Origin of the sequence: Massilia sp. YIM B02763 (genome assembly GCF_030412015.1) — a bacterium.
Taxonomy (GTDB): Bacteria; Pseudomonadota; Gammaproteobacteria; order Burkholderiales; family Burkholderiaceae_D; genus Telluria.
Map to the genome: position 1 here is coordinate 55651 of NZ_JASNRD010000007.1, position 115343 is coordinate 170993.

General features: G+C 66.5%; 94 protein-coding genes, 1 tRNA gene and 1 pseudogene (2 of these 96 only partly in view). 53 read left to right on the forward strand and 43 right to left on the reverse strand.

The genetic code is table 11. From position 1 onward, the window contains the following. The 8 genes from cydB to QPK32_RS11595 form a co-directional block, all read left to right on the forward strand. On the forward strand, positions 1-907 hold the 3' portion of the coding sequence (gene cydB / locus QPK32_RS11560) for a cytochrome d ubiquinol oxidase subunit II (protein ID WP_290412961.1). 236 nt of this gene lie to the left of the window's left edge; the window shows 907 of its 1143 coding nt (coding positions 237-1143); the start codon falls outside the window, past its left edge; the stop codon is at positions 905-907. A 21-nt stretch (positions 908-928) separates the two neighbouring features. Then, a complete protein-coding gene (gene cydX, locus QPK32_RS11565) occupies positions 929-1093 on the forward strand; it encodes a cytochrome bd-I oxidase subunit CydX (RefSeq protein WP_290412962.1) in 165 nt (54 codons plus the stop codon). A 251-nt stretch (positions 1094-1344) separates the two neighbouring features. After that, entirely contained in the window at positions 1345-4926 is a 3582-nt protein-coding gene (locus QPK32_RS11570) for an indolepyruvate ferredoxin oxidoreductase family protein (protein WP_290412963.1), read from the forward strand. Positions 4927-5104: 178 nt separating this feature from the next. Next, positions 5105-8392: a fused isobutyryl-CoA mutase/GTPase IcmF gene (icmF, locus tag QPK32_RS11575; protein ID WP_290412964.1), complete on the forward strand. Its 3288-nt coding sequence runs from the start codon at positions 5105-5107 to the stop codon at positions 8390-8392. Positions 8393-8505: 113 nt separating this feature from the next. Beyond that, positions 8506-8823 (forward strand): hypothetical protein, encoded by a 318-nt coding sequence (locus QPK32_RS11580; protein ID WP_290412965.1) that lies wholly within the window; start codon positions 8506-8508, stop codon positions 8821-8823. A 254-nt stretch (positions 8824-9077) separates the two neighbouring features. Then, on the forward strand, positions 9078-11852 hold the full coding sequence (gene prsT / locus QPK32_RS11585) for an XrtA/PEP-CTERM system TPR-repeat protein PrsT (protein ID WP_290412966.1): 2775 nt from the start codon (positions 9078-9080) through the stop codon (positions 11850-11852). A gap of 356 nt (positions 11853-12208) precedes the next feature. Continuing rightward, positions 12209-12805 (forward strand): N-acetyltransferase, encoded by a 597-nt coding sequence (locus QPK32_RS11590; protein ID WP_290412967.1) that lies wholly within the window; start codon positions 12209-12211, stop codon positions 12803-12805. A gap of 73 nt (positions 12806-12878) precedes the next feature. After that, positions 12879-13763 carry a ThiF family adenylyltransferase gene (locus tag QPK32_RS11595; RefSeq protein WP_290412968.1) on the forward strand — a complete coding sequence of 295 codons (885 nt, stop codon included), beginning with the start codon at positions 12879-12881 and terminating at the stop codon, positions 13761-13763. Here the strand turns inward: QPK32_RS11595 and QPK32_RS11600 are convergent. The 9 genes from QPK32_RS11600 to QPK32_RS11640 all read right to left on the reverse strand — a co-directional run bounded on the left by QPK32_RS11600 (position 13750) and on the right by QPK32_RS11640 (position 21477). Further along, positions 13750-14796, reverse strand: coding sequence for a hypothetical protein (locus QPK32_RS11600; RefSeq protein ID WP_290412969.1), 1047 nt, complete (start codon positions 14794-14796; stop codon positions 13750-13752). The two genes, QPK32_RS11595 and QPK32_RS11600, sit on opposite strands and share 14 nt — an antisense overlap. 131 nt (positions 14797-14927) lie before the next feature. Further along, the gene (gene pepA / locus QPK32_RS11605; protein WP_290412970.1) at positions 14928-15746 is read right to left on the reverse strand and encodes a flocculation-associated PEP-CTERM protein PepA; all 819 of its coding nucleotides are present in this window, start codon (positions 15744-15746) and stop codon (positions 14928-14930) included. Positions 15747-15953: 207 nt separating this feature from the next. After that, positions 15954-16709 (reverse strand): GAF domain-containing protein, encoded by a 756-nt coding sequence (locus QPK32_RS11610; protein ID WP_290412971.1) that lies wholly within the window; start codon positions 16707-16709, stop codon positions 15954-15956. A 97-nt stretch (positions 16710-16806) separates the two neighbouring features. Next, positions 16807-17892 carry a nucleotidyltransferase family protein gene (locus tag QPK32_RS11615; protein WP_290412972.1) on the reverse strand — a complete coding sequence of 362 codons (1086 nt, stop codon included), beginning with the start codon at positions 17890-17892 and terminating at the stop codon, positions 16807-16809. Further along, positions 17889-18806 (reverse strand): HprK-related kinase A, encoded by a 918-nt coding sequence (locus QPK32_RS11620; protein WP_290412973.1) that lies wholly within the window; start codon positions 18804-18806, stop codon positions 17889-17891. Before QPK32_RS11620 ends, QPK32_RS11615 begins: the two co-directional genes overlap by 4 nt. Further along, on the reverse strand, positions 18800-19087 hold the full coding sequence (locus tag QPK32_RS11625) for an HPr-rel-A system PqqD family peptide chaperone (protein WP_290412974.1): 288 nt from the start codon (positions 19085-19087) through the stop codon (positions 18800-18802). The genes QPK32_RS11620 and QPK32_RS11625 overlap by 7 nt, the downstream gene beginning before the upstream one ends. Position 19088: 1 nt before the next feature. After that, a complete protein-coding gene (locus QPK32_RS26660) occupies positions 19089-19715 on the reverse strand; it encodes a hypothetical protein (protein WP_290412975.1) in 627 nt (208 codons plus the stop codon). 186 nt (positions 19716-19901) lie between these two features. After that, positions 19902-20468 carry an XrtA/PEP-CTERM system exopolysaccharide export protein gene (locus tag QPK32_RS11635; RefSeq protein ID WP_290413092.1) on the reverse strand — a complete coding sequence of 189 codons (567 nt, stop codon included), beginning with the start codon at positions 20466-20468 and terminating at the stop codon, positions 19902-19904. Positions 20469-20670: 202 nt separating this feature from the next. After that, entirely contained in the window at positions 20671-21477 is an 807-nt protein-coding gene (locus tag QPK32_RS11640; protein ID WP_290412976.1) for a serine protease, read from the reverse strand. Positions 21478-21843: 366 nt separating this feature from the next. Here QPK32_RS11640 and QPK32_RS11645 point away from each other — a divergent pair, with 366 nt between their 5' ends. The 14 genes from QPK32_RS11645 to QPK32_RS11710 all read left to right on the forward strand — a co-directional run bounded on the left by QPK32_RS11645 (position 21844) and on the right by QPK32_RS11710 (position 40011). Then, positions 21844-23379 carry an XrtA system polysaccharide chain length determinant gene (locus QPK32_RS11645; RefSeq protein ID WP_290412977.1) on the forward strand — a complete coding sequence of 512 codons (1536 nt, stop codon included), beginning with the start codon at positions 21844-21846 and terminating at the stop codon, positions 23377-23379. Positions 23380-23395: 16 nt separating this feature from the next. Beyond that, complete coding sequence (locus tag QPK32_RS11650) at positions 23396-24334, forward strand: XrtA-associated tyrosine autokinase (RefSeq protein ID WP_290412978.1); 939 nt, start codon at positions 23396-23398, stop codon at positions 24332-24334. Next, complete coding sequence (locus tag QPK32_RS11655; protein WP_290412979.1) at positions 24315-25895, forward strand: TIGR03016 family PEP-CTERM system-associated outer membrane protein; 1581 nt, start codon at positions 24315-24317, stop codon at positions 25893-25895. Before QPK32_RS11650 ends, QPK32_RS11655 begins: the two co-directional genes overlap by 20 nt. Positions 25896-25909: 14 nt before the next feature. After that, on the forward strand, positions 25910-26971 hold the full coding sequence (locus tag QPK32_RS11660; RefSeq protein ID WP_290412980.1) for an XrtA/PEP-CTERM system-associated ATPase: 1062 nt from the start codon (positions 25910-25912) through the stop codon (positions 26969-26971). Further along, entirely contained in the window at positions 26968-27852 is an 885-nt protein-coding gene (locus QPK32_RS11665; RefSeq protein WP_374046734.1) for an XrtA system polysaccharide deacetylase, read from the forward strand. The genes QPK32_RS11660 and QPK32_RS11665 overlap by 4 nt, the downstream gene beginning before the upstream one ends. Next, complete coding sequence (locus QPK32_RS11670; RefSeq protein WP_290412982.1) at positions 27849-28961, forward strand: FemAB family XrtA/PEP-CTERM system-associated protein; 1113 nt, start codon at positions 27849-27851, stop codon at positions 28959-28961. Before QPK32_RS11665 ends, QPK32_RS11670 begins: the two co-directional genes overlap by 4 nt. A 14-nt stretch (positions 28962-28975) precedes the next feature. After that, complete coding sequence (locus QPK32_RS11675) at positions 28976-30178, forward strand: TIGR03087 family PEP-CTERM/XrtA system glycosyltransferase (RefSeq protein ID WP_290412983.1); 1203 nt, start codon at positions 28976-28978, stop codon at positions 30176-30178. Then, positions 30169-31734 (forward strand): exosortase A, encoded by a 1566-nt coding sequence (gene xrtA, locus QPK32_RS11680; RefSeq protein ID WP_290412984.1) that lies wholly within the window; start codon positions 30169-30171, stop codon positions 31732-31734. The genes QPK32_RS11675 and xrtA overlap by 10 nt, the downstream gene beginning before the upstream one ends. A gap of 67 nt (positions 31735-31801) precedes the next feature. After that, the gene (locus QPK32_RS11685) at positions 31802-33016 is read left to right on the forward strand and encodes a TIGR04063 family PEP-CTERM/XrtA system glycosyltransferase (RefSeq protein WP_290412985.1); all 1215 of its coding nucleotides are present in this window, start codon (positions 31802-31804) and stop codon (positions 33014-33016) included. 28 nt (positions 33017-33044) lie between these two features. Then, positions 33045-34208, forward strand: coding sequence for a TIGR03088 family PEP-CTERM/XrtA system glycosyltransferase (locus QPK32_RS11690; RefSeq protein WP_290412986.1), 1164 nt, complete (start codon positions 33045-33047; stop codon positions 34206-34208). Positions 34209-34247: 39 nt separating this feature from the next. Beyond that, positions 34248-36140: an XrtA/PEP-CTERM system amidotransferase gene (locus tag QPK32_RS11695; RefSeq protein ID WP_290412987.1), complete on the forward strand. Its 1893-nt coding sequence runs from the start codon at positions 34248-34250 to the stop codon at positions 36138-36140. Positions 36141-36362: 222 nt separating this feature from the next. Beyond that, positions 36363-37364: a polysaccharide deacetylase family protein gene (locus QPK32_RS11700; RefSeq protein WP_290412988.1), complete on the forward strand. Its 1002-nt coding sequence runs from the start codon at positions 36363-36365 to the stop codon at positions 37362-37364. 7 nt (positions 37365-37371) lie between these two features. Then, on the forward strand, positions 37372-38664 hold the full coding sequence (locus QPK32_RS11705) for a glycosyltransferase family 4 protein (protein ID WP_290412989.1): 1293 nt from the start codon (positions 37372-37374) through the stop codon (positions 38662-38664). A gap of 69 nt (positions 38665-38733) precedes the next feature. After that, positions 38734-40011: a putative O-glycosylation ligase, exosortase A system-associated gene (locus tag QPK32_RS11710; protein WP_290412990.1), complete on the forward strand. Its 1278-nt coding sequence runs from the start codon at positions 38734-38736 to the stop codon at positions 40009-40011. An 18-nt stretch (positions 40012-40029) separates the two neighbouring features. Here QPK32_RS11710 and QPK32_RS11715 read toward each other — a convergent pair whose 3' ends face one another. The 3 genes from QPK32_RS11715 to QPK32_RS11725 all read right to left on the reverse strand — a co-directional run bounded on the left by QPK32_RS11715 (position 40030) and on the right by QPK32_RS11725 (position 43895). Then, positions 40030-40977 carry a glycosyltransferase family 2 protein gene (locus QPK32_RS11715; RefSeq protein ID WP_290412991.1) on the reverse strand — a complete coding sequence of 316 codons (948 nt, stop codon included), beginning with the start codon at positions 40975-40977 and terminating at the stop codon, positions 40030-40032. Between the two features lie 84 nt (positions 40978-41061). Further along, positions 41062-42300 (reverse strand): pyridoxal-dependent decarboxylase, exosortase A system-associated, encoded by a 1239-nt coding sequence (locus QPK32_RS11720; RefSeq protein WP_290412992.1) that lies wholly within the window; start codon positions 42298-42300, stop codon positions 41062-41064. Continuing rightward, on the reverse strand, positions 42297-43895 hold the full coding sequence (locus QPK32_RS11725) for an acyl-CoA ligase (AMP-forming), exosortase A system-associated (RefSeq protein ID WP_290413093.1): 1599 nt from the start codon (positions 43893-43895) through the stop codon (positions 42297-42299). Before QPK32_RS11725 ends, QPK32_RS11720 begins: the two co-directional genes overlap by 4 nt. A gap of 152 nt (positions 43896-44047) precedes the next feature. On the opposite strand from QPK32_RS11725, the gene QPK32_RS11730 reads away from it, so the two are divergent. Both QPK32_RS11730 and QPK32_RS11735 read left to right on the forward strand, forming a co-directional pair. Beyond that, the gene (locus QPK32_RS11730; RefSeq protein WP_290412993.1) at positions 44048-45286 is read left to right on the forward strand and encodes an aminotransferase class I/II-fold pyridoxal phosphate-dependent enzyme; all 1239 of its coding nucleotides are present in this window, start codon (positions 44048-44050) and stop codon (positions 45284-45286) included. After that, the gene (locus tag QPK32_RS11735; RefSeq protein WP_290412994.1) at positions 45283-46302 is read left to right on the forward strand and encodes a GNAT family N-acetyltransferase; all 1020 of its coding nucleotides are present in this window, start codon (positions 45283-45285) and stop codon (positions 46300-46302) included. The genes QPK32_RS11730 and QPK32_RS11735 overlap by 4 nt, the downstream gene beginning before the upstream one ends. 1608 nt (positions 46303-47910) lie before the next feature. Here the strand turns inward: QPK32_RS11735 and QPK32_RS26665 are convergent. Then, positions 47911-47964: pseudogene (locus tag QPK32_RS26665) on the reverse strand (hypothetical protein); the annotation flags it as partial. A gap of 1384 nt (positions 47965-49348) precedes the next feature. On the opposite strand from QPK32_RS26665, the gene QPK32_RS11745 reads away from it, so the two are divergent. The 7 genes from QPK32_RS11745 (at position 49349) to QPK32_RS11775 (ending at position 56103) form a co-directional block, all read left to right on the forward strand. Then, a complete protein-coding gene (locus tag QPK32_RS11745) occupies positions 49349-50494 on the forward strand; it encodes a glycosyltransferase family 4 protein (protein WP_290412996.1) in 1146 nt (381 codons plus the stop codon). 68 nt (positions 50495-50562) lie between these two features. After that, on the forward strand, positions 50563-51486 hold the full coding sequence (locus QPK32_RS11750) for a hypothetical protein (RefSeq protein WP_290412997.1): 924 nt from the start codon (positions 50563-50565) through the stop codon (positions 51484-51486). 30 nt (positions 51487-51516) lie between these two features. After that, positions 51517-52977, forward strand: a complete 1461-nt coding sequence (locus tag QPK32_RS11755) for an oligosaccharide flippase family protein (protein ID WP_290412998.1) — start codon at positions 51517-51519, stop codon at positions 52975-52977. 45 nt (positions 52978-53022) lie between these two features. Beyond that, positions 53023-53271: an acyl carrier protein gene (locus QPK32_RS11760; RefSeq protein ID WP_290412999.1), complete on the forward strand. Its 249-nt coding sequence runs from the start codon at positions 53023-53025 to the stop codon at positions 53269-53271. Then, positions 53268-54122, forward strand: a complete 855-nt coding sequence (locus tag QPK32_RS11765; protein ID WP_290413000.1) for a hydrolase 2, exosortase A system-associated — start codon at positions 53268-53270, stop codon at positions 54120-54122. Before QPK32_RS11760 ends, QPK32_RS11765 begins: the two co-directional genes overlap by 4 nt. Continuing rightward, positions 54106-55005 (forward strand): hydrolase 1, exosortase A system-associated, encoded by a 900-nt coding sequence (locus QPK32_RS11770; RefSeq protein WP_290413001.1) that lies wholly within the window; start codon positions 54106-54108, stop codon positions 55003-55005. The genes QPK32_RS11765 and QPK32_RS11770 overlap by 17 nt, the downstream gene beginning before the upstream one ends. 198 nt (positions 55006-55203) lie before the next feature. Beyond that, positions 55204-56103: a glycosyltransferase family 32 protein gene (locus QPK32_RS11775; protein ID WP_290413002.1), complete on the forward strand. Its 900-nt coding sequence runs from the start codon at positions 55204-55206 to the stop codon at positions 56101-56103. A 15-nt stretch (positions 56104-56118) separates the two neighbouring features. Here the strand turns inward: QPK32_RS11775 and QPK32_RS11780 are convergent, their stop codons facing one another. The 7 genes from QPK32_RS11780 to QPK32_RS11810 all read right to left on the reverse strand — a co-directional run bounded on the left by QPK32_RS11780 (position 56119) and on the right by QPK32_RS11810 (position 65974). After that, positions 56119-57597 carry a right-handed parallel beta-helix repeat-containing protein gene (locus tag QPK32_RS11780; protein ID WP_290413003.1) on the reverse strand — a complete coding sequence of 493 codons (1479 nt, stop codon included), beginning with the start codon at positions 57595-57597 and terminating at the stop codon, positions 56119-56121. Beyond that, complete coding sequence (prsR, locus tag QPK32_RS11785) at positions 57594-58955, reverse strand: PEP-CTERM-box response regulator transcription factor (RefSeq protein ID WP_290413004.1); 1362 nt, start codon at positions 58953-58955, stop codon at positions 57594-57596. The genes QPK32_RS11780 and prsR overlap by 4 nt, the downstream gene beginning before the upstream one ends. A 10-nt stretch (positions 58956-58965) precedes the next feature. Next, complete coding sequence (prsK, locus tag QPK32_RS11790; protein ID WP_290413005.1) at positions 58966-61059, reverse strand: XrtA/PEP-CTERM system histidine kinase PrsK; 2094 nt, start codon at positions 61057-61059, stop codon at positions 58966-58968. A gap of 61 nt (positions 61060-61120) precedes the next feature. Beyond that, the gene (locus QPK32_RS11795; protein ID WP_290413006.1) at positions 61121-62533 is read right to left on the reverse strand and encodes a TIGR03013 family XrtA/PEP-CTERM system glycosyltransferase; all 1413 of its coding nucleotides are present in this window, start codon (positions 62531-62533) and stop codon (positions 61121-61123) included. 267 nt (positions 62534-62800) lie between these two features. Next, positions 62801-64090 (reverse strand): nucleotide sugar dehydrogenase, encoded by a 1290-nt coding sequence (locus tag QPK32_RS11800; RefSeq protein WP_290413007.1) that lies wholly within the window; start codon positions 64088-64090, stop codon positions 62801-62803. Between the two features lie 464 nt (positions 64091-64554). Next, positions 64555-65754, reverse strand: coding sequence for an acyltransferase (locus QPK32_RS11805; RefSeq protein ID WP_290413008.1), 1200 nt, complete (start codon positions 65752-65754; stop codon positions 64555-64557). Positions 65755-65898: 144 nt separating this feature from the next. Then, a tRNA-Arg gene (locus QPK32_RS11810) sits at positions 65899-65974 on the reverse strand. A gap of 176 nt (positions 65975-66150) precedes the next feature. Between QPK32_RS11810 and QPK32_RS11815 the strand changes: the two genes are divergently transcribed. Continuing rightward, the gene (locus tag QPK32_RS11815) at positions 66151-67059 is read left to right on the forward strand and encodes a cytochrome c5 family protein (protein ID WP_290413009.1); all 909 of its coding nucleotides are present in this window, start codon (positions 66151-66153) and stop codon (positions 67057-67059) included. An 88-nt stretch (positions 67060-67147) separates the two neighbouring features. On the opposite strand, the gene QPK32_RS11820 is transcribed toward QPK32_RS11815, so the two are convergent. After that, positions 67148-67777: a PEP-CTERM sorting domain-containing protein gene (locus QPK32_RS11820; RefSeq protein WP_290413010.1), complete on the reverse strand. Its 630-nt coding sequence runs from the start codon at positions 67775-67777 to the stop codon at positions 67148-67150. A 525-nt stretch (positions 67778-68302) separates the two neighbouring features. Between QPK32_RS11820 and QPK32_RS11825 the strand changes: the two genes are divergently transcribed. Continuing rightward, positions 68303-69517 carry a hypothetical protein gene (locus QPK32_RS11825; protein ID WP_290413011.1) on the forward strand — a complete coding sequence of 405 codons (1215 nt, stop codon included), beginning with the start codon at positions 68303-68305 and terminating at the stop codon, positions 69515-69517. A gap of 75 nt (positions 69518-69592) precedes the next feature. Here QPK32_RS11825 and QPK32_RS11830 read toward each other — a convergent pair whose 3' ends face one another. From QPK32_RS11830 to QPK32_RS11850, 5 genes are all read right to left on the reverse strand, one after another. Beyond that, positions 69593-71665: a M13 family metallopeptidase gene (locus QPK32_RS11830; protein ID WP_290413012.1), complete on the reverse strand. Its 2073-nt coding sequence runs from the start codon at positions 71663-71665 to the stop codon at positions 69593-69595. Positions 71666-71744: 79 nt separating this feature from the next. Then, a complete protein-coding gene (locus tag QPK32_RS11835) occupies positions 71745-73763 on the reverse strand; it encodes a M13 family metallopeptidase (protein ID WP_290413094.1) in 2019 nt (672 codons plus the stop codon). Positions 73764-74154: 391 nt separating this feature from the next. Then, the gene (locus QPK32_RS11840; protein ID WP_290413013.1) at positions 74155-74721 is read right to left on the reverse strand and encodes a hypothetical protein; all 567 of its coding nucleotides are present in this window, start codon (positions 74719-74721) and stop codon (positions 74155-74157) included. Positions 74722-74979: 258 nt separating this feature from the next. After that, positions 74980-75987 carry an NAD-dependent epimerase/dehydratase family protein gene (locus tag QPK32_RS11845; RefSeq protein WP_290413014.1) on the reverse strand — a complete coding sequence of 336 codons (1008 nt, stop codon included), beginning with the start codon at positions 75985-75987 and terminating at the stop codon, positions 74980-74982. Further along, complete coding sequence (locus QPK32_RS11850) at positions 75984-77348, reverse strand: UDP-glucose/GDP-mannose dehydrogenase family protein (RefSeq protein ID WP_290413015.1); 1365 nt, start codon at positions 77346-77348, stop codon at positions 75984-75986. The genes QPK32_RS11845 and QPK32_RS11850 overlap by 4 nt, the downstream gene beginning before the upstream one ends. 249 nt (positions 77349-77597) lie before the next feature. Here QPK32_RS11850 and QPK32_RS11855 point away from each other — a divergent pair, with 249 nt between their 5' ends. The 4 genes from QPK32_RS11855 to QPK32_RS11870 all read left to right on the forward strand — a co-directional run bounded on the left by QPK32_RS11855 (position 77598) and on the right by QPK32_RS11870 (position 82165). Continuing rightward, positions 77598-78803, forward strand: coding sequence for a glycosyltransferase family 4 protein (locus tag QPK32_RS11855; protein ID WP_290413016.1), 1206 nt, complete (start codon positions 77598-77600; stop codon positions 78801-78803). 85 nt (positions 78804-78888) lie between these two features. Further along, positions 78889-80313 (forward strand): S41 family peptidase, encoded by a 1425-nt coding sequence (locus QPK32_RS11860; protein WP_290413017.1) that lies wholly within the window; start codon positions 78889-78891, stop codon positions 80311-80313. A 150-nt stretch (positions 80314-80463) separates the two neighbouring features. Beyond that, entirely contained in the window at positions 80464-81585 is a 1122-nt protein-coding gene (locus tag QPK32_RS11865) for a beta-ketoacyl-ACP synthase III (protein WP_290413018.1), read from the forward strand. Between the two features lie 160 nt (positions 81586-81745). Then, the gene (locus QPK32_RS11870) at positions 81746-82165 is read left to right on the forward strand and encodes a hypothetical protein (RefSeq protein ID WP_290413019.1); all 420 of its coding nucleotides are present in this window, start codon (positions 81746-81748) and stop codon (positions 82163-82165) included. A 144-nt stretch (positions 82166-82309) separates the two neighbouring features. Here the strand turns inward: QPK32_RS11870 and QPK32_RS11875 are convergent, their stop codons facing one another. The 9 genes from QPK32_RS11875 to QPK32_RS11915 form a co-directional block, all read right to left on the reverse strand. Beyond that, entirely contained in the window at positions 82310-84355 is a 2046-nt protein-coding gene (locus tag QPK32_RS11875) for an NADPH-dependent 2,4-dienoyl-CoA reductase (protein ID WP_290413020.1), read from the reverse strand. 109 nt (positions 84356-84464) lie between these two features. Further along, entirely contained in the window at positions 84465-84920 is a 456-nt protein-coding gene (locus QPK32_RS11880) for a hypothetical protein (protein WP_290413021.1), read from the reverse strand. Between the two features lie 44 nt (positions 84921-84964). Further along, positions 84965-85411, reverse strand: coding sequence for a DUF2721 domain-containing protein (locus QPK32_RS11885; RefSeq protein ID WP_290413022.1), 447 nt, complete (start codon positions 85409-85411; stop codon positions 84965-84967). 114 nt (positions 85412-85525) lie between these two features. Beyond that, a complete protein-coding gene (gene pip / locus QPK32_RS11890) occupies positions 85526-86482 on the reverse strand; it encodes a prolyl aminopeptidase (RefSeq protein ID WP_290413023.1) in 957 nt (318 codons plus the stop codon). 49 nt (positions 86483-86531) lie between these two features. Beyond that, positions 86532-87863 carry an amino acid deaminase gene (locus QPK32_RS11895; RefSeq protein WP_290413024.1) on the reverse strand — a complete coding sequence of 444 codons (1332 nt, stop codon included), beginning with the start codon at positions 87861-87863 and terminating at the stop codon, positions 86532-86534. A 22-nt stretch (positions 87864-87885) separates the two neighbouring features. Then, positions 87886-88269, reverse strand: coding sequence for a DUF2750 domain-containing protein (locus QPK32_RS11900; protein ID WP_290413025.1), 384 nt, complete (start codon positions 88267-88269; stop codon positions 87886-87888). A gap of 57 nt (positions 88270-88326) precedes the next feature. Continuing rightward, positions 88327-89046 carry an AAA family ATPase gene (locus QPK32_RS11905; RefSeq protein WP_290413026.1) on the reverse strand — a complete coding sequence of 240 codons (720 nt, stop codon included), beginning with the start codon at positions 89044-89046 and terminating at the stop codon, positions 88327-88329. Between the two features lie 142 nt (positions 89047-89188). Continuing rightward, positions 89189-89929 carry an acetoacetyl-CoA reductase gene (phbB, locus tag QPK32_RS11910; RefSeq protein ID WP_290413027.1) on the reverse strand — a complete coding sequence of 247 codons (741 nt, stop codon included), beginning with the start codon at positions 89927-89929 and terminating at the stop codon, positions 89189-89191. A gap of 79 nt (positions 89930-90008) precedes the next feature. Then, positions 90009-91184, reverse strand: coding sequence for an acetyl-CoA C-acetyltransferase (locus tag QPK32_RS11915; protein WP_290413028.1), 1176 nt, complete (start codon positions 91182-91184; stop codon positions 90009-90011). Positions 91185-91532: 348 nt separating this feature from the next. Between QPK32_RS11915 and minC the strand changes: the two genes are divergently transcribed. From minC to minE, 3 genes are read left to right on the forward strand one after another with little or no spacing between them, the layout of a single operon-like run. After that, positions 91533-92324 (forward strand): septum site-determining protein MinC, encoded by a 792-nt coding sequence (minC, locus tag QPK32_RS11920; protein WP_290413029.1) that lies wholly within the window; start codon positions 91533-91535, stop codon positions 92322-92324. Positions 92325-92366: 42 nt separating this feature from the next. Beyond that, complete coding sequence (minD, locus tag QPK32_RS11925) at positions 92367-93182, forward strand: septum site-determining protein MinD (protein ID WP_290413030.1); 816 nt, start codon at positions 92367-92369, stop codon at positions 93180-93182. A 1-nt stretch (position 93183) separates the two neighbouring features. Beyond that, positions 93184-93435, forward strand: a complete 252-nt coding sequence (minE, locus tag QPK32_RS11930; RefSeq protein ID WP_290413031.1) for a cell division topological specificity factor MinE — start codon at positions 93184-93186, stop codon at positions 93433-93435. Positions 93436-93486: 51 nt separating this feature from the next. Here the strand turns inward: minE and QPK32_RS11935 are convergent, their stop codons facing one another. Continuing rightward, on the reverse strand, positions 93487-94008 hold the full coding sequence (locus QPK32_RS11935) for a DUF697 domain-containing protein (RefSeq protein ID WP_290413032.1): 522 nt from the start codon (positions 94006-94008) through the stop codon (positions 93487-93489). 226 nt (positions 94009-94234) lie between these two features. Between QPK32_RS11935 and QPK32_RS11940 the strand changes: the two genes are divergently transcribed. From QPK32_RS11940 to QPK32_RS11980, 9 genes are all read left to right on the forward strand, one after another. Beyond that, a complete protein-coding gene (locus tag QPK32_RS11940) occupies positions 94235-94924 on the forward strand; it encodes a response regulator transcription factor (RefSeq protein ID WP_290413033.1) in 690 nt (229 codons plus the stop codon). Positions 94925-94977: 53 nt separating this feature from the next. Beyond that, on the forward strand, positions 94978-96252 hold the full coding sequence (hemA, locus tag QPK32_RS11945; RefSeq protein WP_290413034.1) for a glutamyl-tRNA reductase: 1275 nt from the start codon (positions 94978-94980) through the stop codon (positions 96250-96252). Positions 96253-96351: 99 nt separating this feature from the next. Then, a complete protein-coding gene (prfA, locus tag QPK32_RS11950; RefSeq protein ID WP_290413035.1) occupies positions 96352-97428 on the forward strand; it encodes a peptide chain release factor 1 in 1077 nt (358 codons plus the stop codon). Positions 97429-97626: 198 nt separating this feature from the next. Then, on the forward strand, positions 97627-98097 hold the full coding sequence (locus QPK32_RS11955) for a disulfide bond formation protein B (protein ID WP_290413036.1): 471 nt from the start codon (positions 97627-97629) through the stop codon (positions 98095-98097). Further along, positions 98097-98936, forward strand: a complete 840-nt coding sequence (prmC, locus tag QPK32_RS11960; protein ID WP_290413037.1) for a peptide chain release factor N(5)-glutamine methyltransferase — start codon at positions 98097-98099, stop codon at positions 98934-98936. Before QPK32_RS11955 ends, prmC begins: the two co-directional genes overlap by 1 nt. A gap of 75 nt (positions 98937-99011) precedes the next feature. Then, the gene (locus QPK32_RS11965) at positions 99012-100889 is read left to right on the forward strand and encodes a DUF885 family protein (protein WP_290413038.1); all 1878 of its coding nucleotides are present in this window, start codon (positions 99012-99014) and stop codon (positions 100887-100889) included. A 109-nt stretch (positions 100890-100998) separates the two neighbouring features. Then, positions 100999-102594, forward strand: coding sequence for a glutamate--cysteine ligase (gshA, locus tag QPK32_RS11970; RefSeq protein WP_290413039.1), 1596 nt, complete (start codon positions 100999-101001; stop codon positions 102592-102594). Between the two features lie 52 nt (positions 102595-102646). Then, a complete protein-coding gene (locus tag QPK32_RS11975) occupies positions 102647-103663 on the forward strand; it encodes a histone deacetylase family protein (RefSeq protein WP_290413040.1) in 1017 nt (338 codons plus the stop codon). A 31-nt stretch (positions 103664-103694) separates the two neighbouring features. After that, positions 103695-104156: a GNAT family N-acetyltransferase gene (locus QPK32_RS11980; protein WP_290413041.1), complete on the forward strand. Its 462-nt coding sequence runs from the start codon at positions 103695-103697 to the stop codon at positions 104154-104156. A 121-nt stretch (positions 104157-104277) separates the two neighbouring features. On the opposite strand, the gene QPK32_RS11985 is transcribed toward QPK32_RS11980, so the two are convergent. The 3 genes from QPK32_RS11985 to QPK32_RS11995 all read right to left on the reverse strand — a co-directional run bounded on the left by QPK32_RS11985 (position 104278) and on the right by QPK32_RS11995 (position 108744). Continuing rightward, positions 104278-105600, reverse strand: coding sequence for an MFS family transporter (locus QPK32_RS11985; RefSeq protein WP_290413042.1), 1323 nt, complete (start codon positions 105598-105600; stop codon positions 104278-104280). 141 nt (positions 105601-105741) lie between these two features. Then, the gene (locus tag QPK32_RS11990; protein ID WP_290413043.1) at positions 105742-106743 is read right to left on the reverse strand and encodes a ketopantoate reductase family protein; all 1002 of its coding nucleotides are present in this window, start codon (positions 106741-106743) and stop codon (positions 105742-105744) included. Between the two features lie 123 nt (positions 106744-106866). Continuing rightward, positions 106867-108744: a potassium transporter Kup gene (locus tag QPK32_RS11995; protein WP_290413044.1), complete on the reverse strand. Its 1878-nt coding sequence runs from the start codon at positions 108742-108744 to the stop codon at positions 106867-106869. A 248-nt stretch (positions 108745-108992) separates the two neighbouring features. Here QPK32_RS11995 and rarD point away from each other — a divergent pair, with 248 nt between their 5' ends. From rarD to QPK32_RS12010, 3 genes are all read left to right on the forward strand, one after another. Further along, positions 108993-109883: an EamA family transporter RarD gene (gene rarD, locus QPK32_RS12000; RefSeq protein ID WP_290413045.1), complete on the forward strand. Its 891-nt coding sequence runs from the start codon at positions 108993-108995 to the stop codon at positions 109881-109883. Between the two features lie 182 nt (positions 109884-110065). Continuing rightward, entirely contained in the window at positions 110066-111733 is a 1668-nt protein-coding gene (ettA, locus tag QPK32_RS12005) for an energy-dependent translational throttle protein EttA (RefSeq protein ID WP_290413046.1), read from the forward strand. A 299-nt stretch (positions 111734-112032) separates the two neighbouring features. Further along, positions 112033-112590 (forward strand): transposase, encoded by a 558-nt coding sequence (locus QPK32_RS12010; protein ID WP_290413047.1) that lies wholly within the window; start codon positions 112033-112035, stop codon positions 112588-112590. Between the two features lie 74 nt (positions 112591-112664). Here QPK32_RS12010 and QPK32_RS12015 read toward each other — a convergent pair whose 3' ends face one another. Continuing rightward, positions 112665-113216: a porin family protein gene (locus QPK32_RS12015; RefSeq protein ID WP_290413048.1), complete on the reverse strand. Its 552-nt coding sequence runs from the start codon at positions 113214-113216 to the stop codon at positions 112665-112667. Between the two features lie 181 nt (positions 113217-113397). Continuing rightward, positions 113398-113994 (reverse strand): alpha-ketoglutarate-dependent dioxygenase AlkB, encoded by a 597-nt coding sequence (locus tag QPK32_RS12020; RefSeq protein ID WP_290413049.1) that lies wholly within the window; start codon positions 113992-113994, stop codon positions 113398-113400. Positions 113995-114043: 49 nt separating this feature from the next. On the opposite strand from QPK32_RS12020, the gene QPK32_RS12025 reads away from it, so the two are divergent. Continuing rightward, positions 114044-114634: a molybdopterin-dependent oxidoreductase gene (locus QPK32_RS12025; protein ID WP_290413050.1), complete on the forward strand. Its 591-nt coding sequence runs from the start codon at positions 114044-114046 to the stop codon at positions 114632-114634. A gap of 18 nt (positions 114635-114652) precedes the next feature. On the opposite strand, the gene QPK32_RS12030 is transcribed toward QPK32_RS12025, so the two are convergent. Together QPK32_RS12030 and QPK32_RS12035 are read right to left on the reverse strand one after the other, a co-directional pair. Further along, entirely contained in the window at positions 114653-115015 is a 363-nt protein-coding gene (locus QPK32_RS12030) for a hypothetical protein (RefSeq protein WP_290413051.1), read from the reverse strand. A 164-nt stretch (positions 115016-115179) separates the two neighbouring features. After that, a protein-coding gene (locus QPK32_RS12035; protein WP_290413052.1) for an MAPEG family protein crosses the window boundary here: on the reverse strand, positions 115180-115343 show its 3' portion. Its footprint extends 220 nt past the window's final position; 164 of the gene's 384 nt are visible here — the last part of the coding sequence; its start codon lies off the right edge, out of view; its stop codon occupies positions 115180-115182.

Sequence of the window (115343 nt, forward strand, 5' to 3'; positions counted from 1 at the left end):
GTATGCCGCCGCGTTCTCCGGCTTCTACGTGGCCTTGCTGCTGTGCCTGTTCGCGCTGTTCTTCCGCCCCGTCGGCTTCGACTACCGCAACAAGCTGTCCGACCCGCGCTGGCGTTCGACCTGGGACTGGTGCCTGTTCGCGGGCGGCTTCGTCCCGCCGATCATCTTCGGCGTCGCCTTCGGCAACCTGCTGCAGGGCGTGCCGTTCCGCTACGACGAGATGCTGCGCCTGGAATACACGGGCAGCTTCTTCGAATTGCTGAATCCCTTCGGCCTGCTGTGCGGCGTGCTGTCCCTGGCCATGCTGTCGATGCACGGCGCCACCTACCTGCAGCAGAAGACCGAAGGCGCCGTCGCCGACCGCTCGCGCACCATGGCCATGGGCGCCGCGCTGCTGACCATCGCGCTGTTCGCCGCGGGCGGCTTCTGGATCGCCGGCGGCATCGAGGGCTTCCGCGTCGTCTCCATGCCGGACGCGAACAGCGTGTTCCTGCCGGATGCGAAAGTCGTCACCCGCGCCACCGGTGCCTGGCTCGACAACTTCGGCCGCTGGCCGGCCCTGTGGATCCTGCCGGCGCTGGGCATCGCTGGCGCGCTGCTGGCCTTCATGCTCTCCGCCGCGCGCCGCACGCTGGGCGCCTTCCTGGCCAGCGGCCTGTCGGTGACGGGCGTGATCCTGACCGCGGGCGCCGCCATGTTCCCGTTCGTGATGCCGTCCTCGCTGGTGCCGGGCCATAGCCTCACGGCCTGGGACGCCGTGTCCAGCCACCGTACGCTGTCGGTGATGTTCTGGGTCGTGATCGTGATGCTGCCGATCGTGACCCTGTACACGAGCTGGGTCTACCGCGTCATGCGCGGCAAGGTCACGCACCAGCACATCGAAGACAACAAGCACACCGCTTATTGAAGCGGATCGAAAGGACACATCATGTGGTACTTCTCCTGGATCCTCGGCCTCGGCTTCGCGCTGACGGTCGCCATCATCAACGCCATCTGGCTCGAATCGAACTACGCGTTCGGCCAGCGCACCGAAGACACGACGGTCGCGCGCTTCCGCGACGCGCGCAAGCAACGTCAACAACGCAAAGCTTGATTCCTCCCGCCATCCGGTGACCTGTGCCGGATCGACGATTTGCCGCTGCCTCCGGGCAGCGGCTTTTTTTTATCCGGAGCCATCATTTTTTCTTATGCCCCCATCCGGATTCGGTATTTCCGTATACGTCAACTTGTCTCTACACTCCCTCCATAAGCCGTACAAGCGGCACCGCGGCCTGTTCCGGGCCGGCATCCAACCGATGCCGTCACCGGAACCGGACCCACTCAAAAGAACATTTTGGAGACAACATGCCTGATACCGTCCTGGGCCAGGGTGCGCCTGCGCCCCTGCCTGCCCCCACGCCCGCCGCCGCGGTCCCGCTCAAAGACGTCAGCCTCGACGACAAGTACACGGCCACCTCCGGCAAGATCTTCCTGTCCGGCATCCAGGCCCTCGTGCGCCTGCCGATGATCCAGCGCCTGCGCGACGAACGGGACGGCCTGGACACGGCCGGCTTCGTGTCCGGCTACCGCGGCTCGCCGCTGGGCGGCCTGGACGAGAACCTGTGGAAGGCCAAGGGCCACCTCGAAGCGAACCGCATCCAGTTCGTCCCCGGCGTGAACGAGGACCTGGCCGCGACGGCCGTCTGGGGCACGCAGACCGTCGACCTGATCGGCCCCGCCAGGTACGACGGCGTGTTTGCCATGTGGTATGCGAAAGGACCGGGCGTGGACCGCTGCGGCGACGTCTTCAAGCACATGAACCATGCGGGCACGAGCAAGCACGGCGGCGTGCTGCTGGTCGCCGGCGACGACCACGGCGCCTATTCGTCCACGCTGCCGCACCAGTCCGACCACATCTTCGCCGCCTGCATGATTCCCGTGCTGTATCCGTCCAACGTCCAGGAATACCTGGACCTGGGCGTGCACGGCTGGGCGATGTCGCGCTTTTCCGGCCTGGCGGTGGCGTTCAAGGCGCTGGCCGACACGGTGGAATCCAGCGCCTCGGTCGACGCCGACCCGTTCCGCGTGCAGGTGAAGCTGCCGCAGGACTTCGCCATGCCGGAAGGCGGCCTGAATACCCGGCTGTCGTCCGTGCCGCTGGGCCTGCAGGCGCGCAACCAGGAAGCGCTGATGCAGGACTACAAGATCTACGCCGCCCTGGCCTACGCGCGCGAAAACAAGCTGAATCGCACGACGATCGACAGCCCGGACGCCAAGCTGGGCATCATTGCCTCCGGCAAGTCCTACGTGGACGTGCTGGAAGCGCTGGAAGAACTGGGCATCGACGAAACGATGGCGGCGCAGGTCGGCCTGCGCCTGTTCAAGGTGGCGATGATCTGGCCGCTGGAACCGGACGGCGTGCGCGAATTCGCCCAGGGCCTCGAAGAGATCCTCGTCGTGGAAGAGAAGCGCCAGGTCGTCGAATACCAGCTCAAGGAACAGCTGTACAACTGGCGCGACGACGTGCGTCCGCGCGTCATCGGCAAGTTCGACGACAAGGGAGAATGGGTGGCGCCGCGCGGCGAATGGCTGCTGCCGCCGAAGGCCGACTTTTCCGTCGCCCAGGTCGCGCGCGTGATCGCCGGCCGCATCGCGCGCCTGGACCTCGACGAGCGCACCCGCGACCTGATCAAGGCAAGGCTGGCCTTCCTGGAAGCGAAGGATGCGGTGCTGATGAAAGCCGTGACGACGCCGTTCCGCCCCGCCTTCTATTGCTCCGGCTGCCCGCACAACACGTCGACCAAGGTGCCGGACGGTTCGTTCGCGCTGGCCGGCATCGGCTGCCACGTGATGGCGACGTCGATCTACCCGGAGATGAACAAGCTGACCACGCACATGGGTGGCGAAGGCACGCCGTGGATCGGCCAGGCCGCGTTCTCGAAGGTGCCGCACGTGTTCCAGAACCTGGGCGACGGCACCTATTTCCATTCCGGCTACCTGGCCATCCGCGCCGCCATCGCCGCCAAGGTCAACATCACTTATAAAATCCTCTACAACGACGCGGTGGCGATGACGGGAGGCCAGCCGGTCGACGGCATCACCTCCGTGCCGCTGATCGCGCGCCAGATGGCGGCCGAAGGCGTGAAGCGCATCGCCCTCGTCACCGAAGACCTGCCGCGTTACGACGACAAAAGCGGCCTGCCCGAGGGGATCACGATCCACGACCGCAAGCACATGGACGATGTCCAGCGCGAACTGCGCGAGGTGCCGGGCGTCAGCGTCCTGATCTACGACCAGACCTGCGCGGCCGAGAAACGCCGCCGCAGGAAGAAGGGCGAATTCCCGGACCTGGCGAAACGCATGGTCATCAACGAAGCCGTGTGCGAAGGCTGCGGCGATTGCGGCGTGCAGTCGAACTGCGTGTCGATCCTGCCGAAGGAAACGGAGTTCGGCCGCAAGCGCGCGATCGACCAATCCTCCTGCAACAAGGATTACTCGTGCGCGAAGGGCTTCTGCCCCAGCTTCGTCACCGTCGAAGGCGGCAGCCTGAAAAAGAACAAGGCCGGCGCGGCCAAGTCGCAGGACGCCGACGACGGCTGGGGAGAACTGCCGCAGCCCGTGCTGCCGTCGATCGCGGCGCCGTACAACATCCTGATCAACGGCATCGGCGGCACCGGCGTGATCACGGTCGGCGCGCTGATGGGCATGGCCGCCCACCTCGAAGGCAAGGGCGCGTCCGTGCTGGACATGACAGGCATGAGCCAGAAGAACGGTTCCGTCACCTCGCACGTGAAGATCGCCGCGACGCCGGAACGGCTGCGCGCCCAGCGCATCGCCACCGGCGAAGCGGACCTCGTGCTCGGATGCGACATGCTGACGGCCGGCGCGTCCGACGCCATCTCGAAGATGCGTCCGGGCCGCACGATGGTCGTCGTCAACCTGCACGAGCAGCCGACCGGCACCTTCGCCCAGCAGCGCGACTGGGAATTCCCCACCGCCCAGGTGCGCGAGCTGATCGAAGAAGCCGTGGGCGGCGCCTCCGGCGTCGATTTCCTCGACGCGACGAAGCTGGCGACGGCGCTGATGGGCGACTCGATCGCCGCCAACCTGTTCATGCTGGGCTATGCCTGGCAAAAGGGACTGGTGCCGCTGTCGGAAGCCGCGCTGCTGCGCGCCATCGAACTGAACGGCGTGGCCGTCGCGTCGAACCAGCGCAGCTTCCTGTGGGGCCGCCGCGCCGCCGTCGACCTGGCGCGGGTGGAGCGCACCGCCGTGCCGGCGCAGGTCGTGCAGGTGCGGATGCCGCAAAGCCTCGACGGCGTGGTCAAGAAGCGCGTCGAGTTCCTGACCGGCTATCAGGATGCCGCCTATGCCGCGCGGTACGCGGACCTGGTGGCGCGCGTGCGCGAACGCGAAGCGGCGCTCGGCCTGGGCAGCAAATTGTCCATGACCGTGGCCAAGTCGCTGTTCAAGCTGATGGCCTACAAGGACGAGTACGAGGTCGCGCGCCTGTACACGGACGGCCGCTTCGTCGAGCAGTTGAAGACCCAGTTCGACGGCGACTTCACGCTGAAATTCAACCTGGCGCCGCCGCTGTTCGCCAAGAAGGACGCCAAGGGCCACCTGGTGAAGGCCGAATTCGGTTCCTGGATGTGGACTGCGTTCAAGCTGCTGGCCAAGCTGAAAGGCGTGCGCGGCACCGCCTTCGACCTGTTCGGCCGCACCGCCGAACGCCGCATGGAGCGCGCGCTGATCGTCGAATACCGCGACATGGTCGAGGCGCTGCTCGAGGGCCTGCACGCGAGCAACCATGCGCTTGCGGTCGAGCTGGCGTCGCTGCCGGAACAGATCCGCGGCTTCGGCCACGTCAAGGAACAGGCGGTGGCCGAGTACCGGGCGCGCAAGGAAGAGCTGCTGTCAGGCAAGGTCGTCAGACGCGCCGCGTGAAACGCGTGGACGGGGAACCCGTCCACCCTACCGGACATCGACGTCGCAGGTAGGGTGGGCGGGTCTCCCGCCCACGCGTTCAACGCCACTGCGCACATCCACGCATCCACCTTGACGTTTACGTTAACGTCATATACCGTACAAGAACGCGAGTTCATACCACTCCCACAGGAAGCCCATGAACGACATCACCCCCGCCGCCAGGCTCGACCTGCCCGAGCAGGCGCGCCTCACGAACAAAGTCCGCTTCGTCACCGCCGCCTCGCTGTTCGACGGCCACGACGCCTCGATCAACATCATGCGCCGCATCCTGCAGTCGAACGGCGCCGAGGTCGTGCACCTGGGCCACAACCGTTCCGTCGACGAAGTCGTCACCGCGGCGCTGGCCGAGGACGTGCAGGGCATTGCCATTTCCAGCTACCAGGGCGGCCACGTCGAATACTTCAAGTACATGATCGACCTGCTGCGCCAGCGCGGCGGCGCCCACATCAAGGTGTTCGGCGGCGGCGGCGGCGTGATCGTGCCGAGCGAGATCCAGGAACTGCACGCGTATGGCGTGGCCAGGATCTTCAGCCCCGAGGACGGCCAGCGCATGGGCCTCGTCGGCATGATCCGCTCGATGCTGGAAGCCTGCGATATCGACCTCTCGCCGTATGCCCCGACGACGATCGCGGCGCTGCAGGCCGGCGCCATCGCCGAGCGCCACCGCCCGCTGGCCCAGCTCATCACGGCGCTGGAAAACGGCAAGGCATCGGAACAGCTGCGCAAGCAAATCATGGACGCGGCCGAAGGCATGCCCGTGCCCGTGCTGGGCATTACCGGCACCGGCGGCGCCGGCAAGTCCTCGCTGACCGACGAACTGGTGCGGCGCATCCGCCTGGACCAGGGCGACCGCCTGAACATCGCCATCGTCTCGATCGACCCGTCGCGGCGCAAGTCGGGCGGCGCGCTGCTGGGCGACCGCATCCGCATGAATGCGATCAATCCGTGGAACGGGCAGGCACGGGTGTTCATGCGTTCGCTCGCCACGCGCGAAGCGGGTTCCGAGATCTCGCAGGCGCTGCCCGACGTCATCGCCGCCTGCAAGGTGGCGGGCTTCGACCTCGTGATCGTGGAGACCTCGGGCATCGGCCAGGGCGACGCCGCCATCGTGCCGCACGTGGACCTGTCGATGTACGTGATGACCCCGGAATTCGGCGCCGCCTCGCAGCTGGAAAAGATCGACATGCTCGATTTCGCCGACTTCATCGCGATCAACAAGTTCGACCGCAAGGGCGCCCAGGATGCGCTGCGCGACGTGGCCAAGCAGTACCAGCGCAACCGCGAACTGTGGTCGATGGACCCGGACCAGATGCCCGTCTACGGCACCCAGGCCTCGCGCTTCAACGACGACGGCGTCACGGCGCTGTACCACGGCCTGCTGCCGGCATTGGCGCAACTGGGCCTTCGGGTCGAGCCCTCCAGGCTGGAAAAACCGTCGCAGCGCCATTCGAGCGGCAAGCACGTGATCGTCCCGCCGGCGCGCACGCGCTACCTGGCCGAGATCGCGGACACGGTGCGCGGCTACCACCGCAACACGGGCAAGCAGGTCAAGCTCGCGCGCGAGCGCCAGCAGCTGACGGAAACGAAGCGCATGCTGGCCGCCGCGAATCGCGAGGTGGTCCTCGACGACCTGATCGCGGAACGCGACAACGCGATGGATGGCGAAGCGAAGACGCTGCTCGCGTCCTGGCCGCAACTGCAGCAGACCTATGCGGGCGACGAGCACGTCGTCAAAATCCGCGACAAGGAAATCCGCACGCGCCTGACCACCACGACCCTGTCCGGCAACAAGGTGCGCAAGGTCGCGCTGCCGAAGTACGAGGACCACGGCGAGATCCTGCGCTTCCTGATGCTGGAAAACGTGCCCGGTTCCTTCCCCTACACGGCCGGCGTGTTCCCGTTCAAGCGCGAAGGCGAAGACCCGACCCGCATGTTCGCCGGCGAGGGCGACGCCTTCCGCACCAACCGCCGCTTCAAGCTGGTCTCGACGGGCATGGACGCCAAGCGCCTGTCGACGGCCTTCGACTCCGTCACGCTGTACGGCGCCGACCCGGCCCTGCGTCCGGACATCTACGGCAAGGTGGGCAATTCGGGCGTGTCGATCGCCACGCTGGACGACATGAAGGTGCTGTACGACGGCTTCGACCTGTGCAGTCCGTCGACGTCCGTGTCGATGACGATCAACGGCCCGGCGCCGACGATCCTGGCGATGTTCATGAACACGGCGATCGACCAGCAGATGGAGAAGTTCGAAGCCGACCAGGGCCGCCCGCCGAGCGCGGAAGAAGCGCACAAGATCCGGGAATGGGTGCTGGCCAATGTGCGCGGCACCGTGCAGGCCGACATCCTGAAAGAAGACCAGGGCCAGAACACCTGCATCTTCTCCACCGAGTTCTCGCTCAAGGTAATGGGCGACATCCAGGAATACTTCGTGCAGCACCAGGTGCGCAACTTCTATTCCGTCTCGATCTCGGGCTACCACATCGCCGAGGCCGGAGCGAACCCGATCTCGCAGCTCGCGTTCACGCTGTCGAACGGCTTCACCTTCGTCGAAGCCTATCTCGCGCGCGGCATGCACATCGACGACTTCGCGCCGAACCTGTCGTTCTTCTTCTCGAACGGCATGGACCCGGAATACACGGTGCTGGGCCGCGTCGCGCGCCGCATCTGGGCCGTGGCGATGCGCGACAAGTACGGCGCCAACGACCGCTCGCAAAAGCTGAAGTACCACGTGCAGACCTCGGGCCGCTCGCTGCACGCGCAGGAAATCGACTTCAACGACATCCGCACGACGCTGCAGGCCCTGATCGCCATCTACGACAACTGCAACTCGCTGCACACGAATGCCTACGACGAGGCGATCACCACGCCGACCGACGAATCGGTGCGGCGCGCGCTCGCGATCCAGCTGATCATCAACCGCGAATGGGGCCTGGCCAGGAACGAGAACCCGAACCAGGGCGCGTTCATCATCGACGAGCTGACCGACCTGGTCGAGGAAGCCGTGCTGCAGGAATTCGAACGCATCGCCGAGCGGGGCGGCGTGCTGGGCGCCATGGAGACGGGCTACCAGCGCGGCAAGATCCAGGAAGAGTCGATGCTGTACGAGCATCGCAAGCACGACGGCTCGCTGCCCATCATCGGCGTCAACACCTTCCGCAACCCGAAGGGCGAAGGCGCGCCGGCCACGATCGAACTGGCGCGCTCCACGGACGACGAAAAACAGTCCCAGCTCCAGCGCCTGGACGCCTTCCACGGGCGCCACGCGGGCGCCGCGCCGGCCGCCCTGGCCGCGCTGCAGCAGGCCGCCATCGACAACGAGAACGTGTTCGCCTGCCTGATGGATGCCGTGCGCGTGTGCTCGCTGGGCCAGATCACGACGGCGCTGTTCGAGGTGGGCGGGCAATACCGGCGCAATATGTAAGCCGATGCGTGGCGGTGCGGCGCCGTGACGTCGCACTCCCCTGCGTGCAATTCCGTGGCCAGGTCCGGCTTCCCTGCCCTAGAATGGCCAGGCGACCAACCACGGAGAGCCGCATGCAGATCAAGCCGGAACAACTCCTCGAACTGATGCGAGAGGTCGAACAGGAAGACCCGATCGATTTCGCCGACCTGCCGTTTCGCGACGACGACTTGCGCCAGCTGGTGGCCAGCCAGCTGTGCGAGATGGCGGCGTCGATGGAAAGCTTCAGCCAGCAGGACCGCGAAATGACCCTGCTGGCCGTCTCGGCCAAGCTGGTCCTGGAAAACATGGTGCTCCACATCCAGTTGTTGCGCAGCCACGGCCTGCCGGTGGACGACAACGTCGAGGCCCTGCTGGAGCGCCTGCGCAAGGGTGGCAACGGCCCATCCTGAGCTTTCTTTGCTACTCCGGCATGACATCGATCCGGAATTTCCCTATAAATTTCCCTATAGATACTTTTGTAGGGGCGTTTGCAACAACCGGTATCAGTTGTGCGGTTTAGCCTGCATACCTTCAGGTATTATTGTTAGCAAACAAATTTCGCGTGTAAAACTTTGTAAAACCAGGAGCAACGTCGGCGACGTCGCGCGCGCCCGGTTTCGGTTCGCCACGCAGCAGTACCTTGCTTACCTCTTAGGGATTCCAGATGCCGCGTCACCCCAAGCTCACACTGTCCGCCGCCGTCCTCTCCGGCGCCTTCCTCGTCGCCGGCCTGTCCGCCTGCGGCAAGACCCAGACGACCGAATCGCTGCTCAGCGATGCCAAGCAGTATCAGCAAAAAGGTGACCTGAAGGCCGCCCTGATCCAACTCAAGAATGCAGTCGAAAAAAGCCCGGAGAACGGCGAAGCACGCATGGCGCTGGGCCAGCTGCAAATGGAAACGAATGACCCGGTCTCGGCCGAGAAGGAGTTCCGCAAGGCGCGTTCGCTCGGCATCGCGGCCGACCGCGTGCTGCCCGACCTGGCGAAGACGCTGGCACAGCAGGGCAAGGCCAAGGAGCTGCTCGAGCAGGTGACGCCGGAAGCCGCCGCCAAGTCGGCGCCGCTGCTGGTGCTGCGCGGCGATGCGCTGCTGGCGAGCGGCAAGACCGACGAGGCCAAGCAGGCCTACGACGCGGCGCTGGCGCTGAACGCCAACTCCGGCGACGCGCTGCTGGGCCTGGCCCGCCACGCGCTGTTCAACAAGGACCGCGCCGGCGCCGAGCGCTATGGACAGGAAGCGATCGCCAAGGATCCGAAGAATCCGGAAGTGTTCATGTTCCAGGGATCGATGCAGCGCATGGACGGCAAGACGGACGAGGCGCTCGCCGCGTTCGACCGCGCGCTGGCGCTCAAGCCGGACCACCGTACCGCCCACATCGAGAAAGCCTACGTCCAGATCAGCCGCGGCCAGTTCGCGGCGGCCAAGACGGAAATCGATGCGGCCGAAAAGAATTCTCCGGGCAACCTGCTCGTGACCTATACCCGCGCCTTGAACGATTTCTCGCAAGGCAAGTTCGCATCGGCCCAGGAATCCCTGCAAAAAGTCTTGCGCGTCGCGCCCGACCACCTGCCCAGCGTGCTGCTGGCCGGCGCCTGCGAATTGAACCTGGGTGCCACCGAGCAGGCCGAACAGCACCTGCGCAAATTCCTGGAAAGCAATCCGAACGATATCTATGCCCGCAAGCTGCTGGCCCAGACCCTGCTCAAGAGCGCACAGCCGGCGGACGCGGCCGCCACCCTGGCCCCGGCGCTGAAGAGCGCGCCGCAGGATCCGCAGCTGCTCGCCCTGGCGGGCGAGTCCTATATGCAGGTGCGCGACTTCGGCAAGGCCAGCGGCTACCTGGAGCAGGCCGCCGCGCTGGCGCCGAAGGCCGCCGCCGTGCGCACCTCGCTGGGCCTGTCCAGGCTGGCGCAGGGCGACCAGGAACGGGGCCTGAGCGAACTGCAGGCTGCCACCGCGCTCGATCCGAAGTCGCTCCAGGCCACGATGGCCCTGGTGCAGACGGAAATGAACCTCAAGCATTACGACAAGGCCCTGGCAGCCGTCCAGACGCTCGAGAAGGAGCAGCCCGACAATCCGCAAGTGCAGAACCTGAAGGGCGCCGTGTACATGGTCAAGGGCGATTCCGCCAGTGCCCGCGCGGCGTTCGAGAAGGCCGTGGCCGTGCAGCCGGGCTTCTTCCCCGCCGTGACGAACCTGGCCCGCCTCGACCTGCTCCAGAACAAGCCGGATGCCGCCAAGCAGCGCTTCGAGCAGGTGCTGGCCAAGGACAAGAACAATGTCGAAGCCATGAACGCACTGGGCGAACTGGCGCTGACGCAAAAACGCACCGACGAGGCCACGTCCTGGTTCGAAAAGGCGAATGCGGCCAAGCCGGACGCGATCGCCCCGGCCGTCAAGCTGGGCCTGCACTACCTGCGCAGCAACCAGGCGCCGAAGGCGCTGACGCTGGCGCGCAAGTACCAGACCTCGAACCCGACCAATCCGGAGCTGCTGGAACTGCTCGGCCAGGCACAGATCGCCAACAAGGACGCGGCCGGCGCCCTGGAAACCTACAGCAAGCTCGTGAGCTTGCTGCCGAAGTCGCCCCGCGCCCAGCTGCGCCTGGCCGGCGCCCACCTGTTGAACAAGAACGAGGCCGCCGCCGCCGAGGACCTCAAGCGCGCGGTCGAGCTGCAACCCGATTTCGTGCCGGCGCGCTTGATCCAGGTCGACATGGCGCTGCGCGCCAACCGCCCGGACGAGGCCCTGGGTATCGCCCGCCAGCTGCAGAAGGTCAATCCGAAGGCGGCCGACGGCTACGTCATGGAAGGCGACATCCTGGTCGCGCAGAAGAAGCCGGCCGACGCCCTGCCCGCCTACGAAAAAGGCCTGGCGATCGGCAAGACGACGGAAAACTTCCTCAAGACGCTGAACGCGATGAGCCTGGCCGGCAAGAGCAAGGAAGCGAAGGCGCGTGCCGACCAGTGGCTGAAGGACCGTCCGGACGACATCACCGTCGCCATGGTCATCGCCGAGAACAATCTGACGGCACGTGATTTCAAGTCCGCGATCGCGGTGCTGCAGGGCGTGGACAAGCGCAGCCCGAACAATCCGGTGGTGCTGAACAATCTGGCTTGGGCCTACCAGCAGGAAAAGGATCCGCGCGCCCTGCAGACCGCCGAACAGGCGTTCAAGCTGGCCGGCGAGAACCCCGGCGTGATGGATACGCTGGCCTGGATGCTTGTCGAGCAGGGCGACACGGCGCGCGCCGTGCCGCTGCTGCAGAAAGCCACTTCGCTGGCGCCGAACGCGCTGGAGATCCGCTACCACCTGGCGGTGGCCCTGAACAAGGCGGGCGACAAGCAGGGCGCGCGCAAGGAGCTGGACAAGGCCCTGGCGCAAAACAAGCCCTTCCCGCAAATCGAGGAAGCGCGCGCATTGCTTAAGAGCCTCTAAATTGTTAATATCGTATTACTATTTATGAAAATTACAAGGGAATACGGCGCGGTATCGCTTGCGCCTCCGGCGCCGGATTCCCATCGCCACGTCTTCGACGAAAAGGCGTGGCACCGCCAAAACAAGCGCGTCTCCACACCCTGCCGAGGCGCCTGTAACACACGAGGGTACCTGCGATGACGACATTTGACGATTTTAAGAATCCAGAGGGTGAACCAAGCGCATCCCTATCGGACGCTCATGTTTTCAGTGATCGCGATAATATGACGCCCTCGCAATTTGAGGATGTTATCGTGAACCACGATTCGTACGGAATCCGGCTTACCGATACTGCGGACGGGCGAAATTCGGCCAGTATGCTGATCAACAAAATGTATGCCTGGCGTGGGTATGCCGGCACACATCAATTCACCGACGATCCCAATCGCATCACCCTCACCGCGACCGACAAGGGCGACGTCGTCGGCACGCTCACCATCGGCATCGATGCCCCGATCGGCCTGATGGCCGACCAGATCTTCAAGGAGGAACTGGACGCCCACCGCAACAAGGGCGCGCGCCTGTGCGAGTTCACCAAGCTGGCGTTCGACCCCTCGGTGCGCTCGAAAACCTCGCTGGCCAACCTGTTCCACCTGGCCGTGATCTACGCGCGCGACATCCACAAGTGCACCGACATCGTGATCGAGGTCAATCCGCGCCACCGCCGCTTCTACGAGCGCATGCTGGGCTTCAAGCAGGAAGGCGAATTGAAGGTCAATCCGCGCGTCGACGCGCCGGCCTACCTGCTGCGCGTGAACCTGGAATTCGTGACGGAGCAGATCGAGAAGTTCGGCGGCACCTTCAGCGCCGACAACACGGTCAGCGACCGCTCCTTCTACCCGTATTTCTTCTCTCCGCGCGAAGAGCGAGGCATCATCAACCGCCTGCTGCGCATGGACGAGCAGCACGCTTGATGCCGCAGGCTTGATGCCTTGTGTACGGCGGCGTCCTGCCGCCGTGCCTCAGACAACCGTTCTATCCAATTCGATGACTAATCCGTTTCAGTACGAACAGGCATTCTCGCGCAATATCGGCTGGGTGACGCCGGCCGAACAGACGACCCTGCGCGGCAAGCGCGTCGCCATCGCGGGCGGCGGCGGCGTGGGCGGCGTCCACCTGCTGACGCTGGCGCGCCTGGGCGTGTCCCGCTTCCACATCGCCGATTTCGATACCTTCGACATCGTCAACTTCAACCGCCAGGTAGGCGCGATGATGTCCACCGTCGGCCAGCCGAAGGCCGAGGTACTGGCGCGCATGGCCCGGGACATCAACCCCGAGATCGACATCAAGGTCTTCCCGGAAGGCGTCAGCAAGGGCAACCTGAAGGAATTCCTGGAGGGGGTCGACCTGTACGTCGACGCGCTGGATTTCTTCGCCTTCGACGCGCGCAAGCACACGTTCGCCGCCTGCGCCGAATACGGCATCCCGGCCACCACGGCCGCGCCGCTGGGCATGGGCGCCGCGCTGCTGAACTTCCTGCCGGGGAAAATGACGTTCGAGGAGTATTTCCAGTGGGGCGAGCTGCCCGACCTGGACAAGGCGATCCGCTTCATGGTCGGCCTGGCGCCGGCCGGCCTGCACCGGCCCTACCTGGTCATGCCGGAAGCGGTCAATTTCGACGAGCGGCGCGGCCCGTCGACCTTCATGGCCTGCCAGCTGTGCGCCGGCATCGTGGCCACCGAGGCGCTCAAGATCCTGCTGGGCCGCGGCGACGTGCTGGCCGCGCCGCACGGCATGCAGTTCGATGCCTACCGCAACAAGCTGGCGCGCACCTGGCGCCCGGGCGGCAACGGCAACCCGCTGCACCGCCTGATGATCTCCGTCGCCAAGCGCCAGTTCGCCCGCACGCCGGCTGCCGCTACGGCGCGCTGACGAACACCTGCTCCAGCGGCAGCCGGCGCGAGCGCGCCGGCGTCCCCTTCGGGTAGCCGACGCGCAGGATCATGTGCAGCATCTCGCCGGGCGCCAGTCCCAGCAGGCGGCGCATCTCCCATTCCACCGCCCCGATCCTGCCTTCGAAACCGGCGGCCAGGCTGCCGTCGTGCAGGCGGTTGATCTGGTCGCTGACCACGTAGTAGGGCTGCACGGCGGCGCCCGCGGCGTTCAACTGCGTCCATACCCGCGTCAGCAGGCGGCCGGCATCGACGCCGGCGCGGCCCTTGCCGCTGCCGACCACGCACAGCAGCGCCGGCGCGGCCGAGATCAGGCCCACCTCCGTCAGCGCCAGGAATTTGTAGGCGCCGATGCGGTTCAGCGTTTCCATGCGCTTCCAGCTCGACATCAGGCCCAGCATGGCCTCGCCACCCGGCGGCAGGCCCAGGGTGGCGACGTCGAGGCCGTCGCCGCTGGCGACATCCTGCGGCGTCTTGCGCAGGCTGCCGAACAGCCAGCGGTGCAGGTCGCGGTTGCAAAAACGTGCTTCCGAACTCAGCCGGACCAGCTTGACGAGCGCCTTGCGCGCATCCGCGTCCTGCAGCAGGACGACGCGCTGCGCGCCTTCGACGGCTGCCGCGGCCCGGGCCGCCAGGTCGGGCGCCAGCGCATCGGCACGGAATGGCAGGCGGTTCGTGTGCCGCACGCCAGCGCCGGCCGGGGCGACGAAGCGTTCCGGCGCCGTGCCGGCCAGCGCGACGCGGCCGTACGGCTGCGTGCCCGCCTCGCTCCATTGCCATTGGCCGCGCACGCCGTTCGCGGCCAGCGCCGCGTCGATGTTCTCGGCCAGGCCGCCGATACTCATCAGCGTCGCATGGCTGTCGGGGCCGAACACATTCGTATCCGGATGGCGCGACACGTGGTGCAGTTCGAGCGCGTCGCCGGCGGCGCGCATGCGCCAGGGTTGGCAATTGTCGGCCGACGGGGCCAGGGCGGCGCAGGCGGCCAGCTGTTCGAGGAAGTCCTTGTTCATGAAGACATTATGGCAGTAACACTTACCGTGGAATAGTTACCCCGAAATAAAAAAGCCCGTCGGATGACGGGCTTTCTCGAGACGCGAACCGTATCGGTTCGTCCAGCCGGCGGACCGGCCGGACGGGCCGATTACTTGGCGCGGCGACGGCGGGTGCCGGCGGCCAGGCCCAGCATGCCCAGGCCCATCAGGGCCAGCGATGCCGGTTCCGGCACTTCGTTCGGTGCGCGGTTGAAGTCGATGGTGCCGATTGCCTGGTTGATGGACACCAGACCGTTTGCGCCGACGACGGCGAAGCCTTGGGTGGTGTTGTTGAAGGCATCGAATGCCAGGTTGTAGAACGGATCCGGCGAGATGAAGAACAGCTTGCCTTCGTCGGTCAGCGAGAAGGTCTGGGTCGAGTTCAGCGACGCACCCAGCAGGCGGCCGAAGCTTGCATCGCCTTCGATCAGCGAACCGGTGCCCAGCAGGATATCGTCGTCCTGGTTCGACACGGTGGCTTCGACGCCGCCGTTCAGGACGCTTGCCTGGGTGTAGCCGTTATCCATCTTGGTATCGGCGTAGAACTTGAAGTCCAGCTTGGTCAGGGTATTGACGCTGTACTGGGTATTGATACCCTTGCCGCCTTCACGGTAGACGTCCGACAGGTCGAACGTGATGTACAGGCGGTAGTTATCCAGCAGGCCGGTGCCGTTGACTGGAGTGCCGGCGTTCGAGAACGAGCCGATCTGCAGCCAGCCCGAACCGGTGTGGGTATTGCCGTTGGTGTGCAGCAGTTCCGACGACGTACCGCTCATCTGGTTCGCGACGACCGGGGTAGCCGGGCCGCCCAGATATGCCGGATTGATGGTGAACGACGGGGCGGTCTGTGCGGCTGCCGGCAGCGCTGCGCCTGCAACCAGTGCGACACCAGCAACGGTCTTGGCGATCAGGGACTTGTTCAGTTTCATGAATTGCTCCTCAGTTATTTCGCGTTGGTTAGTTATCTTCGTCATTGAAGTCTTGTGAGCTCTATTAAGCATGGACCGTGCCAGCTTTTTCATACTCTTTAAAATCAATGACTTAAAAAATACTCCTGAGTTTAAAAGCTGAGTGTGTAAGATTTACCGACAAGATAATTCTGACAAGAAACCAAACGGCTTATTATTGCCTTGTTTTTAACTCTCGACCCGGGACGCTCCTGTCTGCCCTTTCTCGTGCAAGTGCAGGTTCAATTGCCCGATCAATTCCGACGCGGCGCTGACGATTTGCGCGGACTCGAACCCCGCCTTGGTCATTTCGCGGAAAAACGAACGTGCCAGGATCTTGGCCACGTCTTCCGGGTTGCGGTAGGCGGTGCGCACGGATTCCCCCACTTTCTGCTGGGCTTCCTGCAGCAGGGCCAGCTGGGCGAAGCGCGAATCGAGCAGGTGCTGCAGCTGCTGCACCTGGATCGCCTTGCCGATGAACAGCGCCGCCACCTCGAGCAGGCGCAATTCCGTTTCGCCGAACGGGGCATTGCCCGGGCAGCTGGCCGCGTTGATGACGCCGACGATCTTGCCGTCGATGCGGATCGGCACGCACAGCAGGCTGCAGCCGGCTTCCGGGTGGCGCGCCAGGGACGCCAGTTCGGACTTGGCGATGTCCTCGATGAGCAGCGATTCGCCGCTGGCCAGCACGCGTCCGGCGATCCCTTCGCCGCGCGCCACCGATGCCTGCCGGGCCGCTTCCGGCAGCTCGCCGTGGCGCGCGTACACGCTCATGCGCATTTCGTCGCCGTCGCCGCCGCCCAGCAGCATGATCGAGCAACTGGCCGCGCCGAGCAGCGCGGACGTCATGGCGGCCTGCTGGTGCAGATTGTCTTCCAGGGTTCCGTCCGCCAGGAAATGCTGCAGGTCCTGCAGCCTGACCAGCGGATTGCGTGCATCGTTCATACGGTGTCACCTCGCGAATGAGATTGCATTAAATTCAACTTCAAGCGATGGTATGCGATTCCGGACACGAAGGCCAGGGAGTGGCCGCTCCCCGGCCTCAAGGCAAGGCTTCGGTGCGCGGCGAAATGAAGGCTTTATGGAACAGGTGGCGCGCCAGCAGCAGCGGCGGCATGCGCAGCCAGTTGCCGCGCACATACAGCGCGAAGCGCGCGGCGCCGGTCCAGGCGTCGGCGCAGCTCGGGTGCTCGGGCAGCAGTGCGCGTTCGAACAGGCGGTCCATCAGCCACGACAGGGCACTGCCCGGTCCCAGCGGCGCGGCTTCCGCCAGCACCCGCGGCGGCACGGCCGTGCCGAGCAGGCGCGTCGCGTAGCGCAGCGCATAGAACAGCGGACGGCCCAGCTGCAGCTCACGTGCGCGCGGCACCAGCGCTTCCCAGAAACCGGGGACGGCGCCGAATTCGCCCAGCAGCAGGTGGATGTCGAGCAGGTCGCGCAAGCCCTTGTCGAATTCGCCGTCGAAGAACAGGTGCACGGCACTGTGCAGCACCATGTCCGTGGGCGCCAGCACGGCCAGGCCGTCCTGGCCTGCCAGCGGCCGGGCAGCGGCGCGCAGCTTGTCCGGATCCGGGCGCACGGGCGCCGTTTCCGGCAGGATCGCATGGTGCACGTCGATGGCGCTGCGGCGCTTGACGTGCTGCATCGGCGGCAATTCGTGCATCCACTGGCGGTAGTAGCGCTGGTCGTAGGCGTCGTGGTGGGTCGTGGCCCAGCCCGCCAGCATCAGGGCCGACTCGACCTCGCCCAGGCGCGCCTTCGGCACCAGGATGTCGACGTCGGAATACAGCCTGCCCCGCCCCGCGCGCAGGTCGGCCATCGTGTAGGCGGCGCCCTTGAGCAGGATCACCGGTACGCCGGTGCGGGCCAGCGCCTCGCGGATGCGCGCGACTTCGAACCGCACGGCCTGGCGGTGGCGCACGGCCAACGGGCGCACCCATTCGATGTGGGCGCGTACGTGGGCCGGCACCCTGTCCAGCAGGCCGCGCTCCTCGAGCAGGGCGAGTACGCTGGGCGTCAGGTTGGCGGTCGTCGACTGGCGCAGCAGCAAGTCCCAGTCGGCCGGCGCCAGGTGCGCGAGCTGGCCGGGGTCGCGCAGCGCGGCCAGCAGGATGGGCAGGCGTTTCACGGTGGCGGCGGCTCCAGTGCGTCGAACACGGCAATGGCTTCGTCCAGCTTGCTGTAGCGAAAATCGAAGCTGGCGCAGCGATCGATGACGCCGGCCAGGGTGCGGAAACCGCTGGCGCCCATGTGGCTGTAGTTGAAGGCGTTCTCCGCCACGCGGAACAGGGCGCGCGCGCGCGGGATCGGCTCCAGCACGGTGGCCGATCCCGCTTCATAGCGGGGAAACACGATCCACGCCGGCTGCGCCAGTTCGCGCACGCGCGCGACGCTGTCGCCCGGCGCCTTCAGGTAGGCCACCGTCCCCTTGGTCGTATTGCTGACCGGACGCGTGAACACGGCATCCGGCGCGAACGCGCGGATCACGTCGATCGAACGGTTCTTCAGGCTGACGGGACGCGCGATCGGCGCCACCCGCCCATCCTCGGGCAGGAACAGCGTCAGCTCGTCGGACAGCAGGCGCCAGCCGCGGTTGACCAGCGCGGCGCACAGCGTGCTCTTGCCGGAACCGGGCGGCGCCGGCAGGATCGCCGCGCGGCCGCGCTTTTCCACCACGGCCGCATGCAGCATCAGGTAGGCATGCGCGCGCGTCGAGATCGCCCAGTTCAGCGCCCATTCGAACATCGGGAAGGCATGGGCCTGCGGCAAGGGCTCGAAGGGCACCAGGCCGTCGAGGTCGAAGCACACCTGCGGCCGGTACCAGCGGCGCAACCCGCCCGGCGGGGACAGGCGCAGGTGGAAGTCGGCGAAGTCGTCGGGCGTGCCCAGCGGCGCGTCGCCGTACATCAGGGCGATGCCCTCGGCGAGCTGGCCCAGCGGCGATCGGATGCGGCTGACGAAGGGTCCCGTACGCATGGTCAGGCCGGGGCCGGCCAGGCGCCGTTCCAGTTCGGGGCGGGTAAGCGATGCGACCGTCAGCATGCGGTGGAATCGACGAGGTGCAGGCGTTCCAGGTGCTGCAGCAGGTGGTCGGTTTCAGGGCCGAGCTCGGCCGGATCGAGGTCGAATTCGGCCTCCAGCATGGCGGCCAGCGCGTCGCGCGTCGCCGGGCCCCGGCGCAGCGCCAGCAGGATCTCGACGGCGGCCTCGCCGAGCAGGTGGGTGTCGCCGGACAGGTCGTTGTAGAGGACGCATTCGCCGTCCCACTGCCGGTATTGCAGGGTCTGTCCCGGCTGCAGGCGCCAAGTCGGGCCGGCGCTCACGTCAATCCATGGTGCCGCGCAGGTAGTACAGGATTTCGTACGTGCCCCACTTCTGCCCGGCCATCGGTTCGTAATAGCCCTTGATCGACCACTCGTTCCACACCGCGGCCAGCGCTTCGAACGTGATGAAGTCGACCTTGCCGTCGGCAACGTTCATATAGGCCGCCATCATGTACTTGGCCATCTGGTCGGTGTCGCAGCTGGCGCCGTTGATGATTTCGCGGATGGTGGCGCTCGCATAGCCGGCCGTGCGCGACTGGCAGGTGAACACGTCGCCGAAGCGGGCGTCCGGGTTGCATGGCCAGTTCGACTTGGTCTTCCAGGATTCCGGCGGGATGCCCACGCAGCGCGAGGCCGTCGGGCGGTGGCTCAGGGCCGTGATGTTGCGGTTCTGCCCGACGGCCGAGACCGCCAGCGACGGGGAAATGCCGCAGAACGTGCATGCCATGCCCGGCTGGCTGTGCAGCGTCAGCAGGACACCGGTCGCACCGGCGCTGGCCCTGGCGAAGCGGCGGCGCGATGCGCCCTTGCGCGACAAGGAAGTGCCTGCGGCCGGCGGCAACGGCGTTGCCTCGGTCTTCGGCGCCTCGCCACTGTTCTCGCTTACGTCACGGTCATCGATAGCCACGTTGGGTCCTCTTTCGGTAGATAAACAGTCGGGCATGCGACACAATGCCAGATTCCTACGAGGCTAGCAATCCCTGTGCCACCCGGGATATCAAAAGCTGATTCTTTTAGAATCAGTCGTTTAGCAACCTGTTGCTGCGCGTCCAGCTGCCCCGATGAACGCGGCTGTAAAAAATCCTGACAAGCGTCAGAAGTAACTTTCCGGGATCACCAGCACGTCGCCCGGGCGCATCTGGACGTTGGCCGAGATGTCGCCGTCCTTGACCAGGTCGTCCAGGCGGACGTTGTACTTCTGCTGCTTGCCGTCCACGTTGCGGATGAGGCTGGCGCGATTGCCGGCGGCAAATTCCGTGGTGCCGCCGACGGCGATCATCACATCCATCAGGCTCATTTCCTTGCGATACGGAAGCGCCTGCGGCCGCGTCGCCTGGCCGATCACGCGGATCTGCTCGCTGTAATTGCCGACGAAGTTTGTCACGACCACCGTGACGACCGGCTGCTGGATGAATTTCGTCAATGCCTGTTCGATGTCGCGCGCCAGCTCGGTCGACGTGCGGCCCGCGGCCGGCAGGTCTTCGACCAGCGGCGTCGTGATCTTGCCGTCCGGGCGCACCGGCACGGCCATCGACACTTCCGGATTGCGCCACACGATGATGTTGACCGTATCGCCCGGACCGATCCGGTATTCCGGATTGCTCACCTGGTTGTCGACCACCTGCGGCCCGCGCGTCGCGCAACCGCCCAGTGCCAGCATGCATGCGGCGGCAAGCGCCAGTGCCGAATGTTTGATCAGGTTTGCCTTGTCCTTGCCCACGTCAATCCCTTTCGTGACGACCGCCCCGGCGGCCGCTTCTTGTCAGTAAACAGTTGTTAGCAAGTCGCTAACGGCTGAGTATTGTATAACATTGTGCCTGCTGAGCAGGCCGCACACACTTCAGAAATGTTTTTACAACACATTATTTTTGCTGCAATAAAGCCTGTACATACTTGGCGGGGATCGCATACGTGATGCCGCTCGGATTGCTGATCGCGTTTTCCTTCAGGCCTTTGACGAACACGGCATTGATGACGCCCCAGACGCGGCCGCTGCCGGGATCGTAGACGGGACTCCCACTATTGCCCGGGTAGGCGGTGCCGTCCAGCTGGAAGATGCTGAACGGCTTTTGCAGGGCCACGATCTGGCGCGCGTCCAGCTTGCGCGAATTCAGCGAGGGCATCACGATCGGCGTGATGGCGGCCAGCGTGGCGCGGTGGGTGGCGGCATGCAGGCCCAGCACCATTCCCAGCGGATAGCCGGTAAACGCCAGGTCCTGTCCCTCTTCCACCTCGTCCGAGTCGCCCAGCGCGAGCGCCGGCAAGGGCGCGCCGCTCAGGCGCAAGTGGGCCAGGTCGTGCACCGTGTCGCGTCCGGCCAGCTGGGCGGCGCGAAAGCGCACCTGCTCCCCCTCTTTCGTGACGATCCCGAGCTGTTCCACCTTGCCGCCCGCGCCGACGGTATCCGGTACCACGTGGGCATTCGTCACCACGCTCAGGCCGTCGCCGACGACGAAGCCGGTGCCGACGAAGACGATGGCCGGACTGCGGGTGGGTTCGAAGGTCCCGATGCCGACGACCGACTGCTTGACGGTCGGAATGACGGTCTTGAGCTCGGCGGCCGCGAGCGGGACCGCACTATATAGAAGCGCGGCCGCGGCCAGGGCGGCGAGAGCCGTGCGGCGCGTCGGGAAAACAGCAGCTGCCGGAGGAGTATTTCGATTCGGCATCAACCGTGCACCCTTTCTTTATTTAAAACATTACAATAAAGCACTTGAGTTAATAGAAGTGCATGATCGCTACGACCGTGGAAGAAGTCGTGGGAAGTAGCGCTAAGCTATTGATAATAAGCAATATTGTCGGCTTAAACAATTGATCTATAAGCAATTGTTCGAATGAATTGTGCTTAATTTGAGCAATTTTATGCTTTCCCCGAGGAATTTGTGTTGTAGATGAGGTACTCGACCTCATCCTTGCCAAAATTTTCTCGCGCGTAATTGCAATTGCTAGTGACGCAAGCGATCATGCAAGGTATTTGATTAGCGTTTGAGCCCGCTCAAGCAACATTTTTTGGTTTTCTAGACGAGACTGACGAGATGGCAGAAATCACCGCCGTACTTCTTAATTTCTTAAAAGCAATCGGCAAATATCGTTGGTATGCAGTGGCCATCACGTGGGCTGTCGCCATCATCGGCTGGACCATCGTGCTCCGGCTGCCGAACCAGTACGAGGCCTCGGCCCGGGTCTATGTCGATACCCAGAGCATCCTCAAGCCGCTGCTGTCGGGCATGACGACCATGCCGAACCTCGACCAGCAGGTCGTGTTCATGCGCCGCACCCTGATCAGCCGCCCGAACGTGGAACGCCTGATGCGCATGGTGGACCTGGACGTCAAGGCCAAGGACAGCAAGGAGCACGAGAAGCTCGTCGACGAGCTCATGACGAAGATCAAGATCGGCGGCACCGAGCGCGACGACATCTACACGATCACCTATGTGTCCGACAATCCCAAGCTCGGTAAGGACATCGTGCAGTCGCTGCTGACGATCTTCGTGGAAGGCAGCTTCGGCGGCAAGAAGCAGGATTCGGAAAAGGCCGTGCAGTTCATCGACGACCAGATCAAGACGTATGAAGAAAAACTGTCGGCCGCCGAGAACTCGCTGAAGGAATTCAAGATCAAGAACATGGGTCTGCTGCCGCGCGAAGGCGGCGGCGACTTCGGCGGCCAGCTGCAGCAGGCCATCGACCAGCTGAACCAGGCGCGCCTGGACCTGGCCGAAGCCGAGCAGGCCCGCAATGCCATCTCGCGCCAGATCAAGGGCGAGCCGGCCAAGCCGGGCATGGAGACGGTCGATCCGGGCGTGGTCGATCCGGAACTGGAAATGCGCATCTCGACGGCGCAGAAGAACCTGGATGCGCTGCGCCTGCAATACACGGAGCAGCACCCGGACATCATCGCCAACCGCCGCCTGCTGGAGCAGCTCAAGGCCCAGAAGGCGGAGCTGGCCAAGACCAAGCGCAATCTCGACCCGGGCGCCGGCTACAGCCCGATGCTGCAGCAGCTGACCGTGTCGCTGTCGGCCGCCGACGCCCGCGTGGCATCGATGCGCGCCCGCGTCGACGAGTTCGCGGCCCGCGTGGCGCGCCTGCGCACCCAGAGCGTCGAGGCGCCGGAGATCGAAGCGCAGCTGGCCCAGCTCAACCGCGACTACCAGGTCAACCGCGAGAACTACCAGAAGCTGGTCGAGCGCCGCGAATCGGCGCGCCTGTCGGGCGACCTGTCGACCGCCACCGACATGCTGACCTTCCGCGTCATCGATCCGCCGACCGTGCCGTCGCAGCCGAGCGGCCCGAACCGCGTCCGCCTGTTCTCGCTGGTGTTCGCCGGCGCCCTCGTCGCCGGCCTCGCCGTCGCCTTCCTGATGAGCCAGGTACGCCCGGCCTTCATGAGCCAGGCTGCCCTGCGCGACGCCACCGGCCTGCCGGTGCTGGGCTCGATCGGCATGAATTGGACGACCGAACAGACCGTCAAACGCAAACGCCGCCTGCTGGCCCTCGGGACCTCGGTGCTGGTGCTGTTCGGCGCCTATGGTGTGGGCATGGCCGCGATCCTGGTCCGCCCCACGATCTAAGATCAAGGAGTACAACGTGAGCATCATCGAAAAAGCGGCAAGCCGGATCGACCTCCAGCGTCCCTCGGCCGGCACCGGCGCGGTGCCGCACGACAGCGCGGCCGTGCCGCCGCAGCAGCGCGTCCTCGAGGACGCCGACACGGCGGTCCTGGCGCCGGCGGCGGTCGACACCGTCGCGGTGGAACCGGCCGCGGCGGCTGCGGACGTGCCGGCGGCGCCCAGGTTCAGCACCCGCCGCGTCGAGCTGGACCTGGCGCGCATGCGCGAGCAAGGCATGGTCACGGCCGCCTCCGGCCGCACCCGCCTGCTGGAAGACTTCCGCGTCATCAAGCGCCCGCTGCTGCAGCGCGCCTTCGCCGAGCGCAAGCGCGGCGACAAGCCCGCCAACCTGATCATGATCACCAGCTCGCTGCCGGGCGAAGGCAAGACCTATTGCGCGATCAACCTGGCGATGAGCATCGCCATGGAACTGGACCATACGGTGCTGCTGGTCGACGCCGACGTCGCCCGCCCGTCGGTGCTGCGCACCCTGGGCCTGCCGGCGCACCGCGGCCTGATGGACGTGCTGCTGGACGACCAGATCGACATGGCCGACGTCATGCTGCGCACCAACGTCGACACGCTGTCGATCCTGCCCGCCGGCACCAGCAATCCGCGCGCCACCGAACTGCTGGCCAGCTCGACCATGAATACCCTGCTGACCGAGATCGCCAACCGCTATCCGGACCGCGTGGTGATCTTCGACTCGCCGCCGCTGCTGCTGACCAGCGAATCGCGCGAACTGGCCTCGCACATGGGCCAGATCGTGATGGTGGTGGAAGCCCAGACCACGACCCAGCACGCGGTCAAGGAAGCGCTGAGCCAGCTCAAGGATTGCCCGAACGTCAATCTCATCTATAACAAGACCAGGGAATTCCCCGGCATCGAAGAGACGTATGACTATCACTACGGCTGAGCCGTTTGTCAGCCTGCGCGGCGCGGCGGCGCTGCCGGCCGCCTTGAAACTGGCGCCGCTGGCCCTGGCGGCCATGCTGCTGTCCGCGGAATGCCGCGCCGACTGGCAGTTCAAGCCGTCCGCCACGCTGCGCGAGACCTATACGGACAATATCGGCCTGCAGCGCGACGCGCTCGCGCGCAACGAATTCGTGACCGAGGCGTCGCCGGGCTTCACGGTGACGTCCAGCGGCCCGCGCCTGAACCTGACGGCGAACGCGCAATGGAGCATGTTCGGCTACAGCGACAAGGACGCGCCCAATCTGTACGACAGCTCGCGCCGCTACCAGGCGGTCGGCCGCGCCATGCTGGTCGACAACCTGTTCTACGTCGACGCCGGCGCCAGCGGCCAGCGCCAGGCGATCTCGGCGTTCAACCAGCTGTCGGACACGCCGTATTCGAGCCTGAACCGCACCGAGGTGCGCACCTGGCGCATCAGCCCTTACCTGCAGCACCGCTTCGGCTCGACGGCCAGCGCCGACCTGCGCTTCACGCGCGACTCGGTCGAAGCCGGCACCGACGCCTTCGGCAGCAGCGTGGCCAGCTCGGTCCTGGCCAACGTCGCCAGCGGCCCGTCGTTCACCAGCCTGGGCTGGAACATGACGTATTACCACCAGGACCTGAACAACCGCATCGCCGGCAGCTCGACCTCGGAAAACGCCACGTTCGGCCTGCGCTACCGCCTCACGCCGAGGCTGAGCCTGACCGGCAGCGTGGGCTACGACGACTACGAATACGCGGTCCTGAACGAACGCACGGCGGGACGCAGCTGGACCGCCGGCTTCGCCTGGACGCCGTCCACGCGCACCAGCGTCGAGGCCTCGTTCGGCCACCGCTATTTCGGCAAGACGGGATCGCTGGCGGCCAGCCACCGCACCCGCCATACCGTCTGGAGCCTGAACTACAGCGACCAGGTCACGACCAGCCGCTCGCAGTTCCTGCTGCCGGCGGCGATCGACACGGCCGCCATGCTCGACAACCTGTTCGCCGCGGCCTACCCGGATCCGGCGCAGCGCCAGCAGATCGTGCAGGCCTACCTGGCCGCCACCGGCCTGCCGCCGACCCTGGCCGACAGCGTCAATTACCTGAGCAACCGCTACACCCGCGCCAAGCGCCTGCAGTTCGCCAGCGTGCTGCGCGGGGCGCGCACCAGCGTGACCCTGTCGGCCTACCGCGAAGAGCGCAATGCCCTGTCGCTGCAGCAGAGCGACAGCACCCTGCTGGGCAGCCAGCTGGCCTCGCTCAACGACAACGTGCGCCAGCACGGCGCCAGCATCGACGCCGACTACAAGCTGGCGCCGCGCACCAGCGCCCAGGCCAGCGTCTCGCTGAACCGCGCCGAGTCGCTCGGCAACGGCTTCATCAACAATACCCGCCAGTACCGCATGGGCCTGGTGCACCGCCTGTCCCAGAACGCCAGCGGCCTCGTGGAATTGCGCCACGCGCGCGGCAACAACGGCATCGGCGGCGGCGACGTCTATCACGAGAATTCGGTCATGGCGGCGCTGACCGTCCAGTATTAAGCGGAGCCTTTCAGATGTACGAAACCTATTACGGATTGTCCGCCAAGCCCTTCCAGCTGCGCCCCGACCCGCACTTCTTCTACGGCAGCAAGGGCCACAAGCGCGCCATGGCCTACCTCGAGTACGGCCTGTCGCAGGGCGAAGGCTTCATCGTCATCACCGGCGAGGTCGGCGCGGGCAAGACCACGCTGGTGCGCAACCTGTTCAACCGCCTGCCGTCGGACCAGATCGTCGCCGCCCACATCGTCAACACCCACCTGGACCCGGACGACACGCTGCGCATGGTGGTCTCGGCCTTCGGCCTGCCGTACGAAGGCGCCAGCAAGACCGACCTCCTGACGCGCCTGGAGCGCTTCCTGTGCGACGTCGACCACCAGGGCAAGCGCGCCCTGCTGGTCATCGACGAGGCCCAGAACCTGTCGGCGCGCACGGTCGAGGAACTGCGCATGCTGTCCAACTTCCAGACCGACGACAAGTCGCTGCTGCAGACCTTCCTGCTCGGCCAGCCGGAATTCCGCGCCACCCTGCACAGCCCCGGCATGCAGCAGCTGCGCCAGCGCGTGATCGCCAGCTACCACCTGGGCCCGATGGACGCGCAGGAGAGCCGCGCCTACATCGAGCACCGCCTGGCCACCGTCGGCTGGAAGGGCGACCCGTCCTTCGACGACGGCGCCCACGCGGCCATCTATGCCTATACGGGCGGCATCCCGCGCAAGACCAACACCCTGCTCGACCGCGTGCTGCTGATGGGCTACCTCGAAGAGCTGCATGCGTTCGGCGAAGAACACATCAACACCGTCATCCGCGACATCAACGAGGAATACCAGCTGCCGGAACCGATCGGCACGCCGGACCCGGAGATCGCGGCGCATGCCCAACCCGATCCCGGCTTCGAGCCCGGCCTGCGTACCCGCGACGAGCGCACGGGCGGCGAACGCCGCGCCAGCAGCGTCGAGGTGCTGGACGAGCGCATGATGCGCCTGGAGAAATCGATCGTTTCCGTGCTGTCGATCCTGAAAAAGATCGTGGCCACGCCCCAAGGGGCGGCAACCCACCACGTGGACAATCAAGAATGAACATGTACGAGCTTGCCGCGCGCCCGGCGCCGGCTCCCGGCGAACGCATCCGCAACGCCATGACCTGCGACGTCGAGGACTACTTCCAGGTCTCGGCCTTCGCTCCCTACATCGACCGCGCCAGCTGGCCCACCCGCGAATGCCGCGTCGAGGCCAACATGGACCGCATCCTGGCCCTGTTCGACCGCCACGGCGTGCGCGCGACCTTCTTCACGCTGGGCTGGATCGCCGAGCGCTACCCGAACGTGGTGAAACGCATCGTCGCCGGCGGCCACGAGCTGGCCAGCCACGGCTACGGCCACCTGCGCGCCTCGGACCAGACCCGCGCCGAATTCGCCAACGACATCCGCTCGGCGAAAGCCCTGCTGGAAGACATCGGCGGCCAGGAAGTGCTGGGCTACCGCGCGCCGAGCTTCTCGATCGGCCGCGACAACCTGTGGGCGCTGGACGAACTGCTGGACGCCGGCTACCGCTACAGCTCGAGCATCTACCCGGTCGTGCACGACCACTACGGCATGCCGGAAGCGCCGCGCTTCGCGTTCTACCCGAACGGCACCGACGGCCTGCTCGAAGTGCCGATCACCACGGTCAACATGATGGGCCGCAACCTGCCGGCCGGCGGCGGCGGCTACTTCCGCCTGCTGCCGTATGCGCTGTCGCGCTGGATGATGGCCAAGGTCAACCAGGACGACCGCCAACCGGCGCTGTTCTACTTCCACCCGTGGGAAATCGACACGGACCAGCCGCGTCCCGAGGGCATCGGCGCCAAGTCGCGCTTCCGCCACTACGTCAACATCGGCCGCATGGAAAGCCGCATCGAAGCCCTGGCGCGCGATTTCGCCTGGGACCGCATGGACCGCATCTTCCTGAACCGCCCATGAACTCGATCATCGAAGCCGCGCAAGCGAAACGCGCCGCGCCCGCCGCCACCCCTGCGCCGGCGCGCGGCCCCCTGACCCTGCACCTGCTGCAGCCGCAGGAATACGGACGCTGGGACGCCTTCGTGCGCACCTGCCCCGATGCCACCTTCTTCCACCTGTCCGGCTGGCAGAAGGTGATCGGGCAGGCGTTCGGCATCAAGACCTGGTTCTACTACGTGGAACAGGACGGCGCCATCCAGGGCGTGCTGCCGCTGGCCGAGATCAAGAGTCGCCTGTTCGGCCACTCGCTCGGCGCCATGCCGTTCTGCGTGTACGGCGGCCCGGCCACCCTCGGCAGCCCGGACGTGCAGGCCCTGCTCGACAAGGCCGCGCACGACCTGGCCCAGCAGCTGGGCGTGGGCCACCTCGAATACCGCGGCATGCAGCGCTTCCACCCGGACGACGCCAGCTGGCACACGAAGGAACTGTACGTCACCTTCCGCAAGGAGATCACGGGCGACGACGAAGCCAACATGAACGCCATTCCGCGCAAGCAGCGCGCGATGGTCCGCAAGGGCATCAAGCTGGGCCTGCGCGGCGAGGTCGACGCCAACGTCGACCGCATGTTCGAGGCCTATGCGCACAGCGTGCACCGCCTCGGCACCCCCGTGTTCCCGAAAAAATACTTCGCCCTGCTGCAGCAGACCTTCGGCGACGAGTGCGAGGTGCGCACCATCGTCACCGAGGACAACCGCCTGGTCGGTTCCGTGCTGTCGTTCTACTGGCGCGACGAAGTGGTGCCCTATTACGGCGGCGGCATGGACCTGGCGCGCGAGGTGGCCGGCAACGACTTCATGTACTGGAACCTGATGCAGGCGGCCGCCGCGCGCGGCTGCCGCATCTTCGACTTCGGCCGCAGCAAGCTGGGCACCGGCGCCTACGACTTCAAGAAGAACTGGGGCTTCACGGCCCAGCACCTGCCCTACGAGTACAAGCTGTACGGCGCGGACGCGCTGCCGGACAACAATCCGCTGAACCCGAAGTACCAGCTGTTCATCAAGATGTGGAAGAAGCTGCCGCTGCCGCTGGCGAACTTCATGGGTCCCTACATCGTCCGCAACCTGGGCTGACACGAAAGACGTCCATGGAAGACCTGCTGCTGCTGATCCACCGGATCCCCTACCCGCCCAACAAGGGCGACAAGATCCGCTCGTACCACCTGCTCAAGCACCTGGCCCGGCACTACCGCGTGCACCTGGCCACGTTCGTGGACGATCCGGACGACTGGCAGTACGTGCCGCACGTCGAGGCGCTGTGCGCGAGCAGCCATTTCGCCGGCATGAAGCCGCTGCTGGCGCGCGTGAAAAGCCTGTCGGCCCTGCTCAAGAACCGCTCGCTGTCGCTCGAGTACTACCGCGACCCGAAGCTGGCGCGCTGGGTGCAGGACACGGTCGCCGCGCACGACATCGAGCGCGTGCTGGTGTTCTCGTCGGCCATGGCGCAGTACGCCGACCCGTACCGCGGGGCGCGCCGCGTGGTCGACTTCTGCGACGTCGATTCGGACAAGTGGCGCCAGTACGCGGACAAGAAATCCTTCCCCATGAGCTGGCTGTACCGCTACGAGGCGGACCAGCTGCTGCGCTACGAGCGCCAGGTGGCGCGCGACTACGACGCCTCGCTGTTCGTCTCGGCGCCGGAAGCGGACCTGTTCCGCCAGCTGGCGCCGGAAAGCACGGCCAAGATCGGCCACTTCAACAACGGCGTCGACACCGACTACTTCTCGCCCGAGCAAAGCTACGCCAGCCCCTACGCGGGGGGCGAGCGCGCGCTGGTGTTCACGGGCGCGATGGATTACTGGCCCAACGTCGACGCCGTGCAGTGGTTCGCCCACGAGGTGTTCCCGCAGCTGCGCGCGCGCTTTGCCGACGCGCGCTTCTACATCGTCGGCGCCCGTCCGGCGCAGGCAGTGCAGGACCTGGGCAAGCTGCCCGGCGTGGTGGTCACCGGCACGGTGCCGGACGTGCGCCCCTACATCGCCCACGCGGCGGTGGCGGTGGCGCCGCTGCGCATCGCGCGCGGCATCCAGAACAAGGTATTGGAAGCGATGGCGATGGCGACCGCCGTCGTCGTCTCGCCGCAGGCGCTGGAAGGCATCGAGGCCGAACCGGGCAGCGAACTGGTGCTGGCGGAAGACGCCGGCGCCTTCGTCGCCGCCGTCGCGGCGCTGCTGGACGGCCAGCAGGACGCCGCCGCCGCCATCGGCCGGGCCGCGCGCGCCAAGGTCCAGCGCCGCTACAGCTGGTCGAGCAACCTGGCCTGCATTGAGGAGAGCCTCGAATGTTCCTGAAACCTCCGCCCGGCGTGATCGGCGCCGCCACCGTGCCGCCCCTGTCGCGCGCCGCGACCGCCCTGCTGGTGCTCGCGCTGCTGGCGCCGTTCGCACTGTACTTCGGCACCGTGCGCTCGATCGTCTCGATCTGGAACAGCTCGGAGACCTTCGCCCACGGCTACGTGATCCTGCCGATCAGCCTGTGGCTGATCTGGCGCCGCCGCGAGAATTTCAGCCTGTATCCGCCCACGCCCTACCCGCCGGCGCTGCTGCTGCTGGCCGTGCTGGGCGCCGGCTGGCTGGCCGCCCAGCTGGGCGAGGTGCAGGTGGTGTCGCAATACACGTTCGCCGCCATGTTCCCCGTCGCCGCGCTCGCCCTGTTCGGCCCGCGCCTGGCCGCCTCGCTCGCCTTCCCGCTGCTGTTCCTGCTGTTCGCGGTGCCGTTCGGCGACGTCTTCGTCGCCCCGCTGATCCAGTTCACCGCCGACTTCACCGTGGCCGCGGTGCGCGCCACCGGCATCCCAGTGCTGCGCAGCGGCACCCGTTTCGAACTGCCGACCGGGAACTGGTCCGTCGTCGAAGCCTGCAGCGGCGTGCGCTACCTGATTTCCTCGATCACGCTGGGCTGCCTGTACGCCTATTTGACCTACCGCTCGACGGTGCGCCGCGTGCTGTTCATCGGCCTGTCGGTGCTGGTGCCGATCGTCGCCAACGGCCTGCGCGCCTACATGATCGTGATGATCGGCCACCTGTCCGGCATGGAGCTGGCGACCGGCGTCGACCACATCATCTACGGCTGGCTGTTCTTCGGCCTCGTCATGTTCGTCATGTTCTGGATCGGCAGCTTCTGGCGCGAGGACACCGAGCGCCCGGCCGCGCCGGCCGCCAAGGGGGTGGACGGCGCCGCGCGCGTCCCGGCCTTCGCTCACGCCGCCATGCCGCCGCGCTTCGCCGCCACCGCCGTCGCCGTGCTGGCCATCTGCGCCTTGTGGCCGGCCGCCGCCATGGTCGGCGAACGCGCCAACCACAACCCGGCGCCCGTACAGCTCGACCTGGCCGGCATCGGCCTGCCCCAGGCGGGCGAATTCACCGACTGGAAGCCGGCCTACCTGGAACCGGATGCGCGCCTGCACCGCGTCTACCAGGCCGGCGCGCTGCCGCTGGGCCTGACGGTGCTGTACTACCGCAACCAGGACAAGGAAAAATCGCTGATCAGTTCCGTCAACCGCCTGGCCGGCTACGAAGACGCCTGGCACGAAGTCGACGGCACGGGACGCACCGAAAGCCTGGGCGGCCGCCCGCTGGCATTGCGCGAATCGATGCTGCGCACCAAGCAGGACGCGCTGATGGTCTGGTCGTTCAAGTGGATCGGCGGGCATTACACCGGCAGCGACTACGTCGGCAAGCTGTGGCAGGCCGCGTCGAAGGCGCAGCTGCGCGGCGACGACGGCGCCGCCGTCATGCTGGCGGTGCCGGGCGCCGATCCGGAGCAGGCGCGCGCGACGCTGCGGCGCTTCCTGCAGGAGCACGGGGCCGCGCTGGACCGCGCGCTGGAACGGCAGCGCGGCCACTGAAGTCTGCACACATCGCAACGACCATCAACAAGAACGGCCCATCGCCGCAACACGGAGTTTTGACACCATGCGCGTCCTGCACGTCCTCGACCACTCGATCCCGCTGCACAGCGGCTATACCTTCCGTACCCGCTCGATCCTGCGCGAGCAGCGCGCGCTCGGCTGGGAAACCTTCCACGTCACGGGGGCCAAGCAGCATTCCGGGGACATGCTGGAGGAGACCGTCGACGGCCTGCACTTCTACCGCACGCCAGGCAAGGACGGCGCCCTGTCGAAGCTGCCGGTGCTGAACCAGCTGGACGTGATCGACGGCCTGAGCAAGCGCCTGGCCGAGATCATCCCGCAGGTCAAGCCGGACGTGCTGCACGCCCACTCGCCGTCGCTGAACGCGATCGCCGCCCTGCGCGCCGGCAAGAAGTTCGGCATCCCCGTCGTCTACGAAGTGCGCGCCTTTTGGGAAGACGCCGCCGTCGACCACGGCACCAGCACCGAGAACGGCCTGCGCTACCGCCTGACGCGCGCGCTCGAGACCTATGCGCTCAAGCATGCCGACGCCGTCACCACGATCTGCGAAGGCCTGCGCAAGGACATCGTCGCGCGCGGCATCCCGGCCGACAAGGTCACGGTGATCCCGAACGCGGTCGACATCGACAAGTTCCAGTTCGGCGCCAGCGCCGACCAGCAGCTCAAGGACAAGCTGGGCCTGTCCGGCTCGCGCCTGATCGGCTTCATCGGCTCGTTCTACGCCTACGAAGGCCTGGACGTGCTGCTGCGCGCCGTGCCGGCCCTGGCCGCGCGCATGCCGGACCTGCGCGTGCTGCTGGTCGGCGGCGGCCCGCAGGACAAGCAGCTGCGCCAGCTGGCGCGCGATCTCAAGATCGAGGACAAGGTCGTGTTCACGGGCCGCGTGCCGCACGAACAGGTCAATGCCTACTACGACCTGCTCGATGTGCTGGTCTATCCGCGCCTGTCGATGCGCCTGACCGACCTCGTTACGCCGCTCAAGCCGCTGGAAGCGATGGCGCAGGGCCGCATCCTGGCCGCGTCCGACGTCGGCGGCCACCTCGAGCTGATCGCCGACGGCAAGACGGGCGTCCTGTTCCGCGCCGACGACCCGGATTCACTGGCCGACAAGGTCGGCGCCCTGCTCGAATCGCAGCAGAAGTGGCCGGCGCTGCGCCAGGCCGGCCGCGAATACGTGGAGCTGGAGCGCAACTGGCCCGTCAGCGTGGCGCGCTACAAGCCCATCTACGGCCGCCTGACCGGCGCCGAGGCGGCGTGATCGCGGACCGCATGCGAGGCAACCCGTCATGAACGCGAGCGTCCCCCACCTGGCCACGCCGGCCGCCAGCGCGCCGCTGGTGGTGCACCTGGTGTACTCGCTCGGCGTCGGCGGCCTGGAAACGCTGCTGGTCGACTGCATCAACCGCATGCCGGCCTACCGCCACGCGGTGGTTTGCCTGACCGGCTACACGACGTTCGCCGACCGCATCCAGCGCGCCGACGTCGAACTGTATGCGCTGGGCAAGCCGCCCGGCCTGGGCCTGCGCACGCACCTGGCGTTCTGGCGCCTGATGCGCCGCCTGCGCCCGGCCCTGCTGCACACCTACAACCTGTCGGCGCTCGAATACGCGTTCACGGCCACGCTGGCCGGCGTGCCGGCGCGCATCCACGCCGAACACGGCCGCGACGCGTCCGACCCGCACGGCCTGAACCCGAAGCACAACTTCCTGCGCCGCCGCCTGGTGCCCTTCGTCGACCGCTTCATCCCCGTGTCCGAAGACCTGCAGCGCTGGCTCGGCGACGTGGTGCGCATCCCGGCGGCCAAGACCCTGTTCATCAAGAACGGCGTCGACACCGACCGCTACGCCCCCGGCGGCAGCGCCGCGCCCGACTCGCCCTGGCAGGCCGGCGACGTGGTCATCGGCACCGTCGCGCGCATCCAGGACGTCAAGAACCACCGCGCCCTGGTCGACGCGTTCGCGCGCCTGCGCGCGGACATGCCGGCGCTGGCGCCGCGCCTGAAGCTGACCATCGTCGGCGACGGCCCGCTGCTGCCGGCGCTGCGCGCGCAGGTGGCGGCGCTCGGCCTGCAGGACGCCGTCTGGCTGCCCGGGGCGCGCGCCGACATCCAGGCCCTGCTGCAGTCGTTCTCCGTGTTCGCCCTGCCGTCGCTGGCGGAAGGCACGCCCGTATCGATGCTGGAAGCGATGGCTTGCGGGCTGCCCGTGGTCGCCTCGCGCGTCGGCGGCATTCCGGAAGTCGTCGTCGACGGCGTGCAGGGCCTGCTGGTGCCGGTGGACGACGTCGGCGCGCTGGCGCAGGCGCTGGGGCGCTATGCCGGCGACGCCGCGCTGCGCGCGCAGCACGGCGCGCGGGCGCGCGCGCGCATCGAGGAGCGCTTCAGCATGCGCGCCATGCTGGCGGCCTACGGCGCGCTGTACGACGGATTGTGTGGCCACAAGGGGCGCTGAGGCGCTATCGTTTCACCTTTAGCAAGAGAGCAATCCACCATGTGCGGAATAGTCGGCATCTTTGATACCCACGGCAACCGGGACATCGACCGCGAAGCGCTGCGGCGCATGAACGAGAGCCAGCACCACCGCGGCCCCGACGAGGGCGAGCTGTACCTGGAAAAAGGCCTGGGCATGGGGCACCGCCGCCTGTCCGTCATCGACGTCGCGACGGGCCAGCAGCCCTTCCTGAACGCCGCGCGCGACGTGGCGCTCGTGTTCAACGGCGAGATCTACAACTACCGCGCGCTGCGCGACGAGCTGACGGCCCTGGGCCACGTGTTCCGCACCAAGTCCGACACCGAGGTGGTGCTGCAATCCTGGATCGCCTGGGGCGCCGACTGCGTGCGCCGCCTGCGCGGCATGTTCGCCTTCGGCATCTGGGACCGGCGCCAGCAGACCATGTTCCTGGCGCGCGACCACCTCGGCGTCAAGCCGATGTTCTATTCGCTGCTGCCGGACGGGCACTTCGTGTTCGGCTCGGAACTGAAGTCGATCATGACCTTCCCCCTGCTGTCGCGGCGCCTGAATCCGCGCGCGGTCGAGGATTATTTCGCCTACGGCTACGTGCCGGAGCCGAACACGATCTTCCACAACGCCTTCAAGCTGGAGCCGGGCCACTGCATCCTGCTGAAGGTCGGCGACCGCGCGGTGCAGCCGCAGCGCTACTGGGACCTGCCGTTCAAGCCGGTGCCGGTGGGCTCGGACGCCGACGTCGAGCGCGAGCTGATCGAGCGCCTGCGCGAGGCCGTGCAGAGCCAGATGGAGTCGGAGGTGCCGCTCGGCGCCTTCCTGTCCGGCGGCGTCGATTCGAGCGCCGTGGTGGCCATGATGGCCGGCGGCAAGGACCCGGTGACGACCTGCTCGATCGGCTTCGACGACCCGGAATACGACGAGACCGAATTCGCCAACCAGGTGGTGCGCCGCTACGGCACCCGCCACCACGCCCAGGTCGTCGACAAGGACGACTACGGCCTGGTCGACACGCTGGCGCGCCTGTACGACGAACCGTACGCCGACAGCTCCGCGATCCCGACCTACCGCGTCTGCCAGCTGGCGCGCCGCCACGTCACCGTGGCCCTGTCCGGCGACGGCGGCGACGAGAACTTCGCCGGCTACCGCCGCTACCGCTTCGCGATGGCCGAGAACAGCGTGCGCGCCAAGCTGCCGGAAGCGATCCGCAAGCCGCTGTTCGGCACCCTCGGCAGCATTTATCCGAAGGCCGACTGGGCGCCGCGCATGTTCCGCGCCAAGACCACGTTCGAGGCGCTGGCGCGCGACCTGGTCGAGGGCTACTTCCACGGCGTGGCCAAGCTCACCGACCGCCAGCGCGAGCGCCTGTTCTCGGACAGCTTCCGCGCCGAGCTGCAGGGCTACCGCGCGATCGACGCGATGCGCCGCCACGCGCGCCAGGCGCCGACCGACGACCCGCTGTCGATGATCCAGTACCTCGACTTCAAGACCTGGCTGCCGGGCGACATCCTCACCAAGGTCGACCGCGCCAGCATGGCGCACTCGCTCGAGGTGCGCGTGCCGCTGCTGGACCATGCCTTCGTCGAATGGGCGTCCGGCCTGCCGCCGGCGCTCAAGCTGCGCGGCGGCGAAGGCAAGTACGTGCTCAAGAAGGCCCTCGAGCCGCACCTGCCGCACGACATCATGTATCGCTCGAAGAAAGGCTTCTCGATCCCGCTCGCGGCCTGGCTGCGCGGTCCGCTGCGCCAGGCGGCGCGCGACGCCGTGCTGGGCCCGCGCCTGCTGGACACCGGCATGTTCGACCGCGGCCACCTGCAGCAGTTGGTGTCCGAGCACGAATCGGGCCTGGCCGACCACAGCACGGCCCTGTGGTCGCTGCTGATGTTCGACGCCTTCCTGCGCGTCAGCGTGGGGTCTTGACGCGACACGATAGAAATAATTTTTTATAAATTTGCAACAAATGGGATAAGATGCTGTCGAGTTGCATGAGCAAGATGCGCATGGCGCCGGCAGCATGGCGCACCCTGCGGGACCCGGCCTGCCGCCCGGCGGCGGCCGGCCCTACCGCCTCACGACGTTGTTGACCGAAGAATGCGTGCTCCCTATTCCGCACCCGTCCGGGTGCATCCCCCCGAACGGCGCATGATGCATGCCGCGCCCGTCCCGACGCTGCCGCGCTTCACCGCCCCGCTGATCCGCGCCGCCGGCGACCTGGTCGCGCCGCGCGCCAAGGGCGCCGGCCGCCTGTGCATCCTGAACTACCACCGCATCCTGGCCACGCCCGACCACCTGATCGAGGGCGACCCGGACGTGGAGACCTTCCGCTGGCAGATGCGCCTGCTGGCCGAATGCTTCAACGTCATGCCGCTGCACGAGGCGGTCGAGACGATGACGCACGAGCGCATGCCGCCGCGCGCCGTCGCCATCACCTTCGACGACGGCTACCGCTCCTTCCACGACCTGGCCCTGCCGGTGCTGGCCGAGTACGGCCTGCCGGCCACCGTGTTCGTCACCACCGGGCACATGGCCAGCAAGAGCAGCATGTGGAACGACATGATCCTGGAGGCGATCCGGCGCCTGCCGCCGACGTCGATCGACCTGACGGAACTGGGCCTCGGCGTGCTGCCGCTGAACGGCATCGAGCAGCGCCGCCGCAGCGCCAAGGTCCTGACCGACCGCTGCAAGTACATGTCGCCGGCGGAGCGCGAGGCCTTCACCGCGCACCTGCAGCGCCTGGCCGGCGTCGCCCTCGAGCAGGACCTGATGCTGGACGCCGAGATGCTGCATGCGCTGACCCGCAACCGCATCGACATCGGCGGCCACACGGTCAGCCATCCGATCCTGGCCAAGCTCGACGACGAGGCCGCGCGCCGCGAGATCGTCGACAACAAGCGCCAGCTCGAGGCCATCATCGGCCGCCCGCTGCACCTGTTCGCCTACCCCAACGGCAAGCGCCGCGCCGACTACACGGCCACGCACGTGCGCATGCTCGAGGAAGCCGGCTACAGCGCCGCCTTCAATACCGAGATCGGCGCCGCCACGCGCGCGCACCCGCGCTTCGAGCTGCCGCGCGCCTGCCCCTGGGACGACACGCCCGTGATGTTCGCCGCGCGCCTGCTGCGCTGGCTGGCCGGCATGATCTGACACGCCAATGACGAAGACCGCTTCCACCTCCTCGTTGAACCTGGCGCCGGCGCAGCCGCAGCACGGCGCCCAGCCGGCGCGCCCGGAGCCCGCGCACGCGGACACCCTGCGCGCGCCGCGCCGCTGCGCGATCGCCTTCTGCGAGAACGGCGCCGGCTACGGCGGCGCCGTGATCTCGCTCGAAGCCATGCTCGCGAAACTGCCGGCGGAGTTCGCGCCGCACATCTACACGGGACTGGCGACCGAGCCTTATCCGCGCCTGGAACGCCTGGGCCGCTGGCGCCACATGCGCGCGTTCAACGTGCTCGATCCGGAGATGCTGCGCCGCCGCCGCGTGCCGTTCGCCTCGCTGATCGACAACCTGGCCAACGTGCTGCCCACGGCGCTGGCCTACAGCTGGCGCTTCAAGCGCGACGCCATCGACCTGGTCTACCTGAACAACGACGCCAGCTGCAACCTGCCGGCCGCGCTGGGCGCGAAACTGGCCGGCCTGCCGACCGTGCTGCATGCGCGCGGCTTCAATGCCGACACGCGCAGCAACCGCTGGGTGCTCGGCAACCTGGCCCACAGCCTGCCCGTGTCCACGGCGGTGCGCGCCGAACTCGTGCAGCTGGGACTGGCGCCCGACAAATGCACGGTGGTGGCCGAGGGCCTGGACCTCGACGCGTTCTCGCCGCGCGCGCCGTCGCCGGCGCTGCGCGCGGAACTGGGCATCGGCCCCGACGAGCCGGTCGTGACGCTGGTGGGCGGCCTGGTGGACTGGAAAGGGCAGGACGTCCTGCTCGACGCCGCCCCCGCCATCCTGCGCCGCTATCCCCGCGCGCACCTGCTGCTGGTGGGCAGCGCCTACGGCAAGGACCGCGCCTTCGCCGAACAGGTCGCGCTGCGCGCCCAGGACCCGGCGCTGGGCGGGCGCGTGCGCCTGCTGGGCATGCGCAACGACGTCCCCGCGATCCTGGCGCTGAGCACCATCGTGCTGCACGCCTCGACCAAGCCGGAGCCCTTCGGCCGCACCTTCCTGGAAGGCATGGCGCTGGGCAAGGCGGTCATCGCCTCCAACGAAGGCGGCCCGCTCGACGTGATCGAGGATGGCGTCGACGGCCTGCTGATCGCGCCGCGCGATGCGGACGGACTGGCCGCGGCCGTGCTGCGCCTGCTCGACGATCCCGCCTTCGCCGCCGCGCTGGCCGCGCGCGCCGCCGTCAAGGCACGCGCCTATTCGATCGAGCGACATACCGAGGCCGTGTGCGAAGTCCTGCGTGGCATCGGCCCCGCCGGCCGCCGCGGCGTGCCCTCTTGAAGCGCATCCGCGCCTTGCGTACCGAATTGACCCAGCCATTCTTGCCACTGAATTTGCCACTGAGCGCCCATGCGTGACCTTCTGATTTTCGGCGTCATCTTCGGATTGCTGCCCTTCGTTTTCAAGCGCCCCGCCATCGGCGCCCTGCTGTTCACCTGGATCAGCCTGATGAACCCGCACCGCCTCGCCTACGGTGCCGCCTACAGCTTCCCGTTCGCCGCGGTCGTGGCCGCGGTGACGGCGCTGGCCACCCTGATGTCCAAGGAAAAGAAGATGCCATGGACGCCGGTGACGATCACGCTGGTGCTGTTCTACTGCTGGATGAACGTCAGCACGCTGGTCGCCCTCGAGCCGGAACTGGTCTGGCTCGAATGGGACCGCGTCACCAAGACCTTCTTCATGGTGGCCATCACGCTGATGGTCATCAATACCGAGAAGGACCTCAAGCTGTTCGTCTGGATCGTGGCCCTGTCGCTGGGCATCTATGGCCTGAAGGGCGGCCTGTTCACGCTCGCTTCGGGCGGCCACTACCGCGTCTACGGCCCGGACGGCAGCTATATCGCGGAAAACAACAGCATGGCGCTGGCGCTGGTGACGACGCTGCCGCTGATCTGGTACCTGCGCAGCCTGGTCAAGAACCGCTGGATCGGGCTGGGCCTGGCCGCCGTCGCCATCCTGTCCGCCGTCTCGGCGATGGGGTCGTACTCGCGCGGCGCGCTGCTGGGCGGCGTGGCCATGCTGCTGTTCCTGTGGCTCAAGAGCCCGAAGAAGCTGCCGACGGCGCTGGCCGTGATCGCCATGGGCGCGCTGGTCGCGGTGGCCATGCCGGACGCCTGGTACGAACGCATGAACACGATCGAGAACTACCAGGAGGACGGTTCCGCGATGGGCCGCATCAACGCCTGGCACTTCGCCGTCAACATCGCCACCACGCACCTGCTGGGCGGCGGTTTCAATGTATTCTCGAAGCGTCAGTTCCTGCTGTATGCGCCGAATCCGACCGACTACCACGTCGCCCACAGCATCTATTTCCAGGTGCTGGGCGACCAGGGCTTCGTCGGCCTGGCGCTGTTCCTGCTGCTGATGTTCTTCGCCTGGCGCACCGGCACGCGCATCATCCGCTTCTGCAAGGACCGGCCCGACCTGAAGTGGGCGAGCGACCTGGCGCGGATGTCGCAGGTGAGCGTGATCGGCTATGCCGTCAGCGGCGCCTTCCTGTCGCTGGCCTACTTCGACCTGTACTACGACATCATCATCATCCTCGTGCTGCTCGAGAAGATCCTGATGCTCAAGCCGAAGCCGGCGCTGTTCCCGGCCCGCGTCGAGCTGGCCAAGTCGGGCGGCTGACCCGCCCGCGGCCGGCGGTCAGCGCAGGCCGCGCGCCACCGACACGAGGTCGCGCAGCGAGGCCACCGAGGGCTGCGTCCACACCAGCGGCAGCACGGCGCGCAGTGCCTCGCCCTTGCGGTTGGCGCGCAGGTGCATGTAGGCCAGCGACAGGCGTCCCTGGCGCAGCTTGGCCTGCCAGCCGCGCCGGATGTGCGGGTCGGCGCGCAGCTCGCCGTCGAGCGACTCGAGCGTCGCCACGTAGGCCGTCTGGGCGGCCACGACATCCTTGCGCAACGCGCTGTCCGGATAGATGTAGTACACGGCCAGCGGCCGGTTGACGACGCCGCCCTTGCGGCTGGCCGCGCACAGGCGGATGAAGAAATACATGTCTTCGCCGATGCGGCGGTCGGTGGGGAATCCGCCCAGCTCCAGGAAGGTCCGGCGCGGCAGCGACAGCGTGCGGATCTCGGCGAAGCCGTCGGCGATGAAGTCCGCGAAATCCTCGCGCGCCAGCGGGATGTCGATGGCGTCCGGATGGCGCGCCGTCAGCGCCCGCCCGAACGGGCTGCCGCCGATCGCCATGTGCAGCAGCTTGCCGCTGTCGTCGCGCTGCTCCTGGTCGGCGAACAGGAAGTCCAGGTCGGGTTCGCGCCGCAGCCAGGACGCATGCGCCTGCAGGCGGTCCGGCATGTAGACGTCGTCCGCGTCCAGGAAGGCGAGCCAGTCGCCGGTGGCGTAGCGCGCGCCGTTGTTGCGCGTGGTCGACACGCCGGCATTGGCCTGGTGGATGTAGCGCACCTTGTCGCCGAACGACTCGGCCACGGCGCGCGAACCGTCGGTCGAACCGTCGTCGATCACGAGGATCTCGTGCGCCGGATGGCTTTGCGCGAGCACCGACTCGATGGCGCGCGCCAGCGTGCCCGCGTTGTTGTAGTTCGGGATGATGACGGAAAAACGGATCGGTTGGCTGCTCGTGCTGTCCATGGGGGCGCTTGTGGTGGGCGTGAAAATATCAATCATGCATTGCCAAACTACCATGACAGATAGCCCGGCATCGGTCAAGCGCGTTCAGACCAGCACCTCGAGCGGCGCCGGGTGGCCGAGGAAGGCGGTGGGGCTGGCCGACAGGCCGTAGGCGCCGGACTGGAACACGACGACCAGGTCGCCCACGTCGGCGCGCGCCAGTTCCATGCGCTCGGCCAGCACGTCCAGGGGCGTGCACAGGGGCCCGACCACCGACACCGTCTCGCGCTCGCCCTCGGCCGCCATGCGGTTGCCGATCGCGGCCGGATAGTTCTTGCGGATCACCTGGCCGAAGTTGCCGGAGGCCGCCAGGTGGTGGTGCAGGCCGCCGTCGGTGACCAGGAACACCTGGCCGCGCGAGACCTTGCGGTCGGTCACCCGCGCCACGTAGACGCCCGCCTCGCCGACCAGGTAGCGCCCCGATTCCAGCGACAGGCGCGTGCCCGGCATGGCGGCCGCCAGGCGTGCCACGCACTGTTCCAGGTTGGCGCCGATCGGCGCCAGGTCGAGCCGCTGCTCGCCCGGGAAATAGGGAATGCCGAAGCCGGCGCCCAGGTAGACGCCGGCGACGGGACCGCGCGCATCGGCCGCCAGCTGCAGCGCCAGTTCGACGCTGCGCGTGTGCGAGTCGGCGATGGCGTCCGCCTTCAGGCTCTGGGAGCCGCTGAAGATGTGGAAGCCCTGCAGCGCGATGCCGAGGCCGTCCAGCTGGCGCAGGCACGCGGGCACCTGCTCGGCGTCGATGCCGAACGGCTTGGCGCCGCCGCCCATGCGCATGCCCGACCCCTTCAGCTCGAAATCGGGATTGACCCTGACCACCACGCGCGGCGCGATCCCCAGCGCGTCGCCGATCCGGGCGGCGCGGTCGATCTCGCCGGGCGACTCGACGTTCAGCGTCACGCCGGCGGCGATCGCCTGGCGCAGCTCGGCCTCGGTCTTGCCGGGGCCCGCGAAGCTGATGCGGACCGGATCCACGCCGGTGTCGAGCGCCGTCTTCAGCTCGCCGGCGGAAGCGACGTCGAGCCCGTCGACCAGGCCGGCCATGTGCTGCACCAGGGCCGGCATCGGATTGGCCTTGACCGAGAAATGCAGGCCCACGGCGGCCGGCAGGTGGGCGCGCACCTCGCGCACGCGCGCGGTGAGCTGGGCGCGGTCGTAGGCATAGAAGGGCGTGCGGCCGACGCGCGCGGCCAGGCGGGCCAGGGGCACGCCGCCGACCAGCAGCTCGCCGCCGTCGACGGCGAACTGGGTCATTCCCGCATGGGCGGGCTTGGGAGTGTTCATGATGGGGTGCGTTCGAACAGGTTCAAAAACGGCAGGGCCAGGCCCTTGCGGTCGATCTTGCCGTTCGGGTTGCGCGGGAACGGCTCGCCGCGGACTTCCACATGGGCCGGCACCATGTAGGCCGGCAGGCGCCGCTGGCATTCCTTGCGCAGCGCGGCCGCGTCGGGCGGGTTCTCGGCGGCGCTGGCCAGCAGCACGATGGCCTGGCCCAGCTCCGGATGCGGCACGCCGAAGGCCACCGCCTCGTCCACGTTGCCCATGCCGTACACGGCTTCTTCCAGCTCGGTCGGGCTGATGCGGTAGCCGGAGACCTTGATCAGGTCGTCGTTGCGGCCGATGAAGTACAGGTAGCCGTCGGCGTCGCGGCGCACCATGTCGCCCGACCACACGGCCAGCTCGGGCAGCGGCAGCGCCGGATCCTGGCCGGGGGCAGGACGGAAGCGCTGGGCGGTGCGCTGCGGGTCGTTCCAGTAGCCCAGCGCCACCAGCGCGCCGCGGTGCACCAGCTCGCCCGGCTCGTCCGGATCGCAGGGGCTGCCGTCGGGACGCACCACCAGCACTTCCGCGTTCGGGATCGCGCGCCCGATCGAATCGGGACGGCGCGCCACCTCGGCCGGCGGCAGGTAGGTGGAGCGGAACGCCTCGGTCAGGCCGTACATCAGGAAGATCTCGGTGGCGGGCAGCGCCGCGCGCAGCGCCTGCACCGTCGTCACCGGCATCGCACCACCCGAGTTGGTGATGAAGCGCAGCGTGCAATCGGCCGGCCAATCCAGCCGCGCCAGCGCGATCCACAGGGGCGGCACGGCGGCCAGGCCCGTGATGCGCTCGCGCGCGACCATCGCCACGATGTCCTTCGGGAACAGGTAGTTCATCAGCACGACGCTGGCGCCGCGCAGGAAGGCCGTGGTGAGCTGGCTCAGGCCGTAGTCGAAGCTGAGCGGCAGCACCGCCAGCAGGCGGTCGTCGGCGCAGAGGCCCAGGTAGCTCGCGACGCTGGCGGCGCCGGCCACCATGTTCCGGTGCGACAGCACGACGCCCTTGGGCTGGCCGGTGCTGCCGGACGTGTACAGGATCGCGGCGACGTCGGTATCGATGCGGCGGTGCGGCGCGGGAACGGGCCGGCTGGCCTGCGGGTCGGCGTACGCCTCGGCCTGCGGCCAGGCCAGCACGGGCAGCGCCGCCGGCGCTGGCGCCGGCGCATCGCCCGCGACCACGACGACGCGCAGGTCGGGGCAGCGCGCCAGCACGGGCGCCAGCTGCGCCAGGCGCTCGGCCGTGGTGGCCAGCACGCGCACGTTGCAGTCGGCCAGGATGTATGCCACCTGGTCGGGCTTGAGCAGGGGGTTGACCGGCACGAACACGGCGCCGGCCACGGACGCGCCGAACATCGCCGCCACGTTCTCGATGCGCTTTTCCATGTACACGGCGACGCGCTCGCCGCGTCCCAGGCCCTGCTCCAGCAGCAGCGCGGCGACGGCCCGCACGGCGGCGGCGAGCTGCGCATAGCTGCAGCGGCGCGCGCCGTACGCCAGCGCCTCGGCCTCGGGCGTGCGCGCGGCGGTATCGAAAATGGAATCGTGGATCAGGTGGTTCATCAATGCCATGGTTGTCTTGTCGCCGGTGGGGCGCGGCGGACGCCATCTTACCAGTTCGCGTCGGGCGCGTGAGCGGCGGGCTGCCGCGCCGCGGCGCCGAAGGGGCGCGGAAGGGGCGCGGAAGGGCAGGTAGCGCATGTTATATTAAGTTCATGCCGTCGATAACCGATCATCCTTCCACACGCCGCGCCATCCCTGCCGTTCCCGTCCTGTCGCTCGCCGCGTTCCGCCCGGCCGGGAAGGCGCCGCCGTCGCTGCTCGACGCGCCCGCGCTGCGCCACGTCACGAGCGGACGCATCGCGATCGGCATGGCGCTGCGCGCGCTCGGCGTGGGCCCCGGCGACACCGTGCTGGTGCCGGCCTACCACAGCCCGTCGATGGTCCCGCCGGTGCACTGGCGCGGCGCGCGCGCCGTGTTCTACCGCGTGCATCCCGATACCACGGCGGACCTGGACGACATCGCGGCCAAGCTCGACCCCACGGTGAAAGCCGTGATGGCGACGCATTTCTTCGGCATCCCCCAGGACCTGGCGCCCCTGCGCGCGCTGTGCGACCGCCACGGCATCGGCCTCGTCGAGGACTGCGCCCACTGCCTGTTCGGCACGCGTGGCCCGGTGGCCGTGGGCAGCAGCGGCGATTATGCGATCGGCAGCAGCATGAAGTTCTTCCCCGTCTACGACGGCGGCTGCCTGGTGTCGCACCGCCATCCGCTCGACGTGCGCCTGCAGGGCGGCGGCGCCGGATTCGAGGCCAAGGCGGCGCTGAATACCCTGGAAGCCGCGTTCGCCCATGGCCGCCTGCCGGTCCTGCGCGCCGCGCTGGCGCTGCCGCTGCGGCTCAAGGAGGCGCTGTGGAACCGGGTCAAGGCGCGCCGCGGCGCCCGGGCGGACGGCACACCGGCGGACGGAGCGCCGGCGCCCTCCACGCTCGCGCCCGCGTCTTCCGACAGCGGCTTCGATTTCGATCCGCGCTGGATGGACCGGCGCGCCTCCCTGTTCGCGCGCCTGGTGCTGCGCTTCGCCGCGCGCGCGCGCATCGTCGCGCTGCGCCGCCGCCACTACCTGCAGCTGGAACAGGCGCTGGCCGGCCTGCCCGGCTGCCGTCCGCTGTTCCCCGCCCTGCCCGACGGCGCCTGCCCCTGGGTATTCCCCGTCCTGTTCGACGATCCGGAGCCGGTCTTCGCGGCCCTGCAGCGCGCCCGCGTGCCGGTGGTGCGCTTCGGCGCCGTGCTGTGGCCCGGCGTGGACGCCAGCGTGTGTCCCAACAGCGCCGACCTGGGGCGGCGCCTGATCGCCTTCCCCTGCCACCAGGAACTGAGCGCGGCCGAACGGACCTGGCTGTGCGCCGCCATCGGCGACGCCGCGCGGGCCGGCGCCGCGGTGGCGGCATGAGCTGGCACGTGGTTCCGGCGCGCGAATTCGGCGCGCACGCCGGGCGCTGGCGGCGCCTGCACGCGGCCGGCCCCGCATCGCCGCTGCTGGACGCCGATTTCGTCGCCGCGCTGCTGGATGCCTTCGGCACCGGCGCGGAACTGCTGGCCTGGCACGGCAGCGCCGGCGATGCCGACGTCATGGCGATCCTGGCGCCGGCCGGGCGCGGCACCTGGAACACGTTCCAGCCGGCCCAGGCCCCCGTCGGCCCCTGGCTGCAACGCGACGGCGGCAGTCCCGCGGCCTGGCTCCCGGGCCTGCTGCGCGCCCTGCCCGGCGCCGCGCTGATGGCGGGCGTCACCCAGTGCGACCCCGAGCTGCTGGCGCGGCCCGCCGCCATGCCGGGCGTGCGCACGCTGGACTACATCCGCACCGCGCGCATCAGCATCGACCGCGATTTCGACGCCTACTGGAACGCACGCGGCAAGAACCTGCGCGCCAACCTCAAGAAGCAGCGCAACCGCCTGCGCCAGGACGGCATCGCGACGCGCCTGGACATCTGCCGCGATGCCACCGGGATGGCGCAGGCGGTGCGGGACTACGGCAGCCTCGAGGGCGCGGGCTGGAAGGCGGCGCGCGGCACCGCGGTGGCGGCGGACGATGCCCAGGGCCGCTTCTACCGCACGCTGCTGGAAGCCTTCGCCGCGCGGGGCGCGGCCAGCGTCTACCGCTATTGGATAGGCGAACGGCTGGCGGCGATGGACCTGTGCGTGGAAGGCGGCGATGCCATCGTCGTGCTCAAGACGGCCTACGACGAAAGCCTGGGCCAGCACTTGTCGCCCGCCCTCCTGATGCGCGAGGAAGCCTGCCGCGACCTGTTCGACGGAGGACGCTTCGCGCGCATCGAATTCTACGGTCGCGTGATGGAATGGCATCTGCGCTGGACCGACGAGGTACGCACGATGTACCACCTGAACGGCTATCGCTGGCCCTGGCTGGCGCGCCTGCATGCGCTGGCCTCGCGCAACGGCGCTTGACTTGCCGGGTATCTACCCCATCTAGACATTCTTCCGTGGAATACGGTCGCTTGGTACGCAATGTGACCGCAAGTCACATTTCATGCCGGGTTCACGTGCTGGGTTTTTTCGCCATTCGCGTTATCGATCTACGCACGGTCGTGAATATTTATTCACATATTTCTTTAATTTAATTAAGCGGGTTTTTTTAACACGATTAATCGGCGTTCAATGCCGCGCATGGCGCAAGCACGCGTCCGCTTATTTTCTGCCCTTCCTCGGGCACGCCATCTCCCCATTCATTTAATTGCCATCTTTTCATGGCGATCAGACAGCATTGCCTGTCTGTCCTTTTACATTTGCGCCAACAAAGCCTTGTCTCGGGCGAAATCATTGATTTGAATGAAATTTTTACCGAGTTTATCCGTTGTTTTTCCACAAATTGAACATTCTTGTTTCTTGACATTTCTTAAAAGCACCATGTCAAAGTGCGAATTTTGTGTTGTTTCTGTGTGGAATTTATTTTTTTCTGCCTAAATTTAGAACACAAAGTTTCCTGAAGGATGTAAAGTCTAGTTCTTCCCGGCAATTACTTCTCTGGCGTAAACCTTCGCCCACTTATTATGTCGAAAGCCAACCTGCACATGCAAAGCCTTACCGCTGCGAACTGCAGCACTCCAGTGACCAAGAATTCCCAACGCCGCATCGCGGCAGCCGTCGTGGCCCTCCTCTCGACCGTATCGCTGGCCGCATGCGGCGGCGGTGGCGGCGGCGAAAGCGCGGGCACCGATGCGGCCGTGTCCCTGGCCAACGTGTCGACGGGCTATACCCCGAAGCCGACCACGCCGACCAACCTGACCCCGGTCCCCACCAGCCCGACCACGCCGAGCACCCCGACCGCGATTGCCGTCGGCGCCACGCTGACCGACTTCACGGTCCGTAATTCCGGTACCGCCGGCACCAACGTGCCGTTCACGTTCGGCCAGGTATTCCAGGAAGGCCAACTGGCCCCGACCGACGGCCTGGCCGCCAAGCTGGCGGACGGCACCGTCGTGCGCCTGCAGGCCGACGTCAAGGCGACCCATGCCGACGGTTCCTTGCGTCACGCGGTCGTGTCCGGCGTGCTGCCGTCGCTGGGCGCAAACCAGTCCCAGAAACTCCAGCTGGTCAAGTCGGCCGCCTCGGAAAAGAGCACGGTGACGCCGCAAAGCCTGCTGAATACGGGCCTGACCAGCGACATCACGATCACCATCAACAACGTCAAGTACACCGCCACGCTGGCCGACGCCATCGCCAGCGGCAACCCGGTCAACTGGCTGTCGGGCGGCATCGCCAACGAATGGATCTTCAATGCGCCGCTGAAGAACGCGGCCGGCGCCGTACACCCGATGCTGACCGCGCGTTTCGGCGTGCGCTGGTATTCGGGCCTGAACAAGCAGGCGCGCGTCGAGGCGATCGTCGAGAACAACAAGACCTGGGTCTCGGGCTCGAACCTGACCTATGACGTGAACGTCAACGTGGGCGGCCGTTCGGTTTATGCCAGGAACGGGCTGACGCACTACCACCATACCCGCTGGCACCAGTTCGCCTGGTGGGATGCCGCGAACGGCTCGGCCGTCGACGTCACGCTCAACACCGCCTACCTGATCGCCACCAAAGCCGTGCCGAACTACGAGCAGATCGTTCCGAACGAAGGTGCGATGGCCGGCCTGGGCAAGCAGATCACGTCGGCGAATACCGGCCCGATGAGCATCGGCCCCGTCGTGGCGGCCATGGGCACCACCGGCGGCCGCGCCGACATCGGCCCGCTGCCGCACTGGTCGGTCATGTACCTGCTGTCGGGCGACAAGCGCGCACGCGACGCCATGATGGCCGCGGCCGACGGTTCGGGCAGCTGGTCGATCCACTACCGCGACGAAAAGACCGGTTATCCGATCCGTACCGACAACGAAGCCAACAAGAACGTCTCGACCCACGCCAATATGGCGAACACGGGCCCGCTGCCGGTGCCGCGCTGCGCCGCCAGCGACACCAGCAAGTGCGTGACGCCGTACGGCGAAGACACCGCGCACGAGCCGTCGCTGGTGTTCCTGCCCTACCTGGTGACGGGCGACTACTACTACCTGGAAGAGCTGCAGTTCTGGGCGGCGAGCAACCCGCTCGGCACCGCGCCCGGCTATAACGGCTACGGCAAGGGCCTGGTGCGCTGGCAGCAGGTGCGCGGCCAGGCATGGTCGATGCGCACGCTGGGCCACGCCGCCTACATCACGCCGGACGCGAGCCCGATGAAGTCGTACTTCAAGACCCAGCTGGACAACAACCTGGACTTCTACCACCAGACCTACGTGGTGGGCAACCCCAACAAGCTGGGCCTGTACGACGGTTCGGGCGACGGCTCCTACCAGATCAACGGCACCGCGCCGTGGCAGGACGACTTCTTCACCTGGAGCTTCGCCTACCTGTCGGAACTGGGCTTCAGCAAGGCCACCCCGATCCTGCAGTGGAAGGCCAAGTTCGTGGTCGGCCGCATGACCGATCCGGGCTTCTGCTGGATCGAAGCATCGTCCTACTTCTTCTGGTTCCGCGACAGCGCGACGTCGCCGGTGTACGACAGCTTTGCCAAGGTCTACCAGAAAACCTTCGGCGAAGACCTGCGTACCGACAACGACGGCAAGGTAGCGCCGGAACTGGGCAAGAAGTTCGTGACCCTCGAGTGCGGCAGCCAGGCGCAGGCCGACCTGCTGACCTCGATCAATCCGGGCTTCATCTGGGAGAAGGGCCGCATGGTAGGCTACGCCGACTCGACCCTGGGCTACTCGGCCAATATGCAGCCGGCACTGGCGGCGGCGGCATCGTCGGCCTTCGGCGTCGAAGGCGGCAAGAAGGCCTGGGACGTGTACATGACGCGCAAGAACAAGCCGGATTTCAGCAAGGGTCCGCAGTTTGATATCATTCCGCGCTGATCTGCCCGCGGGCGCGCCACGGCGCGCCATGATGTAAACACGAAGGCCGGACCGGCGGGATTGCCCCGCCGGCCCGGCCGTGTCGTATCCGCCATTGGAGAATCATGCCTACCCAGCCGGACCTGCCAGGAGTGCTCTTCACGATGCGCTATCCCGACGATACGGGATATGTCTGGAACTACATCGCCGGCGTACGCGACCGGGCCAGCAGCCACCTGAAGGACCGTGCCGCGACCTATATGGCGTTTCCCCGCCTGACGGGCAATCCCAGCTACCAGCCCGGGCACATGACGCCGGTCGAGCTGGACTGCTACGACAATTCCGCCGCCGGCCGCGCCGCCATCGAGGCCTTCGTGCGCGCCCACGACATCAAGGTGATGGTGTTCATGAGCGCGCTGCCGCAGACGGTCTGCCTGGACCTGCTGCGCCGGCTCGGCGTACGGACGATCAATACCGAGGACGACAGCTACGATCCGTCGCGCCGCGACGGCCTGGCCAAGCGCGGCATGAAATTCCTGCTGCGGCGCGTGCTCGGCCGCCAGCAGCACGACCTGCACCTGGCCAATTCGGCCGCCCAGCAGCAGTTCCTGCTGGATTACCAGCTGCTGCCGCCCGGCCGCGTCGTGCTGATGAAGAATTCGGTCGACTGCGCCCGTTTCTGCCCGGGCGACCAGGCCGCCGCACGCGCCGCCACCGGACTCGATCCGGACCGCTTCTGGCTGCTCGCGGTGGCCCAGGCCCGCCCGGAAAAACGCATCGACCAGCTGATCCGGGTCGTGCACGCCGTGGCGCAGGCCCGCCCGCAGGCGCGCATCGGCTTCGTCTACGTCGGCGACGGCCCGCCGGTGGCGGCCTGGAAGCAGCTGGCCGAGGAGCTGGGCGTGGCCGACCGCTGCGTGTTCGCCGGACGGCGCAACGACGTGCTGCCCTACTACCGCGCGGCCGACCTGATGGTGCACGCCGCCGAACGCGAAAGCTTCGGCCTGGCGATCGTCGAGGCGATGGCCTGCGGCATCCCCGTGGTGGCCAGCGCCGCGGCCGGCCCGCGCGAGACCATCGTCGACGGCCAGACCGGCGCGCTGGTCGACCTGCACGATTTCGAGGCATTCACCCAGGCCGTCCTGCGCTATGTCGACGATGATTCAATGACAAAAATGCATGGAAACAACGCGCGTGCGCACGTCGATCGCGCATATAATGTTGTGCGGCACGGCAAGGAATTCGCCCAGCATATCGCCCGTTTCATCTGACAAGGGCTCGGCAGCGGCAACCTGGCCTGTCACCGTTCGACCATCAGGCACAACAGGGAGTCATCAGGATGTCTTTAGTAAACAGGGTGTTCCAGCGCGTCAGGAGGGATTTCTTCCGCTGGCAATACGAGAAAGCCGCGAACAAGGTCCTGTCCACGCGGCCGCTCGAACGCGGCGCCCTGCCCTTCACGCTGCTGTCGATGGTCCAGAAGCGCGACGTGGTGCCCTACCTGGTCGCGGTCAAGTCGTTCACCCACTTCCTCAATCCCGGGCGCATCGTGGTCGTCTGCGACCCGTCGATCGACGCCGACGACCGCGCCGTCCTGACCCGCCACGTCCCGCACCTGGAACTGCGCCAGGCGCACGAATTCACCCATCCGGACATCCCGCGCGGCGGTACCTGGGAACGCCTGTTCGCCATTTCCGAGTACGTCGCCGACAGCTACGTGATCCAGCTCGATGCCGACACCCTGACCGTCCAGCCGATCCCCGAGGTGCTCGACGCCGTGCGCGCGGGCCAGGGCTTCGTGCTGGGCGAACACCCGGACACCCCGAGCCGCCCGCTGGCGGCCGTGCGCGAGAACGCCCTGCCCTGGATCGAGCCCGACGCGCACGTGCAGGCCTTCGCCGAGGTCGAGATGGCCAATGCCGGCCTGCCGCCGGACGCCGTGTATATCCGCGGCTGCTCCGGCTTCACGGGTTTCCCCCGCTCGGCCGCCATGCGCGCCGACCTGACCGATTTTTCGCGCCGCATGACGGGCCGCCTGGGCGAGAAATGGACGCGCTGGGGCACCGAGCAGGTGACCTCGAACTACCTGGCCAGCAATGCGCCGGGCACGCGCGCGCTGCCCTTCCCCAAGTACGGCACGCCCGACCGCGCGACGATGAACACGGCATTCTTCCACTTCATCGGCTCGATGCGCTTCATCAACAACAAGTACGAGTCGACCTCGCGCCATGCCATCCGCATGATCAGCAGTGCGCCGGCGTGACGATGCCCTCGACCTTTTCGCAGTAACGCCATGGCAGATCTACGTCGCTCGCTGATCATCAACTTCCTGTCGTCCTCCGGAGCGACCTTCCTGCAGTTCGTCGTCAGCGTGCTGCTGGCGCGCATCCTGAGCCCGAGCGAGATCGGCATCTATTCGATGACGGTGGTGTTCGTCAATCTCGCGCACGTGTTCCGCGACTTCGGCGTCAACTCCTACCTGCAGCGCGAGGACAACCTCACGCCCGACAAGATCCGCTCGGCCACCGGCGTCGTCTTCACCTCGTCCTGGCTGATCGCCACCGCCCTGTTCCTGGCCAGCGGCTGGCTGGGACGCTGGTTCAACGAACCGGGCATCGTGCCCGTCATGCGCGTGCTGGCGATCGGTTTCTTCTTCATCCCGTTCGGCGCCATCACCAGCGCCCTGCTGTCGCGCGAATTCGCCGCCGAAAAGCAAGCCATCGTGAACGCCGTCGGCACCACCAGCTTCTGCGTCAGCTGCCTGGTGCTGGCCAAGCTGGGCTTCGGCAGCATGGCGCTGGCCTGGGCCAACCTGATCAACATCCTCGCCTGCGCGCTGGCCTACATTCCGCTGCGCCCGAAGAACCTGCCGTGGTCGCCCTCGTTCAAGCACTGGCGCAGCGTGGCCCACTTCGGCCTCGGCTCCCTGCTGTCGAGCTGCGCCGGTTCGCTCAACAACGCCATTCCCGACATCCTGCTGGGCAAGCTGGGCACGGCGCGCCACGTCGGCCTGCTCAGCCGCGCCAACTCGACCGTCACCATCTTCACCTACGTGGCCGGTTCCACCGTCAGCTACGGCGCCGTCTCCTACCTGGCCCAGTCGCACCACCGCGGCGAGTCGCTGGTGCCGGTGCTGTCGCGCGCCACCGTGCTGCTGACCGGCGTCGGCTGGGCCGCGCTGGCGCTGACCGCCGTGCTGGGCCAGGACATCGTGGCGGCGCTGTACGGCCCCAAGTGGGGCGAATGCGTGCCGGCGATCCTGCCGCTGGCCATCGCGGCGGCGGTCGGCATGATGTTCCACTACATCCCGATGGCCGTCACGGCCATCGGCCGGCCCTACCTGAGCGCCGTGCCGACCATGATCACCCTGGTGTCGCGCATCGGCTTCGGCGTGCTGCTGTTCGACGGCAGCCTGGTCAACTTCGCCTGGGCGCTGTGCCTGGCGACCGTGGCGACGGCGCCCAGCGTGCTGATGCAGCAGAAGCGCCACTTCGGCTTCACGGCCGGTATCCTGCTGCGCGCCGTCGCGCCCAGCGCCATCGTCGCGCTGGGCACGGCGGCGGCGGCGGCCGCACTGGCCGCGCTGCTGCCGGACACGCTGGCCCCGATGACGCGCCTGCTGATCATGGCGGTGCCCCTGGCCGCCGTCTGGTACCTGCTGCTGCGCGCCACGCGCCACGAGCTGGTGGGAGAAATCCACCGCCTGGGCCCGCCGATCAAGGCCCGCCTCATGCTGCTGCGCCCGAATGTATAATCGATGGACTGTCCGGCCAGCCGGACGTCAACCAAGACGATGCATATGTACCTCGACGAAGTAAAGACGATCCTGATCGACGTTCTGGGCCTGGGCGAAGCGGGCCGCGGCCTGGACGCCGACTCGCCGCTGCTGGGCAGCCTGCCCGAGCTCGACTCGATGGCCGTCGTCACCCTGATCGGCGCCCTCGAAGACCATTTCGACATCGCCATTTCCGACGACGACATCAGCGCCAGCACCTTCGAGACCCTCGGCAGCCTGGCTGCATTCGTCGCCCGCCTGCGCGCCGAATGACGCCCCCCGCGCCGGCCGAGCCGTTCTTCCTGGAAGGCGCGCCCGGCCGCCGTTTCTGCCTGTTCCACCCGCCCGCCGGCCGCTGCCGCGGCGCCGTCCTCTACGTCCACCCCTTTGCCGAGGAAATGAACCGTTCGCGCCGCATGGCCGCGCTGCAGGCCCGCGCGCTGGCGGCGCACGGCCACGGCGTGCTGCAGATCGACCTGTACGGCTGCGGCGACAGCAGCGGCGACTTCGGCCAGGCCCGCTGGGCGATCTGGAAGGACGACCTGGCGCGCGCGGCGGCCTGGCTGCAGGCGCGCCTCGGCCATGCGCCCGTGCTGTGGGGACTGCGCCTGGGCGCCCTGCTTGCGCTCGACTATGCGCTCGACGATGCCCGCGGCGGCGCCCACCCCGTGCCCGCCATGCTGCTGTGGCAGCCGGTGCTGAAGGGGTCCACCTACCTGACCCAGTTCCTGCGCCTGCGCATGGCGCACGAGTTGCTGGACGGGGGCAACGCCGCCCAGTCCGGCACGGCCGCCATGCGCGCGGCGCTGCAGGCCGGAGAAACGCTGGAAATCGCGGGCTACGACCTGGCCCCGGCCCTGGCCGAGGCACTCGACGGCCTGGCGCCGCTCGACGCACTCGCCCCTGGCTGCCCGGTGCACTGGTTCGAGGCGCTGAACGGCGCCGGCGCCAACCTGCCGGCCGGCGCGGCGCGCGCCAGCGCCGAGTGGCAGCGGCGCGGCGTCGACCTGCGCCTGCACGCACTGGCCTGCCCGCCGTTCTGGAGCACCCCCGAGATCACGGTCGACGAGGGCTGGCTGGCCGCCACCACGGCCGCATTGCAGGCGCATGCCGATGAACGCTGAGACGATGGGCATCGAGACGATGAACACGGAGACGAAGGACGTCGACGAGCGCGCCCTCGCCTTCGACTGCCGCGGCGAACGCCTGTACGGCGTATTGAGCCTGCCGTCCGGCCCGTGCCGGCGCGGCGTGCTGGTCGTCGTCGGCGGCCCGCAGTACCGCGCCGGCAGCCACCGCCAGTTCACCCTGCTGGCGCGCCACCTCGCGGCCAACGGCGTCGCCGCGCTGCGCTTCGACTACCGCGGCATGGGCGACAGCGAAGGCGCGGCGCGCGCGTTCGACGACGTCGAGGACGACCTGCGCGCCGCGGTGGACGCGTTCCTGGGTGCCGTGCCGGGCCTGGAAGAAATCGTGCTGTGGGGCCTGTGCGACGCCGCCTCGGCGATCGCCATGTACGCGCCGCGCGATACGCGCGTGCGCGGCATCGTGCTGCTCAATCCCTGGGTCAGGACCGACGAGGGCATCGCCCGCACCACGCTCAAGCATTACTACCGCGCGCGCCTGCTGGAAGCGGGATTCTGGCGCAAGCTGCTGGGCGGGCGGATCGACGCGGCCGCCTCCCTGCGCTCGCTGGCGGCGCTGGTGCGCAGCGCGCTCAAGCCGCGCGCGGCCGCCGCCAACGACGGCGCCGCGTTGCCGCTGCCGGCACGCATGCGGGCCGGCATGCAGGCGTTTCGCGGTCCCGTGCTGGTGATCCTCAGCGGCGCCGACCTGACCGCGCGCGAATTCTGCGACCTGGCCGGCAGCGACGGGGCGTGGCAGCGCCTGCTGGACGCGCCGCGCATCACGCTCCACCGGCTCGAACCGGCCGACCACACCTTCTCGCGCCGCCAATGGCGCGACCAGGTCGCCGCATGGACCTGCGCCTGGCTGCGTTCATGGTGAACACCGTGGCACTCACCAAGTAAGCAGCAGGAATGACCGTGTTGTAGCAATACTGCACGGTTTGATATCTTTTTTTTAATTCCCGGCAGCACGGTCGGAAGGATCGATGCTACACTCGGCGGCACGGCATCCGGTCGCAAGCAAGCGTCGACACCGGTCGCACGGCTCCTCCACTGACGTCCACTCATCCAGTTTCCCATGTCGATCAAAGCGCTGTTGATACCGTCCCTCAATCGTCCGCCGCGGCGCGACCAGCTTCCCGCATTCGAAGCGGGTACGGCGATCCCGCGCATCCTCCACCAGACCTTCTACGACCGCAAGCTGCCGGAACGGCTGGAACAGAGCGTGGCCGAGCTGCGCGCGCTCAATCCGGGCTGGGAATACCGTTTCTACGACGACGACGACATCGCCGCCTTCATCAAGGAACATTATCCGCCGCTGGTGTGGGAGTACTACGAGCGCATCGACCCGCGCTACGGCGCCGCGCGTGCCGACCTGTTCCGCTACCTGCTGCTGTACAAGGTCGGCGGCGTCTACCTCGACATCAAGAGCAGCGCCACGCGCCCGCTGGACAGCGTGCTGCGGCCGGACGACCGCTTCATCCTGTCGAAGTGGCACAACAAGGACGGCCAGTTCGAGCACTTCGGCCTGGTCTACGACCTGCGCCACCTGGACGGCGGCGAATACCAGCAATGGCACGTCATCTGCGCGCCCGGCCATCCTTTCCTGAAGGCCGTGCTGGAGCAGGTGTTCGAGAACATCGACACCTACGATCCCTACCTGCACCAGACGGGCAAGCGCGGCGTGCTGCGCGTCACCGGCCCCGTGCCCTACACGCTGGCCATCGAGCGGATCCGCGCGCAGCATCCGCACCGCCTGGTCGACGGCCGCGCGGCGCTGGGCCTGGAATACAATGTGTACGGCGCCGACAAGGGACACGTCGGCGTCTTCAAGGGCCATTACTCGCTGCAGACGGCGTCGATCGTCAAGCTGGGTCCCGTGAAGCGCATGGTCAGCCGCCTGTACGGGCTGGCCCAGTACTTCCACGACCAGGTGCGGCGCACCCGCCTGGACCCGAAGCTGGGCACCGGCGAGTGAGCAGCTAGCCCCGGTTCAGGATTGCGCCGGCGCGCGCCGGCAGGCGGAAAAGTCGTCGAACGCGCCATAGGCGCGCACCGGCTTGCCCGTGCACAGGTCGCGGCCCGGGCGTCCGCCCTGGCGCTGCGGCGCCTTGCCGCTCCACGTGAAATCGCCGCGCCGCGGGTCCGCGAACAGCGCCCGCACCGGATGGCGCCCGACATACGACGGCCAGACGGAGGCCGTTTCGTTGTCGCCCAGGTGCAGCAGGCCGCCGTCGCGGCTGCGGATCGGGCCGTCGACCAGGTTGCCGTCCAGGCGCGCGCTGCTGCTGGCGAAGCGCACGTCGATGCCGGTCGTGTCGACCAGGGTATTGTCCTCGATCCGGCTGTCGGCCGCGCTGTTGAGATAGACCCCGACGTCGGAACAGGCGGCGATCAGGTTGCCGCGCATGATGCCGCCCTGCTGCTCCGTGATGCACCTGCGGTCGCGGCAATAGGCGTAGCCCGTGCCGCCGCCGCCGAACGACAGGCCGACGCGCTGGCCCCGCCGGCCGGCCAGCTCGTGCTCGCACCAGACCAGGTTGCCCTCGAACAGATTGGCCTGGCCGCCGCCCTTGGCGAACGCGCCGTAGCTGATGCCGTCGCCGGCACCCTTGATGAAGTCCTTGATCACGTTGGCACGGATGGTCCAGCGGCTGGCGGCGACCAGGTCGATCGGCGTCACCGGGTTGGCGGTATCGCGCACGTGCGTGTTGAACAGCGTGTTCGCCTCGATCAGGCCGTCGTCGGGAAAATCGTCGCCGGCGCCGTTGATCTTGAAATGGGCGTTGAAGTCGGCGATCGCGTTGTTCACCGAGGCGAAATGGCGCGCCGCGCCGACCACGTGGAAGGCGTGCTCGCAATAGGTGTCGGTGGCGCAGACGCCGCGGATGTCGAGGTTCTCGAAGCGCCACCACGGCGCCGTGACGCGGAAGCCTTCCTGCAGGTCGAACTCGATGCGCACGCTGCCCGGCCGGGCGGCGCGCACGGTGATCGGCGCGCCCTCGCGTCCGGGGCGGTCCGCGTCCAGCACCTTGTTGAAGAAGCGGTAGGTGCCGGGCAGCAGCGTGATGACGTCGCCGGGCTGCACCCGCTGCAGCGCGGCGCGCAAGGCGTCCGGCGTCGCGACCTGGATGCCGCCCGCGTCCGCGCCGCCGGCCGCGCGCGGCTGCACGCCCAGCGCCGCCGGCAGCACGGCCGGCTGCGCGGGCGCCGGGCCGCGGTCCATCTCCATCATCGTGCGGCTGGCGAAAAGGCCGGCGCCGACGATGGTCGGGTTGTGGCCGCTGCTGCGCTTCTCGACATAGGGCGCCAGCGTGCGCGGCGCCACCCCCACGTGTTCGATCGCGGCGGCGACGGCGGCCAGCCCGGCCAGTCCCAGCACCGCCACGCCGGCCAGCAGGTAGACGGCGCGCCCGCGGCGCCGTGCCGGTGTCGCCTGCTTACCGCGGCCGCGCCTGCTGCGCTCGCTCATGCGCCGACCTTGATGCCATGCCGTCCCATCAGGTCGTACATGGTGGGCCGGCTGATGCCCAGCATCTCGGACGCCTTGACGATGTTCCCGTCGGTGCGGGCCAGCGCCTTGACGATGGCCTTGTACTCGGCCTCGTCGCGCACCTGGCGCAGGTTCAGCGGTTCTTCCGCGGCCTCGGTGTCGGGCAGGCCGAGGTCGTCGGCGACGATGGTGTTCCCGTCGGCCATGATGACGGCGCGCTTGATGCAGTTTTCCATCTCGCGCACATTGCCCGGCCAGGCATAGGCCTCGATCGCCGCGATCGCGTCGGGCGCGAAGTGCAGCGAGGAGCGCGACTCCTGGGCGCAGAACTTGTTCTTGAAGTGGTGCGCGAGCAGCGCGGCGTCGCCTTCGCGCTGGCGCATCGGCGGGATCGTCACGACGATCTCGGACAGGCGGTAGTACAAGTCCTCGCGGAAGCGGCCCTGGGCGCACAGCTCCTTGAGCTTCTGGTGCGTGGCGCAGACGATGCGCACGTCCACGGGAATCTCCTCGTGGCCGCCGATGCGCTCGATCACGCGCTCCTGCAAAAAGCGCAGCAGCTTGGCCTGCAGCGGCATCGGCAAATCGCCCACTTCGTCGAGGAAGAAGGTGCCGCCGTGCGCCAGCTCGACCTTGCCCTTGGTCTGCTTGGCGGCGCCCGTGAAGGCGCCCTTCTCGTAGCCGAACAGTTCGCTCTCGAGCAGGTTTTCCGGAATCGCCGCGCAGTTGATCGCCATGAAGCGCTCCTTGGCGCGCGGCGAGATCGCGTGCACGGCGCGCGCCAGCACTTCCTTGCCGGTGCCCGATTCGCCCAGCAGCATCACGGACGCCGACGTCGGCGCCACCTTCTCGATGGTGCGGCAGACCTTCAGCATGCCGGGGTCGCGCGAGATGACGCCGGCCAGCGGCGAATCGGCCTGCGACTGCTGCATGCGGCGGTTTTCCTGCTGCAGGTTGTGCAGGAAGAAGGCGCGCTGGATCACCAGGTTCAGCACTTCCGGGTCGACCGGCTTCTGGTGGAAGTCGTAGGCGCCCATGCCGACCGCCTTGACGGCGTTGTTGTGGTCCTGGTTGCCGGTCAGGACGATCACGCGCGTGTCCGGCGCCAGCGCCAGGATCTGGGCCAGCGTGGCCAGGCCTTCGGTGGAACCGTCCGGATCGGGCGGCAGGCCCAGGTCCATCGTGACCACGGCCGGTTCGTGGCGGCGGATCTGGGCCAGCGCCGCCTCGCGGTCGCCGGCCACCACCACCTCGTACGCGTCCAGGCTCCAGCGCAGCTGCTTCTGCAGGCCGGGATCGTCTTCGATGATCAGGAGTTTCGGTTTCGCTTGTGTCATGGATTCTCTTTCAGGCGGTGGTCGCGGCAGCCTGCTCGCGCTGCAGCGGCAGGACGACCTTGAAGGTGGTGCCCGCGCCGGGCTGGCTGCGCACGTCCATCGTGCCGCCCAGTTCGTTGATGTATTCGCGGCTCTCGAACACGCCGATGCCCATGCCGGCCGACTTGGTCGACTCGAACGGCTTGAACAGGCGCTCGCGGATGAATTCCTCGCTCATGCCGGCGCCGGTATCGGTGATCTCGACCTCGACCGCGTCGGCGCGGCCGCCCCCCGGACGGCCCACACGCACCAGCACGTGGCCGTTGCGCGGCGTGGCCTCGATCGCATTCTGGATCAGGTGGCCCAGCACGCGCTCGAGGCGCTCGCGGTCGGCCACCACCATCAGGCCCGGCGCCTCGACCAGCAGCTCGGGATGCGGCTCGAACGCGCTCTTCATGGCCAGCGCCTGGCGCACCACCTGGTCCAGCGCCAGCGGGAGCGGCTTCTCGGCATTCTCCGTGCGGCCCAGCTTCTGCAGCATCATCTTCATCTTCTGCACCGAGTGGTCGAGGGTCTCGAGCATGTCGCGCTGGAATTCCGGATTGTCCTTGTGCTTCTCGGCGTTCGCGTTCATCAGCGACAGCTGGGCCACCAGGTTCTTCAGGTCGTGCACGACGAAGGTCGACATGCGGTTGAACGATTCGAACTGGCGCGCCACCATCAGCGCATTGGCGGCATCGTCCTGGGCCAGGTGGCTGGCGGCCTGGCTGCCGGCGATTTCCAGCAGGTCGATGATTTCCCAGTTCAGCTGCAGGGGGCTGCGCGCGCGCTGCAGCACGACGAAGCCGAACAGATTTTCCTGCAGCATCAGGGGCACCACCAGCCAGCGGCGCGGCATGTCGAGCAGCCAGTCGGGCACGGCCAGGCCTTCGTATTTTTCCGGGCGCTCCAGGTATTCGTCCAGGTCGATCACCCACTGGGTGCTTTCGAGGAACTGGCAGAACGGCGAATCGGCCGCTTCGGCCATGCCGCCGTCCACGCCCTGCCAGCGCGCGCGCGGCTCGAAGCGGCCGCTGTCGCCGCGCTGCCAGAGCGTGCCGCCGGGGCTTTCGACCAGCGCCGCCAGCGCCTGGATGGCGCGCTCGCCGAGGTTGGGGCCGCGTCCGGACAGCGTGCGCGTGAAGCGCATCCATTCCTCGCGGTAGTCGTAGTTGTAGCGGTAGAAGTGCTTGCTGATCGAGACCCGCAGCCAGGAACGCGCGCTGCCCGAGAACAGGATCACGCCCAGCAGGCACACGGCGCCGAACAGGAAGCCGGTCTGCATCACCGAGCCCCAGCTGCCGCCGAAGTAGCGCAGGTAGTAGCCGACCGTGCCCATGGCCAGCAGGTACACGGCGGAGCCGAACAGCGCCGCCGAATGGAACACGACGCGGCGCGACACCGCAAACGAGGTGCTCCAGGAACGGCGCCGCGCGATCGACGCGGCGATCAGCGGCACGGTCAATGCATTGATCACGCCGCGCGCCGTCCACAGGTCCGGATTCAGTTCGCGGAACAGCATGGTGTTGCTGTACATGTAGAAGTCGTAGGCGAACATGCCGCCGATGCCCAGGCAGGCGAACTTGATCGCCCAGCGCTCGACGATCGTCTTGTTGCGGTACAGCTGCTCGACCAGCAGCATGCCGTACACGGCCAGGCCCATGTAGCCGGCCAGGATCGGCACGCCGAAGGATTGCAGCAGCGAACCGGTCCAGCCGGCGGCGACGATCGCCACCAGCAGCGCCAGGTAGACGGCCAGCGCCAGCAGCAGGCTCGGACGCAGCGCCGTCAGGCCGCTCGGCCGGCCCGCGGATACGGCGTCGCGGCGCCAGTGGCCGAGCAGCGCCACCAGGAACAGCGACCAGGCGCCGTCGCGCAGCACTTCGAGGACCGCGGCCGGGGTGCTCCACAGGATGCCGGCGGCGGCGTTCCAGGTCAGCGCTCCGGCCCAGGCCGCGGTGATCAGGCAGGCGATCGACAGCGTGACGCGCTGGGCATGCCCGCGCCATCCCGCCAGGACCGGCAGGCCCAGGGCCAGGAAGCCGATGGCGGCCAGCGCATAACTGGAAGCGGCGATATTGGTCACGATGCTGTGCACGATTGGCGGGAGTGCCGCGCCCGCCGCCAGGGCGGGCGCGGGGCGGAAATCAGCGTCCGCTGCGGAACAGGACGACCTTCAGCGTGTCGATCAGGATCAGGACGTCGAGGAACAGGCTGTTGTTCTTCACGTAGTACAGGTCGTACTGCAGCTTTTGCAGCGCATCCTCGGCCGAGGAGCCGTAGCCGTAGCGCACCTGGGCCCAGCCGGTGATGCCCGGCTTGACGCTGTGGCGCACGTTGTAATACGGGACCACTTCGATCAGCTGCTCGACGAAGTACTGGCGCTCCGGGCGCGGGCCGACGAAGGACATCTCGCCCTTGAACACGTTGAGGATCTGCGGCAGCTCGTCGATGCGGGTCTTGCGCATGAAATTGCCGACGCGGGTGATGCGCGGGTCGTTCTGCTGCGCCCATTGCGGCTTGCCGCCCTTTTCGGCGTCCGTGCGCATGCTGCGGAACTTGTGCACGCGGAAGGTCTTGCCGTCTTCGCCGACCCGCTCCTGCGAGTAGAACACGGGACCGCCGTCTTCCAGCTTGACGGCCAGCGCGGCGGCCAGCATGACGGGGAAGGTCAGCAGCAGGATGATCATGCTGCACACCAGGTCGAAGCAGCGCTTCATGAAGGCGCGCACGAAGCTCTGGTCGAAGCCGCCGCCGAACACCAGCCACGAAGGCTGCAGCGAGTCGACGCGGATCTGGCAGGTCTCGCGCTCGAAGAAGGTGGCGGCGTCGGTGACGCGGATGCCCTGCAGCTTGCAATCGAGGAGTTCCTTGATCGGGAAGCCGCCGCGGCGGTTCTGCACCGAGACCACGATCTCTTCCACGTTCTGCTGGCGCGCCAGCGTCAAGAGGCTGTCGCCCTCGCGCGACTGCAGCAGGCTGTTCGGCGGCACGCACAGTTCCTCGGTCGGGGTCGGGACGAAGCCGGTGATGTTGTAGCGGTGGTAGCTGCCGCTCTGCTGCGCCAGGTCGCTGCACTCCTTGGCCAGCGGGCCGCTGCCGAGGAACAGGATGCGCGTCTGCAGGAAGCGCAGCTCGGAACTCTTGAAGAACACCATGCGCGCCGTGACGATGCCGACGCCGGCGATGCCGAACACCAGGGCCAGGATGCCGCGTCCGAAGTACAGGTCGGGGGCAACGTAGAACACCAGGGTCAGGATCAGGAAGCCCATCAGGAACGAGGGCATCAGTTTCATGAACAGCGGATTGCGCAGGCCCTCGTTGAAGTCGAGCTGGTACATGCCCATCGCGCTCATGCTGAAGATGATGGCGGCGGTAAAGGCGATCGCGGAGGTGAAGAAGTGGTTCAGGTTCTCGAGGTTCGCCAGGCTGACCGGCTGGCCCAGGTCCATGAAGCGCACCGCGGCGCCGACGTAGGCCGCGCCGAGCAGCACCAGCACCTCGACGAACAGCAGGACGAATACGATTTTCGATACGTAGTGGTTGGCAATCCTAAGCACGATGGTCTCCGAAAAGCTGGCCGGTTTTCATGGTCGAGACAGCGCACGGACGCACGTCGGGCAGACATCCGGCGGCACGGACGGCTGGCATGGAGGACTGGGGCGTGGAAACGCTCGGAACGCTTATCGTTTTCATTGCTAATACGAAAGACCAGGAACGGTTGCCGGTTCGGCATCGCCCCTCGTCGCACGACAGTAGGGGTAGCTCGGGCGGACGAACCGCCCGGGTAGTTCATTCACATCGACTTGCAACACTCGCCGAGGCGCTTACAGGCGCCAGACGCAATAGCCGGCTTCGCGGATCAGGCGCGGGTCGAACTGCGCCTTGACGTCGACGAAGCAGCCGCCGTCGTTCAGCTTGGACTGGATTTCCGGCAGGCTGCGCTCCAGCACTTCCTTGTGGGCCACGGCGGCGATGAAGGCGTCGGCCTTCGGCAGGCTGTCCCAGCTTTCCAGCTCGATGCCGTATTCGTGGCGCGCCTCGTCCGCGTCCGCGACGGGATCGTGCACGTGCACTTCGACGCCGTAGGACTGCAGTTCGTAGACGATGTCCGCGACCTTCGAATTGCGCAAATCGGGGCAATTTTCCTTGAAGGTCAGGCCGACCACGTTGACCTTCGATCCCTTCACGTGGAAGCCGGCCGAGATGATCGACTTGACGGTCTTCTCCGCCACGAACTTGGCCATGCCGTCGTTGATGCGGCGGCCGGCCAGGATCACCTGCGGGTGGTAGCCGATCATTTCCGCCTTGTGGGTCAGGTAATACGGGTCGACGCCGATGCAGTGGCCGCCCACCAGGCCGGGACGGAACGGCAGGAAGTTCCATTTGGTGCCGGCGGCCTTCAGCACCTCGAGGGTGTCGATGCCGATCTTGTCGAAAATGATCGCCAGTTCGTTCATCAGCGCGATGTTCAGGTCGCGCTGGGTGTTTTCGATGACCTTCGCCGCTTCCGCCACCTTCAGGCTGGAAGCGCGGTGCACGCCGGCCTGCACCACGGTTTCGTACATGGCGGCGACGCGTTCCAGCGTTTCGGCGTCGTCGCCGGAAACGACCTTCATCACGTTGGTCAGCGTGTGTTCCTTGTCGCCCGGGTTGATGCGCTCCGGCGAGAAGCCGACGTGGAAGTCTTCCTTCCACTTCATGCCCGAGAAGCGCTCCAGCACGGGGATGCAGACTTCCTCGGTCGCGCCCGGATACACGGTCGATTCGTAGATGACGATCGCGCCGCGCTTCATGACCTTGCCGACCGTCTCGCTGGCGCTGATCAGCGGCGCGAAGTCCGGCACGTGGGCGATGTCGACGGGGGTCGGAACGGCAACCAGGATGTAGTCGGCCTTGGACAGCGCATCGGGATCGGTCGTCGCGGTCAGGTGCTTCGCCTCGCGCAATTGCTCGCTCGAGACTTCGCCTGCCGGATCGATAAAGTTCCGGTAGCTTTCGATCTTCGAAGCCGACAGATCGAAACCGATCGTAGAGACTTTCTTGCCGAACTCGACGGCAAGCGGCAAGCCTACATAACCCAACCCGACAACTGCAATAACCTCATCTGGCTTCATAGCGATCCGCCCCACAAATTTGCAAAATTTACAACTTTAAATATAGCACGGAAAATATTAACAGCTCAATGCGCGCACGATTGAGCACACACGGCAACAACAATTGTTGCCGGGACATGGTCCGGCCACCCTGCACACCGCCTCCGCGTCATGACGAGCAGCAGTGCATGCAGAGATATTAACATTTTCTCGATTACAAGTTATTAACAAGCCATATCGTGTGCGGATACGGGTGTGGGTCCTCGCACGATGTGTAGGGTAAAGGGGCGCCAAGTCGCCAAGGCAAGCGCGACGTACTGACAAGCATTCAGATGTGCTTGGGAACAACAGAAAACGGTGCCAGTCTGTCGAGACCGGGAAGCGCCGCGTGATCGGCGCGGTACTGCCAGCTATACGTACTGCGGAACAAGAACTTTGTGTCACTACGCAAAGCAGTATAGCGACTAATGTTCAGTTCCGGAACATTAATTGTTAGTTGTCGACGCCGAAGGATTCATATTTGCCACAGTGACCGCAGGCGCGGCGACGGGCATGGCTTGCCCGGCCTGCGCGGGCAAGCCGGCCGGGCGGCGTGCGCGTCCACCGAGCGCGAATTGCAACATCCCGGGCATGACCTTCATGCCGGCGCGATACAGCAGGACCATCAGGGCGGTGGTGAGGACCGGCGTGGCGACCCAGTACATAGGATAGGGAACGACATCGCCGACGCGCTGGTAGAGCTGCCAGCTGATGACCAGCACCGGCGCATGGGCCATGAACAGAAAGAAGCTGTATTTGTTCATCCGCACGCACCATTGTCCGAAGCGCGACTGGACGAACAGGGCGCTAGCCGGCCATACCAGCATGGGAGATACCAGCCGCAGCAGCGTCGTGTTCGCATTGCGGAAATAGATGATGGAGGCGCACAGCACGAGGAAGACCAGCAGGCAGGGCCAGGCATACTCGTCCCAGGCGCGCAGTTCCCATTTGCAGCAGGCGACCATCCCGCCCATATAGAAGACGATCGGCATCGTGTCGCGCAGGACGAACGGACCGTCGAGGTTATTCAGGAAGAAGGCGACGCAGAATGCCAGCCCGATGAAGGGCATGTGCCGCAACAACAGGCCCAGCAGGGGCGTGATCAGCACCAGCGCCATCATGTCGCGCAAAAAATTCAACGGGTAGTTGATCGGCGCACTGGTCAAGCCGAAGACCGCGTTCGCCCACACCATCGGGTCGCTGGACGTCAGGTCGTAGGACAGCTTGAGACCGGCAAACGACACCGCCAGCCAGGCGATGGCGACCATCGGCAGGTTGAATACAAGGAAAGGGAGCAGCAGGGAGCGCGCTTTCTTCAGCAGCAGCTTCTTCGGCGCCAGGTCCAGGTTGGCGTGGAAGACCAGGTAGCCGGAAATGAACGTGAGCACCGGCACCGTCGTGCGGAACATGGCGTTCTGGAAGAACGCCTTGAACAGCGAAAACCCATCGTTGCCGACATCGGCGATCGCGACATACTGCGGCGTATGCAGTACGACGACGCCGAAGATCATGACGAAGCGTAATAGATCAAAACGCTGGCGAACGTTGGTGTCCAACTGGTAGCTCCTGTTGCCGACGCGGGGATGGGGCAGCGGCTTGCATGGATCTGCGCATGAGGAGGACGAATCAACAAACGCCCTACACATCCTTGAGGATCGTCAAGCAGACGATATATTTTTTTCAAGCTGTATGCTACGGCGCACAATAGAAGTCAGTCAATATTTACGCTGACTGTGGGAGGCGCACGACAGGAAGGGTGGCGAAATCCGCCGGATGGGAGAACCGGGAGGTGGCGCGGCTGGCTGGGATCGAACCAGCGACCCTTGGCTTCGGAGGCCAATACTCTATCCACTGAGCTACAGCCGCGCTGGGTGAGGCGATGCGAAGGATACAGTCTTTCCGGGAGCGCGTCTACGGCGCCGCTCCGAAATTGCGTTTCCAGCAATGATCTTTGGGTCTATAATCGTCGCGGGATACATTGCGTACAAGCATTCGCACGGCAGTCCGGAGACACAGGTTTTTTTAATTTCATTAAGGAAATCATGAGCGACGCACATAATAAAGACGAGCAATCCCTCATCAAGACCCCCAAACAATTGATTGTTGCCGTCGCCGGTTTCTTCCTGGTGATTGTCCTCGGCATCATCCTCCTCGTTACCTTCGTCACCAACAAACCGCTCGCGGGCGCCGGCTCGACCGGCCAGGGCGCGGAATCCGTCGAAGCGCGGATCCAGCCCGTGGCGGCGGTCGGCTTCTCCTTCAAGGATGCGAATGCACCGAAGGTGCTGCAGACGGGCGAAGCCGTGTATGCGGCCGTCTGCGCGGCCTGCCACGGCACCGGCGCGGCAGGCGCGCCCAAGACGGCGGACAAGGGCGCATGGGGCGCCCGTATCGCGCAGGGCTACGACACGCTCGTCCAGCACGCGGTCCAGGGCATCCGGGCGATGCCGCCCAAGGGCGGCAATCCGGACCTGGACGACGTCGAGGTGGCGCGCGCCGTCGTGTACATGACCAACCAGAGCGGCGCCAAGTTCAAGGAGCCGGAGGTGCCGGCGGCGCCCGCGCAAACAGCCCAGGCGGCCCCGGCGGCCGATGCGCCGGCTGCCGATGCTCCTGCCGCTGCTCCCGCGGCGGCGGCGGCCAGCACGGCCGCACCGGCCCCCGCCGCTGCGCCGGCAGTCGCAGCCGCCCCGGCCGGCGCCGATACGGGCAAGGCCTTGTACGGCACGGCCTGCGTGGCCTGCCACGGGGCCGGCATCGCGGGCGCGCCCAAGTTCGGCGACAAGGGCGCCTGGGCGCCGCGCATCGCGCAAGGCAATACGGTCCTGTACGACCACGTGATCAAGGGCTTCCAGGGCAAGGCCGGCGTCATGCCGCCCAAGGGCGGCGCATCCGCTCCCGATCCCGACGTGAAGGCGGCCGTCGACTACATGGTGGCCGCGGCCAAGTAAGAGCCTATCCCGGTAGGCGGGAGTCGTTACTGACCCCGCCATGAAAAATGCCCCGCTTGGCGGGGCATTTTTTTTGATCCGGCTGGAGTCAAGCGCGGCGCCGCGTCGCGATGCCGGCGGCTGCCAGGCCGATCGCGCACAGCAGGATGCTGCCCGGCTCCGGAACGGCATTGACGCGTTCTCCGACGATGAATTCGACGCTGATGCCGGCGATCCGGGATGCGTCGATGTCGCCGAAGCCGAGGGCGTCGTTCACGTTCGGGAACAGGCCGTTCCACGGATCGGTCTGGGCGACGTTGCCCTGCAGGTCGTCGAACGTCGCCAGGATCTGGTTGTCGATATCGAACAGGATCACGGTCGCATCGCGCAAGACGACGTCCGTCGTCAGGTCGTAGCCGTTGCCGTCGGTGCCGATGCCGAAGATGGCGGTTTCATCGTTAACGGGGAACAGGCTGCCGTTGGCGCGCAGGTCGAAGGTGATGCGGCTCTGGCCATTGCCGAGGGCGGTTTCCGACTCGTTGACCGTCAACAGCAGGCCGGCGCGCTCGGAGGTCGCGGCGAGCCCATCGAAACGGGTCACCCCCAGGAAGGGATTGCCGCTGGCGCTGCCTTCCAAATAGAAGGTGTAACCAGAATCGGCGGCGACGAACGGCAGCGCCCAGGCTGGCATTGCCAGCAGGCCCAGGAGCAGGAATAGCGGATACAGAAGTTTCTTCATGTTTTCCCCTTGAGTAAATATATTTTCAAGGTTGTCAAAGCAAATTCTATTCCCGCCGCAATTGATATAGAAGAATCAAGTACTTGTGTCGCCCAATGCCGGCCTTGCGAAATTCATGTAAGGAAAATCGACATGATGCAGCATCGACGCAACACATTCTTGTCGTGGCGCCCTCCTGCATGATGAGAAAAATGGCCCTTGCCCGAACAGGGACATCGACGAACTAAGTTCTATTTGGCAACACCATTTGCTGAATCCATTCTCTCAAATGCTGTTTCGGTTGGAAAACAAATAAACCGGACACGCGAAAGCTTGTCACGACGTCAAAACCGCTGAACACCCTGACAATTCCATGATCGTTATGGCTAGAAAAATGGAAAATCGGGAACGACAATAAGCGAATTATTATTGTTAATCGTTACATATTTCCTGTAACAAAGGGTTACATACTGCCTCATGCAAACCTCGTACTCTGGGAGTTTCCAGCAGGAATAAATGCTGACCAGAATTTTTTACGAGGAAAATATGCGATTCACGCCTTCCCATGCCGCCTGCGCCGGCACCTCCTCCGCTGTCCGTTTTTCCCCTGTGCTGCTCGTCGCACTGGCCCTGGGCGCCAATGCGTCCGCCGCCACCTTGTCGGTGGGGCCAGGCAAGGCCTACGCCACGCCCTGCAAGGCGTTCGCCGCCGCCAAGGACGGCGACCTCGTCGAGATCGCCAACGCGACGTATAGCGGCGACGTCTGCGGCATCTATGCCAACAACCTGACCGTGCGCGGCGTCAACGGCCGTCCGAAGATCGATGCCGCCGGCAAGAATGCGATGGGCAAGGCGATCTGGGTCGTCGTCGGCAACAACGTCACCATCGAGAACGTGGAAATGTATGGCGCCAAGGTGCCGGACAAGAACGGGGCCGCCCTGCGCCTGGAAGGCACGAAGTTCACGCTGCGCCTGGGCTTCCTGCACGATAACGAAAACGGCATCCTGAGCGGTGCCAATACGAACAGCGACGTGCTGATCGAGTACAGCGAGTTCGGCCACAATGGCTATGGCGACGGCTATTCGCACAATCTGTACATCGGCAACGTCAAGAGCCTGACCTTCCGCTACAACTTCTCGCACGACGCCAACGCCGGCCACAACCTGAAGTCGCGCGCCCAGGTCAATGCGATCTACAACAACCGCTTCTCGAGCCTGGCGCAGGGCGAGACCGGGACCACGGCGGCCGGCAAGCCCAGCTACGAGATCGACCTGCCGAACGCCGGCTCGTCCTACGTGGTCGGCAACGTGATCGAGCAGCCCGCCTCGAACAACAATCCGAACATGCTGGCCTACGGCGAGGAAGGCGCGACCAATCCGGCGCAAGACCTGTACGTGGTCAACAATACCTTCCTGAACGACTACAGCTCGGGCGGCACCTTCGTGATGGTCGGTTCCGGCGTGAGCAAGCCGGTGCTGCTGCAGAATAATATTTTCGGCGGCATGGGCACCGTGACCAACCAGACGGCGGCCATCGACAAGACCAACTACCGCTCGGCCGCGCCGGGCTTCGTCAACCGCGCCGCCTACGACCTGCGTCCGCTGGCCGGCAATGCGCTGGTGGTGAACGCCGGTTCCGTGCCTGGGGCCGCCGCGACGGGCTTCGGCCTCAAGCCGGGCGCCGTCTACAAGCACCGCGCATCGGGGGCCACCCGCGCCTACGACGGCAAGTACGACATCGGCGCCTACGAGGCCCAATAAGCCGTCCGCCGCATCGCAAGAGCAAGAAAAAAAAGGGGTCGCGCAGGCGGCCCCTTTTTCATGGACGGTGTCCGCTTACCAGATGATCACGCGGTCCTTCGGCGCCAGGTACATCTTGTCGCCCTGCTTGACCTTGAAGGCTTCGTAGAAGCCCGGCTGGTTCTTCAGGGTGCCGTTGGCGCGGAACTGGCCCGGCGAATGCGGGTCGGTCTTCACTTGCACGATCTGCTGCGCCTCGCGCATCTTGGTGCGCCAGACCTGCGCCCAGCCCATGTACAGGCGCTGTTCGCCCGTCAGGCCGTCGATGACGGGGGCCGGCTTGCCTTTCAGGGAGATCTTGTACGCTTTATAGGCGATGGCCAGGCCCGAGTTGTCGGCGATGTTCTCGCCCAGCGTCAGCTCGCCGTTCACGTGGTAGCCCGGGATCGGCTCGAAGGCGTTGTACTGGGCGACCAGCATCGCGGTCTTGGCCTTGAAGTTCTTGTGGTCGGACGCCGTCCACCAGTCGCGCAGGTTGCCGTCGCCGTCGTACTGGGCGCCCTGGTCGTCGAAGCCGTGGCTGATCTCGTGGCCGATCACGGCGCCGATGCCGCCATAGTTGACGGCGTCGTCCGCGTTGGCGTCGAAGAACGGCGGCTGCAGGATCGCGGCCGGGAACACGATCTCGTTCATCTCCGGGTTGTAGTAGGCGTTGATGGTCTGCGGCGTCATGCCCCATTCCTCGCGGTCGATCGGCTTGCCCAGCTTGTTCAGCTCGCGGTCCGCCTCGACGATGCGCGAACGCATCACGTTGCCGACCAGGTCGTCACGCTTGACGACGAGGGCCGAGTAATCCTTCCACTTGTTCGGGTAGCCGATCTTCGGGGTGAACTTGGCCAGCTTGGCCTGCGCTTCCTTCTTGGTCGCGGGGCTCATCCAGTCCAGCGTGTCGATGCTCTGCTTGTAGGCGGCCAGCAGGTTCTTGACCAGCGCTTCCATGCGCGCCTTGCGCTCGGCCGGGAAGTACTGCTCGGTGTACAGCTTGCCCAGCGCCTCGCCCTGCGAGCGCTCGACGGCGCCGACGCCGCGCTTCCAGCGCGGTTCGATTTCCTTCACGCCCGACAGCGTGGTGCCGTAGAAGTCGAAGCGCTCGTCGACGAAGGCCTTCGACAGGAAGCTGCCGTAGGATTCGATCAGGTGCAGCGACAGGTAGGCCTTCCAGGTGTCGAGCGGGGTCTTGTTCGAGACCTCGACGAAGCCCTTCAGGTAGGTCGGCTGGCCCACGATCACGTAGCTCGTCTTGCCGGCGATGCCGGCCGCCTGCAGCCAGGCGTTCCAGTCGAAGCCCGGGGCGACTTTATTCATGTCGGCCAGGTCGACCTTGTTGTAGGCCTTGATCGGGTCGCGCAGCTCGACCTTGGTCCACTGCACCTTGGCGATCTCGGTCTCGAAGTCGACGATGGCCTTGGCATTCGCGGCGGCGTTCTTGTCGCCGGCCAAGGTCAGCATCTTCTCGACGTGGGTCAGGTACTTGGCCTTGGCGGCGGCCAGCTTGGCGTCGTCGGCCTTCAGGTAGTAGTCGCGGTCGGGCATGCCCAGGCCGCCCTGGCCGATGTCGGCCACGTACTTGGTCGAATCCTTGTTGTCCTGGTGGATGCCGAAGTCGAACGGCACGCCCACGCCGATCTTGCCCAGGCGCGCCAGCAGGGCCGGCAGCTCGGACTTGTCCTTCAGCGCGGCGATCTTGTCCAGCTCGCCCTTGAGCGGGGTGGCGCCCAGCTGTTCCAGGCGCGCCTCGTCCATGAAGCTGGCGTAGAAGTCGCCGATGCGCTGGGCATCGGTGCCCGCGGCCGGCTTGCCGGCGGCGACCTTCTCGATGATGCCGCGCAGCTGCGGCAGGGTGTTCTCGCGCAGTTCCATGAACGAGCCCCAGCTCGACTTGTCGGCCGGGATCTCGACGGTCTTCATCCACTTGCCGTTCAAGTAATCGTAGAAGTCGTCCTGCGGGCGCACGGATGGTTCGATGTACTGGGTGGCGACACCGGAGGTCAGCGTCTGGCCGCCCTTGCTGTTCTTGGCCGCGTTCTTGGCGGCGGCGCCTTCGGCCGCGTGGCCCAGGCTGGAGATGAGGGCCAGCGTCAGGGCGCTGAGCAGGTATTGTTTTTTCATCGTGGTCTCTCTTCGTCGTTGTGATAAGCGGCCGGTACCGGTGCGCCCCGGCCGCTGTCGTATCGATCGCTTCTGGCGATTACCAGATCGTAACGCGCTCTTCCGGTTTCAGGTACATCTTGTCGCCTTCCTTGACGCCGAACGCGTCGTAGAAGGCGCTCTGGTTGCGCAGCGTGCCGTTGGCGCGGAACTGGCCCGGCGAATGCGGGTCGGTCTTGACCTGGGCGATCTGCGCCGCTTCGCGCATCTTCGAGCGCCACACCTGGCCGAAGCCCATGAAGAAGCGCTGGTCGCCGCTCAAGCCGTCGATGACGGGCGCCTGCTGGCCGTGCAGCGAGATCTTGTAGGCCTTGTAGGCGATCGCCAGGCCCGAGTTGTCGCCGATGTTCTCGCCCAGCGTCAGGGCGCCGTTGACGTGGTAGCCCGGGATCGGCTCGAAGGCGTCGTACTGCTTGACCAGCATGTCGGTCTTGGCCTTGAAGCGGGCCTGGTCCTCGTCCGTCCACCAGTTGCGCAGGTTGCCCTGGCCGTCCGACTGGCTGCCCTTGTCGTCGAAGCCGTGGCCGATCTCGTGGCCGATCACGGCGCCGATCGCGCCGTAGTTGGCGGCATCGTCCGCGTCGGCATTGAAGAACGGCTGCTGCAGGATCGCGGCCGGGAACACGATCTCGTTCATGCGCGAGTTGTAGTAGGCGTTCACCGTCTGCGGCGTCATGCCCCACTCCGCGCGGTCGATCGGCTTGCCCAGCTTGTTGATGTTGCGCTCGTAGCCGAAGGTGGCGGCGCGCTTGACGTTGCCGACCAGGTCGTCCGGCTTGATCGCCAGGCGCGAGTAGTCGCGCCACTTGCTCGGGTAGCCGATCTTCGGGTTGAACGTGGCCAGCTTGGCCTGCGCTTCCTTCTTGGTTGCCGGGCTCATCCAGTCGAGGCCGTCGATCGATTCGCGGTAGGCGGCCAGCACGTTCTTGACCAGCTCCTCCATGCGCGCCTTGCGCTCCGGGGGGAAGTACTTGGCCACGTATTCGCGGCCCAGCGCCTCGCCCATCGCGCCTTCGACCAGCGACACGCCGTTCTTCCAGCGCGGGCGATTCTCGGTGGCGCCCGTCAGGGTCTTGCCGTAGAAGTCGAAGCTCTCGTCGACGAAAGCCTGCGACAAGTAGGGCGCGTACTCGCGCAGCAGCTGCCATTCGAAATAGGCGCGCACGGTGGCGAGGTCGGTCTTGTCCAGCACCTGGTTGAAGCCGCTCAGGTAGCTCGGCTGGCCCACGATCACGTAGTCGATCTTGTTGGCGACGCCGGCCCCGGCCAGCGCGGCCTTCCAGTCGTAGCCCGGGGTCAGCGCGGCCAGCTCGGCCACGCTCATCTTGTTGTAGCTCTTGTTCGGGTCGCGCAGCTCGACGCGGGTCCACTGCACCTTGGCCAGCTCGGTCTCGAAGCCGACGATCGCCCTGGCCATGGCGGCGGCATCCTTCTCGCCCGCCAGCGCGAGGATGTTGGCGACGTGCTTCTCGTAGGCCGCGCGGGTCTCGGCCATCTTCTTGTCGTCCAGCTTCAGGTAGTAGTCGCGGTCCGGCATGCCCAGGCCGCCCTGGCGGATGTAGGTCGCATACTTGGTCGATGCCTTGGCGTCCTGCGCCACGCCGATGGCGTACGGGGTCGCCACGCCGATGCGCGCCAGGTGCGCGGCCAGGGCCGGCACGCCCTTCTTGTCCTTCAGCGTGCGGATGCGCTGCATGTCGCCGGTCAAGGGCTTGTAGCCCAGCGTTTCCAGCTTCTTCTCGTCCATGAAGCTGGCGTACAGGTCGCCGATCTTGCGCGCGTCGCTGCCCGCCTTGGCAGCCGGATCCTTCTGGTCGGCTTCGATGATGCCGCGCAGCTGCGGGGTGGTATCCTCGCGCAGCTTGATGAAGGTGCCCCAGCTCGAGCGGTCCGACGGGATCTCCGCGGTCTTGAGCCACTTGCCGTTCAGGTAGGTGAAGAAGTCGTCCTGCACGCGAACGCTGGGATCGATGTACTGCATGTCGATGCCGGACGACAGCGGCTTGGTGGCGGCCGGCGCGGCATTGTCCGCGGCGCCGGCCGGCGCGAAGGCGGCCATCAGGGACAGGGTCAGGGTGCTCAACAGGTATCGTTTCACTAGGAAATCCTTGCTCGTACGGGGAAAAGAGTGGCTTGTGGCCTTTGGGCAATGTAGCACGGCCGGATATGCCCACGATCCGGCCTTGGTTCGGCCGCTACGTTTTCACGGCGCAGCAGAACAGGGGATCATCGGGGAAAGGTGGTGCAGAGGGACCGGTACCGGCCAGGCCGGCCGGGATCGGTTTGCGCATGGGCTTGTCTCGGCTAGTGGCGGCACCGACACGAAGTTGCCGCCTACTTAATTGATTCTAGCGAAGAAGCCAAGCAAAAATACGAGTGGAGTAACTTTTTTACTTTTCGATACATCATGCATATGTCAGCCCGGCACCGGCACCGGCGCCGACACATGCTCAGCCGCCGATATTGATCGAACCGCCGCCCGGCCCGCCCATGCCGCCGCGGCCATGGCCGCCCGGCCGGCCGCCGCCGCGCTCTCCGCCACGCTCGCCTGCCGGCCGCCCTTCCGCGCGCCCTTCCGGCACCACCCGCATCAACTGTTCTCCGAGGAAGGTCGCGACCTGGGCCCGCTGCTTGTCGTCGAGGGCATCGTTCACGCCCAGCCACAGCGCGCGCAACTGCTGGTCCTCGGCCGCTTCGAGGGCGCTTTCCGCCGCGGCGGCCTTGTCGAGGTCGCGCAGTTCGACGTCGGGTTTCGCCAGCATGGCCCTGGCCTGTTCCTGCAACGCATCGCGGCGCTGCGTGCGTTCGCGCAGGATGGTGCGCGAACGGCCTTCGACCTGGTTCCACAAAGTCTGCTGGTTGGCGTTCAGGTTCAGCGACTTCTTCCATTCCGATGCCATCGGCAACAAGTCTTCGGCGCGCAGCTCCATCAAAGGGACGGCAAAGGACGGCGCGGCGGCGCCCACGGCAAGGGCCAGCAGGCAAGCGCGGGCGACGCGCGCGGAGATGGTCGACATATAAAGCTCCCGGGCAGAAAAAAGCCCACGGGGGAAACCGTGGGCAAAGACCACTTCAAGAGTGGAGAGAGAGAAAAACTGGATTCACTATAGGCCGCACACGGGGCCCTGTCCGGTCACTTTACAAATACTTACCTGGAGATCGGCCCGGAATACACGAATTTACAGGATCACCGATATTGTATTTACGGAGGAATGCCGGGTGCATGAAAAAAGGCTGCCGAGGCAGCCTTCGATCGCATCGCACGCGGCGACGGATTACTTCAGGTAAGGCGCATCCGCGTCCTGCATGGCGCGGTACCACTCCGCGAAACGGCCCAGGCCCGTCGCCAGCGACGTCGTCGGCTTGTAGCCGACCCATTCCTGCAAGCGGCTCGTATCGGCATGGGTCGCCGGCACGTCGCCGGGCTGCATCGGCTGGAAATCGAGCTCGGCCTTCACGCCCAGCGCCTCTTCCAGCGTGCGGATGAAGTCCAGCACTTGCACCGGCTGGTTGTTGCCGATGTTGAAGACGGCATGCGGCGGCTGGCCCGCGTGGACCGAGGGCTTGAACAGCAGGCGCACGACGCCTTCGACGATGTCGTCGATGTAGGTGAAGTCGCGATACAGCTTGCCTTCCGCAAAGACGGGGATGCGCTTGCCGGCCAGCATATTGCGCGCGAAGCTGAAGTACGCCATGTCCGGGCGGCCCCAGGGACCGTAGACGGTAAAGAAGCGCAGCCCCGTACTCGGGATGCCGTACAGGTGGCTGTAGGTGTGCGCCATCAGCTCGTTGGCCTTCTTGGTCGCCGCGTACAGCGACACCGGCGCGTCGGTCTGGTCGGCTTCGCTGAACGGGGTCTTGGCGTTGGCGCCGTAGACGCTGCTGCTGCTCGCATACAGCAGGTGCTCGACCCGGTGCTTGCGGCACGCTTCCAGGATATGGCCGAAGGCCACCAGGTTGGCCTGCACGTAGGCGGCGGGATTCTGCAGCGAATAGCGCACCCCGGCCTGCGCCGCCAGGTGCACCACCAGCGTGGGCTGCACGCGCTCGAACAGCGCGGCCGCCTGGGCGGCGTCGCTCAGCTCGACGTCGTCGCAGGCTATGCCGGCCGGGGCCAGCAAGGCCTCGACGCGGTGCCGCTTGAGCGCCGGATCGTAGTAGTCGTTGAAGTTGTCGCAACCGGCCACGCGGTAACCCATGGCGGCCAGGCGCACCGCCACGGCGCTGCCGACGAAGCCGGCCGCGCCGGTGACGAGGATGGTCGTGCCGGCGCCGTCCATCATGCCGCCTTCGCCGTGCGGCGGCCGATGCCTTCGTAGACCAGGCCGGCGCCGGCGAAGGTTTCCGGATCGTAGATGTTACGGCCGTCGAACACGGCCTTCGACGCCAGCTGCTCGGCCAGGTAAGACAGGTCCGGCGCGCGGAATTCCTTCCATTCGGTGACCAGCACCAGCACGTCGGCGCCCTGCACGGCCTCGCGGGCGGAACCGACGATGCGCAACTGGGCATCGCACACGGCCTGGCCATGCGCCGCGACCAGCACGCGCTGCGCTTCCTCGCTCGCCACCGGATCGTAGGCCACCACCTTGGCGCCCGCGGCGAACAGCGAGGCGATCAGGATGCGGCTCGGCGCTTCGCGCATGTCGTCCGTGTTCGGCTTGAACGACAGGCCCCACAAGGCGATCGTCTTGCCGCGCAGGGCCTGTTCGGAACCGAAGAAGCGCACCAGCTTCTTGTACAGGACGCTCTTCTGTTCCTCGTTGACCTTCTCCGTCGCGCTCAGCAGGTGCAGGTGCTGCGCGTGGTCGCCGGCGGTCTTGATCAGCGCTTTGACGTCCTTCGGGAAGCAGGAACCGCCGTAGCCCATGCCGGCATACAGGAAATCGGGGCCGATGCGCGGGTCCATGCCGATGCCCAGGCGCACCGCCTCGATGTCGGCGCCCAGCAGCTCGGACAGGTTGGCCAGCTCGTTCATGAAGCTGATGCGCGTGGCCAGCATGGCGTTGGCCGCGTACTTGGTCAGCTCGGCGCTGCGGATGTCCATCTCGACCAGCTTCTCGTGGTTGCGGCTGAACGGCGCGTACAGCTGGCGCATCGCCTTGGTCGAATCGGGATCGTCGCTGCCGACCACGATGCGGTCCGGCTTCATGAAGTCCTCGATCGCCGCGCCTTCCTTGAGGAATTCGGGATTGCTGACGACGCTGAACGCCACCTGCGCGCCGCGGCGCGCCAGTTCGCCGGCGATGGCCGCGCGCACCTTCTCCGCGGTGCCGACCGGCACGGTCGACTTGTCCACGATGACGGTCGGCTTGGACAGGCGCTCGCCGATGCTGCGCGCGGCCGACAGGATGTGCGTCAGGTCGGCGCTGCCGTCCTCGTCCGGCGGCGTGCCGACGGCCAGGAAGATGATGTCCGCATGGGCGACGGCATCGTCGTAGTTCGACGAGAACAGCAGGCGGCCGGCCGCCGCGTTGCGCTGCACCAGGCCATCCAGTCCGGGTTCATGGATCGGAATGATGCCTTCCTTGAGCTTCGAAATCTTGCGGGTGTCGACGTCCAGGCACAACACGGTGTTGCCCACGTCGGCAAAACATGCACCAGACACCAGTCCGACGTAGCCGGTCCCGATCACGGAAATTTTCATATGCTTTACAGAGATAAGTAGTCGCCGGAGCGGTTGCAACCGCGGGCAGGGATCATGGAATTCGCCAGCGCCGAAGTTTCCACTAAGCTAATAACTAGACGAATTTATCATAGATTTCCAGCATGCACGGTTACAATTGGGACATTTGTAGCGCACCGGCGCATTCCGCACGCACGCTTCCATACGGAACGCCAGCGGCTTGCATTCTGGAACATAATAGTCGTCGACCTTTCCATTCCGGCACCTTCCATGAAGCTCCTGACCTTCAGCTCCCTGTTCCCCAATACCGTCAAGCCCAGCCACGGCATCTTCGTCGAGACGCGCCTGCGCTATCTGCTGGGCAGCGGACAAGTCGCGTCCCGGGTCGTGGCGCCGGTGCCGTGGTTTCCGTCCAACAACCCCCGCTTCGGCGACTACGCGGCATTCTCGCGCGTGCCGGCGCACGAGGTCCGCTACGACATCGAGGTCAGCCATCCGCGCTACCCCGTCATTCCCAAGGTCGGCATGACGGTCGCGCCCTGGCTGATGGCGCAGGCGTGCAAGAAAGAGATCGGGCGCATCATCGACGAAGGCTACGATTTCGATGCGATCGATGCCCATTATTTCTATCCGGACGGGGTCGCCGCCGTCATGCTGGGCAAGTATTTCAACAAGCCCGTCGTGATTACCGCGCGCGGCACCGACATCAACCTGATTCCCCAGTATGCCCTGCCGAGGAAGCAATTGATGTGGGCCGCCAACAACGCCGCCGGCATGATCACGGTCTGCAATGCGCTGCGCGACGAAATGATCGGCCTGGGCATCCCGGGCGAGCGCATCGTCGCCCTGCGCAACGGCGTCGACCTGCAGCGCTTCCAGCCGCTGGACCGCCAGGCCGCCCGTGCCAGCCTGGGCATCGACGGGTTCACCGTCATCTCGGTCGGCGTGCTCGATCCGCGCAAGGCGCACGATCTCACCATCGGCGCCCTGCCCATGATGCCGGACGTGAAACTGCTGATCGCGGGCATCGGCCCGGAGCGCAAGAAGCTCGAGGGCCTGGCCGAGCGCCTCGGCGTGGCCGACCGCGTCAAGTTCCTGGGCGCGGTCGCGCAGCCGGAACTGAAGAATTACTACAACGCGGCCGATGCGATGGTGCTCGCGTCCAGCCGCGAAGGCTGGGCCAACGTGCTGCTCGAATCGATGGCCTGCGGCACGCCGGTCGTGGCCAGCAACGTCTGGGGCACCCCGGAAGTCGTGGCGGCGCCGGAAGCGGGCGTGCTGATGAAGGAGCGCACCGCGCGCGGCATCGCCGAGGGCATCGCGGCCCTGCGCGCCGCCTATCCGGACCATGCGGCCACGCGCCGCTATGCGGAAGGCTTCAGCTGGGATGCGACCACCGAGGGCCAGCTGCGCCTGTTCGGCCGCATCATCGGCGAGCGCCGCGCGACGGCGGCCGTGCGGCCGCAGGTGGCCTGAGGGCCGGCCGCAGCGCCCGGGGCGCAGGACGGGTATACTGGGCGGCAGCACACGGCGCGCGCCGTACGACCTACTCCGACATCCCATGCGCCCCACCTTCAAGAATACCGCCCTGGTGACCTTCGGGGCAGTCCTCGGCGTCGCCCTCACGATGCAGTTTTCCGGCCTGGCCGACAAACCCGTCGCCGACGGCATGCCCATCCACGACCTGCGCCAGCTGGCCGACGCCTACCGGCTCATCAAGGCCGACTATGTCGAGCCCGTCGAGGAACGCAAGCTGTTCACCCACGCCATTTCCGGCATGGTGGCCTCGCTCGACCCCCATTCGGCCTACCTCGACCGCGCCGCCTACCGCGAGCTGCGCGAAGGCACCGAAGGCAAGTTCGTCGGCCTGGGCATCGAGATCGGCCACGGCGACGACGGCTACATCCGCATCACGGCCCCGATCGAAGGCTCGCCGGCCGAGCGCGCCGGCATCCTGCCGGGCGACCTGATCGCGCGCATCGACGGCGCCTCCGTGCCCGAGATGACGCTGGACGAGGCCATCAAGCGCATGCGCGGCGAACCGCACACCAAGGTCGTGCTGTCGATCGTGCGCAAGGACGTCAAGGAACCGCTCGAACTGACCATCGTGCGCGACGAGATCGTGCAGAAGAGCGTGAAAGGCAAGATCGCCGCGCCCGGCTATGCCTGGGTGCGCATCTCGCAATTCCAGGAGCCGACCGTGGACGACCTGGCACGCAAGCTGGCCGCCCTGGCGCGCCAGGAGCCGGACCTGAAAGGCCTCGTGCTCGACCTGCGCAACGATCCGGGCGGCCTGCTGCAGAGCGCCATCGGCGTGGCCGCCGCCTTCCTGCCCAAGGGCGCGGAAATCGTCTCGACCAACGGCCAGCTGGCCGATTCCAAGGCAAGGTTCTACGGCCGTCCCGAGTACTACCTGCTCGGCCGCGGCAACGATCCGCTCGCCGGGGTGCCGGAGCTGTTCAAGACGCTGCCCATGGTGGTGCTGGTCAATACCGGCTCGGCCTCGGCCTCGGAAATCGTCGCCGGCGCCCTGCAGGACCACCGGCGCGCGGCCATCGTCGGCAGCCCGACCTTCGGCAAGGGTTCCGTCCAGACCATCCGCCCGCTGGCCGGCGACACGGCCGTCAAGCTGACCACGGCGCGCTACTACACGCCCAGCGGCCGCTCGATCCAGGCGCGCGGCATCCTGCCCGACTTCCCCGTCGACGAGAATGCCGAGGACGACGGCCTGAACGCCCTGCGCATGCGCGAGGCCGACCTGCAGCGCCACCTGTCGAACGACCGCAACGGCGAGGAAGCGACCGACCGCGGCGACCTGGCCGAGCAGATGCGCATCCTGGCGCTGGAACGCACCCGCAAGCCGCTCGAATTCGGCAGCAGCGACGACTTCCAGCTGGGCCAGGCGCTGCGCCACCTGCAGGGCCTGCCGGTGCAGCTGTCGAAACGCGCGGCGCACGTCGCCCCCCTCGCCCGCCACGACCCTTGAGCTTCGTGCAAAGCCCGTACTGACGGGCTTTGTTCAATTAGCACATCCGTTCGGTTTTTCTACCCACGGCGGTTCCCACCGTCAGTACGTTTGTGTAGAATCGGCGAATTCTCGAGAGTTTCCTCTCGTTATCATCCAGGAATGTCTATCATGAAACCTGTCGTCATCAGCGGCACCGGCCTGTTTACGCCCCAGCACTCGATCTCCAACGACGAGCTGGTGACGGCCTTCAATGCCTACGTCGAACTGTTCAATGCCGAGAACGCGGACAAGATCGCGGCCGGCGAAGTCGCCGCGCTAGAACCGTCCAGCAGCGCCTTCATCGAGAAAGCCTCGGGCATCAAGTCGCGCTACGTGATGGAAAAGGCCGGCATCCTCGATCCGACCCACATGACCTCGCGCATCAAGGAGCGTGCCGACGACGAACTGTCGCTGCAGGCCGAGATGTGCGTCGCCGCCGCCCGCCAGGCCCTCGAGCGGGCCGGCCGCAGCGCCGCCGACATCGACATGGTGCTGGTCGCGGCCAGCAATATGCAGCGCGCCTACCCGGCCATGGCCGTCGAGGTGCAGGAAGCGCTGGGCATCGAGGGCTTCGGCTTCGACATGAACGTGGCCTGCTCCTCGGCCACCTTCGCGATCCAGACGGCGGCCGGCGCCGTGCAGACGGGCCAGGCGCGCGCCGTGCTCGTGCTGAATCCGGAAATCACCAGCGCCCACCTGAACTTCCGCGACCGCGACAGCCACTTCATCTTCGGCGACGCCTGCACGGCGATGGTCATCGAAGCGGCGGAAACGGCGACCAGCAGCCACCAGTTCGAGATCCTCGATTCGAAACTGAAGACCAAGTTCTCGAACAATATCCGCAACAACTTCGGCTTCATGAACCGCTTCGACGAGGCCGGCGTCGGCCAGCCCGACAAGCTGTTCCGCCAGCAGGGCCGCAAGGTGTTCAAGGAAGTCTGCCCGATGGCCGCCGAGATGATCCGCGAGACCGTCGAAGGCGCCGGCCTGCAGGTCGAGGACATTGCCCGCTTCTGGCTGCACCAGGCCAACCTGAACATGAACCACCTGATCGTACGCACGCTGCTGGGCCGCGACGCCAGCGAACAGGAAGCGCCGGTGATCCTGGACACCTATGCGAACACCTCGTCGGCCGGTTCCATCATCGCCTTCCACACCCACCAGGACGACCTGGCCGCCGGTACCAATGGCGTGATCTGCTCGTTCGGCGCCGGTTACTCGATCGGTTGCGTGGTGGTCCGCAAGAAGTAATCCTCCCCCTGCTGGAACTACCTTCAATCAACATTCGCCAGAGAAAAAAGGTAGTTCCAGTCCTACAGCGGTGCGCTCCCTCTTCCTCTGGAATACGCGCTTCCCGGCGCGCATGATCCTCCTGTCAGCGCTTCATCGCGCCGCTTTAAGGAGGATCAACATGACCAAGCAAAAAGGCCCGGACAGCACTCGCGCCCGCGGCATCGCCAAGGAAAAAATCGTTCCCGTCGCCGAAGGCAGCCAGCAGCCGCGCGCCCCGGGCTGGGTGGCGCCGGGCGGTGCCAATGTGCAGTCGGCCAATATCGAACAGCAAGGCGCGGCATTGCGCGCACGCGGTTCGCTACAGGGCGGCACGGACGGCCCGGCCGTCCAGCGCACCAGCGCCCGCCAGAGCGCCCAGCGCATGCAGGCGCGCGGCGAGGAAGACCGCCTGAACGCGCCGCGCCAGTCGGGCTACGGCGGCGCGGAACAGCGCCAGGTCAGCGGCGCGGCGCCGCAGCAGAACGCGGACCAGGAGCCGCCGTCGGACTACGTCAGCAAACCCAGCAAGAAGAAGAGCAGTGGAGCGGGGCAGCAGTAGGCCTGCACCCCATGAACGTCGTCCCTGCGCAGGCAGGGACCCAAGCTCTGCGTGCGCTTCGATAGCGCCAGCAAAATTTGGTCCCTGCCTGCGCAGGGAGTCGTTTCCGGCAATGCCGGGAACGACGTGGTCTGGGTGTGGCGGCTATAAACGCGCCGCCAGTTCCGCCCCTTCGCGTATCGCCCTTTTCGCATCCAGTTCCGCCGCCAGCGCCGCCCCGCCGATCTTGTGGAACGCCGGCCCGCCACGCGCGCCCTCGGGCGGCATCAGCTCCGCCAGGCTTTCCTGCCCGGCGCAGATCACGACGTTGTCCACGTCCAGCACCCGGCGTTCGCCGCCGACCGTCATGTGCAACCCCGCGTCGTCGATGCGCTCGTACTGCACGCCGGCCAGCATGGTCACGCCGTGGCGCTGCAGGGTGGCGCGGTGGACCCAGCCCGTAGTCTTGCCCAGGCCCGCGCCCGGACGCGTGGTCTTGCGCTGCAGCAGCCAGATCCTGCGCGCCGGCGTCACCGGATGCGGCGGCGCCAGGCCGCCCGGCGTGGCGACGTGCGGATCGACGCCCCACTCGGCCATCCAGGCATCCACCGGCTGCGGCCGCGGCTGCGTCTGCAAGGGCGCCGCCGCGTGCATCAGGAATTCGGCCGTGTCGAAGCCGATGCCGCCGGCGCCGACGATCGCCACGTTCGCGCCGACCGGCGCGCCGCCGCGCAGCACGTCCAGGTAAGTGAGGACCTTCGGATGGTCGATGCCCTCGATGCGCGGGCGGCGCATCGTCACGCCGGTCGCCACGATCACGTCGTCGTAGCCGCCGGCCAGCAGTTCCTCGCGCGTGACGCGCGCGCCCAGGCGCAGGTCGACGCCGAGCAGTGCCAGCTGGCGCCCGAAGTAACGGATCGTTTCCGCGAATTCCTCCTTGCCGGGAATGCGCATCGCCGTGTTGAACTGGCCGCCGATGCGGTCCTGTGCGTCAAACAGCGTGACGGCATGGCCGCGCTGAGCCGCCACCGTCGCCGCCGACAAGCCGGCCGGCCCGGCGCCGACGACGGCGATGCGGCGCTGCCTGGACGTCGGGCGATAGACGAGCTCCGTCTCGTGGCAGGCGCGCGGATTCACCAGGCAGCTCGCGCGCCGGTTGGCGAAGGTGTGGTCCAGGCAGGCCTGGTTGCAGGCGATGCAGGTGTTGATACGGTCCGCCTGCCCTGCTTGCGCCTTGTTCACCCAGTCCGGATCGGCCAGGAAGGGGCGCGCCATCGACATCAGGTCGGCCTGGCCTTCCGCCAGCAGGCGTTCGGCGTCGTCCGGCATATTGATGCGGTTCGATGCCACCACGGGAATGCGCACGGCCTGTTTCAGGCGCGCCGCGATGGACGCGAAGGCGGCACGGGGCACCGAGGTGACGATGGTCGGGATGCGTGCCTCGTGCCAGCCGTAGCCCGTGTTCAGGATGGTGGCGCCGGCCTCCTCGAGCGCCTGCGCCGTGTGCACGATCTCGTCCCAGGTATTCCCGCCCTCGACCAGGTCGAGCACGGAGTGGCGGAACATGATGATGAAGTCCGGCCCGACCGCCGCGCGGATGCGGCGCACGATCTCCACCGCCAGGCGCATGCGGTTCTCGATGGGGCCGCCCCAGCGGTCGGTGCGGCGGTTGGTGCGGGCGCACAGGAACTGGTTGAGCAAATAGCCTTCGCTGCCCATCACCTCGACGCCGTCGTAGCCGGCGCGCCGCGCCAGCCGCGCGCAGCGGACGTAGGCCGCGATGGTCTTCTCGATGCCGCTCTCGTCCAGCGCCTTCGGCTTGAACGGAGAAATGGGCGACTTCAGGTTCGAGGCCGACACGACCAGCGGCTGGTAGCCGTAGCGGCCCGCGTGCAGGATCTGCAGCAGGATCTTGCCGCCCTCCTCGTGCACGGCGCGGGTGACGCGGCGATGGTTCGGCACGTCGCCGGCGAAGTTCAGCGTGCCGCCGAAGGGCAGCAGCCAGCCCTGGCGGTTGGGCGAGATGCCACCCGTGACGATCAGGCCCACGCCGCCGCGCGCCCGTTCGCGGTAGAACGCGGCCAGCTTGCCGTAATGGTAGAAGCGGTCTTCCAGGCCCGTGTGCATCGAGCCCATGATCACGCGGTTCTTCAGCGTGGTGAAGCCGAGGTCGAGGGGAGACAGGAGATACGGGTAGGCGGTAATGGACATGGACGACAATGTAATCGGCGTCGTCCCTGCGCAGGCAGGGACCCAAGTTCAGCGTCGTCGACACGCGTGCAAGATTGGGTCCCTGCCTGCGCAGGGACGACAGCGTATTTCAGGCCGGATAGCTCTCCGGCGAGCGCAGCTCGGCGAACTGCTCGATGCTGCCGATGCGCACCACGACGGGATTCATGCTGGCCGTGGGCGACAGCGAGCGCCAGGCGAACTTCCATTCCTTTTCGCGCGCCTGCGCACCGTTGGCGGAAAACGCCAGGCCCAGGCGCGAGCGCACGCCGTATTCGACGGGACCGTCGATGCCGGCCCAGTTGGGCAGCGTGCGCTGCACGGCGCGGTGCAGGCGTTCGCCGAATTCCTCGGTGTTGTGGATGACGAGGCAGCTGTCGGCCGGGCCGAGCACGTTGAACAGGCTCTTGTCCCAGGCGGTGGAGAAGGACAGCGTCAGGAAGCCGTTGGCCGGCAGCAGGCGGAACTGGCCGGCGGACAGCGCCTGCTCCAGGTCGCTGCGCATGCCGTAGCGATGCAGGGTCGGGGGACGTTGGTAGTCGTGCATGATGAGTCTCGATTCGTATTCGGTACGGAAAAAAAGGGGCCGCGCTATTCCTGCGGGGCCGTATGGTCGTACATGTGCAGGCGCATGTAACGGAACGAGACGAACACCTCGCGCAGCAGGAACACGAAGCTGGCGATCAGGGCGATCATGGCCAGCACGAACATGCCGGCGATATAGCGGTCCAGCGGGATGTTGGTGGTATCGCCCAGGAACAGGAAGGCGATCACCACGCAGATCAGGAAGCCGCAGATGGTGCTGCCCGTGAGCGCGTAGTTGATCAGCTGCCAGCGCTGGTACAGCACGTCCAGTTCCTCGACGTATTCGGGGCGCTGCTCCTTGCGCAATTCGTCCTGCAGCACCCGGGTGCGGTCGATGACGCGGGCAAGGCGGTTCAGCAGCACCGTCAGCTTGGTGGCGACGCCCGTCAGCAGGAACACGGGGGCGATCGACAGCTGGATGACGTGGCCGATGTCGTTGGTCTGGATATTCATTCCGGTAGCGGGAGGTGATCGTTGTTCTATGTCGTTGTTGCGGGTCGTCGATGCCAGTGTAGCAGTCCGCACCCGGCGGACCGCGTTTCACTGCATCCGCCGCGTTGATCGCCCTTACTCGAAGCGGCCGTGGCGCTTGAACTGTTCGGTGGCGGCGACCAGCGCGCGCGCGATGCCGGTCTCCAGCGCGCCGTGGCCGGCGTCCGGGATCATGCGCAGGCGCGAGCCGGGCCAGGCCTGGTGCAGGCGGTAGGCCGACAGGGGCGGGCAGATGACGTCGTAGCGGCCCTGCACGATCACGGCCGGCAAGTGGTTGATGCGGCCGACGTCGCGCACCAGCTGGTCTTCCTCGATGAACCCGCCGTTGGCCATGTAGTGCGACTCGAGCCGGCCCACGCCCAGGTCGAGCGTGTCGGACGGGTGTTCCTCCTCCTGCGGCAGCAGGAACACGCGGCGGCCCTCGAAGCGGCTCCAGGCGCGTGCCGCCGGCCAGTACTGGTCGGGATCGTCGCACAGCAGGCGGCGGGTGTAGGCGCCGAGCAGGTCGCCCTGCTCTTCCGGCGGCACGTGGGCGGCGAATTCCTCGTACAGCTCGGGATAGAACCAGCGCATGCCGTACAGGAAGAAATCCACTTCGGCCTTCGTGCACAGGAAGATCCCGCGCAGCACGAAGCCGAGGCAGCGCTCCGGATGCGCCTCGCCGTAGGCCAGCGCCAGCGTCGAGCCCCAGGAACCGCCGAACACCAGCCAGCGCTCGATGCCGAACATGGCGCGCAGGCGCTCGATGTCCTCGATCAGCAATTGCGTCGTGTTGTTGCGCCACTCGCCCAGCGGCGTGGACTTGCCGGCGCCGCGCTGGTCGAACAGGATGATGCGGTAGGCGCTGGGGTCGAAGAAGCGGCGGTGCTGGGGCGACAGGCCGGCGCCCGGGCCGCCGTGCAGGAAGATCACCGGGATGCCCTTCGGGTTGCCCACCTCTTCCCAGTAGATCGTGTGCAGCGCGTCGACGGCCAGCATGCCGGAACGGTTCGGGAGGATGGGCGGGAACAGCGACGGTGGCATGACGGACATGGCGATCTTCTGGCGGATGGGGACGGTCGATTGTAGCCGCCCGGCCGCGCTAAAAAAAGGTATTCAGGCCGAAGCGTACCGTGTAGTCGTCGTCGACGCCCAGCAGCAGGTTCCAGCGGTCGAACGTCGTGCAGGGATGCGAGATGCCGCAACCGACCAGGTCGCCCACCGCCAGCAGGCTGCGGATCGGCCCTTCGGGCAGCGCCAGGTAGGCGTGCTGGTCGTTCAGCTTGACGATCGCGCAGCCGGCGGGCAAGGCGCGCGGCAGCCCCGGTCCCGGGCTGTGGTACCGCAGCGGCACGGGCAGGCCGGCATCGTGCGAGGCATCGCGCTTGCCCAGCGCCAGGATCGCCAGGCCGGGCTCGGGGCGCGACAGGACCACGCTCCACAGTTCCAGCGCCGGCAGCAGGCCGTGCGCGGGATCGATGCCTTCGCGCGCGTCGAGCTCGGCGATCGCATCCAGGTAGATGCCATGGTCGCTGCTCACGTAGGAACCGCTGCGCAGCACGGGGCGCAGCGGGCGCGACAGCGCCTGGGCGTCGCGCGCCAGTTCGCCGAAGGCGCGCGCCACCAGGTCGAAGTAGGACGAGCCGCCGGCCGTCAGCAGGATCTCGGGCATGCCGAACAGGCCCTCGTCGTCGGCTTCGCGCACCAGCGCGCACAGGCGCGCCGTGAAATCCGCCACCGCGCGCAAATCGGCCGCGCGGTCGTCCGAGACCAGCAGGCCCTCGTAGCCTTCGAAGCCGGCCAGCGCCAGCCCGGGCGCATGTTCGATGGCGCGCGCCACCGTCAGCGCCTCCTCGGGCGTGCGGCAGCCGGCACGCTTGCCCGCCAGGCCCAGTTCGACCAGCACGGGCAGCGGCCGCGCCTGGACATGGCGCTGCGCTTCCTCGGCCAGGCGCGCCACGCCGGCGAGCGAATCGGCCAGCACGAAGCATTCGAAGTCGGGATCGTCATGCAGCAGCTGCAGCACGGCGCGCACGTCGCTGCGCGCCACCAGCTGGTTGGCGACGATGACGCGGCGCACGCCGAAGCGGTGCGCCACCTGCACCTGCACGGCATTCGCGAGGGTGATGGCCCAGGCGCCGTGCGCGAGCTGGGCGCCGAACAGCTGCGGGCACATGGTGGTCTTGCCGTGCGGCGCCAGCGAGACGGCGTGGCGCGCGCAGAAGTCGCGCATCCATTCCAGGTTGTGGCGCAGGCTGGACGTCTTGAGCACGGCCACCGGGTAGCTGGTGTCGCCGTGCAGCACGTTCCAGCCCTGCACGCCGATGGCGCCCTGGCGCAGCGGCGCCGTGATCGCCAATCCCTTCGTTCCCGGTTGCAGGACCTGTTCTTCCAGGCCCGACAAGGCCAGCCCTCCCGGCTGCAATGCATTCATGGATGTCCTCGGTGAATCAGGTTCATCGGCGCCGCACTTCGTCCTGCAGGTCGGCCTTGAGCAGGCCGGGCGTGGGCATGGTGCCCTTCGAGCCGGGCGTGCGGAAGATGCCGGGAACGAGGCCGTCCTCCTGCAGCCGGGGCAGCAGGTCGTCGAGCAGCTCGTCCAGGCCGAAGGCCTGCGGCGCGTAGCCTTCCCACTCGAATTCGGCGCACAGCAGCGCGAACTCGCGTTCCGGCCACAGCGCGAACACGAGCGTGCCGTCGTCGCGCGTGGCCAGCGCCCAGCCGTTGCGGTACAGGCCCCAGACCTCGCCTGCCTGCGCCACGTGCTCGACGAAATATTCGTAGCGCTGCTGCGCCGGCAGGCGCACCACGTCCTTCACTTGTTCCGCATCGAGTGCCATCGCGTTCCCTCCGTCGGCTCCAGCATACGCCAGGCAGGGGCATCGGCGGCGCAGCGGTCATTCCTCGCCCAGCAACTGCTGCAGGCGGCGCGGATAGTGGTTCAGGAAGTCGCGCGTGACGGCGTAGTGCTCGGTATCCTCGTAGGCCGTCTCGCTGACGCCGCTGCCGTCGAACAGGCAGATCTTGGCGTTCGGATAGGCCAGCAGGATCGGAGAATGGGTCGCGATGATGAACTGGGCGCCTTCCTTCACCAGCCGGTCGATCAGCGCCAGCGCGGCCAGCTGGCGCGTGGGAGACAGCGCCGCTTCCGGTTCGTCCAGCAGGTACAGGCCGTCGCCGCGGAAGCCGAGCATCGTGTCCATGAAGGCTTCGCCGTGCGAGCGCAGGTGCATCGACGGCCTGGGAGAACCGATCTCGTCGAGGTAGGTGAACACGTTGAACAGGCTTTCCGCGCGCAGGAAATAGCTGGAACCGGGCCGCTTCCAGCCCTTGGCCAGGCGCAGCACGCCGTGCAGCGGCGACGTTTCCTGCTGGTTCCGGTGTACGTGGCGCGTGCCGCCCTCGGCCGGCAAGCCGAGCGCCACGGCGATCGCCTCCAGCACCGTCGACTTGCCGGCCCCGTTCTCGCCCACGAAGAAGGTGACGTCGGGATGGGGCAGCAGCACGCCCATGTCGCGCACGGCGGGGATGTTGAAGGGGTAGCGTTGCAGGTCGAGCTCGGCGCGCGGGTCGATGTGGACGGAGCGCAGGTAGGGCTTGGCGGTCAGCGGGGGCATGGGCACTCCGAAAGAGACGCGCAATAAAAAAACGTCGTCCCTGCGCAGGCAGGGACCCAATGTCTGCCGGCGTTACGATAACGCTTGCAAAATTGGGTCCCCGCCTGCGCGGGGACGACGGTTCATGGGCAGAGCGTGCTGCTCAATGCATGTGCTGCCCGCCGTTGATGGCGATATTGGCGCCCGTCACGAACGCCGCTTCGTCCGAGGACAGGTAGGCGACCAGGCCCGCCACTTCTTCCGGCTTGCCCAGGCGGCCCATCGGGATTTGCGGCAGGATCTTGGTTTCCAGCACGTCGGTCGGAATGTCGGTGACCATCTTGGTGCCGATATAGCCCGGCGAGATGGTGTTCACGGTCACGCCCTTGCGCGCCACTTCCAGCGCCAGCGCCTTGGTGAAGCCGTGGATGCCGGCCTTGGCCGCCGAATAGTTGGTCTGGCCGAAGGCGCCCTTCTGGCCGTTGACGGACGAGATGTTGATGATCCGCCCCCAGCCGCGCTCGACCATGCCGTCGGCGACCGGCTTGGTCATGTTGAACACGGAATCGAGATTGGTCTTCATGACCGCATCCCAATTGACCTTGTCCATCTTCTTGAAGGTCATGTCGCGCGTGATGCCGGCGTTATTCACCAGCACGTCGACCGGTCCCACTTCCTGCGTCACCTTGGCCACGCAGGCCTGGGCCGAATCGTAGTCGGACACGTCGCATTCGTAGGCCTTGAAGTCGTGGCCCTGGTCGCGCATGCCGGCCAGCCAGCCCTGGGCTTTCTGGCTGCCCGGCGAGTACGTCGTCACGACCGTATAGCCGAGTGCCGCCAGCTTGATGCAGATCGCTTCGCCGAGACCGCCCATGCCGCCGGTCACTAATGCCACTCTAGCCATTTGTCTTCTCCTAGTTTTTCACTTATGTACGATCGAAACCACAAACACCGTTGTTGAAGCGTGCTGCATCCTGCGTCGATCAGCGCTCGACCGCCAGCGCCACGCCCATGCCGCCGCCGATACACAGGCTGGCCAGCCCCTTCTTCGCATCGCGGCGCACCATCTCGTGCAGCAGCGTGACCAGCACGCGCGCGCCCGAGGCGCCGATCGGGTGGCCCAGCGCGATGGCGCCGCCGTTGACGTTGATCTTCGAGGTATCCCAGCCCATCTGCTTGTTGACGGCGACGGCCTGGGCGGCGAACGCCTCGTTGATTTCCATCAGGTCCACGTCGTCGTGGGTCCAGCCGGCCTTTTCCAGGCACAGGCGGGCGGCGGGGACGGGACCCATGCCCATGATGGCCGGATCCAGGCCGGACATGGCGTAGGCCTTGATGCGGGCCAGCGGGGTCAGGCCCAGTTCCTTGGCCTTCGAGGCCGACATCATGATCACGGCCGCGGCGCCGTCGTTCAGGCCGGAGGCGTTGCCGGCGGTGACGCTGCCTTCCTTGTTGAACGCGGGACGCAGGCTGGCCAGGCCTTCCAGCGTGGCGCCGTGCTTCGGATACTCGTCCGTGTCGAACACGGTCGTGCCCTTCTTGGAGACGATCTCGACCGGGACGATCTCGTCCTTGAACTTGCCGTCCTTCATGGCGGCCTCGGCCTTCAGCTGCGACTGCAGCGCGAATTCGTCCTGTTCGGCGCGCGTGATCTCGTATTTCTTGGCGACGTTCTCGGCCGTGACGCCCATGTGGTACTGGTTGTACACGTCCCACAGGCCGTCCACGATCATCGTGTCGGTGAGCTTGGCGTCGCCCATGCGGAAACCGTCGCGCGAGCCGTTCAGCACGTGCGGCGAGGCGCTCATGTTTTCCTGGCCGCCGGCGATGACGATGGAGGCGTCGCCGCTCTTGATGGCCTGGGCCGCCAGGTGGGTGGCGCGCAGGCCGGAGCCGCACACCACGTTCAGGGTCGAGGCCGGCACGGTATTCGGCAGGCCGGCCTTGATGACGGCCTGGCGCGCGGGGTTCTGGCCGGCGCCGGCGGTCAGCACCTGGCCCATGATGACTTCGCTCACCGAGGCCGGATCGATGCCGGTCTTGGCGAGCAGGTGCTTGATCACCGTGGCGCCCAGCTCGGTGGCGGGAATCTTCGACAATGTGCCGCCGAACTTGCCGATTGCGGTACGGCCGGCGGCCACGATTACGACGTCTTCCATATCAGTCTCCGGTAACCCGGCCCGGTGGCCGGGGTGTTCAATGATGGACATCCCTACTTTTCACATTCCCTCGCGCATGGCCTTGCATGTTTTTGCACATGCTTCGACGGAAGCCAACAATCTTAGTCGGTTTGCTAGTGGGTTATTTAAGCGAAATCAATCTTATCAGCTTATTCAGCGCCGCTATCGGAGATTCGGTGCAAGAGTGTTATTGCCGAGCATGTTTTTCTGTTCCGTTTTTATTCACGGAAACACCCCTTGCCGGGCATATAAACGGGGGCCGAATCCTTTCCCGTTTCATGAAATTTCAAAGTAGAATGCTCGGGCTAGCGCCACTCAGAATGCCTTATGCCTAAAACCTCGAGTTCCCTGCCCATCGAAATCAAGATTTCCACGGTCGTGGCCATTTCGACCATCCTGCACTCGGCCGATCCGATCGCGATCGATGCCGCCTTGCAGCAGATGACGGGGGGCGTGTCGGACTTTTTCGAGGATGAATTCGCCGTCATCGACATCGCGGGCATCGCCGACGACGCCGCCCAGATCGATTGGGAAAGCCTGGTCGCGCTGCTCAAGCGCTACCGCCTGAACGCGGTGGCGGTGCGCGGCGCCCCGGCGGCGCTGCACGAAGTGATCCGCGCCCACGACCTGTTCCTGGACGACGGCACCAGCGGCCTGCAGGCGGGCGCGCGCGAAGAGGCGGAAAAGCAGGTCGAGACGCCGGCCGAACCGGCGCCCGCGCCGGCGGCGGCAGCCCCGGCAGCGGCGCCCCAGCCGGCCGCCCTGACGGCGGCCATGATCGTCGACACCCCGGTGCGCGCCGGCCAGCGCATCTATGCGCGCGGCACCGACCTGATCGTCACCGCGGTGGTCAACAATGGCGCGGAACTGATCGCCGACGGCAGCATCCACGTGTATGCGCCGCTGCACGGCCGCGCGCTGGCGGGCGCCTCGGGCAATGCGGGAGCGCGTATCTTCGCCCTGTCGCTGGAGCCGGAACTGGTGTCGATCGCCGGCGTGTATCGCACCTTCGACGAGGGCGTCCCGCCCGAAATGTCGCGCCAGCCGGTACAAATCCGTTTGGTCGGCGACCGAATCGATATATCATCGCTGGGTTCGGCAACTCGCACGAGCGCCTGATCCTGCGGCACTGACCAGATACTGTTAAGGACTCACTATTTCATGGCAAGAATTATCGTTGTTACGTCCGGCAAGGGCGGTGTGGGCAAGACTACTTCGAGCGCCAGTTTCTCGACCGGCCTGGCGCTGCGCGGCCACAAGACCGCGGTGATCGACTTCGACGTCGGCTTGCGTAACCTCGACCTGATCATGGGTTGCGAGCGCCGCGTCGTGTACGACCTGATCAACGTGATCAATCGTGAAGCCAGCCTGACCCAGGCGCTGATCAAGGACAAGCACTGCGAGAACCTGTTCATCCTGCCGGCCTCGCAGACGCGCGACAAGGACGCGCTGAGCGAGGAAGGCGTCGAGCGCGTGCTCAACGAGATGATCCAGATGGGCTTCGAGTACATCATCTGCGATTCGCCGGCCGGCATCGAGCACGGCGCCCTGATGGCGCTGACCTTCGCCGACGAGGCGATCATCGTCACCAACCCGGAAGTGTCGTCGGTGCGCGATTCCGACCGCATCCTGGGCATCCTGCAGGCCAAGTCGCGCCGCGCCCAGAGCGGCGGCGAGCCGGTCAAGGAACACCTGTTGATCACCCGCTATTCGCCGCGCCGCGTCGAAGCGGACGAAATGCTGTCCTACGAGGACGTGCAGGAAATCCTGCGCATTCCCCTGATCGGCATCATCCCGGAATCCGAAGCGGTGCTGCATGCATCGAACCAGGGCAACCCGGCGATCCATTTCAAGGAAACCGACGTGGCCCAGGCCTACCAGGACGTCGTGTCGCGCTTCCTTGGCGAAGAAATTCCGCTGCGCTTCACCAACTACGAAAAGCCTGGTCTGCTGCAGCGATTGTTTGGAGCAAAGTAATATGGCCTTGCTTTCATTCCTGTTTCCGCAGAAACAGAAGAGCGCGAATGCGGCCAAGGAAAGGCTGCAGATCATCATCGCGCGCGAGCGGACCAACCGCGCCGGGCCGGACTTCCTGCCGGCCCTGCATCGCGAACTGATCGAAGTGATCTCGAAGTACACCAAGGTCAACGCCGAAGACATCAAGATCTCGCTCGACCGCCAGGGCAACCTGGAAGTGCTCGACGTCAACGTCGTCCTGCCGGACGCCTGACCGCCGCCGGACCCACACAATGCCGGGCGCAGTAATGCGCCCGGCATTTTTTTATGAGACCGGCGCTTCAGGCGCCGTCAGCGCCACCTCGCGCGCGACCTTCACGCAGGCCTCCACGTGCTGGTAGCCCATCTGCCGGAACAGGGCGAAGCCGATCGCGGCCGACGCCAGCTGGCCCGCCAGCGGCACCACCTTGGCGGCCGACTTGGCCGCCAGCTTGGCGCCGGACTTCTGCAACAGCTTGATCACCAGCTCCCTCGTGACCAGCTTGCCGACCAGCATGCCGCCCAGGGCGCCGATGGCCTGGTAGGCGGCAACGCGCATGCGCGGATGTAACCGTTCGATCTGCTCCGGCGTCAAGCCGAACGCGCGATTGATTTCCTCGACCATGCTGGCGAAGCTCGTCAGGTCCGCGGCGATATCGACTCCCGGTATCGGAACGGCCGCTACGCCCGCCGAAATGGCGGCACGCTTGCGCACGATGGCGCGGCAGCGCTCGCGGACTTGCTCAATTTCGTCATTTGAAACGGGTAACAAGACCAGTTCCCCGCTTTCCCTCCGTTTTTTGAACATTTTTCCTCCGTTTCGGCATCTTGATGTACAGTGTAACCGCTGGTTCGTTGGCAATCTGACACAACTGTGACGTAATTACCCAACGAAAATGTGAATTTACTTGTGGCATCGGTAGCTTTGCTTTTTAAATCTCTGTTATATTTAGTGACATTGTAGGAATGTTCCTACAGTGAGTTCCTACACTGAAGACAGAGCAGTTCTAAAGCACGCACGCCGAGACAGCCCCATGAGAATAGCCGTACTGGATCACGATAACGCCCAGGCAGAACTCATCTGCCAGGTACTGAATGGCGCTGGGCACAGCTGCCAAGCCTTTGACAACGGCAAGGACATGCTGGGGCAACTGCGCAAGGACAGCACCGACCTCCTGATCGTCGACTGGCAGGTCAGCGACGTTCCCGCTACCGAACTGCTGCGCCGCGCCAAGGAAAAGATGGCGCCGAACACCCCGACCATGTTCCTGGCGGGCAGCTCGGCCGAGGACGACATCGTGGCCGGCGTCACGGCTGGCGCCGACGACTACCTGGTCAAGCCGCTGCGCCGCGGCGAACTCGTCGCCCGTGTGCAGGCCCTGCTGCGCCGCGCCTACCCGTCGCAGAACGGCGCCGAGCAGCTGCAGTTCGGCCCCTATGTATTCGAGACCCGTCCCGGCCGCCTCATGATGGATGGCGAACAGATCGATGTGACCCACAAGGAATTCAACCTCGCACTGCTGTTTTTCCGCAACCTGGGCCGTCCGCTGTCGCGCGCCTACATCCACGAATCGATCTGGGTGCGCGAAACGGCCGTGCCCTCGCGCACCATGGACACCCACGTCTCGCGCGTGCGCAACAAGCTGCGCCTGCGTCCGGAGAATGGCTTCCGCCTGGTCCCTGTCTATAGTTATGGATATCGGCTGGAAAAATTGGGGGCGTGAAGCCCTGCCCGCATCAGGGTATAATGGACGGACCGCCTAATTTTTAATCAGTCATGCAACTCCTTGCCGTTGGCCTGAACCACAACACCGCACCGGTCTCGCTGCGCGAGCAGCTGGCGCTCGGGCCCGAGCAGCTGGGCGCGGCGGTGCAGGCGGCACGGGGCTGGTTTTCGCGTTTCAATACGCGCGGCGAGGACGAGGCGGCCCTGCTCTCGACCTGCAACCGCACCGAGATGTATGCCGCCAGCGACGCGCCCGACCCGCTCGACGCGTCGGCCCGCTTCCTGGCCGACTACCACCAGCTGAACTTCGCCGACCTGCGTCCGCACCTGTACATGCTGCCGACGCACGACGCCGTGCGCCATGCCTTCCGCGTCGCCTCCGGCCTCGATTCGATGGTGCTGGGCGAGGCCCAGATCCTGGGCCAGATGAAGGACGCGGTGCGCGTGGCCGACGAAGCCGGCGGCCTGGGCACCTACCTGCATCAGCTGTTCCAGCGCAGCTTCGCGGTCGCCAAGGAAGTGCGCAGCACCACCGAGATCGGCGCCCACAGCGTGTCGATGGCCGCCGCCGCCGTGCGCCTGTCGGAACGCATCTTCGACCGCGTCAGCGAGCAGAACGTGCTGTTCATCGGCGCCGGCGAGATGATCGAGCTGTGCGCCACCCACTTCGCCGCGCACAATCCGAAGTCGATCACCATCGCCAACCGCACGCTGGAACGGGGCGAGGCGCTGGCCGCGCGCTTCTCCGGCCGCGCGATCCGCCTGGCCGATTTGTCCGACCTGCTGCCGCAGTTCGACATCGTGATTTCCTCGACCGCCTCCACCTTGCCGCTGATCGGCAAGGGCCTGGTCGAACGGGCGCTGAAGGCGCGCCGCCACCGCCCCATGTTCATGGTCGACCTCGCGGTCCCGCGCGACATCGAGCCGGAAGTGGCGCGCCTCTCCGACGCCTTCCTGTACACCGTCGACGACCTGGCCGACGTGGTGCGCACGGGCGTCGAGAACCGCCAGGCCGCCGTGGCCCAGGCCGAAGCCATCATCGACACGCGCGTGCAATCGTTCATGCACTGGATCGGCGACCGCGCCGTGGTGCCCGTCATCCGCGACCTGCACGAATCGAGCGAACTGCTGCGCCAGGCCGAACTGGAACGCGCGCGCAAGCTGCTGGCCAAGGGCGAGGACGTCGACGCCGTGCTCGAAGCGCTGTCGAAAGGCCTCACCGCCAAGTTCCTGCACGGCCCGCAACAGGCCCTGCACCGTGCCCAGGGCGACGAACGCGCGCGCCTGGCCAGCCTCCTGCCGCAGCTGTTCCGCGGCCGCCGTTAGCACTCTCCCCTTTTCGCGCCGCCCGCTTCTGCTATCCTGCGGCGGGCGGCCTGCTTCCTGCCGCCTTGCGGCTTCGTTCGTTTTCACTGATAGACTCCTATGAAACCATCCATGCTGGCCAAGCTGGACCAACTGGCCAACCGCCTCGTCGAACTGGACGAACTCCTGATGTCCGAGGACGCCACCGCGAACATGGACAACTTCCGCAAGATGAACCGCGAGCGCGCCGAACTCGAGCCGCTGGTGGTCGTCTATCGCCAGTACCAGACCGCGCAGGGCGACATCGCCGCGGCCCAGGAGATGCTGGCCGACCCGGACATGAAGGAATTCGCCCAGGACGAGATCGACGCCGCGAAGGAACGCATCGCCGCGCTCGACCTGGAACTGCAGAAGATGCTGCTGCCGAAGGACGAGAACGACGAGCGCAACATCTTCCTCGAGATCCGCGCCGGCACCGGCGGCGACGAATCGGCGCTGTTCGCCGGCGATTTGCTGCGCATGTACACGCGCTATGCGGAGCGCAACCGCTGGCAGGTCGAGATGGTGTCCGAATCGCCCTCGGACCTGGGCGGCTACCGCGAGGTGATCGTGCGCGTGGTCGGGCAAGGCGCCTACTCGAAGCTGAAATTCGAGTCGGGCGGCCACCGCGTGCAGCGCGTGCCGGCCACCGAGACCCAGGGCCGCATCCACACCTCGGCCTGCACCGTGGCCGTGATGCCCGAAGCGGACGAAGTGGAGGACGTGCAAATCAACCCGGCCGACCTGCGCATCGACACCTTCCGCGCCTCCGGCGCCGGCGGCCAGCACATCAACAAGACCGATTCCGCCGTGCGCCTGACCCACCTGCCCACCGGCATCGTGGTCGAATGCCAGGACGACCGTAGCCAGCACAAGAACAAGGCGCAGGCCATGAAGGTGCTGGCCGCGCGCATCAAGGACGTGCAGCTGCGCGAACAGCAAAGCAAGGAAGCGGCCACCCGCAAGAGCCTGATCGGCTCGGGCGACCGCAGCGAACGCATCCGCACCTACAACTTCCCCCAAGGCCGCCTGACCGACCACCGCATCAACCTGACGCTGTATAAACTGGACATGATCATGGACGGCGACCTGGCCGAACTGACGAACGCCCTGTCGGCCGAACACCAGGCCGAACAACTCGCCGCCCTGGGCGATTGATCCAACCCAAACCGGGGTCAGAGCCGGGGTCAGAGCCCGAATTTTGGCAATTTCCTAAAACCGGGCTCTGACCCCGGCTCTGACCCCGGTTCTAAGCAATTTTTAAGTTGCCAGAGTGAAAATGGAGAGGCCGCACGATGCCTTCGCGCTTGTGCGAAAATCCCAAGCTCGATTGACCGATCATCCAACAGGTAGCTTATGTCCTCGTCCCGCAACATCCTGCTGTCCATCGCCGCCGTCAGCATCGCCCTGGTCGGTGTCGCCCTGTACCTGCAACACGTCAAGGACATGCTGCCCTGCCCGCTGTGCATCATCCAGCGCTACCTGTTCCTGGGCATCGCGGTCTTCGCGCTGATCGGCGCCTTTGCAAACAAGATCAAGGCCTTCGGCGCGCTGGCCCTGCTGTCCGCCCTGGGCGGCCTGGGCGTCGCCGGCAAGCACCTGTACGTGATCGCCCATCCGGGCTTCTCCTGCGGCATCGACCCGATGGAGACCGCCCTCAACAAGATCCCGACCGCGACCCTGCTGCCCTCGGTATTCCGCGCCGACGGCTACTGCGAAGCGGCGACCGACACCATCCTCGGCCTGTCGGTGCCGCAGTGGTCGGCCGTCTGGTTCGTGATCCTGGCGCTGGCCCTCGTCTGGGCCCTGGTGCGGCGCGCGCGCTGATGGCGATCCGTCACGGCATGGCCGTGGGCGCGGCGCTGGCCGCGCTGCCGCTCGACCCGCTCGAGAACCGCATCCTGCTGTGCCATGCGACGGGCCTGAGCCGCGTCCAGCTGATCACGCAGGCGGAGCGGGCGCTCACCGACACCGAGGCGGCGGCGCTCGACGGCCTGGTCGCACGGCGCCTGCACGGCGAGCCGATCGCCTACATCGTGGGCAAGCGCGAATTCTTCGGCCTCGATTTCCACGTCAGCGACGCCGTGCTGATCCCGCGCCCGGACACGGAACTGATCGTGGAACTGGCGCTGGAGCGCCTGCAGCCAGGCGCACGCCTGCTCGACATGGGCACCGGCAGCGGCGCCATCGCCGTGTCGGTCGCCCATACGCGTCCCGATGCGCACGTCACGGCGCTCGACGTCAGCGACGCCGCCCTCGACGTCGCCCGCCGCAACGCGCAGCACAACGGCGCCGCCGTGCGCTTCCTGCGCAGCGACTGGTTCTCCGCCCTCGACGCGGCCGAGCACGGGGCCGAACGCTTCAACGTGATCGCCTCGAACCCGCCCTACATCGCTGCCGGCGACGAACACCTGTCCCAGGGCGACCTGCGCTTCGAGCCGGTCGGCGCGCTGACCGACCACGCGGACGGCCTGTCGGCGCTGCGCATCATCGTCGACGGCGCCCCCGCCTACCTGCACGCCGGCGGCTGGCTGCTGCTGGAACACGGCTACGACCAGGCCGCCGCCGTGCGCGCGCTGCTCGCCGCGCGCGGTTACGCGGACGTGCAGAGCTGGCGCGACCTGGCCGGCATCGAGCGCGTCAGCGGCGCCCGCCTGCCTGCGTAAGCACCCGCGCCCGACGGGGGCGCGGCCATGTCGATGTCTTTGTTACAATCCTCCATCCACATCCCGGGACCTGCGATGCGTCGATTGTGCGCGACTTTCATCCTGCTCGGCCCCTTGCTTGCCGTCGCGGCCAAGGTGGAGCCGGTCCTGCCTGCCCCGCCGTCCGCGGCCGAGCAGGCGCAGGCGCTGTTCGATCGCGACTGGGAGTGGCGCCTGCAGCACCAGCCGGAATTTGCCACCGGCATCGGCGACCACCGCTACGACGGCCAGCTCGCCGACACCTCGCTGGCGGCCAGCGCGCAAGCCATCGAGCACGATCGCCGCATGCTGGAGCTGGCGCGCCAGATCGACCGTGAGCAGTTGCAGGGCCAGGAGCGCCTGTCCTGGGACCTGTTCGTCGGCGACAAGGAGCGGCGCCTGGCCGGCGCCGCCATCGTGGCCTTCGATCCGCAACCGATCACGGCCTACGACGGCCTGCAGTTCCGCTTCCCGCAACTCGTCGCGCAGATGCCGTTCGTGACCGAGGACGACTACCGCAACTACCTGGCGCGCCTGCGCGCGTTGCCGGCCCACGTCGACGGCCTGATCGAGCAGATGCGCGAAGGCATGCGCACCGGCTGGACGGCGCCGAAAGCGGTCATGGCCGCGCTGCCGGACCAGTTGAAGGCCTTGCGCGAGCACCTGGCCGACGGCGCCGTCGGCGCGCCCCTGAAACGCCTGCCGGCGACCATCGATCCCGACGTGCGCGCCAGGCTGGCCGCGGACGGCGCGGCCGCGCTGCAGGCCGTGGCGCCCGCGCTGCAGAAGCTCGAGGACTTCGTGCGCGCCGACTACCTGCCGGCGGCGCGCGCCACCATCGGCGCGTCCAGCCTGCCGGGCGGGCCGGCCTGGTACGCCTGGCTCGTCAGGAACGGCGCCGATACCACGCTGGCGCCCGCCGAGATCCACGCGCTGGGCCTGAAGGAAGTGGCGCGCCTGCGCGAAGAGATGCGCGCCATGATGACGCAGACGGGCTTCAAGGGCAGCTACGCGCAGTTCCTCGTGTTCGTGCGCAGCGATCCGCGCCTGTTCTACGGCGACGCGGACGCGCTGCTGAACCGCTACCGGCGCACCATCGCGCGCGCCTACGCGCGGCTGCCGCAGCTGTTCGACACGATTCCTCCCGACGAGATCGCGGTCAAGCCCGTGCAGCAGGCCGGCGCCGAGAGCCAGGGCGCCGCCTACTACGAAGCGGGCACGCCCGGACGCACGGCGGCCCTGGTCGTGAACACGTCGCGCCTGAACACGCGGCCGTTGTGGGAAATCGAGACGCTGACGCTGCACGAAGCCGTGCCCGGCCACCACCTGCAGGTGGCGCGCGCCCGCGCCATCGCGGGCCTGCCGGCGTTCCGCCGCTACGGCTGGTATCCGGCCTACGGCGAAGGCTGGGCCCTGTACGCCGAAGGACTGGGGCCGGACCTGGGACTGCTGCGCGATCCGTTCTCGCAGTTCGGCCGCCTGGCCGACGAGCAGCTGCGCGCCGCGCGCCTGGTCGTGGACACGGGCATCCACGCGTTCAACTGGTCGCGCCAGCAGGCGCTCGACTTCCTGAACGCGAATACCGCGAATCCGCCGTCCGACAATGCCGTCGAGGTCGACCGCTACATCGCCCAGCCGGGCCAGGCGCTGGCGTACAAGATCGGCCAGCTGCGCATCGCCGCCTTGCGCGAGCGCGCCCGCGCCGCGCTCGGAGAGCGCTTCGACGTGCGCCGCTTCCACGACGCCGTGCTGGACGGCGGCGCGCTGCCGCTGGACCTGCTCGCGCGCCGCATCGACCTGTGGATCGCCACCCAGCAGTTGCCGCCGGTGGTGCCGATCCCCGTGGAACCGGAGACGCCGGCCGACGCCCCCGCGGCGCCGCAAAAGCCCGCACAATCACCTGGCGAAGAGATGCCGCTGCTGCTGCCTCGTTGATACAAACGTCACGCCGTTAATACAAATGTCATATTGATAGTCGCTCGGCGCGCTTGGCCGTTTTCGGTTACTCTCTGCACCTTCACGGCAGTATAAGAAAGGAAACCCTGTGTCGAACCAACTGACCCGCCGCCTGGCCCTGCTGGACGACGATGCGCACCGCGGCCTGCTGCTGCAGGGCCTGCGCGGCATCGAACGCGAGACGCTGCGCGTCGACGGACAAGGCCACCTGGCGCGCACGCCCCATCCGGTCCAGCTCGGCTCGGCGCTGACGCATGCACAGATCACCACCGACTACGCCGAAGCCCTGCTCGAATTCATCACCCCGGCCGAGCACGACATCGGCCTGGCCCTGCATCGCCTGGACGCGATCCACCGCTACGCCTATGCCAAGCTGGGCGGCGAACTGCTGTGGAGCCAGTCGATGCCCTGCGAACTCCCGTCCGAGGAAGACATCGAGATCGCCTGGTACGGCAAGTCGAACATCGGCATGCTCAAGCACGTCTACCGCCGCGGCCTGGCGCTGCGCTACGGGAAGGCCATGCAATGCATCGCCGGCATCCACTACAACTATTCGCTGCCGGAAGCCCTGTGGAAGGTGCTGGCCGCGAGCGAGGGCATCGCCGAGGAACGCCGCAACGCGCTGCGCGACTTCCAGTCCGAGAGCTATATCGCGATGATCCGCAACTTCCGCCGCTACAGCTGGCTGCTGATGTACCTGTTCGGCGCCTCGCCGACGCTGGCCAAGGGCTTCCTGCGTGGCCGCCAGCACCAGCTCGAGACGCTGTCCGACGATACCCTGTACCTGCCGTACGCGACCAGCCTGCGCATGAGCGATTTGGGCTACCAGAACGATGCCCAGGCCGGCCTGCGCCCGCACGAGAACAGCCTGGAAAGCTACGTCACCTCGCTGATGGATGCCGTCAACCGTCCGTATCCCCCGTACGCGGAGGTCGGCACGAAGAAGGATGGCGAGTGGGTCCAGCTGTCGACCAACATCCTGCAGATCGAGAACGAATACTATTCGACGATCCGCCCGAAGCGCGTGATCCGCACCGGCGAGCGGCCCGTGCAGGCGCTGTGCAACCGCGGCGTGCAGTACATCGAGGTGCGCTGCCTGGACGTCGATCCTTTCGAGCCGGTCGGCATCGCGCTGGAGACGGGCCGCTTCCTGGACGCCTTCCTGCTGTTCTGCGCGCTCGAGGAAAGCCCGCTCATCAACGCCATGGAAAGCCAGGTCCACGCGCGCAACTTCGCGCGCACCGTCAAGGAAGGCCGCCGTCCGGGCCTGACGCTGACCCGCAACGACCACGAAGTGCTGCTCAAGGATTGGGCCGAGGAGCTGCTCGACCGGATCCGCCCGGTCGCCGAGCTGCTCGACAGCGAGCACAATTACAAGGGCGCCCACGTGGAAGCGCTGAACGCGCAGAAGGCCAAGGTCGCCGATCCGGACCGCACGCCGTCCGCGCGCGTGCTGCAGGAAGTGCGCGTGCTCGGCTCGTTCGAGCAATTCGGCCTGCGCCAGAGCGAGCTGCATGCGCAAGCCTTCCGCGCCGACCCGCTGATGCCGGCCGAGATGGCCCTGTTCGACGAGATGGCCAAGGCCTCGCTCGAGGAGCAGGAACGGATCGAGGCGGCCGACACGGGCAGCTTCGACGACTTCGTCGCCGCCTACAACAGCAGTACACTATGCGGGAATAACTGATTCCTTCCGCTGCAAGCGCATCGCCTGCGGCGGCCATCGCCGCGGGGATGCCTTGCTCACCTTCTTCAACGAACACCACGCCCAGCACGCCGGGAACGGGGGTTCGGACCAACCCGGACGCATCGACGTCGTCGCCGCCGAACTGGCGCAGCGCGGCCTGGGCCGCATCGTCACGCCGCACGGCGTGGCGCTGGCCTCGCTCGAGCGCGTGCACACGCCGCGCTACCTGCACTTCCTGCGCAGCGCCTGGAGCGAGTGGCTGGCCCACGATCCGCGCAATGCCGGACGCGACATCGTGCCCGCCGTGTGGCCGGCGCGCGGCATGCGCCACGATATCGAGCCGGACGACCTGCTCGGCCGCATCGGCCTGCATGCCATGGACGCGCACACGCCAATCAAGGCCGGCACCTGGATCGCCGCCAAGACGGGCGCCGATTGCGCGATCAACGCGGCGCACGCGCTGCGCCTGGGCGAGCACGGCAGCTTCGCGCTGACCCGCCCGCCCGGCCGCCACGCGGGCGCGGACTACGGCGGGGGCGGCTGCTACCTGAACAATGCGGCGCTGGCCGCCCAGCACCTGCTCGACGACGGCCTGCAGCGCGTGGCCATCCTCGACATCGGCAGCCGCCACGGCAACGGCACCCAGGGCATCTTCTACCACCGCCAGGACGTGCTGTGCGTGTCGATCCACGCCGACCCGCGCACCGACTATCCGTTCTATCTCGGCCACGCCGACGAGACGGGCGCGGGCGAAGGCGCCGGCTGCAACATGAACCTGCCGCTCCCGCGCGGCACCGCCGGGCCGCAATGGATGATGGCGCTGGAGACGGCCTGCATCAGGATGGCCGGCTATGCGCCGCAGGCGCTGGTGGTCGCGCTCGGCGCGGACGGCTTCGAGGGCGACCCCGATTCGCCGTTCCTGTTGACGTCCGGGGATTTCCTGCGCATCGGCGAACGCATCGGCTACCTGGACCTGCCCACCGTGTTCGTGCTCGAAGGCGGCGCGGCGCGGCCGGAACTGGGCGTCAACGTGGTCAACGTGCTCGAGGGCTTCGAGGCGCCGGCATGACAATGTTTATCATCCAATGAATGGAACAAGAATGATCGAATGGCAGTTCAGCAGCTTCGCCGACCTGACGGCAGCGCAGTTGTACGAGGCGCTGGCCTTGCGCCAGCAGGTGTTCGTGCTCGAGCAGACGTGCCTGTACCCGGACATCGACGGCCTCGACCCCGGCGCCCACCACCTGCTCGGCTGGCGCACCGTCGACGGCAGGCGCGAACTGGCGGCCACGCTGCGCTGCCTGGCGCCCGGCGCGAAGTACGAGGAGATGTCGATCGGCCGCGTCGTCACCAGCCCGTCCACGCGCGGCACGGGACTGGGGCGCGAGCTGGTCGCCCAGGGCCTCGCCTGCGCCGACAGGCTGCACCCGGGCCACGCGATCCGCATCGGCGCCCAGGCGCACCTGGAAAAGTTCTATGGGAGCTTCGGCTTCGTCACGGTGTCGGAACCGTACGACGAGGATGGGATCATGCACATCGACATGGTGCGGCCGGCGGCTTGATGCGCTAAATAATACGTCGTCCCTGCGAAGGCAGGGACCCAAGTTTGCCAGCAGCGCGATAGCGCTTGCAAATTGGGTCCCCGCCTCCGCGGGGACGACGGATTATTCATGCGTTATCGGCTTACTTCAGGTGCCCATGCCTGGTCGGATCCGGCATGCGAATGGCGACGATCAGCGCCAGCAGGCACATGATGCTGACGTACCAGTAGAAGTAGGACTCGTGGCCGGCCTGCTTGAACCACAGCGCCACGTATTCGGCCGAACCGCCGAAGATCGCGTTGGCCACCGCGTACGACAAACCGACGCCCAGCGCGCGCACCTCGACCGGGAACATCTCGGCCTTGATCAGGCCGCTGATCGAGGTGTACAGGCTGACGATCGCCAGCGCGGCGACGATCAGCGCGCCCGCCGCGACCGGGCTTTGCACGCCGCCCAGGGTGGTCATGATGGGCACCGTGCAGACGGCCGCCAGGCCGCCGAACCAGATCATCGAGGTGCGCCGGCCGATGCGGTCCGACAGCGCGCCGAACACCGGCTGCAGCGCCATGTAGATCAGCAGGCAGACCGTCATCACGCGGCTGGCCGTGGTCGTGCTCATGCCGGCCGTGTTCACCAGGTACTTCTGCATGTAGGTGGTGAAGGCGTAGAAGATCAGCGAGCCGCCGGCGGTGAAGCCCAGCACGGTGACGAAGGCGCGCGTGTGGTTGCGCAGCAGCGCGCCGACGGTGCCGGCGCCCTCGGTCTTGCGGGCGTGGTCGGTGGTGGTCTCGTGCAGCGAGCGGCGCAGCACCAGCGAGATCAGGGCCGCGCAGGCGCCGACCACGAAGGGGATGCGCCAGCCCCAGGCCTTCAGTTCGTCATGGGACAGGATCAGCTGCAGGATGCCCAGCACCAGCAGCGCGGCGAGCTGGCCGCCGATCAGCGTCACGTACTGGAACGAGGCGAAGAAGCCCTTGCGGCCCGGTTCGGCCACCTCGCTCATGTAGGTGGCGCTGGTGCCGTATTCTCCGCCCACCGACAGGCCCTGGAACAGGCGCGCCAAGAGCAGCAGCAGCGGCGCCGCATTGCCGATCGTTTCATAGGTCGGCAGCGCGGCGATCATCAGCGAGCCGCCGCACATCATCAGCACCGAGATCATCATCGAATTGCGGCGGCCGTAGCGGTCGGCGATGCGGCCGAACATCCAGCCGCCGATCGGGCGCATCAGGAAGCCGGCGGCAAAGATGCCGGCGGTGTTCAGCAGCTGGGCAGTCGGGTCGCCCTTCGGGAAGAACGCCGACGAAAAGTACAGCGCGCAGAAGGAGTAGACGTAGAAGTCGAACCACTCGACCAGGTTGCCGGACGAGGCGCCGACGATGGCGAAGATGCGCTGACGCGAGGTCAGGTCGTGAATTGCTTTTGCTTCCGATGCTTCAGTTGCTTCTGTTGCAGCCGTGTTGCTCATAGTGCTCCTCCGAATCGTTCATCGCATGGCGGCGCTGAACGACTCACGGAAGAACCGCCAGGCCAGCACGGCCATCCAGCAAGGATAGCAGTTTCTTAATTTTTTCGGTTGAACGCTATCGAATTTATTTCCGTAAAGACATTATTCGGTACGAAGTGAAAGCGCTGCACCGCCCTGCTCGCGCTGTTCGCTGCGCAGGCGGGCAAGCGCGATGATGTCGGCCGTCGTGTCTATCGGAATGCCCTTGCGCGCGGCCAGCTCCAGCACGGCGTCGCCGATCGCCGCCAGTTCCAGCGGGCGGCCGGCCTCGTAGTCCTGCAGCATCGAGGTGCGCACCGCGCCCATGCCGGCGCCGCGCGCGATGAAGGTATCCGGGTCGAACGGCAGCCGGGCGCCGTAGGCGGCGGCCGTCAGCATCGCTTCTCCCAGGATCTTCTTGACCAGCGGGCGCATCGACGGCAGGCCGTAGATCTGCTCCAGCGTGGCCCCGGTCAGCACCGACAGGGGATTCGAGCTGAGGTTGGACAGCACCTTGGTCCAGACCACGTCGCGGATGGACGCCGTGGCCTCGGTGGCGATGCCGGCGCCGGACAGCAAGGCGGCCAGCTGCTGCGCGCGCGGGCTGGCGCGGTGGTCGATCTCGCCCACGATCAGGCGGTGCGGGTTGTTGGCGCGTACCACGCCGGGGGCCAGGGTCTCGGCCGTGATGTAGACGACGCAGCCGACCAGCTGCGCGGCCGGCACGGCCCGGGCCAGCACGCCGTCCGGGTCGAGCGTCGCGAGGGAGCGCCGTTCGGGCTGCGCCGCGGCGCCATCGAAAAACCACCACGGCACGCCGTTGATGGCGGGGACGACGATCGTATCGGGTCCGAGCAAGGGGCCGAGCCGGGGCAGGACCTCGGCCAGCGCCGTGGTCTTGGTACTGACGAACACGATGTCCTGGGGGCCCAGGACGGCGGGGTCGTCGGAGGCCGCGGGATGGGCCGTGTGGGTGCCTTCGAGGTCGTGCAGGCGCAGGCCGCGTTCCTGGATCGCCTGCAGCGTGGCGCCGCGCGCCAGGACGGAAACGTCGTGTCCGGCCATGGCCAGGCGCACGGCGATGGTGGTGCCGATCGCGCCGGCACCGACAATGGAAATACGCATGATGATTCTTGACGGTCGCGTTCCGGCAGTCGCCTGCCGGACAATATGAAGACCGCAATGTAGCACACGCCGCGCGGCCTTGCGCCCCTCCTTCGACAGAGCGGCGGCGCCGCGCGGCGCGGTTCAGATCTCGACCTGGGTACCGAGTTCGATCACCCGGTTGGTCGGGATCTGGTAGTAGGCGGCGGCCGTGCGGGCGTTGCGCTGCATGGCCACGAACAGGTGTTCGCGCCACGGCATCATGCCCTGGCCCGGCACCGAGATGATGGTCTGGCGCGTAATGAAGAACGAGGTCTCCATCATCTCGAATTGCAGGCCCTTGCAGTCGCACATGCGCAGGATCGCGGGGATGTCCGCCTCGTCCTTGAAGCCGTAGTAGACGTTCAGCTGGTAGCAGTTATGGCCCAGCGGGACCACCTCGACCTGCTCGTCGTCCGGCACATACGGTTCCTCGCGGATGCGCACCGTCAGGAACACGACGCGCTCGTGCAGCACCTTGTTGTGCAGCAGGTTGTGCAGCAGCGCATGCGGCACGCCGTCGGTCTCGCCGCGCAGGAAGATGGCGGTGCCGGCCACGCGCTCGGGCGGCGCCACGAACAGCGACTGCAGGAAGTCTTCCAGCGGGATCGCATGGCGCTCCAGGTTCTGGAACACCAGCTCGCGGCCGCGCTTCCAGGTCAGCATGATGGTCAGGAGGACAGCGCCCAGGAACAGCGGGAACCAGCCGCCGTGCAGCAGCTTCAGCGTGCTGGCCGAGAACAGCGCCAGGTCCATGAACATGAAGAAGCCGGTGGCGCCCAGGCACAGCAGCAAGGGCAGGTGCCAGCGGTAGCGGATCACGAAGAAGGTCAGGAAGGTGGTGGCGAACATCGTCGCCGTCACCGCGATGCCGTAGGCGCCGGCCAGCTTGTCCGAGGAACCGAAGCCGATCACCGCGACCAGCACCACGATCAGCTGCAGCCAGTTCACGGCCGGGATGTAGATCTGGCCGATCTCGCTTTCCGACGTGTGCATCACGCGCATGCGCGGCAACAGGCCCAGCGCGATGGCCTGCTTGGTCATCGAGAAGGTGCCCGAGATCGTCGCCTGCGAGGCGATCACCGCGGCCATCGTCGACAGCACGACGAGCGGCAGCACGCTCCAGCTGCCGAGCTGGTGGAAGAACGGGTTGTCGATGGTGTCCGGACGCGTGATCAACAACCCGCCCTGGCCCAGGTAGTTCAGCGCCAGCGCGGGGAACACGATCAGGAACCAGGCGAAGCGGATCGGCTTCTTGCCGAAGTGGCCCATGTCGGCATACAGCGCTTCGGCGCCCGTCAGCGCCAGCACCACGGCGCCCAGCGCGACGAAGGCGATGAACTGGTTGCGCAGCACGAATTCGAACGCGTAATAGGGGTTCAGCGCCTTCAGGATCACGGGCGCCTGCACGATGTTGATGATGCCCATGATCGCCAGCGCGCCGAACCAGAGGATCATCACCGGCCCGAACCAGCGGCCGATGCCGGCCGTGCCGTGGCGCTGCACGCTGTACAGCACCACCAGCACGACGATGGTCAGCGGCACCACGTATTTTTCCAGGCCCGGCGTGGCCACTTCCAGGCCCTCGATGGCGCCCAGCACGGAGATCGCCGGCGTGATCACGGAGTCGCCGTAGAACATGGTGGCGCCGAACACGCCGATCAGCATCAGGGGGAAATGCCAGCGCGAGTGGCGCGTCACGGAGTTCAGCGCGAGCGCCATCAGCGCCATGATGCCGCCCTCGCCGCGGTTGTCGGCGCGCAGCACGAGGGTCACGTATTTGAGCGAGACGATCATCGTCAGGCCCCAGAAGATCAGGGAGACGATGCCCAGCAGGTTGGACGTATTCAGTGCCAGGCCATGGGTGGGATCGAAGATGGTCTTGAGCGTGTAGAGCGGGCTCGTACCGATGTCGCCGTAGACGATACCGACCGCAGCCAGGGTCAGCGCCGCAAGGCTGCTTTTCTTGTGTTGCGACGTCAAGGTTTCACCGTTGTTTGTTCTGGTGCGTTGCACAATAGAATAATTAAAAGGGAAAGACAAGTTTGGCTTTCCGCCGAGCTTGTTATTTTCTCAAAATTTTGTTCATCATTACAATCCATGTGGATAGTCTGCCCCATCGCCGGGGCTGTCAGCGCGCGTTAGCATTTCCTGTGAAAAAATGGCAAGCCGTCAGCACGGCCGGCCCAGTTCCAGGATAATGTCGGCCCGACCATTTATTCTCCTTATCCATGCGCACCGGCATCCTGTCCGCCGCCCTCGCCTTCCTGTGCTGGGGATTGTTCCCGTTGTACTTCCACGCAATCGGCGACGTGCCGCCCGTGCAGATCCTCGCCCACCGCATGCTGTGGTCGCTGCTATTCCTCGTCATCGTGCTGCTGGTGCGGCGCCAGTGGGCCTGGCTGGCCGTCGTGCGCCAGCCGCGCGTGTTCTTCAGCTTCGTCGCCTCGGCCTCGCTGCTCAGCGTTAACTGGCTGATCTATATCTGGGCCGTGAACAACGGCCACGTGATCGAAGGCAGCCTCGGCTACTTCATCAACCCCCTCGTCAACATCATGTTCGGCTACGTGCTGCTGAAGGAACGCCTGCGCCGCGCGCAATGGCTGGCGATCGGCGTCGCCGCGCTGGGCGTGGCCTGGCTGACCTGGCAGGCCGGCACCGTTCCCTGGATCGCGCTGGCGCTGGCCGCGTCGTTCGGCGGCTACGGCCTGCTGCGCAAGACGGCGGCGCTGGGTGCATTGGAAGGCTTGTCGTTCGAAACCATGGTGCTGTTTCCGCTGGCAGCCGGCTACGTCGCCTGGCTCACCATCCACGGAGACAATGCCTTCATCAATACGCCGTCGGACACGACGCGCCTGCTCCTGATCGCGGCCGGCCCGATCACGGCGATCCCGCTGCTGCTGTTCGCCTCGGGCGCGCGGCGCATCCCGCTGTCCGTGCTGGGATTGCTGCAATACCTGTCGCCGACGCTGCAGTTCCTGCTGGGCGTGTGGCTGTTCCAGGAGCCGTTCAGCGCCGAGCGCCTGGTCGGCTTCGCCCTGATCTGGATCGCGCTGGCGCTGTTTGCCCTGGAAGGCTTGCTGCGCCGCCCGTCCAGCCCACCACGACGCAAGCTTGACTAGCTTCAAACCGGGGTCAGAGCCGGGGTCAGAGCCCGATTTTTGGCAATTTCCTAAAACCAGGCTCTGACCCTGGCTCTGACCCCGGTTTGTGCTAACGCAAATGTCGAAATAAGTGCTCTGACCCCGAATTTTCAGTATCCTGTCGTCCTCACAATCGCAATCACCGAACACATACTTATTACATGGCCAATTACGTCTATACCATGAACCGCGTGGGCAAGATCGTCCCACCGAAACGCCAGATCCTGAAGGACATTTCCCTGTCCTTCTTCCCGGGCGCAAAGATCGGCGTGCTGGGCCTGAACGGCTCCGGCAAGTCGACGCTGCTCAAGATCATGGCCGGCATCGACACCGACATCCAGGGCGAAGCGCGCCCGATGCCGGGCCTGAACATCGGCTACCTGCCGCAGGAACCGCAGCTCGATCCGGACAAGACCGTGCGCCAGGAAGTGGAATCCGGCCTGGGCGAAGCCTTCGAGGCGCAAGCCAAGCTGGAAGCCGTGTACGCCGCCTATGCGGAAGAAGGCGCGGACTTCGACGCGCTGGCGAAGGAACAGGAACGCCTGGAATCGATCATCGCCGCGGCCGACGGCGGCAACCTGAACCTGCAGCTGGAAATGGCCGCCGACGCGCTGCGCCTGCCGCCGTGGGACGCCAAGATCGGCGTGCTGTCGGGCGGCGAGAAGCGCCGCGTGGCGCTGTGCAAGCTGCTGCTCTCCAAGCCGGACATGCTGCTGCTGGACGAACCGACCAACCACCTGGACGCCGAATCGGTCGAGTGGCTGGAACAATTCCTCGTGCGCTTCCCGGGCACCGTGGTCGGCATCACCCACGACCGCTACTTCCTCGACAACGCCGCCGAATGGATCCTGGAACTGGACCGCGGCCACGGCATCCCCTGGAAGGGCAATTACTCGACCTGGCTGGAGCAGAAGGAAGCGCGCCTGAAGCAGGAAGAAGCGACCGAATCGGCACGCCAGAAGGCGCTGGCCAAGGAACTCGAGTGGGCCCGCCAGAACCCGAAGGCGCGCCAGGCGAAGTCCAAGGCGCGCATGGCCCGCTTCAACGAACTGTCCGAATACGAATACCAGAAGCGCAACGAGACCCAGGAGATCTTCATCCCCGTCGCGGAACGCCTGGGCAACGAAGTCATCGAGTTCAAGAACGTCTCGAAAGCCTTCGGCGACCGCCTGCTGATCGACAACCTGTCGTTCACCGTGCCGCCGGGCGCCATCGTCGGCATCATCGGCCCGAACGGCGCCGGTAAATCGACGCTGTTCAAGATGATCGCCGGCCTCGAGCAGCCGGACAGCGGCGAAGTCGCGATCGGCAAGACGGCCCGCGTCTCGCTGGTCGACCAGTCGCGCGACGACCTGGCCGCCGGCAAGACCGTGTTCGAGGACGTCAGCGGCGGCGCCGACATGCTGTCCGTCGGCCGCTTCGAGATGCCGTCGCGCGCCTACCTCGGCCGCTTCAACTTCAAGGGCTCGGACCAGCAGAAACTGGTCGGCAACCTGTCGGGCGGCGAACGCGGCCGCTTGCACCTGGCCAAGACCCTGCTCAAGGGCGGCAACGTGCTGCTGCTGGACGAACCGTCGAACGACCTGGACGTCGAAACCCTGCGCGCGCTGGAAGACGCGCTGCTGGAATTCGCCGGCAGCGTGATGGTCATCTCGCACGACCGCTGGTTCCTGGACCGCATCGCGACCCACATCCTGGCCTTCGAAGGCGATTCCCAGGTTACCTTCTTCAACGGTAACTACCAGGAATACGAAGCCGACAAGAAGAAGCGCCTGGGCGAGGAAGGCGCGAAGCCGAAACGCATCCGCTACAAGCCGCTGACGGCCTGACCGGTCGCTGCCCGGCAGCCTCGACACGTCGTCCCCGCGCAGGCGGGATCCAGTCTTGCAAGCGTCCCGATGGCGCAAGCAACACGTGGGTCCCCGCCGGCGCGGGGACGACGTTTTTTATGCTGCCGACAATCTATTTCGCGGGTTTGCCACTTCCATCACATTGATTTATAAGCGGAAATGGATCGCCGTCAATTTCAAGTCATGTGTAGAATCGATCGAGGTTGAGCTTGTTCAAGCCCTGCGCGCTTTGCGCCAGATCGATACGAGGTAGCGATGACGCCGGGCAGACTACATCCATGACACATTACCGCGACAACCGCGTGCCGGGTACGACCGTCTTCTTTACGGTACGCTTGCTGGACCGCGACAGCACCTTGCTGACGGACCATTTTTCGGCATTCGGCGAAGCGATGCGCCAGGCCCGCATCCGCAAGCCCTTCCACGTCGATGCCTGGGTGGTGCTGCCCGACCACGCGCATGCGATCTGGACCCTGCCGCCGGGCGACCACGATAGCGCCCTGCGCTGGCGCGCCGTCAAGATCGCCTTTTCGAAAGCGCTCCATAAAGCCTGCCTGCAGGGCGGCACCCATCCTGCCGCGCACCAGGCCGGCGACGCCATCTGGGAGCGCCACTACCGCGACTACCGTGTCGGCGACGACGAGGAATATGCGGCGCTGATCGACTACCTGCACACCAATCCGGTACGCCACGGCCTGTGCGAGGATGCGTCGGCCTGGCCATGGTCCTCGCTGCACCGCTTCGTCGCGGCCGGCTTCGCGCCACCTGCGGAGCCCTTGCCGGCGCCGCCATGGATGCGGGCCGGCACCGCCCCCTTGCGCGCGCTGCGCCAATGAACGACCCATAAACGTCCAATGAACGACAAAAGGGGCCCGCAGGCCCCTTTTCCCTAGGATCTGTAACTACAAGCTTAGAAGCTGTAGCGTGCGCCGATGGTCCAGACGTCCGGCTTGGCGCCGAAGTCCTTCGATTTGCCGTAGCGCTCGTATTCGGCGGTCAGGGCGACGTTCTGGTTGATGTTGTACTGGAGGCCGACGGCGCCGTAGGCACCGGTGTCGTCATCCTTCAGGTTGACCAGGTTGGTGCGCAGTTCGCGCTGGCTGTGCTGGACGCCCAGCTTGCCGTACAGCGAGAACTGGTCGTTCAGCGCCGTGCTGGCCTTGGCCGCGACGTAATAACCGTAACCTTTCGTATCGCCGCTCACGCCGGCGCCGCTGACGTCGGCCTTGCGGAAGTCGGTATAGCCGACTTCGGCGCCCCAGGTCTGGTTGAATTCGTAGCCACCGAAGACCTTGCCCGAGGCCTTGTAGCCGTCGTTGTCCAGGCCGCGGAAATCTTCATGGTCGGCAGTGGCCACGCCCACGCCGACGTAGGCGCGCGGTTGGGTGCTGGCGGTGGTTTGTGCTTGTGCGGCCGAGATGGCGGCAGCGCTGGCGAGCAGTGCAACGATGAGCTTTTTCATGGTCTTTCCTCTTCGATTGTTTGACTGGTTCGCGATGCCGATGTGAATCGCGATGGAGCCAAGATAGCACCGCAGCTCGACAACGTCCGTGCCCATTTCGTAAGAACTGTAAAGAGATGTAACGTAACTGACTAAAAGGTCAGCAATTTGATGAGGAAACTTAACCGAAGATAGGGAAGAGTTAAGCGATGTAGCGGAAAGTCAGGTTGACCCTGGCGCCGGTCGGCTTCGCCGTCTTGTTGATGCCGTGCAGCCAGTGCGTTTGCAGGGAACCGGCCATCAGCAGCAGGCTGCCGTCGGTCAGGTCGAACTTCAATGTTCGCTTGCTGGCCTTGTGGCGCAGGACGAAGGTGCGGGTGGCGCCGAAACTGAGCGAGGCGATGGCGGGCTCGCGGCCCAGTTCCCGCTCGTCGTCGCTGTGCATGCCCATGCTGTCCGCGCCGTCGCGGTAGTAGTTCAGCAGGACGCTGTTGTAGCGCCGTCTCGTCGCTGCCTCGACCGCGGCGTGCAATTGCCGCAGCAGCGGCGTCATCGGCAAGGGGTCGAGGGTCAGGCCGGAATACGTGTAGCCGGCGTCGCCGTACCAGGCCGTCAAGCGCGGCTGCAGGTGGCGCTGGCCGTAAACGACGATGGTTTCGGCACGCCAGGGCGTTTCGTCGACCAGGCGGCGCAGCACGTCGGCATTGGGGATGGGGAGTGGCAGCTGGGCCAGCATGGCCAGTTCGCCATCCTCGATCGGGATGGGCTGCAGGCCGGCCTCGGCGGAAAACAGGTCCATGTGGGAAACTTTGCTCTATGATGAGGCATCTTAGCACCTGCATTTTCTCATGAAAAAACGCCAGTTCCTGGGCACGGCAGCCGTCGCCTGCGCCTTGCCGCTCGCCGGCCAGGCCGCCGGGCCCCTCGTCCCGGCCGGCCGCAGCCCTGCCCTGTTGACCGTCACCGGCGCCATCGCGCATCCGAACCGCGGTCCGCTCGACCCGGTGCTGGACCAGATGATGCACAAGCAGCAGCTGGCCTTCGACAAGGCCCATGCCTTCGACTACGCGGCATTGCTGGACCTGGCGCCGCAGACCATCCGCCCGACGCTGGAATACGACGGCAAGCCGCATGTGCTGCGCGGTCCGCTGCTGGTGGATGTGCTGGGCAAGGCCGGTGCCGTGCTGAATGAAAAGACGGTGCTGGTCCTGCGCGCCGTGGATGGCTACAACGTCGAACTGCCGCTGGCGCAGGCCAGAAGCCGGCGCTTCATCGTGGCCACCCATATCGACGGCAAGGCGATGCCGCTGGGAGGATTGGGGCCGCTATGGGCCGTCTACGATGCCGACCGCGTGCCCGAGATGGCGAAGCTGCCGCTGCCGCAGCGTTTTGCGGCATGCCCATGGGCGCTTTACCATGTGGAAGTCAAGGCGTCGTGAGGCGCCCCGTTACAGCGATCATGCGTAGGCTTCGGCCAGGCTCATGACACGGGGCGTGATCTTGATGCCGACGTTGCCGAACAGCGCATCGAGCGCGGCCAGGTTGCTCGTGCATTCCTCGGCCTTCCAGCCCTTGAACAGGTCGGTGCCGTCCTTCTGGAAGTGCATGTCGAGGACCTTGCCCTTGTCGCGGTGGACGTAGTTCTGCTGGTGGACGCTCTCGAAACCCAGCTCGGCCAGCGCGGCCAGCACTGCGTTCGGCGGATTGTCCGGATCGGTGGCCATGAACACGCCGAAGGTCTTGCCCGGTGGCTTCGCGGCGACGTCGACCTCATAGATGCCGGGCGCCTTGGTGACAGTGGTACTCTTCAAAAACAGCATGCCATCTCCTTTTCCGGTCCGGGGCTGACCGCCAGCGGGCCGCTTCCACAGTTTTCCGTACAGACGACAAGCTTATTGCACTCAGGAAAATTTGTCGACGAATTCGCGTACTCTTTTATGTACCCTTTGGTTATCCCGCAACGGTAAACCGACGGTTTTGACGTTTAGCCTAGCCGAATTAACAAACCGGTCGCGCTGCCCGCCACCAGGGCACCGCACGCCACCATGCCGATCACGAAGCCCGCCTCGCGCCTGGCCGGATCGCGGTAATAGCCGAGCGCATACAGGATGCGGCCGGCGCACCACAGCAGGCCGCCGGCGGCTGCCC

Bases quoted from the DNA above. Each gene is read 5' to 3' on its own strand.
- cydX (WP_290412962.1), top strand. From the start codon at position 929: ATGTGGTACTTCTCCTGGATCCTCGGCCTCGGCTTCGCGCTGACGGTC.
- QPK32_RS11570 (WP_290412963.1), top strand. From the start codon at position 1,345: ATGCCTGATACCGTCCTGGGCCAGGGTGCGCCTGCGCCCCTGCCTGCC.
- icmF (WP_290412964.1), top strand. From the start codon at position 5,105: ATGAACGACATCACCCCCGCCGCCAGGCTCGACCTGCCCGAGCAGGCG.
- QPK32_RS11580 (WP_290412965.1), top strand. From the start codon at position 8,506: ATGCAGATCAAGCCGGAACAACTCCTCGAACTGATGCGAGAGGTCGAA.
- prsT (WP_290412966.1), top strand. From the start codon at position 9,078: ATGCCGCGTCACCCCAAGCTCACACTGTCCGCCGCCGTCCTCTCCGGC.
- QPK32_RS11590 (WP_290412967.1), top strand. From the start codon at position 12,209: ATGCTGATCAACAAAATGTATGCCTGGCGTGGGTATGCCGGCACACAT.
- QPK32_RS11595 (WP_290412968.1), top strand. From the start codon at position 12,879: ATGACTAATCCGTTTCAGTACGAACAGGCATTCTCGCGCAATATCGGC.
- QPK32_RS11600 (WP_290412969.1), bottom strand. From the start codon at position 14,796: ATGAACAAGGACTTCCTCGAACAGCTGGCCGCCTGCGCCGCCCTGGCC.
- pepA (WP_290412970.1), bottom strand. From the start codon at position 15,746: ATGAAACTGAACAAGTCCCTGATCGCCAAGACCGTTGCTGGTGTCGCA.
- QPK32_RS11610 (WP_290412971.1), bottom strand. From the start codon at position 16,709: ATGAACGATGCACGCAATCCGCTGGTCAGGCTGCAGGACCTGCAGCAT.
- QPK32_RS11620 (WP_290412973.1), bottom strand. From the start codon at position 18,806: ATGCTGACGGTCGCATCGCTTACCCGCCCCGAACTGGAACGGCGCCTG.
- QPK32_RS11635 (WP_290413092.1), bottom strand. From the start codon at position 20,468: ATGCTGGCACTGGGCGGTTGCGCGACGCGCGGGCCGCAGGTGGTCGAC.
- QPK32_RS11640 (WP_290412976.1), bottom strand. From the start codon at position 21,477: ATGCCGAATCGAAATACTCCTCCGGCAGCTGCTGTTTTCCCGACGCGC.
- QPK32_RS11645 (WP_290412977.1), top strand. From the start codon at position 21,844: ATGGCAGAAATCACCGCCGTACTTCTTAATTTCTTAAAAGCAATCGGC.
- QPK32_RS11655 (WP_290412979.1), top strand. From the start codon at position 24,315: ATGACTATCACTACGGCTGAGCCGTTTGTCAGCCTGCGCGGCGCGGCG.
- QPK32_RS11660 (WP_290412980.1), top strand. From the start codon at position 25,910: ATGTACGAAACCTATTACGGATTGTCCGCCAAGCCCTTCCAGCTGCGC.
- QPK32_RS11665 (WP_374046734.1), top strand. From the start codon at position 26,968: ATGAACATGTACGAGCTTGCCGCGCGCCCGGCGCCGGCTCCCGGCGAA.
- QPK32_RS11670 (WP_290412982.1), top strand. From the start codon at position 27,849: ATGAACTCGATCATCGAAGCCGCGCAAGCGAAACGCGCCGCGCCCGCC.
- QPK32_RS11675 (WP_290412983.1), top strand. From the start codon at position 28,976: ATGGAAGACCTGCTGCTGCTGATCCACCGGATCCCCTACCCGCCCAAC.
- xrtA (WP_290412984.1), top strand. From the start codon at position 30,169: ATGTTCCTGAAACCTCCGCCCGGCGTGATCGGCGCCGCCACCGTGCCG.
- QPK32_RS11685 (WP_290412985.1), top strand. From the start codon at position 31,802: ATGCGCGTCCTGCACGTCCTCGACCACTCGATCCCGCTGCACAGCGGC.
- QPK32_RS11690 (WP_290412986.1), top strand. From the start codon at position 33,045: ATGAACGCGAGCGTCCCCCACCTGGCCACGCCGGCCGCCAGCGCGCCG.
- QPK32_RS11695 (WP_290412987.1), top strand. From the start codon at position 34,248: ATGTGCGGAATAGTCGGCATCTTTGATACCCACGGCAACCGGGACATC.
- QPK32_RS11700 (WP_290412988.1), top strand. From the start codon at position 36,363: ATGATGCATGCCGCGCCCGTCCCGACGCTGCCGCGCTTCACCGCCCCG.
- QPK32_RS11705 (WP_290412989.1), top strand. From the start codon at position 37,372: ATGACGAAGACCGCTTCCACCTCCTCGTTGAACCTGGCGCCGGCGCAG.
- QPK32_RS11710 (WP_290412990.1), top strand. From the start codon at position 38,734: ATGCGTGACCTTCTGATTTTCGGCGTCATCTTCGGATTGCTGCCCTTC.
- QPK32_RS11715 (WP_290412991.1), bottom strand. From the start codon at position 40,977: ATGGACAGCACGAGCAGCCAACCGATCCGTTTTTCCGTCATCATCCCG.
- QPK32_RS11720 (WP_290412992.1), bottom strand. From the start codon at position 42,300: ATGAACACTCCCAAGCCCGCCCATGCGGGAATGACCCAGTTCGCCGTC.
- QPK32_RS11725 (WP_290413093.1), bottom strand. From the start codon at position 43,895: ATGAACCACCTGATCCACGATTCCATTTTCGATACCGCCGCGCGCACG.
- QPK32_RS11730 (WP_290412993.1), top strand. From the start codon at position 44,048: ATGCCGTCGATAACCGATCATCCTTCCACACGCCGCGCCATCCCTGCC.
- QPK32_RS11735 (WP_290412994.1), top strand. From the start codon at position 45,283: ATGAGCTGGCACGTGGTTCCGGCGCGCGAATTCGGCGCGCACGCCGGG.
- QPK32_RS11745 (WP_290412996.1), top strand. From the start codon at position 49,349: ATGCCTACCCAGCCGGACCTGCCAGGAGTGCTCTTCACGATGCGCTAT.
- QPK32_RS11750 (WP_290412997.1), top strand. From the start codon at position 50,563: ATGTCTTTAGTAAACAGGGTGTTCCAGCGCGTCAGGAGGGATTTCTTC.
- QPK32_RS11755 (WP_290412998.1), top strand. From the start codon at position 51,517: ATGGCAGATCTACGTCGCTCGCTGATCATCAACTTCCTGTCGTCCTCC.
- QPK32_RS11760 (WP_290412999.1), top strand. From the start codon at position 53,023: ATGTACCTCGACGAAGTAAAGACGATCCTGATCGACGTTCTGGGCCTG.
- QPK32_RS11765 (WP_290413000.1), top strand. From the start codon at position 53,268: ATGACGCCCCCCGCGCCGGCCGAGCCGTTCTTCCTGGAAGGCGCGCCC.
- QPK32_RS11770 (WP_290413001.1), top strand. From the start codon at position 54,106: ATGCCGATGAACGCTGAGACGATGGGCATCGAGACGATGAACACGGAG.
- QPK32_RS11775 (WP_290413002.1), top strand. From the start codon at position 55,204: ATGTCGATCAAAGCGCTGTTGATACCGTCCCTCAATCGTCCGCCGCGG.
- QPK32_RS11780 (WP_290413003.1), bottom strand. From the start codon at position 57,597: ATGAGCGAGCGCAGCAGGCGCGGCCGCGGTAAGCAGGCGACACCGGCA.
- prsR (WP_290413004.1), bottom strand. From the start codon at position 58,955: ATGACACAAGCGAAACCGAAACTCCTGATCATCGAAGACGATCCCGGC.
- QPK32_RS11800 (WP_290413007.1), bottom strand. From the start codon at position 64,090: ATGAAGCCAGATGAGGTTATTGCAGTTGTCGGGTTGGGTTATGTAGGC.
- QPK32_RS11805 (WP_290413008.1), bottom strand. From the start codon at position 65,754: ATGTGTAGGGCGTTTGTTGATTCGTCCTCCTCATGCGCAGATCCATGC.
- QPK32_RS11815 (WP_290413009.1), top strand. From the start codon at position 66,151: ATGAGCGACGCACATAATAAAGACGAGCAATCCCTCATCAAGACCCCC.
- QPK32_RS11820 (WP_290413010.1), bottom strand. From the start codon at position 67,777: ATGAAGAAACTTCTGTATCCGCTATTCCTGCTCCTGGGCCTGCTGGCA.
- QPK32_RS11825 (WP_290413011.1), top strand. From the start codon at position 68,303: ATGCGATTCACGCCTTCCCATGCCGCCTGCGCCGGCACCTCCTCCGCT.
- QPK32_RS11830 (WP_290413012.1), bottom strand. From the start codon at position 71,665: ATGAAAAAACAATACCTGCTCAGCGCCCTGACGCTGGCCCTCATCTCC.
- QPK32_RS11835 (WP_290413094.1), bottom strand. From the start codon at position 73,763: ATGGCCGCCTTCGCGCCGGCCGGCGCCGCGGACAATGCCGCGCCGGCC.
- QPK32_RS11840 (WP_290413013.1), bottom strand. From the start codon at position 74,721: ATGTCGACCATCTCCGCGCGCGTCGCCCGCGCTTGCCTGCTGGCCCTT.
- QPK32_RS11845 (WP_290413014.1), bottom strand. From the start codon at position 75,987: ATGATGGACGGCGCCGGCACGACCATCCTCGTCACCGGCGCGGCCGGC.
- QPK32_RS11850 (WP_290413015.1), bottom strand. From the start codon at position 77,348: ATGAAAATTTCCGTGATCGGGACCGGCTACGTCGGACTGGTGTCTGGT.
- QPK32_RS11855 (WP_290413016.1), top strand. From the start codon at position 77,598: ATGAAGCTCCTGACCTTCAGCTCCCTGTTCCCCAATACCGTCAAGCCC.
- QPK32_RS11860 (WP_290413017.1), top strand. From the start codon at position 78,889: ATGCGCCCCACCTTCAAGAATACCGCCCTGGTGACCTTCGGGGCAGTC.
- QPK32_RS11865 (WP_290413018.1), top strand. From the start codon at position 80,464: ATGAAACCTGTCGTCATCAGCGGCACCGGCCTGTTTACGCCCCAGCAC.
- QPK32_RS11870 (WP_290413019.1), top strand. From the start codon at position 81,746: ATGACCAAGCAAAAAGGCCCGGACAGCACTCGCGCCCGCGGCATCGCC.
- QPK32_RS11875 (WP_290413020.1), bottom strand. From the start codon at position 84,355: ATGTCCATTACCGCCTACCCGTATCTCCTGTCTCCCCTCGACCTCGGC.
- QPK32_RS11880 (WP_290413021.1), bottom strand. From the start codon at position 84,920: ATGCACGACTACCAACGTCCCCCGACCCTGCATCGCTACGGCATGCGC.
- QPK32_RS11885 (WP_290413022.1), bottom strand. From the start codon at position 85,411: ATGAATATCCAGACCAACGACATCGGCCACGTCATCCAGCTGTCGATC.
- pip (WP_290413023.1), bottom strand. From the start codon at position 86,482: ATGTCCGTCATGCCACCGTCGCTGTTCCCGCCCATCCTCCCGAACCGT.
- QPK32_RS11895 (WP_290413024.1), bottom strand. From the start codon at position 87,863: ATGAATGCATTGCAGCCGGGAGGGCTGGCCTTGTCGGGCCTGGAAGAA.
- QPK32_RS11900 (WP_290413025.1), bottom strand. From the start codon at position 88,269: ATGGCACTCGATGCGGAACAAGTGAAGGACGTGGTGCGCCTGCCGGCG.
- QPK32_RS11905 (WP_290413026.1), bottom strand. From the start codon at position 89,046: ATGCCCCCGCTGACCGCCAAGCCCTACCTGCGCTCCGTCCACATCGAC.
- phbB (WP_290413027.1), bottom strand. From the start codon at position 89,929: ATGGCTAGAGTGGCATTAGTGACCGGCGGCATGGGCGGTCTCGGCGAA.
- QPK32_RS11915 (WP_290413028.1), bottom strand. From the start codon at position 91,184: ATGGAAGACGTCGTAATCGTGGCCGCCGGCCGTACCGCAATCGGCAAG.
- minC (WP_290413029.1), top strand. From the start codon at position 91,533: ATGCCTAAAACCTCGAGTTCCCTGCCCATCGAAATCAAGATTTCCACG.
- minD (WP_290413030.1), top strand. From the start codon at position 92,367: ATGGCAAGAATTATCGTTGTTACGTCCGGCAAGGGCGGTGTGGGCAAG.
- minE (WP_290413031.1), top strand. From the start codon at position 93,184: ATGGCCTTGCTTTCATTCCTGTTTCCGCAGAAACAGAAGAGCGCGAAT.
- QPK32_RS11935 (WP_290413032.1), bottom strand. From the start codon at position 94,008: ATGTTCAAAAAACGGAGGGAAAGCGGGGAACTGGTCTTGTTACCCGTT.
- QPK32_RS11940 (WP_290413033.1), top strand. From the start codon at position 94,235: ATGAGAATAGCCGTACTGGATCACGATAACGCCCAGGCAGAACTCATC.
- hemA (WP_290413034.1), top strand. From the start codon at position 94,978: ATGCAACTCCTTGCCGTTGGCCTGAACCACAACACCGCACCGGTCTCG.
- prfA (WP_290413035.1), top strand. From the start codon at position 96,352: ATGAAACCATCCATGCTGGCCAAGCTGGACCAACTGGCCAACCGCCTC.
- QPK32_RS11955 (WP_290413036.1), top strand. From the start codon at position 97,627: ATGTCCTCGTCCCGCAACATCCTGCTGTCCATCGCCGCCGTCAGCATC.
- prmC (WP_290413037.1), top strand. From the start codon at position 98,097: ATGGCGATCCGTCACGGCATGGCCGTGGGCGCGGCGCTGGCCGCGCTG.
- QPK32_RS11965 (WP_290413038.1), top strand. From the start codon at position 99,012: ATGCGTCGATTGTGCGCGACTTTCATCCTGCTCGGCCCCTTGCTTGCC.
- QPK32_RS11980 (WP_290413041.1), top strand. From the start codon at position 103,695: ATGATCGAATGGCAGTTCAGCAGCTTCGCCGACCTGACGGCAGCGCAG.
- QPK32_RS11985 (WP_290413042.1), bottom strand. From the start codon at position 105,600: ATGAGCAACACGGCTGCAACAGAAGCAACTGAAGCATCGGAAGCAAAA.
- QPK32_RS11990 (WP_290413043.1), bottom strand. From the start codon at position 106,743: ATGCGTATTTCCATTGTCGGTGCCGGCGCGATCGGCACCACCATCGCC.
- rarD (WP_290413045.1), top strand. From the start codon at position 108,993: ATGCGCACCGGCATCCTGTCCGCCGCCCTCGCCTTCCTGTGCTGGGGA.
- ettA (WP_290413046.1), top strand. From the start codon at position 110,066: ATGGCCAATTACGTCTATACCATGAACCGCGTGGGCAAGATCGTCCCA.
- QPK32_RS12010 (WP_290413047.1), top strand. From the start codon at position 112,033: ATGACACATTACCGCGACAACCGCGTGCCGGGTACGACCGTCTTCTTT.
- QPK32_RS12015 (WP_290413048.1), bottom strand. From the start codon at position 113,216: ATGAAAAAGCTCATCGTTGCACTGCTCGCCAGCGCTGCCGCCATCTCG.
- QPK32_RS12020 (WP_290413049.1), bottom strand. From the start codon at position 113,994: ATGGACCTGTTTTCCGCCGAGGCCGGCCTGCAGCCCATCCCGATCGAG.
- QPK32_RS12025 (WP_290413050.1), top strand. From the start codon at position 114,044: ATGAAAAAACGCCAGTTCCTGGGCACGGCAGCCGTCGCCTGCGCCTTG.
- QPK32_RS12030 (WP_290413051.1), bottom strand. From the start codon at position 115,015: ATGCTGTTTTTGAAGAGTACCACTGTCACCAAGGCGCCCGGCATCTAT.